Annotated in this window: 110 protein-coding genes (1 of these 110 only partly in view); 62 read left to right on the top strand and 48 right to left on the bottom strand. The window is 70.6% G+C overall.

Annotation, left to right across the window (positions count from 1 at the left end):
• The 3 genes from AC0HS0_RS16170 to AC0HS0_RS16160 form a co-directional block, all read right to left on the bottom strand.
• A protein-coding gene (locus AC0HS0_RS16170; RefSeq protein ID WP_472965141.1) for a helix-turn-helix transcriptional regulator crosses the window boundary here: on the bottom strand, positions 1-202 show its 5' portion. Its footprint begins 731 nt before the window's first position; 202 of the gene's 933 nt are visible here — the first part of the coding sequence; its start codon is at positions 200-202; its stop codon lies off the left edge, out of view.
• Between the two features lie 23 nt (positions 203-225).
• Positions 226-1,173, bottom strand: coding sequence for a helix-turn-helix transcriptional regulator (locus AC0HS0_RS16165; RefSeq protein WP_472965140.1), 948 nt, complete (start codon positions 1,171-1,173; stop codon positions 226-228).
• Between the two features lie 97 nt (positions 1,174-1,270).
• Positions 1,271-1,915, bottom strand: a complete 645-nt coding sequence (locus AC0HS0_RS16160; RefSeq protein ID WP_472965139.1) for a TetR/AcrR family transcriptional regulator — start codon at positions 1,913-1,915, stop codon at positions 1,271-1,273.
• A 175-nt stretch (positions 1,916-2,090) separates the two neighbouring features.
• Between AC0HS0_RS16160 and AC0HS0_RS16155 the strand changes: the two genes are divergently transcribed.
• From AC0HS0_RS16155 to AC0HS0_RS16130, 6 genes are all read left to right on the top strand, one after another.
• Entirely contained in the window at positions 2,091-3,770 is a 1,680-nt protein-coding gene (locus AC0HS0_RS16155) for an ABC transporter substrate-binding protein (RefSeq protein WP_472965138.1), read from the top strand.
• 76 nt (positions 3,771-3,846) lie between these two features.
• Positions 3,847-4,671 carry an ABC transporter ATP-binding protein gene (locus AC0HS0_RS16150; RefSeq protein WP_472965137.1) on the top strand — a complete coding sequence of 275 codons (825 nt, stop codon included), beginning with the start codon at positions 3,847-3,849 and terminating at the stop codon, positions 4,669-4,671.
• On the top strand, positions 4,668-5,480 hold the full coding sequence (locus AC0HS0_RS16145) for an ABC transporter ATP-binding protein (RefSeq protein ID WP_472965135.1): 813 nt from the start codon (positions 4,668-4,670) through the stop codon (positions 5,478-5,480). The genes AC0HS0_RS16150 and AC0HS0_RS16145 overlap by 4 nt, the downstream gene beginning before the upstream one ends.
• Positions 5,477-6,553, top strand: coding sequence for an ABC transporter permease (locus AC0HS0_RS16140; protein ID WP_472965134.1), 1,077 nt, complete (start codon positions 5,477-5,479; stop codon positions 6,551-6,553). Before AC0HS0_RS16145 ends, AC0HS0_RS16140 begins: the two co-directional genes overlap by 4 nt.
• 2 nt (positions 6,554-6,555) lie before the next feature.
• Positions 6,556-7,617 carry an ABC transporter permease gene (locus AC0HS0_RS16135; RefSeq protein WP_472965133.1) on the top strand — a complete coding sequence of 354 codons (1,062 nt, stop codon included), beginning with the start codon at positions 6,556-6,558 and terminating at the stop codon, positions 7,615-7,617.
• A complete protein-coding gene (locus AC0HS0_RS16130; RefSeq protein ID WP_472965132.1) occupies positions 7,614-9,905 on the top strand; it encodes an exo-beta-d-1,3/1,6-glucosidase in 2,292 nt (763 codons plus the stop codon). Before AC0HS0_RS16135 ends, AC0HS0_RS16130 begins: the two co-directional genes overlap by 4 nt.
• Before the next feature lie 3 nt (positions 9,906-9,908).
• Here AC0HS0_RS16130 and AC0HS0_RS16125 read toward each other — a convergent pair whose 3' ends face one another.
• The 7 genes from AC0HS0_RS16125 to AC0HS0_RS16095 form a co-directional block, all read right to left on the bottom strand.
• Positions 9,909-11,582, bottom strand: a complete 1,674-nt coding sequence (locus AC0HS0_RS16125) for a hypothetical protein (protein ID WP_472965131.1) — start codon at positions 11,580-11,582, stop codon at positions 9,909-9,911.
• Positions 11,579-14,353 (bottom strand): tetratricopeptide repeat protein, encoded by a 2,775-nt coding sequence (locus AC0HS0_RS16120; RefSeq protein WP_472965130.1) that lies wholly within the window; start codon positions 14,351-14,353, stop codon positions 11,579-11,581. The genes AC0HS0_RS16125 and AC0HS0_RS16120 overlap by 4 nt, the downstream gene beginning before the upstream one ends.
• Positions 14,350-15,849 carry a CHAT domain-containing protein gene (locus AC0HS0_RS16115; RefSeq protein WP_472965129.1) on the bottom strand — a complete coding sequence of 500 codons (1,500 nt, stop codon included), beginning with the start codon at positions 15,847-15,849 and terminating at the stop codon, positions 14,350-14,352. Before AC0HS0_RS16115 ends, AC0HS0_RS16120 begins: the two co-directional genes overlap by 4 nt.
• A 9-nt stretch (positions 15,850-15,858) precedes the next feature.
• The gene (locus AC0HS0_RS16110) at positions 15,859-16,878 is read right to left on the bottom strand and encodes a hypothetical protein (RefSeq protein ID WP_472965128.1); all 1,020 of its coding nucleotides are present in this window, start codon (positions 16,876-16,878) and stop codon (positions 15,859-15,861) included.
• Positions 16,879-17,018: 140 nt separating this feature from the next.
• A complete protein-coding gene (locus AC0HS0_RS16105; protein ID WP_472965127.1) occupies positions 17,019-17,996 on the bottom strand; it encodes a glycoside hydrolase family 6 protein in 978 nt (325 codons plus the stop codon).
• Positions 17,997-18,095: 99 nt separating this feature from the next.
• Positions 18,096-18,746, bottom strand: a complete 651-nt coding sequence (locus AC0HS0_RS16100) for a DNA-3-methyladenine glycosylase family protein (protein ID WP_472965126.1) — start codon at positions 18,744-18,746, stop codon at positions 18,096-18,098.
• Positions 18,746-19,318 carry a TetR/AcrR family transcriptional regulator gene (locus tag AC0HS0_RS16095; protein WP_472965125.1) on the bottom strand — a complete coding sequence of 191 codons (573 nt, stop codon included), beginning with the start codon at positions 19,316-19,318 and terminating at the stop codon, positions 18,746-18,748. The genes AC0HS0_RS16100 and AC0HS0_RS16095 overlap by 1 nt, the downstream gene beginning before the upstream one ends.
• 91 nt (positions 19,319-19,409) lie before the next feature.
• Here AC0HS0_RS16095 and AC0HS0_RS16090 point away from each other — a divergent pair, with 91 nt between their 5' ends.
• The gene (locus AC0HS0_RS16090; protein ID WP_472965124.1) at positions 19,410-19,853 is read left to right on the top strand and encodes a tautomerase family protein; all 444 of its coding nucleotides are present in this window, start codon (positions 19,410-19,412) and stop codon (positions 19,851-19,853) included.
• Here the strand turns inward: AC0HS0_RS16090 and AC0HS0_RS16085 are convergent.
• The 6 genes from AC0HS0_RS16085 to AC0HS0_RS16060 all read right to left on the bottom strand — a co-directional run bounded on the left by AC0HS0_RS16085 (position 19,846) and on the right by AC0HS0_RS16060 (position 24,673).
• Positions 19,846-20,454 carry an RES family NAD+ phosphorylase gene (locus AC0HS0_RS16085; RefSeq protein ID WP_472965123.1) on the bottom strand — a complete coding sequence of 203 codons (609 nt, stop codon included), beginning with the start codon at positions 20,452-20,454 and terminating at the stop codon, positions 19,846-19,848. The genes AC0HS0_RS16090 and AC0HS0_RS16085 overlap by 8 nt on opposite strands.
• The gene (locus AC0HS0_RS16080; RefSeq protein ID WP_472965121.1) at positions 20,451-21,035 is read right to left on the bottom strand and encodes a hypothetical protein; all 585 of its coding nucleotides are present in this window, start codon (positions 21,033-21,035) and stop codon (positions 20,451-20,453) included. The genes AC0HS0_RS16085 and AC0HS0_RS16080 overlap by 4 nt, the downstream gene beginning before the upstream one ends.
• A gap of 99 nt (positions 21,036-21,134) precedes the next feature.
• Positions 21,135-21,422 (bottom strand): hypothetical protein, encoded by a 288-nt coding sequence (locus AC0HS0_RS16075; protein WP_472965120.1) that lies wholly within the window; start codon positions 21,420-21,422, stop codon positions 21,135-21,137.
• A gap of 5 nt (positions 21,423-21,427) precedes the next feature.
• Positions 21,428-22,585 carry an inorganic phosphate transporter gene (locus AC0HS0_RS16070; protein WP_472965119.1) on the bottom strand — a complete coding sequence of 386 codons (1,158 nt, stop codon included), beginning with the start codon at positions 22,583-22,585 and terminating at the stop codon, positions 21,428-21,430.
• Positions 22,586-22,671: 86 nt separating this feature from the next.
• Complete coding sequence (ppk2, locus tag AC0HS0_RS16065; RefSeq protein WP_472965118.1) at positions 22,672-23,580, bottom strand: polyphosphate kinase 2; 909 nt, start codon at positions 23,578-23,580, stop codon at positions 22,672-22,674.
• 187 nt (positions 23,581-23,767) lie between these two features.
• Positions 23,768-24,673, bottom strand: coding sequence for an alpha/beta fold hydrolase (locus AC0HS0_RS16060; RefSeq protein WP_472965117.1), 906 nt, complete (start codon positions 24,671-24,673; stop codon positions 23,768-23,770).
• Positions 24,674-24,836: 163 nt separating this feature from the next.
• Here AC0HS0_RS16060 and AC0HS0_RS16055 point away from each other — a divergent pair, with 163 nt between their 5' ends.
• The 4 genes from AC0HS0_RS16055 (at position 24,837) to AC0HS0_RS16040 (ending at position 30,210) form a co-directional block, all read left to right on the top strand.
• Positions 24,837-27,647 carry a helix-turn-helix transcriptional regulator gene (locus tag AC0HS0_RS16055; protein ID WP_472965115.1) on the top strand — a complete coding sequence of 937 codons (2,811 nt, stop codon included), beginning with the start codon at positions 24,837-24,839 and terminating at the stop codon, positions 27,645-27,647.
• Between the two features lie 104 nt (positions 27,648-27,751).
• On the top strand, positions 27,752-28,579 hold the full coding sequence (locus AC0HS0_RS16050) for a ribokinase (RefSeq protein WP_472965114.1): 828 nt from the start codon (positions 27,752-27,754) through the stop codon (positions 28,577-28,579).
• Positions 28,576-29,508: a nucleoside hydrolase gene (locus tag AC0HS0_RS16045; RefSeq protein ID WP_472965113.1), complete on the top strand. Its 933-nt coding sequence runs from the start codon at positions 28,576-28,578 to the stop codon at positions 29,506-29,508. The genes AC0HS0_RS16050 and AC0HS0_RS16045 overlap by 4 nt, the downstream gene beginning before the upstream one ends.
• Positions 29,509-29,568: 60 nt before the next feature.
• Complete coding sequence (locus tag AC0HS0_RS16040; RefSeq protein ID WP_472965111.1) at positions 29,569-30,210, top strand: NADPH-dependent F420 reductase; 642 nt, start codon at positions 29,569-29,571, stop codon at positions 30,208-30,210.
• 35 nt (positions 30,211-30,245) lie between these two features.
• On the opposite strand, the gene AC0HS0_RS16035 is transcribed toward AC0HS0_RS16040, so the two are convergent.
• The 6 genes from AC0HS0_RS16035 to AC0HS0_RS16010 all read right to left on the bottom strand — a co-directional run bounded on the left by AC0HS0_RS16035 (position 30,246) and on the right by AC0HS0_RS16010 (position 34,209).
• A complete protein-coding gene (locus tag AC0HS0_RS16035) occupies positions 30,246-30,935 on the bottom strand; it encodes a class I SAM-dependent methyltransferase (protein ID WP_472965110.1) in 690 nt (229 codons plus the stop codon).
• Positions 30,932-31,474 carry an SRPBCC family protein gene (locus tag AC0HS0_RS16030; protein WP_472965109.1) on the bottom strand — a complete coding sequence of 181 codons (543 nt, stop codon included), beginning with the start codon at positions 31,472-31,474 and terminating at the stop codon, positions 30,932-30,934. The genes AC0HS0_RS16035 and AC0HS0_RS16030 overlap by 4 nt, the downstream gene beginning before the upstream one ends.
• Positions 31,475-31,560: 86 nt before the next feature.
• The gene (locus AC0HS0_RS16025) at positions 31,561-32,520 is read right to left on the bottom strand and encodes a diacylglycerol/lipid kinase family protein (RefSeq protein ID WP_472965108.1); all 960 of its coding nucleotides are present in this window, start codon (positions 32,518-32,520) and stop codon (positions 31,561-31,563) included.
• Positions 32,521-32,776: 256 nt separating this feature from the next.
• The gene (locus AC0HS0_RS16020; protein WP_472965106.1) at positions 32,777-33,244 is read right to left on the bottom strand and encodes a MarR family winged helix-turn-helix transcriptional regulator; all 468 of its coding nucleotides are present in this window, start codon (positions 33,242-33,244) and stop codon (positions 32,777-32,779) included.
• Positions 33,245-33,271: 27 nt separating this feature from the next.
• Positions 33,272-33,814, bottom strand: coding sequence for a MarR family winged helix-turn-helix transcriptional regulator (locus AC0HS0_RS16015; protein WP_472965105.1), 543 nt, complete (start codon positions 33,812-33,814; stop codon positions 33,272-33,274).
• A gap of 35 nt (positions 33,815-33,849) precedes the next feature.
• Entirely contained in the window at positions 33,850-34,209 is a 360-nt protein-coding gene (locus tag AC0HS0_RS16010; RefSeq protein WP_472965103.1) for a DUF7882 family protein, read from the bottom strand.
• Positions 34,210-34,416: 207 nt separating this feature from the next.
• On the opposite strand from AC0HS0_RS16010, the gene AC0HS0_RS16005 reads away from it, so the two are divergent.
• From AC0HS0_RS16005 to AC0HS0_RS15995, 3 genes are read left to right on the top strand one after another with little or no spacing between them, the layout of a single operon-like run.
• On the top strand, positions 34,417-34,758 hold the full coding sequence (locus AC0HS0_RS16005) for a hypothetical protein (protein ID WP_472965102.1): 342 nt from the start codon (positions 34,417-34,419) through the stop codon (positions 34,756-34,758).
• On the top strand, positions 34,755-34,991 hold the full coding sequence (locus AC0HS0_RS16000) for a hypothetical protein (protein ID WP_472965101.1): 237 nt from the start codon (positions 34,755-34,757) through the stop codon (positions 34,989-34,991). The genes AC0HS0_RS16005 and AC0HS0_RS16000 overlap by 4 nt, the downstream gene beginning before the upstream one ends.
• Before the next feature lie 32 nt (positions 34,992-35,023).
• Positions 35,024-35,614, top strand: coding sequence for a 2'-5' RNA ligase family protein (locus AC0HS0_RS15995; protein ID WP_472965100.1), 591 nt, complete (start codon positions 35,024-35,026; stop codon positions 35,612-35,614).
• 34 nt (positions 35,615-35,648) lie between these two features.
• Here AC0HS0_RS15995 and AC0HS0_RS15990 read toward each other — a convergent pair whose 3' ends face one another.
• Positions 35,649-36,749 carry a LacI family DNA-binding transcriptional regulator gene (locus AC0HS0_RS15990; RefSeq protein ID WP_472965099.1) on the bottom strand — a complete coding sequence of 367 codons (1,101 nt, stop codon included), beginning with the start codon at positions 36,747-36,749 and terminating at the stop codon, positions 35,649-35,651.
• A gap of 225 nt (positions 36,750-36,974) precedes the next feature.
• On the opposite strand from AC0HS0_RS15990, the gene AC0HS0_RS15985 reads away from it, so the two are divergent.
• The 7 genes from AC0HS0_RS15985 (at position 36,975) to AC0HS0_RS15955 (ending at position 45,460) form a co-directional block, all read left to right on the top strand.
• Positions 36,975-38,636, top strand: a complete 1,662-nt coding sequence (locus tag AC0HS0_RS15985) for an ABC transporter substrate-binding protein (protein ID WP_472965097.1) — start codon at positions 36,975-36,977, stop codon at positions 38,634-38,636.
• Between the two features lie 72 nt (positions 38,637-38,708).
• Positions 38,709-39,689 (top strand): ABC transporter permease, encoded by a 981-nt coding sequence (locus tag AC0HS0_RS15980; RefSeq protein WP_472965096.1) that lies wholly within the window; start codon positions 38,709-38,711, stop codon positions 39,687-39,689.
• Between the two features lie 17 nt (positions 39,690-39,706).
• Positions 39,707-40,648, top strand: a complete 942-nt coding sequence (locus tag AC0HS0_RS15975) for an ABC transporter permease (protein ID WP_472965095.1) — start codon at positions 39,707-39,709, stop codon at positions 40,646-40,648.
• Positions 40,645-42,333 (top strand): ABC transporter ATP-binding protein, encoded by a 1,689-nt coding sequence (locus AC0HS0_RS15970; RefSeq protein WP_472965094.1) that lies wholly within the window; start codon positions 40,645-40,647, stop codon positions 42,331-42,333. Before AC0HS0_RS15975 ends, AC0HS0_RS15970 begins: the two co-directional genes overlap by 4 nt.
• A 33-nt stretch (positions 42,334-42,366) precedes the next feature.
• Positions 42,367-43,539 carry a glycoside hydrolase family 1 protein gene (locus tag AC0HS0_RS15965; protein ID WP_472965093.1) on the top strand — a complete coding sequence of 391 codons (1,173 nt, stop codon included), beginning with the start codon at positions 42,367-42,369 and terminating at the stop codon, positions 43,537-43,539.
• Positions 43,540-43,703: 164 nt separating this feature from the next.
• The gene (gene paaI, locus AC0HS0_RS15960; RefSeq protein WP_472965091.1) at positions 43,704-44,132 is read left to right on the top strand and encodes a hydroxyphenylacetyl-CoA thioesterase PaaI; all 429 of its coding nucleotides are present in this window, start codon (positions 43,704-43,706) and stop codon (positions 44,130-44,132) included.
• The gene (locus AC0HS0_RS15955; RefSeq protein ID WP_472965090.1) at positions 44,129-45,460 is read left to right on the top strand and encodes an AMP-binding protein; all 1,332 of its coding nucleotides are present in this window, start codon (positions 44,129-44,131) and stop codon (positions 45,458-45,460) included. Before paaI ends, AC0HS0_RS15955 begins: the two co-directional genes overlap by 4 nt.
• Positions 45,461-45,527: 67 nt before the next feature.
• On the opposite strand, the gene AC0HS0_RS15950 is transcribed toward AC0HS0_RS15955, so the two are convergent.
• Positions 45,528-46,094, bottom strand: a complete 567-nt coding sequence (locus AC0HS0_RS15950; protein WP_472965088.1) for a TetR/AcrR family transcriptional regulator — start codon at positions 46,092-46,094, stop codon at positions 45,528-45,530.
• A gap of 156 nt (positions 46,095-46,250) precedes the next feature.
• On the opposite strand from AC0HS0_RS15950, the gene AC0HS0_RS15945 reads away from it, so the two are divergent.
• Complete coding sequence (locus AC0HS0_RS15945) at positions 46,251-47,558, top strand: MFS transporter (RefSeq protein ID WP_472965087.1); 1,308 nt, start codon at positions 46,251-46,253, stop codon at positions 47,556-47,558.
• Positions 47,559-47,575: 17 nt separating this feature from the next.
• A complete protein-coding gene (locus tag AC0HS0_RS15940) occupies positions 47,576-49,114 on the top strand; it encodes a carboxylesterase/lipase family protein (RefSeq protein ID WP_472965086.1) in 1,539 nt (512 codons plus the stop codon).
• Here AC0HS0_RS15940 and AC0HS0_RS15935 read toward each other — a convergent pair.
• Positions 49,107-49,334, bottom strand: coding sequence for a hypothetical protein (locus AC0HS0_RS15935; protein ID WP_472965371.1), 228 nt, complete (start codon positions 49,332-49,334; stop codon positions 49,107-49,109). The two genes, AC0HS0_RS15940 and AC0HS0_RS15935, sit on opposite strands and share 8 nt — an antisense overlap.
• A 208-nt stretch (positions 49,335-49,542) precedes the next feature.
• Here AC0HS0_RS15935 and AC0HS0_RS15930 point away from each other — a divergent pair, with 208 nt between their 5' ends.
• Entirely contained in the window at positions 49,543-49,959 is a 417-nt protein-coding gene (locus AC0HS0_RS15930) for a hypothetical protein (RefSeq protein WP_472965084.1), read from the top strand.
• Between the two features lie 115 nt (positions 49,960-50,074).
• Positions 50,075-50,788, top strand: coding sequence for an alpha/beta hydrolase (locus AC0HS0_RS15925; protein WP_472965083.1), 714 nt, complete (start codon positions 50,075-50,077; stop codon positions 50,786-50,788).
• Positions 50,789-50,806: 18 nt separating this feature from the next.
• Here the strand turns inward: AC0HS0_RS15925 and AC0HS0_RS15920 are convergent, their stop codons facing one another.
• The 3 genes from AC0HS0_RS15920 to AC0HS0_RS15910 form a co-directional block, all read right to left on the bottom strand.
• Entirely contained in the window at positions 50,807-51,244 is a 438-nt protein-coding gene (locus AC0HS0_RS15920; protein ID WP_472965081.1) for a VOC family protein, read from the bottom strand.
• A gap of 61 nt (positions 51,245-51,305) precedes the next feature.
• Positions 51,306-51,668: a hypothetical protein gene (locus AC0HS0_RS15915; protein ID WP_472965080.1), complete on the bottom strand. Its 363-nt coding sequence runs from the start codon at positions 51,666-51,668 to the stop codon at positions 51,306-51,308.
• The gene (locus AC0HS0_RS15910; protein ID WP_472965078.1) at positions 51,665-52,150 is read right to left on the bottom strand and encodes a hypothetical protein; all 486 of its coding nucleotides are present in this window, start codon (positions 52,148-52,150) and stop codon (positions 51,665-51,667) included. Before AC0HS0_RS15910 ends, AC0HS0_RS15915 begins: the two co-directional genes overlap by 4 nt.
• Positions 52,151-52,244: 94 nt before the next feature.
• On the opposite strand from AC0HS0_RS15910, the gene AC0HS0_RS15905 reads away from it, so the two are divergent.
• Positions 52,245-52,907, top strand: coding sequence for a hypothetical protein (locus tag AC0HS0_RS15905; protein ID WP_472965076.1), 663 nt, complete (start codon positions 52,245-52,247; stop codon positions 52,905-52,907).
• A 30-nt stretch (positions 52,908-52,937) separates the two neighbouring features.
• Entirely contained in the window at positions 52,938-53,612 is a 675-nt protein-coding gene (locus AC0HS0_RS15900; protein WP_472965075.1) for a GAP family protein, read from the top strand.
• A 63-nt stretch (positions 53,613-53,675) separates the two neighbouring features.
• Here AC0HS0_RS15900 and AC0HS0_RS15895 read toward each other — a convergent pair whose 3' ends face one another.
• Positions 53,676-54,566: a formylglycine-generating enzyme family protein gene (locus AC0HS0_RS15895; protein WP_472965370.1), complete on the bottom strand. Its 891-nt coding sequence runs from the start codon at positions 54,564-54,566 to the stop codon at positions 53,676-53,678.
• Between the two features lie 219 nt (positions 54,567-54,785).
• Between AC0HS0_RS15895 and AC0HS0_RS15890 the strand changes: the two genes are divergently transcribed.
• From AC0HS0_RS15890 to AC0HS0_RS15875, 4 genes are all read left to right on the top strand, one after another.
• Entirely contained in the window at positions 54,786-55,601 is an 816-nt protein-coding gene (locus AC0HS0_RS15890) for an MBL fold metallo-hydrolase (protein ID WP_472965073.1), read from the top strand.
• 4 nt (positions 55,602-55,605) lie between these two features.
• Positions 55,606-56,199, top strand: coding sequence for a GNAT family N-acetyltransferase (locus tag AC0HS0_RS15885; protein ID WP_472965071.1), 594 nt, complete (start codon positions 55,606-55,608; stop codon positions 56,197-56,199).
• Between the two features lie 235 nt (positions 56,200-56,434).
• Positions 56,435-57,376, top strand: a complete 942-nt coding sequence (locus AC0HS0_RS15880) for a patatin-like phospholipase family protein (RefSeq protein ID WP_472965070.1) — start codon at positions 56,435-56,437, stop codon at positions 57,374-57,376.
• A 252-nt stretch (positions 57,377-57,628) separates the two neighbouring features.
• The gene (locus tag AC0HS0_RS15875; protein WP_472965069.1) at positions 57,629-58,894 is read left to right on the top strand and encodes an MFS transporter; all 1,266 of its coding nucleotides are present in this window, start codon (positions 57,629-57,631) and stop codon (positions 58,892-58,894) included.
• A gap of 2 nt (positions 58,895-58,896) precedes the next feature.
• On the opposite strand, the gene tatC is transcribed toward AC0HS0_RS15875, so the two are convergent.
• A complete protein-coding gene (tatC, locus tag AC0HS0_RS15870) occupies positions 58,897-59,658 on the bottom strand; it encodes a twin-arginine translocase subunit TatC (protein WP_472965369.1) in 762 nt (253 codons plus the stop codon).
• Positions 59,659-59,698: 40 nt separating this feature from the next.
• The gene (locus AC0HS0_RS15865) at positions 59,699-59,890 is read right to left on the bottom strand and encodes a twin-arginine translocase TatA/TatE family subunit (protein WP_472965068.1); all 192 of its coding nucleotides are present in this window, start codon (positions 59,888-59,890) and stop codon (positions 59,699-59,701) included.
• 116 nt (positions 59,891-60,006) lie between these two features.
• Here AC0HS0_RS15865 and AC0HS0_RS15860 point away from each other — a divergent pair, with 116 nt between their 5' ends.
• Genes AC0HS0_RS15860 through AC0HS0_RS15845 form a run of 4 tightly spaced genes read left to right on the top strand, consistent with a single transcriptional unit; the run spans position 60,007 to position 63,407 of the window.
• Positions 60,007-60,306 (top strand): Sec-independent protein translocase subunit TatA/TatB, encoded by a 300-nt coding sequence (locus tag AC0HS0_RS15860; RefSeq protein WP_472965066.1) that lies wholly within the window; start codon positions 60,007-60,009, stop codon positions 60,304-60,306.
• Entirely contained in the window at positions 60,303-61,337 is a 1,035-nt protein-coding gene (locus tag AC0HS0_RS15855; RefSeq protein ID WP_472965065.1) for a Gfo/Idh/MocA family protein, read from the top strand. The genes AC0HS0_RS15860 and AC0HS0_RS15855 overlap by 4 nt, the downstream gene beginning before the upstream one ends.
• The gene (locus AC0HS0_RS15850) at positions 61,334-62,380 is read left to right on the top strand and encodes a Gfo/Idh/MocA family protein (protein ID WP_472965063.1); all 1,047 of its coding nucleotides are present in this window, start codon (positions 61,334-61,336) and stop codon (positions 62,378-62,380) included. Before AC0HS0_RS15855 ends, AC0HS0_RS15850 begins: the two co-directional genes overlap by 4 nt.
• 34 nt (positions 62,381-62,414) lie before the next feature.
• A complete protein-coding gene (locus AC0HS0_RS15845; protein WP_472965061.1) occupies positions 62,415-63,407 on the top strand; it encodes an acetylxylan esterase in 993 nt (330 codons plus the stop codon).
• 40 nt (positions 63,408-63,447) lie between these two features.
• On the opposite strand, the gene AC0HS0_RS15840 is transcribed toward AC0HS0_RS15845, so the two are convergent.
• Positions 63,448-64,176 (bottom strand): FadR/GntR family transcriptional regulator, encoded by a 729-nt coding sequence (locus tag AC0HS0_RS15840; RefSeq protein WP_472965060.1) that lies wholly within the window; start codon positions 64,174-64,176, stop codon positions 63,448-63,450.
• Between the two features lie 90 nt (positions 64,177-64,266).
• Between AC0HS0_RS15840 and AC0HS0_RS15835 the strand changes: the two genes are divergently transcribed.
• The 12 genes from AC0HS0_RS15835 to AC0HS0_RS15780 all read left to right on the top strand — a co-directional run bounded on the left by AC0HS0_RS15835 (position 64,267) and on the right by AC0HS0_RS15780 (position 77,387).
• The gene (locus tag AC0HS0_RS15835; protein ID WP_472965058.1) at positions 64,267-65,880 is read left to right on the top strand and encodes an ABC transporter substrate-binding protein; all 1,614 of its coding nucleotides are present in this window, start codon (positions 64,267-64,269) and stop codon (positions 65,878-65,880) included.
• 74 nt (positions 65,881-65,954) lie between these two features.
• Positions 65,955-66,908 (top strand): ABC transporter permease, encoded by a 954-nt coding sequence (locus tag AC0HS0_RS15830; protein WP_472965368.1) that lies wholly within the window; start codon positions 65,955-65,957, stop codon positions 66,906-66,908.
• Between the two features lie 2 nt (positions 66,909-66,910).
• Entirely contained in the window at positions 66,911-68,974 is a 2,064-nt protein-coding gene (locus AC0HS0_RS15825) for a dipeptide/oligopeptide/nickel ABC transporter permease/ATP-binding protein (RefSeq protein WP_472965057.1), read from the top strand.
• Complete coding sequence (locus AC0HS0_RS15820; RefSeq protein ID WP_472965055.1) at positions 68,971-69,762, top strand: ATP-binding cassette domain-containing protein; 792 nt, start codon at positions 68,971-68,973, stop codon at positions 69,760-69,762. The genes AC0HS0_RS15825 and AC0HS0_RS15820 overlap by 4 nt, the downstream gene beginning before the upstream one ends.
• Before the next feature lie 95 nt (positions 69,763-69,857).
• Positions 69,858-70,784 carry a dihydrodipicolinate synthase family protein gene (locus tag AC0HS0_RS15815; protein WP_472965053.1) on the top strand — a complete coding sequence of 309 codons (927 nt, stop codon included), beginning with the start codon at positions 69,858-69,860 and terminating at the stop codon, positions 70,782-70,784.
• Positions 70,781-71,716, top strand: a complete 936-nt coding sequence (locus AC0HS0_RS15810) for an ROK family protein (protein ID WP_472965052.1) — start codon at positions 70,781-70,783, stop codon at positions 71,714-71,716. Before AC0HS0_RS15815 ends, AC0HS0_RS15810 begins: the two co-directional genes overlap by 4 nt.
• Positions 71,717-71,788: 72 nt before the next feature.
• Positions 71,789-72,472: an N-acetylmannosamine-6-phosphate 2-epimerase gene (locus AC0HS0_RS15805; RefSeq protein ID WP_472965051.1), complete on the top strand. Its 684-nt coding sequence runs from the start codon at positions 71,789-71,791 to the stop codon at positions 72,470-72,472.
• Positions 72,469-73,485 (top strand): DUF4862 family protein, encoded by a 1,017-nt coding sequence (locus AC0HS0_RS15800; protein WP_472965049.1) that lies wholly within the window; start codon positions 72,469-72,471, stop codon positions 73,483-73,485. The genes AC0HS0_RS15805 and AC0HS0_RS15800 overlap by 4 nt, the downstream gene beginning before the upstream one ends.
• The gene (gene nagB / locus AC0HS0_RS15795) at positions 73,478-74,263 is read left to right on the top strand and encodes a glucosamine-6-phosphate deaminase (protein WP_472965047.1); all 786 of its coding nucleotides are present in this window, start codon (positions 73,478-73,480) and stop codon (positions 74,261-74,263) included. The genes AC0HS0_RS15800 and nagB overlap by 8 nt, the downstream gene beginning before the upstream one ends.
• 559 nt (positions 74,264-74,822) lie before the next feature.
• On the top strand, positions 74,823-75,395 hold the full coding sequence (locus AC0HS0_RS15790) for an alternate-type signal peptide domain-containing protein (RefSeq protein ID WP_472965045.1): 573 nt from the start codon (positions 74,823-74,825) through the stop codon (positions 75,393-75,395).
• 136 nt (positions 75,396-75,531) lie between these two features.
• Positions 75,532-76,809, top strand: coding sequence for a hypothetical protein (locus AC0HS0_RS15785; protein ID WP_472965043.1), 1,278 nt, complete (start codon positions 75,532-75,534; stop codon positions 76,807-76,809).
• Entirely contained in the window at positions 76,806-77,387 is a 582-nt protein-coding gene (locus AC0HS0_RS15780; protein ID WP_472965041.1) for a signal peptidase I, read from the top strand. The genes AC0HS0_RS15785 and AC0HS0_RS15780 overlap by 4 nt, the downstream gene beginning before the upstream one ends.
• 25 nt (positions 77,388-77,412) lie before the next feature.
• On the opposite strand, the gene AC0HS0_RS15775 is transcribed toward AC0HS0_RS15780, so the two are convergent.
• The 5 genes from AC0HS0_RS15775 to AC0HS0_RS15755 all read right to left on the bottom strand — a co-directional run bounded on the left by AC0HS0_RS15775 (position 77,413) and on the right by AC0HS0_RS15755 (position 82,287).
• On the bottom strand, positions 77,413-78,120 hold the full coding sequence (locus AC0HS0_RS15775) for a hemerythrin domain-containing protein (RefSeq protein ID WP_472965040.1): 708 nt from the start codon (positions 78,118-78,120) through the stop codon (positions 77,413-77,415).
• Positions 78,121-78,324: 204 nt separating this feature from the next.
• Positions 78,325-79,140: an ABC transporter permease gene (locus AC0HS0_RS15770; protein ID WP_472965039.1), complete on the bottom strand. Its 816-nt coding sequence runs from the start codon at positions 79,138-79,140 to the stop codon at positions 78,325-78,327.
• On the bottom strand, positions 79,137-79,955 hold the full coding sequence (locus tag AC0HS0_RS15765; protein ID WP_472965038.1) for an ABC transporter permease: 819 nt from the start codon (positions 79,953-79,955) through the stop codon (positions 79,137-79,139). Before AC0HS0_RS15765 ends, AC0HS0_RS15770 begins: the two co-directional genes overlap by 4 nt.
• On the bottom strand, positions 79,952-81,160 hold the full coding sequence (locus AC0HS0_RS15760) for an ABC transporter substrate-binding protein (RefSeq protein ID WP_472965037.1): 1,209 nt from the start codon (positions 81,158-81,160) through the stop codon (positions 79,952-79,954). Before AC0HS0_RS15760 ends, AC0HS0_RS15765 begins: the two co-directional genes overlap by 4 nt.
• Positions 81,157-82,287 (bottom strand): ABC transporter ATP-binding protein, encoded by a 1,131-nt coding sequence (locus AC0HS0_RS15755; protein WP_472965036.1) that lies wholly within the window; start codon positions 82,285-82,287, stop codon positions 81,157-81,159. Before AC0HS0_RS15755 ends, AC0HS0_RS15760 begins: the two co-directional genes overlap by 4 nt.
• Positions 82,288-82,557: 270 nt before the next feature.
• Between AC0HS0_RS15755 and AC0HS0_RS15750 the strand changes: the two genes are divergently transcribed.
• The 5 genes from AC0HS0_RS15750 (at position 82,558) to AC0HS0_RS15730 (ending at position 85,930) form a co-directional block, all read left to right on the top strand.
• On the top strand, positions 82,558-83,481 hold the full coding sequence (locus AC0HS0_RS15750; RefSeq protein WP_472965035.1) for a S1C family serine protease: 924 nt from the start codon (positions 82,558-82,560) through the stop codon (positions 83,479-83,481).
• A 105-nt stretch (positions 83,482-83,586) separates the two neighbouring features.
• Positions 83,587-83,883, top strand: a complete 297-nt coding sequence (locus tag AC0HS0_RS15745) for a hypothetical protein (RefSeq protein WP_472965034.1) — start codon at positions 83,587-83,589, stop codon at positions 83,881-83,883.
• Positions 83,884-84,001: 118 nt separating this feature from the next.
• Complete coding sequence (locus AC0HS0_RS15740; protein ID WP_472965033.1) at positions 84,002-84,325, top strand: hypothetical protein; 324 nt, start codon at positions 84,002-84,004, stop codon at positions 84,323-84,325.
• Positions 84,326-84,388: 63 nt separating this feature from the next.
• Positions 84,389-84,817 carry a DUF1801 domain-containing protein gene (locus AC0HS0_RS15735; RefSeq protein WP_472965032.1) on the top strand — a complete coding sequence of 143 codons (429 nt, stop codon included), beginning with the start codon at positions 84,389-84,391 and terminating at the stop codon, positions 84,815-84,817.
• A gap of 75 nt (positions 84,818-84,892) precedes the next feature.
• On the top strand, positions 84,893-85,930 hold the full coding sequence (locus tag AC0HS0_RS15730) for a YeiH family protein (RefSeq protein ID WP_472965031.1): 1,038 nt from the start codon (positions 84,893-84,895) through the stop codon (positions 85,928-85,930).
• 63 nt (positions 85,931-85,993) lie between these two features.
• Here the strand turns inward: AC0HS0_RS15730 and AC0HS0_RS15725 are convergent, their stop codons facing one another.
• The 9 genes from AC0HS0_RS15725 to AC0HS0_RS15685 form a co-directional block, all read right to left on the bottom strand.
• Complete coding sequence (locus AC0HS0_RS15725) at positions 85,994-86,932, bottom strand: LysR family transcriptional regulator (protein WP_472965030.1); 939 nt, start codon at positions 86,930-86,932, stop codon at positions 85,994-85,996.
• A gap of 58 nt (positions 86,933-86,990) precedes the next feature.
• Complete coding sequence (locus AC0HS0_RS15720; RefSeq protein WP_472965029.1) at positions 86,991-88,214, bottom strand: sensor histidine kinase; 1,224 nt, start codon at positions 88,212-88,214, stop codon at positions 86,991-86,993.
• Entirely contained in the window at positions 88,211-88,894 is a 684-nt protein-coding gene (locus AC0HS0_RS15715) for a response regulator transcription factor (protein WP_472965028.1), read from the bottom strand. The genes AC0HS0_RS15720 and AC0HS0_RS15715 overlap by 4 nt, the downstream gene beginning before the upstream one ends.
• Before the next feature lie 47 nt (positions 88,895-88,941).
• On the bottom strand, positions 88,942-89,694 hold the full coding sequence (locus tag AC0HS0_RS15710; protein ID WP_472965027.1) for an FAD:protein FMN transferase: 753 nt from the start codon (positions 89,692-89,694) through the stop codon (positions 88,942-88,944).
• Positions 89,691-90,212, bottom strand: a complete 522-nt coding sequence (locus tag AC0HS0_RS15705; protein WP_472965026.1) for an FMN-binding protein — start codon at positions 90,210-90,212, stop codon at positions 89,691-89,693. The genes AC0HS0_RS15710 and AC0HS0_RS15705 overlap by 4 nt, the downstream gene beginning before the upstream one ends.
• 16 nt (positions 90,213-90,228) lie before the next feature.
• Positions 90,229-91,620 (bottom strand): ferredoxin reductase family protein, encoded by a 1,392-nt coding sequence (locus AC0HS0_RS15700; RefSeq protein ID WP_472965025.1) that lies wholly within the window; start codon positions 91,618-91,620, stop codon positions 90,229-90,231.
• Positions 91,621-91,774: 154 nt separating this feature from the next.
• Positions 91,775-92,074: a DUF5652 family protein gene (locus tag AC0HS0_RS15695; protein ID WP_472965024.1), complete on the bottom strand. Its 300-nt coding sequence runs from the start codon at positions 92,072-92,074 to the stop codon at positions 91,775-91,777.
• A gap of 132 nt (positions 92,075-92,206) precedes the next feature.
• Positions 92,207-94,543: a maltose alpha-D-glucosyltransferase gene (gene treS / locus AC0HS0_RS15690; protein ID WP_472965023.1), complete on the bottom strand. Its 2,337-nt coding sequence runs from the start codon at positions 94,541-94,543 to the stop codon at positions 92,207-92,209.
• Between the two features lie 80 nt (positions 94,544-94,623).
• Positions 94,624-95,838: a molybdopterin-binding protein gene (locus AC0HS0_RS15685; RefSeq protein ID WP_472965022.1), complete on the bottom strand. Its 1,215-nt coding sequence runs from the start codon at positions 95,836-95,838 to the stop codon at positions 94,624-94,626.
• A gap of 45 nt (positions 95,839-95,883) precedes the next feature.
• Between AC0HS0_RS15685 and fdhD the strand changes: the two genes are divergently transcribed.
• The 3 genes from fdhD to AC0HS0_RS15670 all read left to right on the top strand — a co-directional run bounded on the left by fdhD (position 95,884) and on the right by AC0HS0_RS15670 (position 100,802).
• Positions 95,884-96,780, top strand: coding sequence for a formate dehydrogenase accessory sulfurtransferase FdhD (gene fdhD / locus AC0HS0_RS15680; RefSeq protein WP_472965021.1), 897 nt, complete (start codon positions 95,884-95,886; stop codon positions 96,778-96,780).
• The gene (locus tag AC0HS0_RS15675; RefSeq protein ID WP_472965020.1) at positions 96,780-99,071 is read left to right on the top strand and encodes an FdhF/YdeP family oxidoreductase; all 2,292 of its coding nucleotides are present in this window, start codon (positions 96,780-96,782) and stop codon (positions 99,069-99,071) included. Before fdhD ends, AC0HS0_RS15675 begins: the two co-directional genes overlap by 1 nt.
• A gap of 120 nt (positions 99,072-99,191) precedes the next feature.
• A complete protein-coding gene (locus tag AC0HS0_RS15670; RefSeq protein ID WP_472965019.1) occupies positions 99,192-100,802 on the top strand; it encodes an alpha-amylase family glycosyl hydrolase in 1,611 nt (536 codons plus the stop codon).
• Here AC0HS0_RS15670 and AC0HS0_RS15665 read toward each other — a convergent pair.
• Positions 100,757-101,935 carry a toxic anion resistance protein gene (locus AC0HS0_RS15665; RefSeq protein ID WP_472965018.1) on the bottom strand — a complete coding sequence of 393 codons (1,179 nt, stop codon included), beginning with the start codon at positions 101,933-101,935 and terminating at the stop codon, positions 100,757-100,759. The genes AC0HS0_RS15670 and AC0HS0_RS15665 overlap by 46 nt on opposite strands.
• A gap of 113 nt (positions 101,936-102,048) precedes the next feature.
• Between AC0HS0_RS15665 and AC0HS0_RS15660 the strand changes: the two genes are divergently transcribed.
• Both AC0HS0_RS15660 and AC0HS0_RS15655 read left to right on the top strand, forming a co-directional pair.
• Entirely contained in the window at positions 102,049-102,528 is a 480-nt protein-coding gene (locus AC0HS0_RS15660; protein WP_472965017.1) for a nucleoside/nucleotide kinase family protein, read from the top strand.
• A 115-nt stretch (positions 102,529-102,643) separates the two neighbouring features.
• A complete protein-coding gene (locus AC0HS0_RS15655) occupies positions 102,644-103,228 on the top strand; it encodes a TetR family transcriptional regulator (protein ID WP_472965016.1) in 585 nt (194 codons plus the stop codon).
• Here the strand turns inward: AC0HS0_RS15655 and AC0HS0_RS15650 are convergent.
• Positions 103,215-104,087 (bottom strand): LysR family transcriptional regulator, encoded by an 873-nt coding sequence (locus AC0HS0_RS15650; protein ID WP_472965015.1) that lies wholly within the window; start codon positions 104,085-104,087, stop codon positions 103,215-103,217. The genes AC0HS0_RS15655 and AC0HS0_RS15650 overlap by 14 nt on opposite strands.
• A 208-nt stretch (positions 104,088-104,295) precedes the next feature.
• On the opposite strand from AC0HS0_RS15650, the gene AC0HS0_RS15645 reads away from it, so the two are divergent.
• The 5 genes from AC0HS0_RS15645 (at position 104,296) to AC0HS0_RS15625 (ending at position 111,516) form a co-directional block, all read left to right on the top strand.
• On the top strand, positions 104,296-109,089 hold the full coding sequence (locus AC0HS0_RS15645; protein ID WP_472965014.1) for an ExeM/NucH family extracellular endonuclease: 4,794 nt from the start codon (positions 104,296-104,298) through the stop codon (positions 109,087-109,089).
• Between the two features lie 178 nt (positions 109,090-109,267).
• Positions 109,268-109,756, top strand: coding sequence for a DUF2087 domain-containing protein (locus AC0HS0_RS15640; RefSeq protein ID WP_472965013.1), 489 nt, complete (start codon positions 109,268-109,270; stop codon positions 109,754-109,756).
• A 150-nt stretch (positions 109,757-109,906) separates the two neighbouring features.
• Positions 109,907-110,323 (top strand): hypothetical protein, encoded by a 417-nt coding sequence (locus tag AC0HS0_RS15635; RefSeq protein WP_472965012.1) that lies wholly within the window; start codon positions 109,907-109,909, stop codon positions 110,321-110,323.
• Positions 110,317-110,535, top strand: coding sequence for a helix-turn-helix transcriptional regulator (locus AC0HS0_RS15630; protein ID WP_472965011.1), 219 nt, complete (start codon positions 110,317-110,319; stop codon positions 110,533-110,535). Before AC0HS0_RS15635 ends, AC0HS0_RS15630 begins: the two co-directional genes overlap by 7 nt.
• Before the next feature lie 12 nt (positions 110,536-110,547).
• On the top strand, positions 110,548-111,516 hold the full coding sequence (locus tag AC0HS0_RS15625; protein ID WP_472965010.1) for an NAD(P)-dependent alcohol dehydrogenase: 969 nt from the start codon (positions 110,548-110,550) through the stop codon (positions 111,514-111,516).
• The last annotated feature ends 114 nt before the right edge of the window (positions 111,517-111,630 follow it).

Below are 111,630 nucleotides of genomic sequence, written 5' to 3'. Positions count from 1 at the left end.
AACCGGGCATGTCGGTCGTCATCTGCAGCTCGCGACCCTCGATGGTGTACTCCGTGAGGAAGACGTCGCTCGCGGTGTGGGCTTCGAGTTGGAAGTGCAGCTGCTCGTCCCCGACCGCGCCGAACCGCACATCGGGGAAGAACGGGGCGAGCGCCTCGATCGTGTCGTCGGTCGTGTCGGCGGAGGCGTATGCGACTTTCATGACGGTTCCTTTCGACGGTTGGTCTAGCTGTCCAGCACCGAGCGTGGGTTGACCTGGTACACACTGCGGTACAGAGCGGCGAACCTCGAGGGGCTCGCGAACCCCCACCGGTGCGCGATGGCTTTCACGGTGTCCCCGCGCCCGGGGTCGCCGTGGACGAGGTCGCGGTGCGCCGCCGCGAGACGGGTGCGCCGCAGGTGCTCGGCGACGCCGAACTCGTGCGGCGAGTGGGTGGCGAAGATGCGGTCGAGGGCGGTCAGGCTCACCCCCGCCGCACGGGCGACATCCACCGGTGTGATCGGCAGCGACGCGTAGTCGTCGATGAACTGCATCGCGGTGCGGAACCGGTGCAGTCGCGCCTCGGCGGTCAGCGAGCGGGCATCCCGGTCGCCCCGCAGGCGGAAGCCCTCCAAGATGCTGGTCGCGAGGAGCCGGTAGAGGGAGGCGCGCACGAGTTCGAACTCGAAGGAGTCGGCTTCGGCGAACTCGCGTGCGAGCCGCATCGTGTCGGTGATGCTGCGCCCGCGCGCCGCGTCGATGGGGCGGGCGCCGTCGAACTCGAGCTCCAGGCCCTCATCTCCGTAGAGCGCGCGACCGAAGTCGGTCAGCGCGGTGGCCGGCAGGTACGCCGCCAACTCGTGGAGCGGCCCGAAATGCGCGAACGTGGAGGTGCCGGGCGCTTCGATGAAGGAGGCAGGGGCGCCCCCCGTCTCACCTCCGATCTCCCAGTCGAGTCGCCCACGGAGCGCGACGGCGACGGTGACCATATCGGTCGGCTCCTTCGTGCCCCAGAGCGCGCCGGCGAATCGCATCCGCGCCAGGCAGAAGCGCTCGTCGCCGTCGATCCGCACGCTGTGCCGGAGGTCGGACGAACTCGCGATCGCGACGTTCGGCGAGATTCTGCGCAGGCTCTCCTCGGCCGTGCCCACGTCAGCCGCCTCTACGGTCTCGTGGAAGGTCGCTCGAGCCATGCCTGCCGCCTCCGGAGTGTCGCCACGCTTCGTCTGGCGCCCAGTCTGAACCTCTTAACGCACGGGCGATACCTTCGGCGCAGATTCGGCCGTTAGTTTACGGACGCTCCCGCACGTACGTTGACAGCTCTGGCCCGGCGCGCAGCACGCCGTTCACGATCGCCTCGATGGCGAACTCGCTCGCGCCGGCGAGATCGACCGCGGTGGGGTCGAGGAGCCACTGGAGCTGGAGGCCGTCCATGACGGCGAGGATGGAGGCCGCGCCCTTGTCGATCGTCGCGGGCTCGGTGACGCCCTCCTGGGCGCAGAGCGCACGGAACGCGGCGTCGATCTCGACCCGGAGGTTGCGGTAGCGCTCCTGGAAGTATTCGGTCGCGGGGTGGTCCTCGGTGACCGACTCCGCGGACAGCACGGTGAACACCTGCACGATTCCCGGGCGCAGCGCGTTGCGCTGCGCGGTCGCGACGAGGTGCGCGAACAGCGCCGGACCGCCGGGGATGTGGCGATCGGCGAGGTGGGCGACGTCGTCGCGGTCGCGGAACTCCAGCACTTCGAGCAGCAGATTGTTCTTCGAGCCGAAGTGGTGGAGGACGCCCGCGTGGGTCATCCCGACCTGCTCGGCGATGTCGGCGAGAGTTCCGTTCGTCGACCCTTTGGTGCCGAAGGTCTCGATGGCGGCGCGGAGGATCTCCGTGCGCTTGCGCTCGGTTTCCGGGCGCGGACTAGTGCTGCCGCCGCTCATTCGCCCCTCCCGTGTCGCATCTTCGCCGCATCCCGTGGGGGCTGCTTGCGAGCGAGCTTACCAGCCAGTAACCTCGCCTCAGCCAACTTGCTTTCTGACCAGTAAGCAAGTTATGGTCAGCCAACATTCCGCAGCACCAGGGCACAACGGATGTGCCCGCCACGAAGGAGAAGCAATGAGGCTTAGGAAGTACTTGATCACGGCGACGGCGGTCGCCGCACTCGGCGCGGTCGCACTGACCGGCTGCTCGTCCGACAACAAGTCGGGGTCGAGCGCCGCGAGCAGTGGGTCGCTCACCGTGGCGAAGCCGGACGGCGCGGCCATCCTGGCCACCCAGATCAACAACCCGTTCATCACCACCGGTTCGGGCATGTCGCTCGGCTACGACCGGATGATCTACGAGCCCCTCGCGATCGTCAACCCGGTCGGCAAGAACGAGACCACCCCGTGGCTCGCGTCGAAGGTCGAGTGGAACTCGGACTACACGCAGCTGACGGTCACCCCGCGCAAGGGCGTCAAGTGGAGCGACGGCAAGCCGTTCACCGCCGACGACATCGTCTTCACGTTCAACATGATCAAGAACACCCCGGCTCTCGACCTCGCCGGTCTCAAGCTGACCGACGCCAAGAAGGACGGCGACAACGTCGTCCTGAACTTCAGCGAGTCCAAGTACGTCAAGCAGGGCGACGTGCTGGGGACCACCATCGTCCCCGAGCACCAGTGGAAGTCCATCGCGGACCCGTCGAAGGACGCGGTCAAGAACGCGGTCGGCACCGGCCCGTACACGATCAAGAGCTTCTCGTCGCAGGGCGTCGTGCTCAACGCACGCACCGACTACTGGGGCGGCACCGTTCCGGTGGCCAAGCTGAACTACCTCGAGTACAACGACAACACCGGCCTCCTCCGCGCACTGCAGAGCGGCGAGACCGACTGGGCGCAGATCTTCATCACGGACTACCAGAAGAACTACGTGGACAAGGACCCGAAGCACAACGTGTTCTGGGGCGCCAACGTCCTGAGCCCGGACATGATCGTGGTCAACACCACCAAGGCCCCGTTCAACAACGTCGCCTTCCGCAAGGCCGTCAACATGGTCATCGACCGCAAGGCGCACGCCGAGAAGGCCCGCAGCAACGCCGGCCCCGAGCTGAAGAGCGTGACGGGAATCCCGCAGCCGACCGGTGACCAGTACATCGCGTCCGAGTACAAGGACCAGACCTTCAAGATCGACGTCGACGGCGCCAAGAAGGTGCTGAGCGACGCGGGCTACACCTGGAAGGACGGCGCGCTGATCGACCCGTCGGGCAACCCGGTCTCGTTCACCCTGCAGGACCCGCAGGGCTGGAACGACTACGTCACCGGCATCCAGCTGGCGGCGACGCAGATCAAGAGCACGCTGGGCGCCGACGCGAAGGTCGCCACCCCCGACGCCGACACCTGGTTCGCCAACATGGCCTCCGGTGACTTCGAGGCCGCTCTGCACTGGTCCGGCTCCGGCTCGAACCCGTGGCACATCTACGACGACGTCATGAACTCGAGCTACATCGACCAGGCGGCCGACGGCAAGGTCTCGGACAACTTCGGCCGCTACAGCAACCCGGAGGCGACCGCGCTGCTCAAGGAGTACGCCCAGGCGTCCGACGACAGCGTCCGCACCGAGGCGCTGAACAAGCTGCAGAAGATCTTCGTGGACGACGTCCCGGCGATCGCGATCGGCACCCACCCGCAGCTGGCCGAGTACAACACCCGGAAGTTCGTCGGCTGGCCGAGCGAGAGCGACCAGTACGCGACCGCCGACCCGACGCAGCCGTCGGCGGTGCAGGTGCTCATGAAGCTGAAGCCCGCGAGCAAGTAATCACCCAGCACGTCCGGGGCGGGGGAAGGCCATCGGCCGCCCCCGCCCCGGGCGACCCGCGGACGGAAAGCGCACCATGACAGACTCCCTTCTCTCCATACGCGACTTCTCGGTCGTGTACGACGTCGATCCGCCCGTCGCGGCGGTGAAGAACGTGACCCTCGACATCAAGCGCGGCGAGATCGTCGGTCTCGCCGGCGAGAGCGGATGCGGCAAGACCACACTCGCCTACGGCGTGCAGCGCCTCCTCAAGCCCCCGGCCGTCATCACGACCGGCAGCGTCGTCTTCCACGACGAGAGCGGCGAGGACATCGACATCAACACCCTCGACGCGGAGCAGATGCGCCGCTTCCGCTGGGACAAGACGTCCATGGTCTTCCAGGGCGCGATGAACGCCCTCAACCCGGTCGCCACCATCGGTGCCCAGCTCGACGACGTCTTCCTGGTGCACCGCCCCGGCATGAGCCGCGCGGAGCGCAAGGCCGCGGTCATCGAGCTCCTCGAGATCGTGAAGGTCGGCGGCCAGCGCATCCGCTCGTACCCCCACGAGCTCTCCGGCGGCATGCGCCAGCGGGTCATGATCGCCATGGCCCTCGCGCTCCGCCCCCAGCTGATGGTCATGGACGAGCCGACGACCGCCCTCGACGTGCTCGTGCAGCGCGAGATCCTCAAGCAGATCTCGCAGCTCCGTCACGACTTCGGCTTCTCCGTCGTCTTCATCACCCACGACCTCCCGCTGCTGCTGGAGATCAGCGACCGGATCGCCATCATGCGCGAGGGCGAGATCGTCGAGCTGGCCACGGCCGAGCAGATCTGGACCGACCCGCAGCACGAGTACACGCGGACGCTGCTGAAGTCGTTCCCGCGGCTCACGGGCGAGAGAGGAGTGGTCGTCCGATGACGACGCTCGAGTTCAAGAACATCACCAAGCTCTACAACGTCCGCGGCTCGGGGCAGCTCAAGGCCCTCGACGACGTCAGCTTCGCGCTGGGATCCGGGCAGACCATCGGACTGGTCGGCCAGTCCGGCAGCGGCAAGTCGACGATCGCGAAGATCCTCACGCAGCTGGAGACCCCGACCAGCGGGGAGGTGCTGCTCGACGGCGCGCCGATTCCGCGCAGCGGCAAGCGGCTGCGCCGCTACCGCCAGCAGCTGCGGATGGTCTTCCAGGACCCGTTCGCCTCGCTGAACCCCTCGCACACGATCCGCCACCACATCGAACGTCCCCTCCGGCTCGACAAGGTCGTCCCGGGCAAAGAGGTCGACGACGAGGTGCGGCGCCTCCTGACCCGTGTGCGCCTCGACGCGGACGCCGTGATCGACCGGCGGCCGCACGAGCTCTCCGGAGGCCAGCGCCAGCGCGTGGCCATCGCACGCGCCCTCGCGTCGCGGCCCGCCCTGCTGGTGGCCGACGAGCCCGTCTCGATGCTCGACGTGTCGCTGCGGCTCGGAGTCCTCAACCTCCTCGCCGACCTGCAGCGCGAAGACGGCCTCGGCGTGCTCTACATCACGCACGACCTGGCGACCGCCCGCCACTTCAGCGACGAGATCATCGTGCTCAACCAGGGCAGGATCGTCGAGCACGGCCCTGCCGACGACGTCATCCTGCGCCCGCAGGACCCGTACACGCGCGAGCTCCGCGCCGCGTCCCCCGACCCCGAGAAGCACTTCGCGGCGCTGGCCGCACAGACTGCAGGAGGTGCCCTGTGAGCGCCGAGACCACAGCGTCCGCGGGCGTCGACCCCACCCTCGTCGGCACGACGGCCACCCGGGCCGAGCGCAAGGGCCGCCGCATCCCGTGGCGCTTCATCGGAGGCCGCGTGGCCTTCTACGCGTTCACCCTCTGGGCCGCCATCACCATCAACTTCTTCGTGCCCCGGCTGATGAAGGGCGACGCGGTCAGCGCCTACATGGCCCGCAGCCAGGGCCAGCTGACCCCCGACGCCGAGAAGGCGCTGCGCATCATGTTCGGCGTCGACCAGTCGGTGCCGCTCTGGCAGCAGTACGTCAACTACTGGGACATGCTGCTGCACGGCAACCTGGGCGTCTCCATCTCCACGGGCATGGCGCCGGTGGGCGACGCGATCGCCTCCGCCCTGCCGTGGACGCTGGGACTGGTCGGCTTCGCCACGGTGATCTCGTTCCTCGTCGGCACGAGCCTCGGCGCCGTGATCGGCTGGAGGCGCGGCGGACGGCTCGACGTCTTCATCCCCATCACGACGTTCCTGGGCACCGTGCCGTACTTCTGGGTCGGCCTGATCTTCATCGCGATCTTCTCGACCACCCTCGGCTGGTTCCCCGCCGGGCACGCCTACGAGCTGGGGGTGGACCCGGGCTGGAACGCCGACTTCATCGGCCAGGTGATCTCGCACGCCGCCCTCCCGATGCTGACCATCGTGATCGTCTCGATCGGCGGCTGGGTGCTCGGCATGCGCAACATGATGCTCACCGTCCTCGACGAGGACTACATCACCGTGGCGCAGGCGAAGGGCATGCCGAACCGGCGCGTGCTGTGGCGCTACGCCGCCCGCAACGCGGTGCTCCCGCAGATCCAGAGCTTCGCGCTCGCGATCGGCTTCATCGTCAGCGGCACGATCGTGATGGAGATGGTGTTCTCGTATCCCGGCATCGGCCTGCTCCTGCTCAACGCGACCAGCGCGAAAGACTACGCGCTGATGCAGGGCATCTTCCTCGTCCTGGTCCTGGCCGTGCTGATCGCGAACATCATCGCGGACATCGCCTACGCCATCCTCGACCCGCGCACTCGTCAGACGGAGGCCTGACCATGACCATCCCCACCTCCACCGGTGTGGGCACCCCGGAGACCGTGGCCGTTCGCGCCGTCGACCGGCAGCAGCCCCACCAGCCCCAGAAGAAGACCACGTTCTGGTCGCAGCTGAAGGTCTCGCTGGCGATGTTCAGCAACCCGAAGTCGGCGGCCGGCCTCATCATCATGGGCGTTTTCGTGCTCGTGGCGATCTTCGCCCCGCTGATCGCACCGTACGACCCGAACGCCCAGCACCTGGACGAGACCCTGCAGCCGCCGTCGTTCACGCACCTCCTCGGCACGACGCACATCGGCCAGGACGTCTTCAGCCAGCTGATCTACGGAACCCGCGGCGTGCTCGTCGTCGGGTTCCTGGCGACGATCATGGCCACGGTCGTGGCGATCATCGTCGGTGTGACCGCGGGTTACCTCCGCGGCTGGAAGAGCGAGTCGCTGTCGGCGCTGTCGAACGTGTTCCTGGTCATCCCCGGACTGCCGCTGATGATCATCGTCGCCTCCCAGTTCCAGGACCCGCCGCTCGCGCTGATCGCCGCGGTGCTCGGTCTGACCGGCTGGGCGTGGGGTGCGCGCGTGCTGCGCGCGCAGACCATGTCGCTGCGAAACCGCGACTTCATCCAGGCCGCGCGCGCCAACGGTGAGCCCCTGCACCGCATCATCCTGGTGGAGATGCTGCCGAACCTGATGGCGATCATCGCCTCCAGCTTCGTCGGCACGATGACGGCCGCCGTGCTCGGCCTGACCACCCTCGCGTTCATCGGCGTCATCCCGGTGTCGAACCTGAACTGGGGAACCATCCTGTTCTGGGCGCAGCAGAACAACGCCTTCCCGGACTACTGGTGGTGGTACGTCCCCGCCGGACTGTGCATCGCCCTCCTCGGGGTGTCCCTGGCCCTCATCAACTTCGGCATCGACGAGTACGTCAACCCGCGCCTCCGCTCGGCCGGCGAACGCGCCCGTGCGATGAAGCGCAAGGGCATGAACGTCAACGCCGCCGTCACCCAGGTGCGCACGGACACCGCTACGCCCGCCGCAGCCTCACCCGAAAGCAACACCGCATGACTTCGATCCTCCCGTCCACGACCACCGAAGCCGAACAGGAGGCGCTCTTTCCGTACCAGGACCCGTCGCTGACCACCGCCGAACGCGTCGCCGACCTCCTCGACCGCATGACGATCGAAGAGAAGGTCGGGCAGATGCTCCAGCTCGACGCGCGCGACGACCTCCGCGACCACGTGCTGCGCCGTCACGTCGGCTCGATCCTGCACACCTCGCCGGAGCGCATCCTGGAGGCCAACCGGCTGACCGGGGAGGGCCGGCTGCGGATCCCGCTGCTCGTCGGCGAGGACTGCATCCACGGGCACTCGTTCTGGCCGGGCGCCACGATCTACCCGACCCAGCTCGGCATGGCCGCCTCCTGGGACGCCGAGCTCATCGAGCGCGTGGCCCGCGCGAGTGCCGAGGAGGTCGCCGTCACCGGTGTGCACTGGACGTTCTCGCCCGTGCTGTGCATCGCACGCGACCTGCGCTGGGGCCGCATCAGCGAGACGTTCGGTGAGGACCCGTTCCTGATCGGCGAGCTCGCGAGCGCCATGGTGCGCGGCTACCAGGGCGACGGGCTCGACGACCCGACCGCGATCCTGGCGACGGCGAAGCACTTCGCCGGGTACTCGGAGACGCAGGGCGGCCGGGACGCGAGCGAGGCCGACATCTCGCGGCGCAAGCTGCGGAGCTGGTTCCTGCCGCCGTTCGAGCGCGTGGCACGCGAAGGCTGCCGCACCTTCATGCTCGGCTACCAGAGCACCGACGGTGTGCCGATCACGGTCAACGACTGGCTGCTCAGCGAGGTGCTCCGCGGCGAGTGGGGCTACACCGGCACCCTCATCACCGACTGGGACAACGTGGGCCGCATGGTCTGGGAGCAGAAGATCCAGCCCGACCACGCGCATGCCGCGACTGCCGCCGTGACCGCGGGGAACGACATGGTCATGACGACCCCCCTGTTCTTCGAGGGCGCACTGGAGGCCGTCGAGAAGGGAATGCTCGCCGAGGACGCCTTCGACGCGGCCGTCGCGCGCATCCTGACGCTCAAGTTCGACCTCGGCCTGTTCGAAGACCCGCGCCTCCCGTCGCCCCGCCTGGACGAGGTGGTCGGCAGCGCGGCCCACGCCGAGCTCAACCTGGAGGTCGCTCGCCGCTCGATCGTGCTGCTCGAGAACGACGGGACGCTGCCGCTGGCTGTTCCGGCGACCGCCGACGCGCCCTCCGCTCCGCTGCGCGTCGCGCTCGTCGGCCCGCTCGCCGACGACGCCCAGACCCAGCTCGGCGACTGGGCCGGCGGCTCCGGCCAGGCCGGCTGGCTCGACGGCCAGCCGCGGGAGATGATCACGACGGTGCTCGACGGCCTGCAGGCGATCGACGGCTGGAGCGTGGAGTATGCGCGCGGCGCCGACATCCTCACCCTCGAGGACGACCCGCGCGGGGCGACCTTCCAGGACGGCCAGCCGCGGCCTCGCGTGGTCGTGCCGACGCCGCCCTCCGCCGAGCTCATCGCGGAGGCCGTCTCCGCCGCCGAGGCGTCCGACGTGGTCGTCGCCGTCGTCGGCGACCGGATCGAGCTCGTGGGCGAGGGCCGTTCGACGGCGACGCTCGAGCTGATCGGTGGCCAGAACGCGCTGCTCGACGCGGTGATCGCCACCGGCAAGCCCGTCGTGGTGGTGCTCCTCGCCTCCAAGCCGCTGGTGCTGCCGCCGTCGGCCGCGAAGGCCGCCGCCGTGATGTGGGCCGCGAACCCGGGCATGCTCGGCGGTCAGGCGATCGCCGAGATCATCGCCGGGCAGGTGGAGCCCTCTGGACGCCTGCCGATCTCGTTCGCCCGCCACGTCGGCCAGCAGCCGACCTACTACAACCAGATCCGCGGCCAGCACGGCGACCGCTACGCCGACCTGACCCAGGCGCCCGCGTGGGCGTTCGGCCAGGGCCGCTCGTACACGACCGTCGAGTACTCCGACCTGACGCTCGCGAGCGACACGCTCGGCGTCGACGACGAGATCGTGGCCGAGGTGACCGTGAGCAACACCGGCGACCGCCCGGTTCGCGAGACGGTGCAGGTGTACGTGCGCGACCTGGTCACGAGCGTCAGCTGGGCCGACACCGAGCTGAAGGCGTTCCGCCAGGTCGACCTCGCCCCGCGGGAGACCGCGCGGGTGAGCCTGCGGCTGCCGGTCTCGGACTGCACGATCGTCGACGCGGCGGGCGTCCGCCACGTCGAGGCTGGGGAGTTCGAGCTGCTGGTCGGGGCGTCGTCGCGGGAGGTCGACCTGCTGGTGGCGGGATTCGCGGTGCGGTGACTCTCACGGGCTCCCGATCGTCTCGACCTGCTCGTACGACAGCGTCGGCGGGAGGTCGCCGATGCTGAGCACCGCGAGCAGCGGGAACGTGGGTCGTAGGAGATCGCGCAGGACGCGTCTTCGAGCGGAGGTCGTGATGATCACGGGAAGGGCCGACGAAGCGGGAAGCCGGGAGACCGCCTCCGCCACGGCCCCGATCAGCGCGTCTTCGCGCGCTTCGCTGCTTTCGACACCGTCGAGCAGGCCGTCGGCGTCGTCGATCACGAAGTAGAGCATGCTCAGCGGGCCGGTGCAGAAGCGCTCGCCGATCTGATGGCGGAGACCGGTGCGGAGGAAGTCCTCGGCGCGATCGGTCCACGAGTCGGACTCCACGGCCGGCTCGGGATCCGCCGGCTCGGGATCTGCTGGCTCGGTGAGGACGACGTCGACATCCGTCCCTCCGGCCAGCGCGCGCAGATCGACGACGCGTTCGAGCGTGGGCACCAGATCGCCCAGCGGCACGCGATCGAGCGCCAGCCTGCGGATCAGCCCTGTGAGCTCGTGATCCGGAAGCGTTCTGCGCGCGGTGCTCACGGTGAACGGGCCGTACCGCTGAAGTGCCGCGAGCTGGGCGAGGAGGCTGTCCCGGGTGATGAAGAACCCGGCGTTGTGGAAGGCGCAGACCGCAGCGCGATAGATCACATGGCCGACGCGATCGAACCTCAGGAGCCCGGACTCGTCGATCCGTGCGCTGTCGGCCAGATCGCACAGCGCCGCCTCCAGGTCGCTGGCCGGGTTGAGGATCGCTTCTGCGACGAACCCCGACAAGCGCATCGAGTCCGCCGTCGCGTCGACGTAGCAGCGGTCCTCGGGGAGGAGGCGGATCGGGACTGTGGCGAGGCTGTTGACACGCAACGCGAACGTGCCAGGCGGCAACGTGGCTGAAGCGAAGACGAACCGCGGGGGGACGGTCCCGAACTGATCGTAGATGGCGGCGGCCATCGCCTCGATCGCCGCTCCGACGTTCTCATCCGACTCGAATTCCGTCCGGACCGGGTCGGAGACGAGGATCTCCAGCCTGCCCGGCGCCAGCCGCGCGACGAGCTCTTCGGACACGCGCTCCGGAGGCTCGCCCGCGTGGGACGCGATGACCTCCGCCAGAAGCGCGACGGGCGCGATCCCGATGCCCAGATCGAGCACGGGCCCGATGATGCGTCGCAACAGGGCGGGGTCAGCGGTCTGCGGGGTCGCCTCGGGCCGGGATCCGACGGAACGGGCGAGCTCGAGCATCATCGGGTCGTTCACGAGCACCGACGGCTTCTGCCGGATCGCCTCGGCGCAGGTGAGTGCGACGATCTCCGGCAGATGCTCATCGGCGATCGGCGGAACACCGGCCGAGCGCCCGACGATAACCGACTCCGGCAGCGACCCGTCGACCGCGAGAGCCGCGAGCCCGATCGTACGAGCCGGGAATCGGCACCGGGCGCCATTGACGCGAACGATCACGCTCAGGCGATCGTCGGCGGTCGTCTCCGTCACGATGCGGACGTCGGCTCGCGCGGGAAGGCCGAGCTGCGTGACGATCTCGGAGACCCGGCCGAGGACTGCGGTGGCGATGCGCTCCTCCGTCGCGGTCGTGATCGGCTCGCGACGCCGTATCTCGACGGCGATCACGGCGACTCCGATCTCGCCGGTCATGACGATGATCCTTCGCCGCCGTAGTGCGCGACCGCTTCGGCGGCACGCACGAGCGGGTCGCGACCGGCCGCCTCGTGGAGCCGCTGCAACACCTCGACGACCACATCGCCGTCTATCGCTTTGCCCGACTTCACGATCCCGCGCAGTGCTCGTGCCAAGGCCAGTTCCGAATCGTCGTCCAACGGCAGTTCTGATTCGGGGATCTCTACGGTCAGCGTGGCGGCCCAGCGGCTCGCCACATCGAGCGTGAAGAACGGCGCCGGGTCGGTCAGGACCTCCACCAGCACATGCTCCATCACGAACTCGGCCACCGGAATCCGCTCCGTGTCGCCGAGGTCGAGTTCGTCGAGCACGGCGACGGGCGCCCAGCAGCAGGGCTCCGAGTTGCGCGGCAACCGAGCAGGCGTGAGCGCGTCGGCCGGTGCGCCGAGCTGGATCAGCCGCTCCTCCGTGGCCACGACGCACTCCTCGCCGGCCCGTGCGGTGCCGAGCGCGCGCAGACAGCCGAACAGGCTGATGCGGTACTGGTCCTCGGGCTGCTCCGCAGGTCGGAGCTGAGGACGCGGCAAGGTGAACCCCGTCCGGAGCTTCAGGACTTCCTGCACGGCCGGCAGGAGCTCGTCGAAGACCTCGCTGCCCTCTTGCTCCGGGTCGAAGAGCGGAACGAGACCCGGACCGAGATCGACGATGATCCACGGTTTGAAGAGCGGTGCGTCGACGAGTTCGCCGAAGCGGTCGACAGCGGTCCGCCGCTCGATCACGGCCTCGAGCCGGTCGCCGTACCCTCCCTGCGGGTCCAGTTCGGCGGCGCGGCGCAGTTCCGCGGCGGCACGATCCAGCGCCTCGGCCGTGTCGAACCGCTCGGAATCGATGAGGCGGGCGCCCTGCTCGAGTGCGTACGCGAGATTGCTGTGGAAGACCGGCTCGTCCTCCGCGATCGCGATCGCGGAGGAGTATCCCGCGGCCGCGGCGTCGACCTCTCCTCGACCGACCTCGTCGTTGGCACGCAGATTGAATGTGCGCGACCGCTCGGTCGCATCGACGGTCGTGTCGTCGTCGAGCCCGAGCGCGGTGTCGAGCGCGATGAGAGCCTCGTCCCACCGTTCCAGCGCCCTGAACGCGGTCGCACGGGCGCGCTCGAGCTGCGCGCGGACCTGCGGTGACTCCGCGGCGGCCGCCCCACGCGCGTACGCATCGAGCGCCGCTTCCGCGTCACCGGCATTCAGCAGGAGATCGCCCACCCGCGTCTCATAGCTCGCGCGGAACGCTTCCCCGCGCCGTTCCAGCGCCAGGTCGAGCAGGGCCGTGACCTCCTGCTGGCCGCCCGATGACCAGCGACGCTGCAGCAGATCCCTCAGCTGATCGAGCACTCGGTCGTCCTCGGGCGCCGCGGTGATCGCCTGCCGACACGTCTCCCAGGCGGCGAGGCCATCGGCCGGTGACCCGGCGAGGCGATCCTGGTAGGTCGCACATCTCGCTAACGGGAGGCCGCTGCCGCCCGAGGCCCACTGGACCTCTTTCCGGTTCCACTCGACTTCTCGCCTGCTCCACTCGGCTGCGCCTTCTGCGTCGCCCGCCTCCGACCGTGCGTAAGCGAGCCATGCTGCGACGTCCGACCATTCGGGGCGCGCCTCCAGTGCACGCAGAAGGAGCCCGGTCGCCGTGTCCGGTTCCCCGGCGCCGAGGGCGCAGCGCGCGTCGGTGATGTACGCGTCGGGCCTGTCCGGTCGATCCTGCTCCAGCCGTCGGAGGAGGGCGCGCGCGTCGACGTACTCCTCGGCATCGAGATGAGCGATGGCGATGCCGAGATCGGTGCTGTAAGCGGACAAGGGATCGACGGCCAGAGCTTGAGCGCGTACGACCGGGATGCGCGTCTTGCGCGCGGCGAAGAGCGCGGGCAGACAGTAGACGCTCAGTACGGCTCCGATCAACTCGCTCGACAACGGAGATTCCTCGAGCTGCGTCTGCAGCACCTGCTCCGCCTCCTCGGCCGATCGCAATGCGATGCACCGGACCAGCGCGGCTCGCACACTGGCGGCTTTGGGATGCTCGCGGACGTAGTCGCTGAGAACGCGTTCGCCGCGTTCGTTCTCGCCGAGGGCGACGAGTGTGCAGCCGTGCGCCTCGGCTGCCAGCGCGGACTCCGGCCACGTCCGCACGGCGTCCTCGGCGATCCTCGACGCCGCACCCGGCTCATCGAGCTGACGCAGTGCGATCAGCGACGACGCGCCGAGCACCTCGCCTTGCTCTGCGGGTCCCAGGCGATCGTCGTCCCGGAACCGGCTGAGTTCCTCGCCGAGGGGAGCCCACCAGTCGTCCCGCGCGTTGCTGAGCGCGGAGGCGAGCCTCTCCCGCTGAGGTCGCGCGAGCGTGGACTCCGGGGCGATGCGGACCAACTCGGCGCACAGCCGGAGATCTGTCCCCGTGAGCGAGGCTACGAATAGTCGCGACCACATGCGGTCCGGGTCCCGGCCCGTGAGCAGGTGTGTGGCGCGGGCGACCATCGCGGCGCCGTAATCGGTGCGGAGACGCTGCAGCACGGGCTGAAGCGGGTCGCCGACGACTTTCAAGGTCGCCGCATCGATCGCGGCGGCCACGTCGAACGCATCCTGCGCCTCGCGCGCCGTGACCCGGATGGGCTCGACGATCTCGGGGAAGTGCCGCATCGAGACGCCCGCGCGGACCGCGGACGCGTAGGCCTGGGCGACCAGCTCGGTGAGATCCTCCGTCGCAGGCGTCAACGCCCTGCGGCTATCGCTCACGGTGGTCATCGCTCATCCTCGTCGTCGTCGAAGCGCGGAGGTTGCGGAGCCCGGAGGCCACCGGGCGAGGCAGGCCGACCGGCCGCGGTCGGCGCCGCGAAGTCGGACGAGGTGTTCGATCCCAGGAGGGAGGTGGGTGCCGCCGCCGGCGCGCTCTCGGAGGGTCGCTGCGCGCGCGGGGGCGCCGGCGTGGGGTCGAAGGCAGACGATCGCGTGCTCGTCGCGGCGTGCGTCGGAGCAGGCATGGCGGGAGGTCGTCGTTCGCCTGCCAGCAGAGCCTCGTCGTGGCGAAGGTAGCTGACCGGTGTTCCGAAGGTCGGGGTGGTCCACCAGTTGCCTCCGGCGCCGGGGGTCTCCGCGCATTCCTTGCGCGCATAGGCCACGGCCTCGTCGATCGGCTTGTGGTCGCTGATGGCGCTGTAGAAGGAGTTCGCGAACAGTTCCGCCTCATCGATGCCGATGGTGTACTGCATCGCGATGACGCCTGTGATCCGGTCGCGCGCAGCGAGTGCGCGTGCGAGGTTCGTGAACGTGCTCACGATGGACGGGGTGGCGGGCGATCTCGCGCTCTCGCACGAGTGGAGGAAGACGAGACGGTGCGGGGCGTGCGGATCGTCCATCCCGGTGCTGAAGATCCCCGTCGCCGTCCGCTGGTCGATCCAGACCTCCTCCTTCGGCTTCGTCGCAGTCAGGTCGCCCACGGCGAGCGCCTGCTCGTACGCTGCGCGTTCCGCGTCGATCTCCGCCCGCTCGCGCGTCAACGCGAGGGTGCTGTTGCGTCCGTGCCCGATGAAGTGGATCACGTGCGGACCCGGTCCGACCGCGATCCTCGCCTTCAACTCGGCCGGGCTCGGGCAGTAGAGCGTCTCGACCGAGAACCGGTTGGAGTCGAGGGCGCCCAGTCGCCCGACGAATTCGTCGATCTTCCCGGAGTCGAGGTTCGCCAGGTCGGGGATCGATGGCGTCGACTGCACCACCAGGATCCGCAGGTGATCGTCATCCTCCGGTCGCGGATCGTCCCAACGGTCGCTGTTGGGCACATAGCGCGTCAGAGTCAACGTGGTGTCCTCGCCCGCCAAGAACTTGCCTTGATCGTCGGGCCGCGGGTGGAACAGGAACTCCCACGGGAAGTCGGCCAGGCCCTCCACCTTCTGTTCGAACACGATCCGCAGCCGGACGCCGCGGCCTTGTTCCTTGCATTCGTTCAGCGTCTCCTCGAAGGCCGAGCGCACCGAGTAGGGAGCGCCCGGCGGCTTGTCCTCGCTGAATGCGACTTCGTAGAGCGCGCTGCCGAGCAAAATGAGGACGTCACGGCGTCCGTCCAGGCCTCCGCCCGGATCCACGTCCTCCCGGACCCACCGATGGAGCAGTTTGACGACGCTGTAGGCCAGGCCCCGCGACACCGTGCCGCTCACGGCGAGCTTGTCCTTGAAGTGGAGGTCGTCCGTGAAGACGGTGGTGTTCTCATCCTCGAAGGTGAGGACGCAGGTCGTGACCTCCTTCATCCCGTCTCCTCACAACTCGAGCGCCGAAAGCGCGAGGCCGAGGGCCGGATCCGGCCCCGCCGAGGCGCCTCCCAGTTCGGCCGCGCCGCGGGCTTTCGATCGGAGCTCGATGAGTCTGTCGTGCCAATACGCCTCCAGCGACACCCGGTGCGGAGCGGTGAGATCCGGGCTCTTCGCGGCTGCCTGGAGGAGCGCCAGATAACTGGCCCGGAGGACGGCGTTGCGTTGGTCGTCGATCGCGTTCATGGCGTTGTCGCGCGCGGTCCGCCACAGGGGCTCGATCGAGAGCCGGCTGACGTCGATGTCGGCAGCCGGCACCCGGTCGACACTGAAGAGCACGAAGTCGGCCGAACGGAACGGGACCCAGGCGCCATCGACCTGGTGGACGAGGTCGTCGTCTTTGACGAACAACGAGCGACGGTCCACCGTGGGGCCGGCTGCGACGGCCGCGTAGTACGACGTCCGCACCGGCGAGAAGGTGACCTGACGCGCGAAGAGAGGGCCGTCGCCGCCGGTCAGCGCGTTGACGCCGTCGACGACCACCCGCGCGACCGATGCGAACGGTGTCAGGCCGCTCAACAGGTCGAGGGCCTTGGTCGCTCCTTCGACGATGTTCAGCAGGGGGCCGATCCGGTCCTCCCTGGCCACCTTCTGGAGCGAGATGGTCACGGTGAGGTTCGGGTCGGCGAGCGGGTGCGGCCCTGCGACGACAGGGCCGACGATCTCGGGATTGGCGTCAGCCGGTACGCCGAGGGCGTCGATCAGCGACGGCCCCACCACGGCGGGCTTCGTCACTTCCTGTCCGTCGTACGAGTACTGCGTCGCGACGACCAGGACAGGCGCGTACTTCTGGAACCAGGTCTTGTCGCGAGCCAGGTTGATGCGGTGCACGCGTACACGGAAGTAGTCGACGCCTTTGATGAGTTCGCTTCCTTCTCCGCCGTCCGGTGGCTGCGGATAACGCAGCCAGAGCGGAGGCTGCGTGGAGGAACTCACGAGGCCGGCGATCCAGCCCGACAGATCTCCCATGACCACCCCGCGTTCGCCACGTGTGTACGCGCGGCCTCACCCCGCTGAGATCGCGAACTCTTGGGCGGCATACTGGCACGACCTGCGACCGGCGGCAAGACGATCGTCAGCCCGCCGGCGCCGAGCGGGCCGCTGCGGATTCACGTGCTGCGGCGCCCGAGCACCAGCGCCTCCGCCCCGCTCTCGAACCAGCGCCCCGCCGCAGGCCCGCCGTAGCAGGGGCCGTCGCTCGCGCCCGGATGCTTCACCCAGAGCAGCGCGTCGAGCTTGGCCGTAGGCGACTCGGTGATCTGCGGGTTCTGGCCGAGCGCGGCGCCGGGCGGGTTGCACCAGTCGCCCGTCCAGCCGTTGCCGTTGCGTGAGACGTCGATCACGAAGTGCTTCCAGCCGACGCGCGACGACACCTTGCCTGCGTAGTCGCGCTCGACCGGTGTGGCGTCGAAGTTCGAGACGTTGGTGAAGAAGCCGCGCGCGTCGGCGATGCCTGCGGCCTTCAGGTACGTCGCCTGCACATCCGGGGTGAGCCAGCGGGCGTTGCCGCCGTCGAGGTAGGTGGTGAGTCCGGCCGTGGCCAGTATGCTCACCGCGGAGCGGAGCAGCGGGAGGCGGGTGTCCGCGACTCCCGCGCACTTCGAGCTCGGCAGCATGGAGAGGGAGTCCGGCTCGATCAGGACGACGGCATGGCTACCGGTCAGGGCGGCGGCGATCCGACGGGTCCAGTCGAGGTACTGGTCGGGCGTGAAGCCGCCGGCGGAGAAGCCTCCGCAGTCGCGGTCCGGGATCGCGTACGTGACGAAGACCGGTGTCGCCCCCTGCGCGGCTGCGGCGCGCAGATGCCGCTGGATCACGCTGCTCAGCAGGGCGGGACCGTACCAGTCGCCCAGCCAGACGGCCGTGGGACGGCTCGCGATCTGCTCGATGAGCGCCGCTTTCGCGGTGTCGCCGGAGGCGGCCAGCCGGTCGGCCTCCAGCCGGGCGTCGCTGGTGGGGTCGACGTAGAGCCGGCTGCCGAACGCCGGGTCGCCGGCCGGGGCCGGGGCCGGGGCGGCAGGCGGCAGGGGCGTCAGGAGCGCAGTCGCAACCAGAGCTGTGCCCAGCAGTGCGATGAGTGTGCGCATACCCGCACTATCGGCTCGTTGCGGCCGGAAGTCAGTCGTCTGCGCAGATCCGAAGCGTGAGGATCCCCGGCTGATTCGATAGACGCACTCGGGCGGCACTCACGGGGCCGGGTGAACCGCGAGGGAGTCGCCGGAGGCGGGCTCGGCCGCGACCGCCCAGCAGTACCACGCGACGATCGTCCGGTAGGGGCGGTAGACCTCACCCGCCGCCTGGAGCTCCTTCGGGGACGGGGTGGGCACTCCCCATCCGCGGCCGTACCCCTTGCGGACAGCCAGGTCGCCGATCGGCCACACGTCCAGACGGTGGAGGTGGAAGATCAGGAACATCTGCGCAGACCACGGTCCGATCCCGCGGACGCGCGACAGCTGGGCGATCACCTCGTCGTCGCTGAGCGCGTCCAGGGCGGCGGTGTCGAGCACGACGTCGCCGTCGACGACCCGCGACGCGAGATCCCGCAGCGACAGCACCTTGTTCTTCGAGAGCCCGACCCGGCGGAGGTCCTCGTCCGTCAGGGCGAGCATGCGCTCGGGCACCACGTCGCCGAGCGCGGCGACGAGACGGCCGTGGATGGCCGTCGCTGCAGCCCCGGCGATCTGCTGGTAGCAGATGCCGCGGACCAGCGACGCGAACGGGCTCTCGAACGGGATGGGGAAGTGCGGGATGCCCAGGTGCTCGTACAGGCGGGCGATCACCGGGTCGCGCGCGCCGAGCTCCGCCGCCGCCGTTTCGAGGTCGCCGGTCTGCAGCATCAGGTCGAAGTCCCGTCGCTCAGTGCCCGCACCTGGGCGAGCAGTTGCTCGGCGACGGTGTCGAACGGCTCGATGCTCGCCTGCGCGCGGCTGAGGATGACGCCTCCCTCGCTCCCCGCGATCAGCAGCGTGGCCGCTCCGGGCGCCGCGGCCGGCGTCACGCCGCCGAGAGTCAGCAGCTCGGCCAGCAGCTCGGCCCACCCGCGGAACACGTCGCCGGCCCGCCGCAGCAAGTCGTCGGAGTCCGCCGCGACCGTGACAGCGACGGCGGAGCAGCCGACACGGAACTGCGAGACGATCAGGAGGCTCCGCCACCCGCCGATGAACGTGGAGGCGACGTCGACGGCCGGCTTGCCGCGCGCGGATTCGATGAGTGCGTTCGACTTCGCTCCCTGGAGTTCGAGGGCCTGGGCGACCAGGCTCGCCTTGCCGTCCGGGAAGTGATGGTAGATCGACCCGCGCGGGGCCCCGGTGAGGGCGACGACCTCCGAGAACGAGGTCTCTTGGAGGCCCTTCTCGGCCAGCAGCCGGGCCGCGCCTTCGATCATCCGCGCCTTGGCGTCCGAGCCCATCCATCGGCCTTTCGTGTCAGGAGGTGTTGACTATGACGGTCATCATACTCCACACTGGTCGCGCTGACCCGGATTCGAGGAGTTGATTCCCATGCCCATGATCGACGTCTACGCCACCGCCGGAACGTTCTCCGACACGCACGCGCTCGCCCGCGCCCTCGCCGACACCCTCAAGGTGATCGAGCAGGTGCCCGACATCCCCCTGTTCCGAACGAACACCGCGGCCTTCGTCCACGACCTTCCCGCCGGCGCGCTCTCGAACGTGGGCGGCGACTCGAACTACGTGCGTGTGCAGGTGCTCACCAATGCCGGCGCCCTCGACCGCGCCAAGCAGCTCGCCGTGGTCGAACAGTTCACGGCTCTCGTCGCGGAGGCCGCGGGCGACCCCTCGGTCACGGACCGCACCTGGGTGCTGCTCACCGAGGCCGTCGAAGGCGGCTGGGGGCTGGGAGGTCACGCCGACACGAACGAGGAGCTGGTGCTCGCGGCCCGCGCGCAGATCGCGGAGCTGAAGGCGGCGGAGCGCCTCAGATGATCGTGAGCGCGTCCATCGTGGGTGGCCCGACGACCGAGATCCCGGATACCCGACACGCCTCAGCACCGCTCATGTGCTGCCGTTCGGCGTACCCGGCGGGAGCGCTCCCGGCGTCGCCGAAGATCGCGATGGCCGTAGCTGCTCCCGTCGTGTACGCGGAGCCGTAGAAGATTCCGTCGAAGCCGTTGGCATCGAGAACCTGGGCCCATTCCTGCGGGATGCCGTAGTCGGACCGCGTCACCAGCTCTCTGACGACGCCGTGGTCGACGGCCCGCGCACTGCTCACTGCGGCGCATCGATAATCGGACGGCGTGGTGATGACCGAGACGATGAATGAATCCGCCATTTTCCGCGATACCACGCGACTGGTGATGATCTGGTCGCGGAGCTTCTCGCGGACCGCGGTCCGCATCCTCGTCGCGGCGTAACAGGTGCCGCGCTCGACGTGCAGATTGAACCTGCCGTACATACTGCTGTCGAACCACCAGGCGCTCCGGCGCGGCGCGTGCGCGCGGAAGATCTTCGACGTCGCGTGGAGCTGCCGGACCGGGAACGCTCGGTAGTCGCGAGTGCGGTCGGGCGGCCCTTGGACCGCCGTCACGCGGCCCAACTCACTGCCGCGAGCTCGGCGTCGTGGACCACGCCCGCGATATCCCCGTCGGCGAGCCGCTCGATGTTCCGACGCGTCGGGGGCTCCGCACCCTCAGCGACGACGACGGCGGTCCGGTCCGGAACGGGCGTATTCAGCCACTGCGCCCACGTCCAGGGATCGTCCCGCGCGCCGAGTCGGAGAGCATTGAGCACCTCACGGAGCCCTCGCACCAGTGCGCCGTCGACGACCTGGAAGGCGGGATAGACGTAGTGGCCGTCCGAGGTCTCCAGGCGAAGCAGGCGGCGCTCACCGGCCGCCTTCGACAGCGCGGCACGACTCATCCGGAGTTCGCGCTGCAGCGAACCGCTCGAGTAACACGGGCCGACGATCTGGGGCCACGGGCTCGCGACCGGCAGCCGACTGACCAGCTGTGCCGCCACGTCATCCGCATCACCGAGCTGTATCAGCTCGGCGCCCTGGTCGACCAGCTCGAGGAGCCGGACTCGAACCGCGTCCGAGATCTCGTCTGCACGATGCAGCTCTACGTCCCGCGCGGACTTGGGCGGACGCTCGGGAGAAACGGTACTCATGGATGACCTCCAGGCGCGTCAACTGCGTCAACTCACATTAGCGCCGATGTGTCAACCATGTCAACCGCGTCTGTGAGCGCTCGGTCGCGCGACCGAGCCTCACGCGTGGAACGCGGGGATGACCAGGTAGATCCCGTAGAGCACCGCCGCGGCGCCGATCGCGATGCACGCCCAGGCTCCGATCGTCGCGACGACGGGTCGTCGTGGCGCGGGTCCGCCATCCGGCGTCGCGCCCACCGCGAGCAGTCGCAGGCCGAGCGAGTAGAAGAACACCACGACGACCGTGACCGTCAGGGCGACGACCGTCACGAGCGCGAGGGAGCCCCAGTGGACTCCGAGGAACTCGGCGCTCGACGATTGCTGCGCTGCCGTGCTGAATGCGTCCATCGTTCTCAGGCCTCCGTGGTGGCATCGGCGAGCTCGTGCTCGGGTTCGGGCGCTTCCTCCGTGACGTTGCGCCGGTTCACCGGCGATCGGCGCGCGAGGAGGACGAAGCCGACGCCGGCGACGAGCCCCAGGAGCGCCACGATGAGCAGCCCGAGGAGGCTGCTGTTCGCCAGCCAGGCGGCGAGGCCGCCGACGACGGCAGCGGCAGGCAGTGTGATCACCCACGCGAACGCGATCCGGCCGACGACCCCCCAGCGGATCGATGCCAGCCTCTTGCCCAGACCGGCGCCGATGACCGAGCCCGACGTGACCTGCGTGGTGGAGAGCGGGAACCCCAGCGACGACGAGATGAGGATGGTGGAGGCCGAGCTGGTCTCCGCGGCGAAACCCTGGGCCGGCTGGATGTCGGTGATCCGCTTTCCGACCGTGCGCATGATGCGCCATCCGCCGCTGTAGGTGCCGATCGCGATCGCCAGACCGCAGCTGATGATCACCCAGAGCTGCGGCGGGGTGTTCGCCGACTGGTACCCGGCCACGATCAAGGTGAGGGTGATGACTCCCATCGTCTTCTGGGCGTCGTTGGTGCCGTGTGCGAGGGAGACCAGCGAAGCGGAGACGGTCTGCGCGTGACGGAACCCGATCTGCGATCCCCGTACGCTCGCCATGCGTGTCACCCGGTAGGCGATGAAGGTCGCGATCAGCGCGACGCCGCCGGCGATGAACGGAGAGAGCAGCGCGGGCACGACGATCTTGGTGAGGACGCCTCCGAAGTTCACGGCGCTCAGCCCCGACCCGATGATCGCGGCGCCGATCAGACCGCCGAAGAGGGCGTGCGTCGAGCTCGACGGCAGGCCCAGCCACCAGGTGCCGAGGTTCCACAGCACCGCGCCGACCAGGCCGGCGAAGATCATCGCGACCGTGATCTGCGGGACGCCCTTCGCGTTCTCGTTGAGGATTCCCGAGGACACCGTCTGGGCCACGGCGGTGGAGAGCAGTGCCCCGACCAGGTTGAGGATGGCCGAGATCAGGACGGCGACCCGCGGTTTGAGGGCGCCGGTCGCGACGGAGGTCGCCATGGCGTTCGCCGTGTCGTGGAAGCCGTTCGTGAAGTCGAAGGCGAGCGCGATCGCGACGACGAGGAGAACAGGGATGAGCACGTCCATGCGGCGAAACCTAGACCGGGTGCTGCGGGAGCTCACCGCGGCGAGATGAACTGCGGATGAACTCCCGGTGCGGGCCCGGGCCTCCGCTATTCGTCCGCGTCGAGGCTCTTGCCGCGCATGACGATCAGCGGGTCAGGACGCGTGACCACGGCGGGGTCCTTGCCGTCGTAGTCGAACTGGCCGAGGAAGTATCGCATCGCGTTAACGCGCGCACGCTTCTTGTCGTTGGAGCGGACGATCGTCCACGGAGCGTGCCGCTTGTCCGTGCGGCGGAACATCTCCTCCTTGGCCGCCGTGTACTCATCCCATTTGTCGAGGGAGGCGATGTCCATCGGCGACAGCTTCCAGCGGCGCACCGGGTCGAGCTGACGCATGGCGAAGCGGGTGCGCTGCTCGGTCCGCGAGACCGAGAACCAGAACTTGGTGAGGTGGATGCCCGAGTCGACGAGCATCTTCTCGAACGCGGGCGCCTGCGATATGAACGACTCGTACTCCTCGTCGGTGCAGAATCCCATCACCCGCTCCACGTTCGCCCGGTTGTACCAGGAACGATCGAACATCACGATCTCGCCGGCCGTGGGCAGGTGCTGCACGTAGCGCTGGAAGTACCACTGGCCGCGCTCACGGCTGTTGGGCTTGGTCAGCGCGACCACCCGTGACGTGCGGGGGTTGAGGTGCTCGGTGAACCGCTTGATCGTGCCGCCTTTGCCCGCCGCGTCGCGTCCCTCGAAGACGATGACCGCGCGGCGGTCGTTGTCCTCCAGCCAGTACTGGAACTTCAGCAGCTCCACCTGAAGCTGGTACTTCTCGAGCTCGTACTGCTCGCGCGTCATCCGCTCGGAGTACGGGTAGCCCTCCTGCCAGGTGTAGACCGGGTTGCCCTCGGGGTCGATCAGGTCGGGGTCGGGAGTGTGCCCGCCCTGCACGGTGTAACCGGCCGTCCGCAGGTACTCGATGTACTCGCGGAGGTCGTCGTTGGGGAACTCGCCCGTCATCGGTCCTCCTGATCGCCGCGTGGCCCGGTGCGCGCCTGCCGGCCTCGCAGCCGGGAGTGTACGCGACCCAGGTGTACGGCCGATACTACGGACGTCCGGCGAGCGCTTCGGGAGCGGGCGGGTGACCCCGAAGGGTCTCCCGCCCGCTGCTCTCCTGCTCGACGACGGCTGCACGCCGCGGTCCGGGTCAGGCCACCTGACCGGTGGCGAGGAACTCGATGAGCAGCTCGTTCACCCGCTCGGCCTCGTCGTGGTGCACCCAGTGGGATGCTCCCTCGAGGCGCTCGACGGCGACCAGGTTCGGTACGTCCTCCGCGTGCGGCTCGGCCAGGCCGGCACCCAGGAAGCGGTCCTCCTGGCCCCAGATCACGAGAGTGGGTGCGGTGACGGTGAGGACCTTCTGCTTCGACCCCAGCCGCACGGCCGCGCGGTAGTAGTCGATCATGCCCGTCGCGGCGCCGTCCTGCGACCAGGCCTCACGGTACCGGTCGAGCTCGTCCTCGGTGTACGCGGGCTGCGCGTCGCGGAAGAAGCGGGCGAAGAACTTCCAGTCGTCCTTGGCCGCGTGCCGTTCCGGCGTGCCCATCAGCTGGAAGTAGAAGAAGTACCAGCTGCGCTCGAGCTGACGCGGGCTCTTCAGGCCCTCGTTGAGCTTGCGCGGGTGCGCCGCGTTCAGGATGACGAGCCGCTCGACGACCTCCGGCGAGTTCATCGCCAGCGTCCAGGCGATGGAGCCGCCCCAGTCGTGGCCCACGACGGTCGCGGTCTCGCTGCCGAGTGCCCCGATCAGCGCCGCGATGTCGGCGGCCGGCTTGTCGGCCGTGTAGTCCTCGAACGCCGACGGCTTCGACGACAGGTTGTAGCCGCGGAGGTCGGGTGCGACGACCCGGTAGCCCGCCGCTACGAGCGGCGCGATCTGGTCGCGCCAGCCGTACCAGAACTCCGGGAAGCCGTGCAGCAGCAGGACGAGCGGGCCGGTGCCGGCCTCCACGTAGTGCAGTGTCACGCCGTCGGCGACCTCGGCGAAGCCGTCACGGAGGTCGACTCCGATGCCGAAGGCCGAGCGGGCGGTGGTGGTTGCGGTGGTGTTCATGATGGATCCCCTTTCCTGAGATCTCGTTTCGATGTCACCCATCGTGATCGTCGGCTCGACCCGTCGCGCCCGGGTGACCCCCGGGTGACACCCGGGTCTGCGCCCGTGCGGGTCCCTTGCCAGCGGGAGGCCGGATCCCTAGGGTCGGAAGCGGCGGTGGGTCATGACGATCGAGGAAGAGCGCCGTGCGTTGCGGGGCAGGAGCGACGAGACCGCACGGCTCGACCGGCTTCTGGCGCTCGCCGCCTCCGGCCGGAGCGACGTGCTGGTGCTGCGCGGCGAGGCGGGCGCCGGTAAGAGCGCGCTGCTCGACTACACCGCACAGCGTGCGGCCGGTTTCACGGTCGTGCGCGCGGGCGGCGTCGAGTCGGAGGCCGAGCTCGCCTACGCGGTGCTCCAACAGCTGTGCGCACCGTTCGCCGACCGTGTCGCCGGGTTGCCGGAGCCGCAGTGGCAGGCGCTCGGCACAGTGTTCGGCACGAGGAGCGGGGAGGCGCCCGACCGTTTCCTGGTCGGGCTGGCCGTGCTGGGGGTGCTTGCGGAGGTCGCCGAGTCGACACCGCTCCTCTGCGTCGTCGACGACGCCCAGTGGGTGGACACCGCGTCGCTGCAGACCCTGGCGTTCGTCGCCCGGCGGCTCGGCGCCGAGCGCATCGGGATGCTGTTCGCGGTGCGGGATGCGGAAGAATCCGGTGGTGCGGCGCCGGCTGTGACCGGGATCGACGACCTCCCCGCGCTCGAGCTGCGCGGCCTCGCCGACGCCGATGCGCGGGCCCTCCTCGACTCGGTCGTCGCCGGCCCGTTCGACGAACGGGTGCGCAGCCGGATCCTCGCGGAGGCCCGCGGCAACCCGCTCGCCCTCCGCGAGCTCTCGCACGACCCGGACGCCGTGGACGCGTCCGCCGGTGATGGCCAGGCCCTCACCGACCGGATCGAGCGCGGTTTCGCCCGGCGGCTCGACCCGCTGCCTCCGGAGACACGGCGGCTGCTGCTGATCGCAGCCTCGGACCCGTCCGGCGACGTGGCCCTTCTCTGGCGCGCCGCCGAGGTGGTCGGCATCCCGGCCGACGCGCTCGTGCCCGCCCGGGAGGCCGGGCTGCTGGAGCTCGGCGCACAGGTGCGGTTCCGGCATCCGCTGATGCGGTCGGCGGTCTCGCATTCGGCGACGGAGAGCGAACGGCGTGCGGCGCACCGGGCGCTGGCGGACGCCATCGTCGACCCGGCCGACCAAGACGACCGGGCCTGGCACCGCGCAGCGGCCACGACGGGCCTCGACGAGGAGGTCGCGACCGAGCTCGAGGAGTCGGCGGACCGGGCGTGCGCGCGCGGCGGGTGGGCAGCGGCGGCCGCCTTTCTGACACGAGCGATGGAGCTCACGCCCGACCCCTCCCTCCGGGCACGCCGGGCGCTCGCCGCCGCCGACGCGGGGATGCAGGCGGGCGACGTCGACGCGGCTCGCGCGATGCTCGCCGCCGCAGCCGCTGGGCCGCAGTCCGAGCAAGACCGGGCGCGGGCCCAGCTGCTGGGCGCCCGGCTGGCGTTCGCCTCCACCCGGGGGAGGGAGGCGCCCGCGCTGCTGCTGAGCGCCGCGCAGCGGTTCGAGACGCTGGACGCGAGCACGGCCCGCGACACCTATCTCGAGGCGTTCACGGCCGCGCTCTTCGCCGGGCGGCTCGCCGACGGCGGTCACGCCCTCGACGCGGTGGCGTCCGCGGTCGCGGAGGCGCGCTGGAATGGCGCCGGAGAGGGGCCATCGTCGGCGTGCGTGCTGCTGCTCGGCGGCTTCGCGCGGCTGGTCACGCACGGCTACGCCGCCGGCGTGCCGCTGCTGCGCGAGGCGCTGGACACGATGCGCGCGGATCCGCTTCCGGACGCGGACGCGTTGCGGTGGCTGTGGCCGGCCTCCCGCGCTGCGCGCGCCGTCGGCGACGACATCGCCTGGATCGAGCTGACCGCCCGGAATGTGGACCTCGCCCGCCGGTCGGGCGCCCTGAGCATGCTGTCGATCGCGCTCACGGAGCGGTTCACCGTCGAACTCTTCATCGGCGACCTCCCCGCCGCGCTCGCCGTGGCCGCCGAGGCGGACGCCGTGACCTCGGCGACCGGTCACGGGATGAGCCCGCACATCGCGTTCCTCCGTGCCGCCTGGGGTGGTGGCGAGGCCGAGGCCAGGGCGATCCTGGACGCGAACCGCTCCGACGCTGCCGCTCGCGGGGAGGGACTCTGGCTCGCGGGAACCGAGCTGACCAGCGCAGTCTTCCTGAACGCATTCGGCCGGTACGACGAGGCACTGGAGGTCGCCGAGCGCGCCGCCGCCCATCCGTTCGAGCTCGGACTGTCGACGTGGGTCTACCCGGAGCTGGTCGAAGCGGCCGCCCGCAGCGACCGTACCGGCAGAGGCGCGGAGGCACTCGCGCGCCTCACGGAGATCACGGAGGCTTCCGGAACCGACTGGGCGCTCGGAGTGCTGGCCCGGTGTCGAGCGCTCCTCGCCGGCGACGCCGACGACGCCGGCGACCCCGAGGCTCTCTACCGCGAGTCGATCGACCGCCTCGCCCGCACCCGCATCCGCGTCGCGCTGGCGCGCACGCAGCTCGTCTACGGCGAATGGTTGCGCAGGCAGGGCCGCCGCGTCGACGCGCGCGACCAGTTGCGGGCCGCGCACGAGTTCTTCCGCGAGGTCGACATGGAGGGTTTCGCCGAGCGCACCCGCAGGGAGCTCGCGGCGACGGGGGAGACCGCCCGAGCCCGGACGGTCGACACGGTGAACGACCTGACGGAGCAGGAGGCGCTCATCGCCCGGCTCGCCGCGGACGGCCGCAGCAACCCGGAGATCGGAGCGCAGCTCTTCATCAGCCCGCGCACTGTCGAGTGGCACCTCGGAAAGGTGTTCACCAAGCTCGGGGTGACGACTAGGAGGGAGTTGCGGACCGACGCCGTGGGCTCCCTCGCGCGGGGCCTGGGTTCGGCGTGAGGCGGGGCCGCGTCGTCGGGAGCCGTGCGCTCGCCGGTCAGCCGGGCTTCTCCGCGCTATCGTGGTCGCCGCGGCGAACGAGCGAGTGCTGAAAGGGTGACGCGATGAGGGCAGCGGTGCTGGGCAGCATCAACATCGATCTGGTGGCCTCGGCGCCGCGCCTCCCCAACCCCGGTGAGACGGTCTCCGGTCGCGCGTTCCGCCGCGAGGCGGGCGGCAAGGGCGCCAACCAGGCGTCGGCGGCGGCCCAGCTGGGCGCCGACGTCGTGATGTTCGGCGCGGTCGGTCCGGATGCCGATGGCGACCTCGCGCTCGACACGCTCCGCGCGGTCGGGGTCGATGTCGAGAACGTCCGGCGCGTCGAGGAGCCCACGGGCGTCGCCCTGATCGTGACCGACGACGCGGGCGAGAACCAGATCGTCGTCTGCGCGGGCGCGAACGCGGAGGTCGTCGCGCCTGCCGGTGAGCACACGTTCGAGGTGCTGGTCGCGCAGCTCGAGATCCCGGTGGAGGTGGTGGAGGCCGCGTTCCTGGCGACCGATGCCTTCACCGTGCTGAACGCCTCCCCGGCACGCGACCTCCCTCACGCGCTGGTGCGGCGGGCCGACCTGATCGTGGTCAACGAGCACGAGTACGCGGCGATGGAGTCGCTGCGCGCCGCGCGCCGCGTGGTCGTCACGTACGGCAGTGCAGGGTCCGCGCTGTTCGAGAACGGCGAGCGCACGGCCGCGGTGCCCGCGATGCCCGCCACGGTCGTCAACTCGGTCGGCGCGGGCGACGCCTACTGCGCGGCCGTCGCACTAGGCTTGGCGGCCGGCGCCGACCCGCGCTCGGCGCTCGCGACCGCCTCGGCGGTCGGCGCGGCGGCGGTCGCCGACCCGGCCTCCCAACCGGCTCTCCTCCCGCTCCACGACTACGAGGCGATGACATGACAGCTCCGCTCTACCTCGACTGCGACACCGGGATCGACGACGCGCTGGCGATCGCCGTGCTGCTCCGCGCCGGCGCCGACCTCGTCGGGATCGGCACGGTGAGCGGCAACGTCTCCGCTGCGGTCGCTGCCCGCAACACCCTCCATCTGCTCGAGCTCGCCGAAAGGACCGACATCCCGGTCGCGATCGGCCGGCACGACCCGCTGAACGGGCGGTTCGGCGGCGCCGCGGCAGACGTGCACGGATCGGAAGGCCTGGGCGGACTCGTCGTCCCGGAGCCGCTGGCACAGCCGGTCGCGGCGACGGCGGTGGAGCTGTTGCTCGGCCTGTCGCACCGTCACGCGGGGGAGCTCGACATCCTCGCCATCGGTCCGCTGACGAACCTCGCGGAGGCGCTCGCCGTCGACCCGACCCTCCCCGAGCGCATCCGCCGGGTCACCATCATGGGCGGCGCCGTCGAGGTGCCGGGGAACATCACTCCGATCGCCGAAGCCAACATCTTCAACGACCCGGAGGCCGCCGAGATCGTCTTCGCCGCTCCGTGGACGATCACGCTCGTGCCGCTGGACGTGACCATGGACCACGTCATCACGGCGGAGGAGGTGCAGGGTCTCGCGGCGAGCGACGACCCCCTCCTGCACGCGGTCGCCCTGGCGTTCGAGCTGTACCTCGACTTCTACGCCGGCGTGTTCGAGAGCCGGAGCGCGGCCCTCCACGACCCGCTCGCGGCGCTGGTCGCGCTGGAGCTGCTCCCCGTCACCGGCCGGCTCGACGGGCCGATCACCGTCGAGACGGAGGCCGGTGCGGGGCGTGGGAGGACGGTCCGCGGAAGCGGGGGCAGCGAGCGTCCCGTGCACACGGCCGTGGTCGCGACCGAGCCCGCGGCGGCCGCGATCCTGGCAGTGCTCGGCCGCTCCGGAGGCGCCTGAGAATCCGTGCAGCTCACGTCGGGTGCGGAATTCCGACGGCTCCTCCCGGTTGAAGACGTCATGACCAACGTAGGAATCATCGGAGCCGGCCACATCGGCATCGCACTCGCCCGCACCTTCATCCAGCACGGCTACACCGTCACCATCGCGAACTCGCGGGGTCCGGAGACGCTCGCCGACCTCGTCGCAGAGCTCGGCCCGTCCGCGACCGCGGCGACCGCCGCCGAAGCCGCCGCGGCCGGCGACTTCGTCGTCGTGACGGTGCCGCTGAAGAGCTACCGTGACATCCCGGTCGCGCCGCTGGCGGGCAAGATCGTGATCGACACGAACAACTACTACTTCGAGCGCGACGGTCACATCGCCGAGCTCGACGACGGGACCGCGACCGTGTCGGGGCTGCTGCAGGCGCACCTGCCGGAGTCGAAGGTCGTCAAGGGCTTCAACCACATCGGCGCCCGCGACATCCCGACCACCGGCTCGCCCGCCGGGACGCCGAACCGCCGAGCCCTCGCCACTGCGAGCGACTTCGATGACGCCGCCGCGCTAGTGACGTCGATCTACGACGAGTTCGGCTTCGACACCGTGAACATCGGCCCGCTCTCGGAGAGCTGGCGCGTCGAGCGCGATCGCCCCGCCTACGTGGTCCGGCAGAACCGCGAGGAGCTCGAGGCCAACCTGGCGAAGGCGCCGCGGACGATCTGAGGTCGTCGCGGCGGCGCATCACGCCGCCGCGCGGACTACTGCCGCGCCGTCCCGGTGGCCAGGAACGCCGTGCCGAAGCACAGCTCCCTCCACCCAGGCTCGGCCAGGCCGTCCCGCACCGCCGCGCGGATCCCCTCCCACGGCCGGCGCGCGATCCACTCGTCGAGGGAGGCCGACGTGCCGACGACGGCGACGCCGAGGCGGGACATCCACGCGGGCGTGCCGGAGGGGAGCTTCAGGTCGAGCACGGCGAGGCGCCCACCGGAGGCCAGTGCGGCAGCGGCGTGCGCGACCGCCTGTCCCCGCCCGGGAACCTGGGTCAGCGCGTAGGTGGAGAGCACCGCGTCCACGCCCGTGGGGAACACGAACCCCGCCGCATCGGCCTGGACGAGACGGACGTTGTCCCAGCCGTTGGCCCCCACGCGGGCGCGGGCGCGGGCGAGCATCGCGTCGGTCAGATCGACGCCGATGATCCGCCCCTCCGGGCCGATCGCCCGCTCCAGCAGCGGAAAGTTCAGGCCGGTGCCGCAGGCGAGGTCGACCACGGTCGCGCCGACGTGCAGGCCCAGCGCGCGCACGGCGAGCAGGCGCTGCCCGTGCTGCGGATAGCCGGGCACCGGCGACAGCCGGGAGGTCACGTCGTAGTGCGCGGCCTTCCTCCGGTATGTCGCGATCAGGCGCTCCCTGGTGCGGTCGGCATCGGTCGTGCGGTCGGCGCCGGTCACGGCGACCCCGTTCCCGCCTGGACGTCGGCCTCGACCGCCGCGCGGATGCCGGTCATCTCGAGGTCGCTCACGCGCTGGATCTGCGCCTGGAGGGCACGCGCGGGGTAGACGCGCATGACGTTCGCGAGGTCGACCTCCACCCACATCATCGCGGCCGTGCCGCTCTCGCCCACCGGGACGAACTCCATGCCCCAGCGCGCGACGGACGTGCCCATCGTGCCGGCGAACGCCATCGCGTTCGGCTCGTCGACGGCCGTAACGCGTTCGGTCCGACGATGGTCGAACCCCAGGTCGTGGGCGCGCTGATCCACCCACGCGCCCGCCTGCAGGGAGCCACCGCCGCGGATGCGGCACTCGAGCACCGTGGGTGCCCACTCCGCCCAGCGCGCGACGTCGCACAGGTACGCCCATACCGTGTCGATGCCGGCGGCGATGATGATGCGGCTCTCGGTCCGGATGGTGTGATGCCGCGAGCCGGTGGTCTCGGTCGTGCTGCTCTGGTCGGTGCCGTGCTTTATGGTGCTGTGCCTGATGCTCATGGACCGACGGAGGCTGCGGCGTCCAGCTCCGGGCGTGCGGCCTCCGACCTCCTCAGTGGGTTACACGAGGTGGCGGCGTGCACGGTTCATTCGGCGCGCGGGACGCGCACCCGCAGTGCGCCGGGGTCGACCCGCGTGCGCAGCGCCGAGACGCGGCCGAACAGGTCGCCGTCGAGCTCGACGTCCTCCGGTCGGCTCAGCTTCACGATGAGCTCACGGCCCTTCAGGTAGTTCATGGCGCGCACCTCCTTGTCCGCTCCCATCAGGCGTCGGCCCGCACTGGTGCGCCGGAGGACGCCGTTCTCCCAGAAGATCTTGACGATGATCCGGACCCAGCCGGTGAAACCCTCCGGGCGAACGACAACGATGTCGAGGAGGCCGTCGTCGACCGCGGCCTCCGGCAGCAGCAGGATGTTGGCCGGCAGCGAGCCGCAATTGCCGATGAGCACGGTGTGGGCGTGCATCGAGTGCGTCCGGCCTCCGTCGAGCTGGAAGCGCAGCCGCAGTTCGTTCCTGTCGCGCAGCACGGTGCCGATGGCCTTCACGTAGGCGAGCCAGCCCGCCTTGGCCTTGAGGTCGTCGTCGGTCGCTGCGATCATCTGCGCGTCGATCCCGAGGCCGGCCATGACCAGGAACACGCGCTTCTCGGTGCGCTCGCCGTCGCGGAGCTCGGCGATGCCCACGTCGATGGGCCGATCCTCACCGTCGAGAGCGGTGTCGAGCGCGTGATCGACGTCGTCCAGCGTCAGGTCGAGGTTGCGGGCGAGGAGGTTGCCCGTGCCGGACGGCAGCAGCGCCAGAGGTGTGTCCGTTCCGCTCAGCTCCTCCGCGACGGTGCGCACCGTGCCGTCGCCGCCCGCGGCGATGACGACGTCGACGCCCTGCTCGAGGGCCTCCCGGGCCTGACCCGTTCCCGGATCGTCCTCGGTGGTCTCCAGCCAGAGGGTGGCCTCCCAGCCGTGCCTCCGCTCGGCCGCCTCGAGCGCGTCGCGCAACGCGGCCGCGTCCGTCTTCACCGGGTTCACCACGATCGCGGCCCTGCTCATCCGACTCCCCTCGACATGCTGACAGTGACAGTACGCCCGCGCGTGGCGTTGGCAATTCCGGAGGCGCGGGCCGAGCCGCCGCCGCACGGCGCGTTACTCCGGAGATCGTCGCCAGCGGCGGCAGGACCTCCGGAGTTGCTCACGCCGGCTGCATCCTCTGCAACTCCGGAGATACACCGCGATCCGGATTGATTCTCCGGAGTTGATGAACAGACACGCCGGGCGGCCGGTGGATCTCCGGAGTTGCCGACAGTACTCAGTCGCGGTCGGCCAGTGCGGTGAGCCGGGAGAGGAAGGCGACGACGGTCCGCGACCGCTCCGGGCCGAGGTCCGCGGCCACGTCGAGCAGCCGCCGGTGCATCGCGGTGAGCGTGTGCCGCACCTCCTCGTCGGCGCCCGGGGTCGCCCGGATGGTGATGCTGCGCCGATCGCTCGGGTGCGGATGCCGCGAAACGTGCCCGGAGGCGGTCAGCCGGTCGAGCATGGCGGTGACCGAGGACGACTTCATCCCGAGATGGGCGCCGAGCTGAACTGGCGTCGTGTACCGCTGCTCCTCCTGCGCCTTGAGCAGGAATTTCAACGCGCGGAGGTCGGCCTCGCCCATGCGCATCGACTCGCGCGTTCGCCGCCGCATCGCCTGTTCGGCCGTGCGGTACTCGCGCAGGGACGCGATGACGCGCACCGCGTGCGGGGGAGCAGTGTCGAACCAGGGCTTGTCGGTCATCGGGTCGATGATAATCGCACGCGCGCGTCAGTCCGCTGTGCGGGCCTTCGCCTGTTCCACTCTCGAGGCCGGGTTGTCGATGTGGTCGACGGCGTCGCGCAGCCGGTCCATGAACTCGACGACGGTCTCCGCGTCCTCCGGGGTGAGGCTCGAGGCGACCTCCACGAGCTCTTCGCGCACGTCGCCGAGGATGGCCTTGTGCAGTTCGCTCGTCGGCACCGTCGGGATGATGATCAGCGCCCGGCGGTCGAACGGGCTGGGCTCGCGCCGGATGTGCCCGGCCTTCTCGAGTCGGTCGAGCAGCACGGTGATCGACGAGCTCTGGATGCCGAGGTACTCGGCGAGCTCGCGCGGCCCGACCGTCATCCCGTGTTCGTGTGCACGCAGGAGGTAGCGCAGGGCCGAGATGTCGTTCTCGTTCATGCGCATCGTCTTCTCGGATCGACGCTGCATGGCGCTGTCCGCGGCCCCGTAGGCGCGGATATGCTCCAGCACATCGATCGCCCGTTCGCGATCCGTCTCGGCGCTGTACCAGTAGTGGGGCGCCGGACGCTTGTCGTCCGTCGTCATGGATCAAATGATAGACCAGCTACAAGCTAGAGGTTCTAGCGACCGGCGGTCGCCATCTGGCGGGCCATCGGCCGACCTCGGCGCTCGCGGTATGCGCCCAGGTTGGTCGGCTCCTCGGTCACGAGCATCCCGCTCGCTCGGCTGGCCATCTCGACCATGCTGTTGAGCCAGGCGTCGTTCAGCCGCCCGGGATCGGCCTGGTCGAAGTCGTAACGGATCGGGATGGCGTTGTCGATCCACAGCGAGATGCGGGCCGAATCGGAGGCGTCCTGCGGGACCCAGCTGAGGAGGAAGGGCTCGCGGCGCCGCAGTTTGAGGGTCAGCGCGGCTTGCAGGTGCGCCAGCGTCCTGTCATCGAAGGTGAAACTCTCGCGGTCGTAGGTCAGCGTTCCCATCGCTCTTCTCCTTCGTTCTGGTGGGGCCGCGATGAGCCTAGCTGATTGCTAGGTAATCTAGCTACATCAATTTCTAGATGCTCACTTGCCGCAACTATTTAGCAGATGCGCCGCGCAGAATCAACCCCCTGGGCGAAAGTTGCTACGACGATCAATTAGCTAGAAGCTCTAGTTACTTCACGAAATGCTCGTCTCCAAGGAGTAGTCATGACGCTCGCGATCAAGGATGCCCGACCGGCCCTCCGCCTGCCTATCGCAGTCCAGCGCGGTCGCCGCCGTGGCCAGGCTCCAGCACCCAGCGAGCACCTCGCCTGGCGTCAGCCGGTCGACGGGCTCTGGGTCGCCGAGACCCCATCGACCTACCTCGGCATGATCGAGCGCGTCGACGACGGTTTCGTCGCCTCGGCCGCGGACGGCCGCGACCTCGGTCACTTCACCAAGCAGGCCGACGCCAGGGTCGCGGTCTACGCCAGCTGGTTCCGGCGCCGCGAGACCCCCGGCCTCGTCGGCTGGGCGCAGGGCATCCTGCGCCGGGCGGTCAAGGCGTGACCACCGACGCGGAGGACGCGGTCTGCGACTGGGCGGAGCTCGTCCCGAAGCGCGCCTACGTCCTCCGTTCCCCGCAGGGTCACGAGCTGCTCTCCACCTACGGCGGCCCCGGCGAGGCCGAAGGATCTGCGGTGTTCTTCGCGCACGAGCCCGCAGGCGGCGGCGACGGCGAGCTCACGATCCTTCCCGACGACGGCTGGGACATCCTCCGCAGCATCGCGGAGGACGTATAGGGCAAGCTGGTCTCCTCGGCGAGGGGGAGGCGATGCGACCGATCATGAGCGACGCGGCGACCGTGGCGTCGCTCGAGGGCCAACAATATATCGTGCTGAGGACCGTCGGCGAGGTCGACGCGTTCTACTCGACGGAGCAGCGTGCCCTCCTGGAGCGGCTGCCGCCCGGACTGCCGCATCCGAACGCGGGTCACGTCACTCTTCGGGGCTTCGCCGAACCGGGCCGCGTCGATGCCCTGCTCGACACGCTTCGCGGGTGGGCCTCCGCTCTCGACCCGATCGAGCTGCGAGTGGACGCGATCGACGGCTTCCCGCCACCGTTCGCGGTGCTGTTCGCCCGCCTGGAACGTTCGCGATCGCTCACGGCGGCCTACGCGTCACTGATGGACGCGCTCGCGGCGTCCGACTTCGTGCGCCTCGGTGAGCTGTCCCTGGACGACTGGGTCTTCCATCTTTCGCTGGTCTACTGCGCAGCTCTGACCGACGAGGAGTGGCACGAGCACGCCGACGCGGTGCGGCGTGCGATCCCGCAGGGTCCGGCCGAGCGCATCACGGCGGTCGACTTCGTCTGGTACGCCGGAGGAGTCGAGCACGTCGTCCCGTTGGCGACGAGACGTGAGTAATCGGGGGAATCACCGCGGGGATTCCCGCGATTACTCACGTCTCGGCGGCTAGTAGTGGGCCCTCGCAGCTTTCGCGGAGGAGGACGGTCACGGGGAGTTCCGCGTTGACCGGTTCGCGTTCGGGGGCGTTCAGACGCGCCACCATCGCGCGCACGGCCTCCCGGCCGAGTTCGAGCATGGGCTGGCGCACCGTGGTGAGGCGCGGGGTCGACCGCGCTCCGTCGTCGATGCCGTCGAAGCCGGTCACGATGACGTCGTCGGGCACGCGGAGGCCGGCCGCGCCGAGCGCGTCGAGGACTCCGAGGGCCATCTGGTCGTTGGCGCAGACCAGCGCGCGGGGGAGGCGGCCGCCGTCGATCAGGTCGGCGGCGACGGCCCGGGCGCGCTCGCGCGAGAACTCGCCGTGCAGCACCGGCAGAGCGGTCGGGTTGATGCCGCGGCCCTCCAGCGCCTCGGCGAAGCCGCCGTAGCGCTCGGCGTCGTCGGGGGAGTCGAACGGGCCGGTCAGGTACATCGGGTCCCGGATGCCGTGATGGTCGATGAGGTGCTCGGTGAGGGCGCGCATGCCCTCGCGGTTGCGGACGGTGAGGTGGTCGAAGTCGTCGCCGCGGCGCTGTCCGGCCAGGTAGACGACCGGGATGCTGTCGCCGATCCGCTTGAGGACGTCGTGCGGCGCGCTCTGCGCGATCACCGCCAGGCCGTCGACTTTGCCTGCGAGATCGCTCAGTGCCATCTCCAGGGATTCGGGGGAACGGCCGCGCCCCACGCTGATCATCAGCGAGAAGCCCTGGCGCCACGCCTCGAGCTCGCACCCGCGCAGCACCGCCTCGAAATACAGGTCGGCGCCGAGTCGCTGGCCGGGTCGCGCCGGGTCGAGACGCACCTCCACCGGGCGGTCGGCGTCGATCGCAGGGTCGCTCAGGTCTTCGACCGCGTCCACACCGGGGAGGAAGAGCCCGAGGACGCCGGTGCGACGGGAGGCCAGCCCACGGGCACTCCCGCTCGGCACGTAGCGCAGCTCACGGACCGCGGCGAGGACGCGTTCCTGAGTGGAAGCGCGTACATCATCGGGTCGAGTGAGCACGCGGGAGACCGTCGCGATCGACACGCCGGCGTGCGCTGCGACATCATACACCGTGGGTTTTCCCGCCACTTTTCCCCCGAGTTCCTCTGCGAATTGGTGGACTAGATCACATTCTGGCATGTGGAACGATCTTTCGGGGCGGGGGTTGAAAGACGTTTCGTATGCGCTTACAGTGGGTCCCGCTCACCGTTCGGCCGTCCGCCGAGCCGAGCCGAGCACAGGCTCGCCGCCCGAGTGCGGAGCACCTCGTCACCGTCGACTGAAGGGACCCTTGCGATGAACAAGCCAAGAACGCGCCTCCGGCGTTCACTCGTCGCCCTCGCCGCCGCCGCATCACTGCTGGCGATGAGCGCGTGCAGCATCCAGACCTCCGGCTCCAATGGATCCGGCAACTCGGGAGCCAGCGGCTCCCTGCTCTTCGGCGCGGACGGCGGAAACCCGACGTTCGTGCGCAACTTCAACCCGTTCGCGCCGACCGCCCGCACGGGCGCGCACTACATGTACGAGCCCCTCCAGGTCGTCAACTCCATCGACGGCAAGGCCACACCGTTCCTCGCGACCGGCGACAAGATCGTCGACCCGAAGACGATCGAGTACACGATCCGCTCGGGCGTCGACTGGTCCGACGGCAAGCCCTTCACCCCGGCCGACGTCGTGTACACGTTCGACCTCCTCAAGAAGACGCCCGCACTCGACCTGCTCGGCCAGTGGCAGAACATCGACACGATCAGCTCGTCGGGCAGCACCGTGACGTTCCACCTCAAGGGCCCGAACGTCCCCGCGGCGAACATCATCGATCAGCAGATCATCGTGCCGGAGCACATCTGGAAGTCCGTCAAGGATCCGGTGACCTGGGCGAACGAGAAGCCGGTCGCCACCGGACCGTACGTTGTCGGCGACTTCGCGCCGAACCAGTACACGATGGTCAAGAACACCAAGTACTGGCAGGCCGACAAGGTCGCGGCGGAGAAGCTGGTGCTCCCGGCCTCCAACACCAGCCTCCAGATCGTCAAGGGCGGCTACGACTGGGCCTACTCGTTCATCGACAACGTCGACAAGACCTGGGTCGGAGCGAACAAGCAGCACAACAAGTACTGGTTCCCGCCCGGCGGCACCATCTCGCTGATCCCCAACCTGACCAAGGCGCCGTTCAACAACCTGGACTTCCGTGCCGGCCTGGCCTCCGCGCTCGACCGCGACAAGATCGCGAACGACGCCGAGCAAGGCTATGTCAAGGCGGCCGGCCAGAACGGCCTGCTGCTGCCGAACGCGCAGTCGTGGCTGAACTCCTCGTTGCCGAACCAGGGGATGATCAAGCAGGACACCCAGAAGGCCCTGCAGTCGTTCGCCAAGGCCGGCTACACCCAGCAGGGCGGCAAACTCGTCGACTCCTCCGGCCAGCAGCTCCAGCTCACGATCACCACGCCCAACGGCTACACCGACTGGCTGCGCGGCGTGCAGGCCATCCAGTCGCAGCTGCAGTCCCTCGGGATCGCGGTGACGATCGATCAGCCGCAGCCGGCCGCCTACACGCAGGCGCAGAACAACGGCGACTTCCAGCTCCTGATGGGCGCGTTCGGAGGCGCGGGCAGCGTCTACCAGGACTTCAACACCCTGATGAGCAGCCAGTTCGCCAAGCCGATCGGCACGGCGGCCTCCGGCAACTTCGAGCGGTTCAGCGACCCGCAGGCCGACGCCCTGCTCGAGCAGATGCGATCCGCCACCTCCGACAGCGAGCAGAAGAAGATCGCCGGTCAGCTGCAGGAGGTCATGTACACCAAGATGCCCGTCATCAGCCTGTTCTACGGCGGCCTCTGGGGTCTGTTCAGCGACAAGAGCTTCACCGGCTGGCCGAGCGAGAGCGACCCGTACGCGACCCCGGCCACCTGGACGGAGAACTCGCTGCTGATCCTCACCCACCTCACGAAGGCGAAGTGATCCCCGGCCGGTCGCGGGAGGGCTCCCGCGACCGGCCACCTCCGCCCCACTGATCCACCGAAAGGAGGCGTCGTGCGCTATCTGCTGGGCAAGCTCGGACTCTTCGTCCTCACGCTCTGGGCCGCCATCACGGTCAACTTCATCCTCCCGCGCCTGATGCCGGGATCGCCCGCCGACGCGGCGATCGCCAAGCTCAGCCAGAACGGCCCGGTGTCACCGGCGATGCGCGCCTCCATCGAGGCTCAGCTCGGCGTGCCGACCGGAAGCATCTGGGACCAGTACGTCACGTATCTCGGTCAGATCGTCCACTTCGACTTCGGGCCGTCGTTCAGTTACTTCCCGCAGTCGGTCTCGAGTCTGATCGGGGCGGCGCTGCCCTGGACGCTCGTGCTCGTCGGCACAGTGACCATCCTCGCCTTCGTGCTCGGCACCCTGCTGGGCGTGCTGGCGGCGTGGAAGCGCGGCACTGCGCTCGACACCGTTCCGACGGTGGGAGGCCAGTTCCTCTCCGCGTTCCCCTACTTCTGGATCGCGCTGCTCCTGCTGTTCTTCTTCGGCTATGTGGCCGGCTGGTTCCCCACCAGCGGTGCGTACTCGCAGACCGCGACGCCGAACTGGAGCTGGGGCTTCTTCTCCGACGCCGTCTACCACGGCATCCTGCCCGGGCTGACGATCCTGCTCACCGCCTTCGGCGGCTGGATCATCGGCATGCGCAACACCATGGTGAACACGCTCGGAGAGGATTACGTGACCTTCGCGGAGGCCAACGGACTGCGCACGCGCACGGTCGCGTTGCGCTACGCGGCCCGCAACGCGCTCCTGCCGCAGTTCACGTCGTTCGGCATGGTGCTGGGCGGCGTCGTCGGCGGGTCACTCCTCGTGGAGACCGTGTTCGCCTATCCCGGCGTCGGCCTCCTCCTCTTCCACGCGGTCACCAACCAGGACTACCCGCTGATGCAGGCGCTGTTCCTCATCATCACGGTGAGCGTCCTGATCGCGAACTTCCTCGTGGACATCCTGTACGGCGTGCTCGACCCGAGGACCAGACGATGACGCAGAAGGAACCCACGATGACGCAGCCACCGAGCACGACCTCCGTGCGTGCGACCCAGGTCGCCGCCGCCGCGCCCGCGCAGAAGGGCTGGAACCCGCTGCGCGTCGTCGGGCGGGCGGTCGGGACCGTCTGGTCGGAGCCGAAGGCGCGGTTCGGCATCATCCTGCTCGCGCTCTTCATCCTGATGGCGATCTTCGCTCCGCTGATCGCGCCCTACGACCCGCACGACACCTCCTTCCCGCACGGGCAGGACGGCAGCGCGGCGCACCTCCTGGGCACGACCGCGGTCGGCCAGGACGTGCTCTCCCAGCTGATCTGGGGCTCCCGGATCTCGGTCTCGGTGGCCCTGGTCGCCGGCCTGCTCAGCACGATCGTCGCGGTCGCCGTCGGCCTCAGCTGGGGCTACGTCCGCGCCTTCTGGGGGGAGGGAGTCGGCTTCGTCGTCAACCTCTTCCTGGTCATCCCGTCGCTGCCGCTCATGATCGTGATCGCGGCGTACCTCCACAACGGAGGCATCGGCGTCATCGTGTTCGTGGTCGTGGTGACCGGCTGGGCGTGGGGCGCACGCGTGCTGCGCTCGCAGACGCAAACCCTCCGCTCCCGCGACTTCGTGACGGCGGCGAAGTTCAGCGGAGAGAGCGCGAACCGGATCGTGTTCCGAGAGATCCTTCCGAACATGACCTCGCTGATCGTCGCGAGCTTCTTCGGTGCGGCGACCGCGGCGATCCTGGCGGAGGCGGGGCTGGAGTTCCTGGGACTCGGCGACCCGAACACGGTGAGCTGGGGAACGATGCTCTTCTGGGCGCAGAACAGCAACGTGCTGCTCACCGGCCAGTGGGTGCAGCTCTTCGCGCCCGGCTTCATGATCGCGCTGTTCGCCGTCTCGATGACGTTCATCAACTTCGGGGTCGACGGGCTGAGCAATCCCCGGCTGCGTGAGAGGAAGGCGGCACGATGAGCCTGCTGCGAGTCGAAGACCTGTCCGTCGTCTACGACGAGGGTCATGGCAACGCGTTCGAGGCGGTCAAGAAGGTCGGCTTCGAGCTCGACCAGGGCGAGTTCGTCGGTCTGGTCGGCGAGTCCGGCTCCGGCAAGTCGACGCTCGGCTTCGCACTCACCCGGCTGTCGAAGCCGCCGGCGCGCATCGCGGGAGGCCGCATCCTGTTCGACGGCACCGACATCGCCGCGCTCTCCACCGAGGAGGTGCGCACCCAGCGGCAGGGCGGCTTCGCCATGGTGCTGCAGTCGGGCATGAACGCGCTCAACCCGGTGCGAACGATCCGCAACCACTTCCTCGACGTCTTCGCGGCGCACGGTCACGTGCCGCCACGTGCCCGTGCAGCCCGGGCGGAGGAGCTCATCGCCAAGGTGGAGCTGCCTCCCGCGACGCTGAACCGCTATCCCGGCGAGCTCTCGGGCGGGATGCGTCAGCGCGTCTCGATCGCGCTCGCGCTTTCGCTCGAGCCGCGGCTGATGGTCTTCGACGAGCCGACCACCGCGCTCGACGTGCTCGTGCAGCACGCCGTCATGAACACCATCCGGCAACTGCAGGCGTCCGAGAACTTCACCGCCGTGCTCATCAGCCACGACCTCGGGGTCGTGCTGGAGGCGACGCAGCGCGTGCTCGTCATGCACGACGGCGTCATCGTGGAGGACGCCTCGAGCGAGCGCATCCTGAACGCGCCGCAGCACCCGTACACGCAGATGCTGCTGAGCCACTACGGCGACCCGCGGGCAGCCGAGGTGACCGTGCCCGGCCTCGACCGCCGCAGCGACGGCGAGGCGCGGCCCGCGCCGGCCACCGGCGCGGTGTCGGGCGCTCGGACCACCGCCGCCGCGGCCCGGCAGCGCGTCGGCGCCCGCGAGCCGATCGTCGTCTCCAACCTGACCAAGGTGTACCCGAAGGGCCGCCGGGGCAGCGCCACGCGCGCCGTCGACGACGTGTCGTTCACGCTCGAGCCCGGCATGTCGATGGCGCTCGTCGGCGCCAGCGGCAGCGGCAAGTCGACGATCGCCAAGATGATCACCGGCGTGGAGCGGCCGACCTCCGGCACCATCGCGTTCGGCGACACGCGCATCGACACGCTGCGCGGCCGGCGCGCGCTCAAGCAGTTGCACTCGGAAGTGCAGATGGTGTTCCAGGACCCGTACGCGGCGCTGAACCCGCTGCACACCGTCGAGTACATCCTCACCCGGCCGGTCGAGAACTTCACCGGCCTGCGCGGCGGCGCGGCCCGCGCCCGCGTGCTCGAACTGCTCGACACGGTCGGCCTGACACCGGTCGAGAAGTTCGCCTCCCGGCTGCCCCACCAGCTCTCCGGAGGCCAGCGCCAGCGCGTCGTCATCGCGCGCGCCCTCGCGAGCGACCCGCAGGTGATCATCGCCGACGAGCCGGTGTCGATGCTCGACATGTCGCTGCGCGCCGGCGTGCTCGCCCTGCTCGAGGAGCTGAGGCGCACGCGCGGGGTCAGCATGCTCTACATCACCCACGACCTGCTCAGCGCGCGGCTCGTCACCGACCGGATCATGGTGCTCGACAAGGGCGTCGTGGTCGAGCGCGGCGACACGGCCGAGGTGCTGCAGCGACCTCAGGACGACTACACGGTGAGGCTGCTCGACGCCGTGCCGAGCCCGCGCGGCTGACGTCGCTCTCATCCACGAACCGAGGAGAACTCTGTGCTCACCTTTCCCGACGGCTTCCTGTGGGGCGCCGCGACCGCGGCTCACCAGGTGGAGGGCAACAACGTCAACAGCAACTGGTGGGTCATGGAGCACGCCCCCGGCACCGCGATCGTGGAGCCGAGCGGCGACGCCGCCGACCACTACCACCGGTATCCGGAGGACCTCCGGCTGCTCGCCGACGCCGGCCTGAACAGCTATCGCTTCTCGGTCGAGTGGGCACGCGTCGAGCCGGAGCGCGGCTTCGTCTCGCGCGCCGCCCTCGACCACTACCGGCGCATGATCGACGCCTGCCTCGACGTCGGCCTCGAGCCGGTCGTGACGCTCATGCACTTCACCGTGCCGCGGTGGATGGACGAGGCCGGCTTCTGGCGCAACCCGGAGGCGCCCGACCTGTTCGCGCGCTACACGGAGGCAGTGCTGCCGATCCTGGAGGGCGGCGTGCGCTACGTCTGCACCATCAACGAGCCGAACATCGCCGCGATGCTGGCCGGAGGCGAGGACGCCCGGAACCTGGTCGCGTTCGGCCTCCCGAACCCCGACCTCCAGGTCGCCGACGCCCTGCTCGCGTCGCACAGGAGGGCCCGCGAGGTGCTGTCGTCCGTGCCCGGTCTGCAGAGCGGGTGGACGATCGCCACGCAGGACTTCCGCGCGGTGGACGAACCGGGGGCGGTCGAGATGCTGCACGAGTACGGCTACCCGCGCGACGACTGGTACCTGGAGCAGGCGGAGGGCGACGACTTCGTCGGCGTGCAGGCCTACACCCGCACGTTCATCGGGCCCGAAGGCCCGCGGCCGGTCGCCGAGGACGCGGAGACCACGCTGACCGGATGGGAGTTCTACCCGCCGGCCGCCGCGAACGGCATCCGCTCGGCGTGGGAGAAGAGCGGGCACACTCCCGTGATGGTGACCGAGAACGGCATCGCGACCTCCGACGACGGCCGGCGCGTCGACTACACCGCGGAGTCGCTGCGCGCCATCCACCAGACGATCGAGGAGGGCGTCGACGTGCGCGGCTACCTGCACTGGAGCGCGCTCGACAACTACGAGTGGGCCAGCGGCTACCGGCCGACCTTCGGGCTCATCGGGGTGGATCTCCAGACCTTCGAGCGCACGCCCAAACCGTCGCTCGGCTGGCTCGGGGCCGTGGCCCGGCGCAACGCGCTGTGAGCGCCGAACGCGTCCCTCGGCGAGTGGAGGTTGCGTGCGGGGGCTCCGGATGACACGATTACCGAACGATCGGTAAGGAATTCGAGGCGTCGCGGGTGACGCACGATCCGCCGGCGGGTGAGGATGACGATGTCCGACGCTTTCCTGGTGAGCGAGGTGCGCGCGTGAGCGCCGAAGCAGCGCGTCCCGTGCGTCCGATGATGCAGCGCGACCGGGCCTCCGCGGCCTTGGGGATGGTCGTCGAGAAGGACGAGCCGGGCGAGTCGATCGTCAGCATGCTGGTGCGCGACGACATGACGAACGGCTTCGCCATCACGCACGGCGGTCTGGTGTTCGCGCTCGCCGACACCGCCTTCGCGATCGCATGCAACGAGGACGAGCGCGTGACCGTGGCCGCCGGAGCCGACATCACGTTCCTCACGTCGACGCGGGCCGGGCAGACGCTCACCGCCCACGCCGTGCGCCGCAGCCTGGTCGGGCGCACCGGCGTCTACGACGTCACGGTGACCGACGAGACCGGCGCCGCGGTCGCGGAGTTCCGCGGCCGCTCGCTCACCACCAACCGTGCCGCGGGCGACAGCCGCGGAGAATGACGAGGGAGGCACCCGTGTCGAAGACGACCACCGCCCCCGCCGCACTCGACCTCACCGAGGTCGACCCGGCGACCATCACCGGCGACGAGCTCCGCGACCTCCAGCTGCGGCGCCTCCGATGGACGGTGCGCCACGCCTACGAGAACGTCCCCCTCTACCGCGCGAAGTTCGACGAGGCGGGAGTGGCGCCCACCGACATCCGCACCCTCGACGACATCCGCCTCCTGCCCTTCACCACCAAGGAGGACCTCCGCTCGACCTACCCGTTCGGGATGTTCGCGGTGCCCATGGCGGAAGTCCGACGCATCCATGCCTCGTCCGGCACGACCGGACGCCCCACGGTGGTCGGCTATACGCAGGGCGACCTCGACCGCTGGGCCGACCTCGTCGGACGGTCGCTGCGCGCGGCCGGCGTGGAGGCCGGCTGGAAGGTGCACAACGCCTACGGCTACGGGCTCTTCACCGGCGGCCTCGGCGCGCACGCCGGGATCGAGCGCATCGGCGCGACGGTCATTCCGATGTCGGGAGGCCAGACCGCGCGGCAGGTGCAGCTCATCCACGACTTCGAGCCCGACGCGATCATGTGCACGCCCAGCTACCTGCTGACGATCGCGGACGCCATCGAGGCGGCGGGGCTCGACCCGCGCGGCACGACGCTCAAGGTCGCGATCCTCGGCGCCGAGCCGTGGACGAACGAGCTCCGGGCCGAGATCGAGCGCCGACTCGGCCTCGACGCTGTCGACATCTACGGTCTCAGCGAGGTGATGGGCCCCGGAGTCGCGAGCGAGTCCGTCGTGACGAAGGACGGACCGCACGTGTGGGAGGACCACTTCCTCCCCGAGACGATCGACGGCGAGACGGGGGAGCCGGTCGCCGACGGCGAGCACGGCGAGCTGGTCTTCACCTCCCTGACCAAGGAGGCGTTCCCGGTCATCCGCTATCGCACCCGCGACCTGACGCGCCTGCTGCCCGGCAGCGCCTACCCGGCCCTGCGCCGCATCGAGAAGATCACCGGCCGCGACGACGACATGATCATCCTCCGCGGCGTGAACCTCTTCCCCACCCAGATCGAGGAGCTCGTGCTCGGCATCGAGACGCTCACGCCGCACTTCGTGCTCGAGCTGCGAAAGGAGGGCAGGCTCGACACGCTCACCGTGCGCATCGAGCGCCACCCCGCGCTCGACCGCGACGTGTGCGAGGCTGCCGCGAAGGTGCTCCAGCAGCGGATCAAGACCCACATCGGCACCACCGTCGCGGTCGTCCTCGCCGAGCCCGCAGAACTCCCCCGCAGCGAGGGCAAATACAAGCGCGTCTACGACTACCGCTGAGCGGAGATTTGCGGCAAATGCGGCGCTATGCGCGTTCTGACGCCGCATTCGGCGCAAATCTCGCGGGTCAGGGGCGCAGCAGCGCGAAGAACTGCTCGACGTCGGCGGCCATGTCGATGGTCGGGTCCAGGATCCACGCGTTCTGGAGGCCGTCGGCGAGGGCGTGACCCGCGCGGATGATCCACTCCGGGTCGAGGTCGGCGCGGATGCGGCCGGCACGCTGCTCGGCGACGAAGGCGTCGCGGGCGGCCGCGTGCACGGTCGCGGTGCGGTCGAGGAAGAACGCGCGCGCAGGGTGCCCGGCGTCGCCGGCCTCCGCAGCCAGCCGCGTGTAGAGCTCGACGAGGCCGGGCACCTGTGCGTTGTGCCGGATGATCGCGACCAGCGACTCCTCGAACGCAGCGTCGGCCAGCTGCCGTGAGTCGTGCTCGTCGCGTGCGCGGAGGATGTCGACGAACAGCTGCTCCTTGGAGCCGAAGTAGTGCAGGAGGCCGGCTGGGCTGAGGCCGACCGCGTCTGCGATCTCGCGCACGGAGGCGCTCCGGTAGCCGCGGTCTCCGATGATCTCGAGAGCGGCCTCGAGGATCTCCTCGCGCTTGACGACGCCTTTCGCGTACGCACCCCTCTTGGCCATGGGATCCAGGATATGCGGTCAAACGCGAACAGTATGCGGGTTTCAAGTTTGAAACCCTTGCGTCGTTCGGGTTTGGATGTCACAATCTTCTCGATCCAGAAACCAAACGTTGTTTGGTATTGGGATCAGCACCCGTCCCGCTCAACGAGGAGCCCCATGACCATGACCCCGCCCGATCCGGCCGCGGAGATCGCGCCGACCGGTTTCATCAGCGCGCAGCAGCCCGCCGCCGGCCGGCCCGCGGCGAGCCCGCCCGCCACCAAGCGGCTGCTGCCCAGCCTGCTCGCCGCCTCCCTGACCCTCTTCGCCACCTACGGGGGCCTCATCGCGATCCTCCTGCCTGTGCAGGTCGCGCTGCTCGACCCCGCGCACAAGGTGGGCAACCTCGCGATCGTGACCACGACCTCCTTCGTCTTCACCCTGTTCGCGCAGCCCCTGGCCGGCGCGTTCAGCGACCGCACGCGATCCCGCTTCGGACGCCGCGCCCCGTGGATGGTCGTCGGCGCGATCGTCGGCGGCATCTTCCTGTTCGGGCTCGGCTCGCTCAGCGACCTGCTCTGGATCACCGTGTTCTGGGTCGTGATCCAGGTCGCGCTGAACTTCCTCCAGGCGCCGCTCACCACGATCACGGCCGATCGCTTCCCGCGGTCGAAGCGCGGAGGCGCGAGCGCGATGATCGGCCTCGGCACCCAGCTCGGCATGACGATCGGCGTCATGCTCGCCGGCGCCTTCGCCAAGCAGGTCGGCGTCGGGTACGCGGTCTTCGGAGGCGCGGTCATCGTCGTGACGGTGCTGTTCGTGCTCATCAACCGCGACTGGTCGTCGAAGGATGCCACGGTCGAGCCGTTCCGCTGGGGCGCGTTCTTCTCCGGCTTCTGGATCGACCCCCGCAGGCACCCGGACTTCTTCTGGGCGTTCACCGCGCGGTTCCTGCTCATCCTCGGCTACTTCGTCGTCTCGACCTACCAGCTCTACATCCTCACCGACTACATCAAGCTCTCGCTCGAGGCGGCGACCGGAGCGGTCATCACCCTGACGCTCGTGGCGTTCGTGCCGACCCTGATCGCGATCGTGATCTCGGGATGGTGGAGCGACCGAGCCGGGCGCCGCAAGGTGTTCATCTACGTCGCGACCGTGGTCATGGCGATCGGCCTCGCGATGCCGCTCCTGATGCCGAACCTGACCGGCATGATCGCGATGAGCGTCATCAACGGCATCGGCTTCGGTCTCTACATGTCGGTGGATGCGGCGCTCATGACGGAGGTGCTGCCGAACGAGGGCGGCGCCGCAGGCAAAGACCTCGGCATCCTCAACGTCGCGACCAACATCCCGCAGGCGCTCAGTGCGCCGATCGCCGCGATCATCATCGGATCACTCGGCGGCTACCCCGTGCTGTTCGTCTTCGCGATCGTCTTCGCCGCGCTCGGCGCGGTGGCGACCGTTCCGATCAAGAGCGTCAAGTGAAAGGCAGAATGATGGTGATGGAGAACACACAGACACCTCTCGACTCGGAGGCTACCGCCGAAGAGGCGGCGCACCCCGAGGTGCAGACCCTCGCCGGGACCGTGCGCGGGCGCTGGAAGGACACCACCGCGCCCGGATCGGGCGCCCGCGGCGCCCTGCGCTCGGCGGCGTTCCTCGGCATCCCGTTCGCCGAGGCGCCGGTCGGCGCGCTGCGCTTCGCGGCGCCGGTGCCCAAGGCCCCGTGGGAGGGTGTGCTCGACGCCGCCGAGTTCGGGGCGACCGCGCAGCGTGGAGACCCCGGCGTGACGCTCATCCCCGAGCCGAGCGTGCCGGGGGAGGCCACCCTCAACGTCAACGTGCACACCCCCAGCCCGGAGCGGGCGGAGGAGGGCACCGGCCTCCCGGTGCTCGTGTACATCCACGGCGGCGGCTACTTCGCCGGCTCCCCGGCCAGCCCCTGGTACGACGGGCGCAACTTCAATCGCGACGGCGTCGTGACCGTCACGATCTCGTACCGGCTCGGCTTCGACGGTTTCGGCTGGATCGAGGACGCTCCGTCGAACCGCGGCGTGCGCGATTGGCTGCTGGCGCTGGAATGGGTGCAGCAGAACATCGCGGCTTTCGGCGGCGATCCGGCGCGTGTCACGATCGCCGGTCAGTCCGCCGGCGGCGGGGCTGTGCTGACGCTGCTCGGCATGGAGAAGGCGCAGCACCTGTTCCGGGCCGTCTACGCGATCTCGGGCGCTCTCGCCGATGTGACCCCGGAGAAGTCGGAGGCGTTCGGACGCGCGCTCGCGGCGACGGCGGGTGTGGAGCCGACCCGCGCCGGCTGGTCGGCGCTCGACGAGGAGCGCGTCCTCGAACTGCAGAAGAAGGCGACCGAGCTCGGTCCCGACGCGCTGAACGAGGTCGTCGACGGCGGCCTCCCGCTCGGCCCGACGATCGACGGCGACCTGATCGTGCGCTCCACGCCCGAGTCGCTGCGGAGCGGGGTGGGCGCAGGAAAGCCGCTCGTGCTCGGTGCCACCGACGACGAGTTCACGATGGCGATGGGCGACGCAGGTGCGAAGCTGGCGCTGGTGCCCAAGGGCATCCTGCTCGGCAAGCTCGGCGTGCCGAAGAGCGCGCAGAAGGCGTACCTGGAGGCGAACGCCGATGTCGTCGCGAAGGGCAAGGCGCGGCTGGCCGGCCGCGTGCTCACCGACCGGATGTTCCGGGTCGCCGTGCTGAAGGTCGTCGCCGACCGCGGGGCCGCACCCACGTGGGTGTACCGGTTCGCGTGGCCGTCCGGGCACTTCGGCTTCGCGGAGCACTGCCTCGACGTGCCGTTCTTCTTCGACTGCCTGGACGGGCCCGCGATGGAGCCGTTGGCCGGCCCGAACCCGCCGCAGGCGCTCGCCGATGAGGTGCACGGCGCGGCGGTCGCATTCGTCTCCGGAGGCGACCCGGGCTGGGCGCGATACGACGACGCCTCCACCCGCGCCGTGCGCGTCTACGACTCCGAGACCCGCGACGAGGAGGACGCCTACGCGTCGGTGCGGCCGCTGCTCAGTTGAAGATCGCCCACTCGGCCCGGTCGAGGCTCATCGGCTGCCCGTGGGCGATCACCTGCCAGTGCTTGTCGTCGCGCCCGGCGTACTCGGCCAGGAGGGTCGTGTACTTCCAGTCGCCGGCGACGCGGTTCCAGTGGATGAGCGAGATGAGCTGCCCGTGCCGCAGGTACGGGACCGGCGAGGTCTCGTCGAGATGCGGCGCGTGGTGGATGGACGGGTGCATGGTCACGGCATACCTCCCTGTCGCCGAGCACCGATCCCTCGCTGACGGCGAAGGATGTGCCGGGTGTGCACAGTGTGATCCCTGAGCACCGCTGTCGGCTAGGGTTTTCGACACTCCGTGACCCGTTCGGAATCGAGCAGGATCGGAGAAGCGTCGAGTCGTCGCGATCCGTATCTTTGGAGTCAGGTCACGAGAGGGGAACGAAACCATGGCCGACACCACGTTCAGCAAAGAAGAGAAGGCCGCGATCAAAGCCGCCGTCGCCGAGAAGAAGGCGGCCCAGGAGGGTGCGGACGCCGCAGCGGCGTGCGACGAGGCGATCGCCGCGCTGACCGGCACCGACAAGGAGTTCGCGCAGGCGTTCCACCGGCTGGTCGCCGAGAACACGCCGTTGGCCGCGAAGACCTGGTACGGGATGCCGGCGTACGCCGACGCCGCGGGCAAGGTCGTCGTCGCGTTCAAACCGGGATCGAAGTTCAAGATCCGGTACGCGACGCTGGAGTTCCAGCAGGCCGCCCAGCTCGACGACGGGGGCCTGTGGCCGGTCGGTTTCGCCGTCACCAGCATGACGGCCGCAGACGAGGAGCGGATCGCCGCGATCCTGCGCTCGGCCGTCGGGCGCTGATCGCAGGTTCACGTCGAATTCTCTTGCCGCCGGGCATGAGAAGACCTCAGGATGGCGCCGTGGAGGCCGCCCGCCGGGAGCCTCCGCGAATCATCATCGACCTGAGGAGAGACTCATGCCTGAACAGCCCACCATCGTGCTCGTCCATGGCGCCTTCGCGGACGCCTCCGGATACGCCGGAGTCATCACCGAACTCGAAGCGTCCGGCTACACGGTCGTCGCGCCGCCGAACCCGCTCCGGGGCCTGATCAACGACGGTGAATCGGTCAGACGCGTCGTCTCCGCCATCGACGGTCCGGTCGTGCTCGTCGGCCACTCGTACGGCGGCGCGGTCATCGGCCAGGCCTCCGCCGGGCTGAGCAACGTGACGGCGCTCGTGTTCCTCGCCGCGTTCGGCCTCGAGGTCGGTGAGAGCGCCGTGAGCGCGCAGCAGCCCTACCCCGCGCCGCTGCTGGCGACCGAGAACGAGCCCACCCCGTATGACGCGGTGGGGGCGCCGGGAGGCCCGGAGCTCTACGTGAAGAAGGAGCGCTTCAAGGAGGTGTTCTGCGGTGACTCCTCCGACGCCGTCGCCGCCGTCCTGTACGCCACGCAGCGCCCGCTCGCGGTCGCCGCGCTCACCGAGCAGGCGACAGGGGCCGGCTGGCACGACATCCCGAGCTGGTTCCTGGTGTCGGACAAAGACAACGCCATCTCGCCGGAGGCCGAGGCGGCCTGGGCGAAGCGCATGGGCGCGACCACCGAGCACATCGACGGATCGCACACCGCCTTCACCGTGCAGCCCGACCGCGTGGCGGCGCTCATCCGCGCGGCGGCGGAGGCTCGCTGACCACCGGCCCGTGAAGGGTCACCCCTTCTGCAGCTCCTCGGCGAGCATCACCAGGATGCCGCTGGGGCCGCGGAGGTAGGTGAGCTTGTAGATGTCCTGGTAGGTCGCGACGCCGCGCAGCGGATAGCAGCCGTGTGCGGCCGCGACCTCCAAGGCCGCGTCGATGTCGTCGACGGCGAACGCGACCCGGTGCATCCCGATCTCGTTGGGGAGCGTCGGCTCGGTCTCGATGGCGTCGGGGTGGAGGTACTCGAACAGCTCCAGCTTGCCGTGGCCGTCGGGCGTCTGAAGCAGCGCGATCTTCGCGTGGTTTCCGTCGAGCCCGACGGCGGTGTCCGTCCACGCGCCGCTGACGGTGTCGCGCCCGACCACCTCCAGACCGAGATCGGTGAAGAAGGCGATGGTCGCTTCGAGGTCGCGCACCGCGATGCCGACGTTGTCGAGTCTGATGGCCATGGGGTGCATGGTACTCAGTGCCGGGGAGCGGGGATGCCGGGGTGTGCCGACGGGTCGCCGCTCAGCCTCCGACGACCGGCGCCGGCGCGTGCAGGAGCGTCAGCGCGCTCGCGCACAGCACGACGCTCGCGACCATGCCGGCGACCGGTGCCTTCCAGGCGTGCTGCGGGCGCGCGCTCAGGGCGAGCACGAAAGCGGCCGTCGTCGCGATCAGCACGGGGAGGACGGCGCCTGCGACGGCCAACCGGGGAGCCGCGCCCAGCCGGTACAGCTCGTCGCGGCCGATCTCCGGGCCCCCGACCGCGAGCGACACGGTCAGGGCGACCATCGCCATCACGGCGGCGACAGCGATGTGCGCCCCCACGAGCAGCAGCGCGAGCAGCCACGGCCGCCGGTGGGCGAGCGGGTGCGCTCCCGCGCTCACGGGTTGTGCGTGATCGTCAGCTCGGGGGCGCTGAACGGGAACGGGAAGACGATCGTGCCGCCGCTGGTCAGGGCCTCGTGCGGGATGAGGAACAGCCACGCCATCCCGACGAATCCCGCGACGAGGGCGACGGCGATGGTGAGGGTGGCGGCACGATCGAGCGTCCGCAGCGCCTCCGCCACCGTGGAGGCCTGGCGGGCGACCCGGCCGATCGCGACGAACAGGATGACCGCGAGTGCGGCGTAGACGATCCAGCTCGGGCGCAGGACCAGGTTGGCGCAGGTGACCTGCGTGGTGCCGGAGTCACCGGCGCCGGGCGCGTCCGAGCACGTCCCGATGCTCCCGGTGCTCAGTAGCGTGTACACGACCGCCGCGCCGGCTCCCGTGATCAGCACGCGGCGCAACCGCACCAGGATCGGGCCGGCGGGAAGCCGTGAGAGCTCCCCGGTCTCGACCGTCGACGTCCCCATCGTCCGCATCACGTCGTCCCCCTCGTGTCGGCGTCGGTTCCGATCCTGGCATGGATTCGGCACCGGGTGCTTGCGCATCCACACGCCGACCGGCCAGTCTGTCCCCATGGGGGATGGACAGAACACGAGCACGCCCGATCGATCGTCGCGCTGGACGCTGACCTGGGGCGGTGCCGGGGTCGCGCTCGCGGCGGTCTTCCCGCTGCTCTGGTACACCGGGTTCGTGTTCCCGACCGTCGACGTCTCCTGGATGTTCTCCGGCCAGCCCCTCATCGGGAGCCTCTCGGCCGTGGTGCTGATCGCGGCGTTCATCGTGCTGGCGGTCGGCCTCCGCGGGGAGGTGGGCATCGCGGGGTCGTCGATCGCGGGGAAGACCGCGCTCATCCTGTTCGCCGTCGCGCACGTGACCTCGACGGGGTACCTCCCGCTGGCCGCGCCGGGCGCCGACGCCGGGCAGCTGACGCTGGCGATCTGGGTCGCGCTGACCTGGGGCCTCGTTCTGCTGTCGCTGGTCGCGCTCGTCGTCGCCGCGGTCGTGGTCTCCCGCGCCGGCGTGGTCCGGGGCCCGGCACGCTGGGCACTGGCCGCCCTCGCCGCCACCACCATCATCGCCCTCCTCGCGAGTCAGATCCCGGCGCTGGGGCTCATCCCGGTCTGGATCGGCGCGATGATCCTCTCGCAGCTGGTCCAGGTCGCGACGGGCGTGCTCTACATCGTCGAAGGGCAGCGCGCGCGGCGCGGGGACGGGCTGCGCGTCGCCTCCGCGTAGGCGGCGGCGCGGTCGCGGGCGGAGGACGGGATGCTCGCGGTCGTCGGCGCCATCCTCCCGCTCGCACTGGTCGTGTGGTTCAGCCCGACGCGCGTGATGGCGGCGACCGCGCTGCTGCTGTCGGGCCGTGCCCGGGCGGTGCCGGGCGCGTACGCCATCGGCTGGGTGGTGGGGATCGCCCTCTACATCGTGCTGTTCACCGTCTTCGGCGCCGCCATCGGGGCGATCCAGCTGCCGTCGCTGAAGGGCGACGCGTGGTTCCTCGACCCGATCGTCGCGCTCGTGATGTTCGGGTCGGCCGCCCTCGCGTGGAGGGCGCGCCCGCGGCCCGGGATCGAGCCGCGGCCTCCGCGCCTCTCGCGGATGATCGGCCGGTTGACGCCGTGGTCGGCGCTGGGTCTCGGACTCGTCCTCTCGATCGTCAGCCCGCTGCACCTCGCCGTCGCCGCGGCGGTCGGCGTCGACATCGCGACCGGCGGGCTCGCGGCAGCCGCCGAGCTCGTCGTCGTCATCGTCTTCGTGGTGCTCAGCACCAGCTCGGTGACCATCCCGGTCGGCGCCGCGATCGTCGCGCCCGACCGGGCGGAGGCCCCGCTGCGGCGACTGCAGACCTGGCTCGCGCAGAACGGCACGACCCTGCTGATCGTGGTGCTGCTGGTGATCGGCGTCGACTTCGTCGGGCGGTGGATCGCAGCGGTGTTCTGACGGCGGGCCGGCTGCTCAGGTGTCGGCGTGCTCAGGTGTCGGCGTGCTCAGGCGTCGTCCTGCTCAGGCGTCGGCGGCGCAGCGGAACCCGATGTGCGACATCCCCGTGTCCTCCGCCTGCGGCGACCGCGCCGCCGGACGGAACCGCAGGCAGTACTCCGGTGAGCACAGGAACGAGCCGCCCTTGAGAACCCGCCGCGGGATGGTCTCTCCCTCGTGAGCGCTCGCGGTCGCGAGCAGATTCTGCCGCTTGCCGGCATCGACGGGATGGTCGCTCAGACGCACGTGCCGTGGCGTGTAGTAGTCGGTCGTCCACTCCCAGACGTTGCCGATCAAGTCGAACACCCCGAAGCCGTTCGCCGGGTACGAGCCGATCGGCGCGGTGCCGCCGACGCCCTGGTTGTCGTACGGAAAGCGGCCCAGCCACGAGTTGGCTTGCGGCACTCCACCGGGGTACGGGTCCGCGCCCCACGCGAACCGGGCGCCGGCGACGCCTCCACGGGAGGCGAACTCGTGCTCGGCCTCCGTCGGCAGCCGCTTGCCCGCCCACGCCGCGTAGGCCTGCGCGTCCTCGAACGCGATGTGCACGACAGGATGCTCGAGCCGGTCGTCGATCGACGAGCCGGGGCCGAAGGGCGCCCGCCAGAAGGCGCCGGGTTGCCACCTCCACCAGTTGCGCCAGTCGCCCAGGTCGACCGGGCCGGAGGTCGGGGTGAAGACCATCGCGCCGGGCACGAGATCCTCGGGCGCGACGCCGGGGTAGTCGGCGGCGGCCATCGGCCGCTCGGCGACCGTGACGTACCCGGTGTCATCGACGAACCGCGCGTAGTCGTCGTTCGTGACCTGATAGCGGTCGAGGCGGAAGGAGGCGACCTCCCGTTCGACCACGGGCTGCTCGTCCGGGTAGAACTCGGCGGACCCCATCGCGAACGTGCCGCCCTCGATCAGGACCATCTCTCTGCCGTCGTCGGTCACGCGATCACCGTAGCAGCGCGTGCCGCGGCCCCGGGAGGCCCTGCCGGAGCTGTGGATAGATCGCGCATCGGGCCGTTTGTGGTCGAGAGGAGACACGCGCGAGAAACTCCTCTCGCAGTGACTGTGGGAGGAGAGTTCGGGTGTGCCGCGGCCGGATCTCCTGTGTGCAAGAGGGTGGGCCCGGGGTAGGTTGGGCCCGTGCTCAGCGAAGTCGCCGACGGGGTGTTCGTCCATACCAGCGCGTGGTGTCAGACCAACGCGGTGGTCGTCGCGGGGGCGTCGGGGGTGCTGGTCGTCGACCCGGGCATCCACGAGAGCGAGATCCTCGAGCTCGCCGACGACCTCCAGCGGTCCGGCAGCACGGTCGTCGCCGGGTTCGCGACGCACCCGCACTGGGACCACCTGCTGTGGCATCCGGCGCTCGGCGAACCCGACCACTGGGCCACGGCGGTCGCCGCGGACACCGCCCGCCGACGACTCGCGAACGGGATCGACGCGAAGCGGTTCGGCATCCCGGAGGACGTGCGCCTCGCCGGCCTCGGCGACGACATCACCGGGCTGGCCCCTGGCGCCGACCGGCTCCCGTGGGACGGCCCGACGGTGCGCGTCCTCGAGCACCGCGCGCACGCACCCGGCCACGCCGCCCTCCTGATCGAGAGCGCAGGTGTGCTGGTGGCCGGCGACATGCTGTCGGACGTGTTCGTCCCGATGCTCGACCTGGCCGGCGCCGCGGACCCGCTCGGCGACTACCTCGCCGCCCTGCACCTGCTGGAGGCCGAGGCGGGCGCCGCGACCGTCGTCATCCCGGGCCACGGGTCGGTCTGCGACGCGTCCGGGCTGCGCGACCGTCTCGCTCGCGACCGCGCCTACGTCGAGGCGCTCGCCGACGGCTACGAGCCGCACGACCCGCGCGTCGAGTCGCCGCGCGAGGGCTGGGAGTTCGTGCGCAGCGTGCACGAACGGCAACTCGACCAGCTGTCGATCCCGCACGCGTCGGCCGCCGCGGACTCCTGACGCCGTGTCCTTCGGTGATCCGGGCGCGGCCGTCCCGGTCGGGCTGACGCACGAGCGCTTCGAGTTGCGCCCGATCCGCGCCGACGACGCCGCGGACGACTTCGCCGCGGTGATGGAGACCCGGGAGCTGCTCCGCCGGTGGGAGCAGTCGGAGTGGCCCGCCGACGACTTCACCGTGGAGGCGAACCGGGAGGATCTCGCCGGCCTCCAGCAGCGGCACTCCGAGCGCCGTGCCTTCACGTTCACCCTGCGCGACCCGGAGGACTCCGTCTGCCTCGGCTGCGTGTACCTGTTCCCGACGACCGCGACGTTCTTGGCGAGGTCGGCTGTCACGCCGGTGGCCGGCGACGCGTGGGAGGACGTCGACGCCGTCGCCTACTTCTGGGTACGGCTGTCGCAGCTGGAGGCCGGCCTCGACGGGATCCTCCTTGGAGCGCTGCGTGAGTGGTTGCGCGACGACTGGGGCTTCGAACGGGTGGTCTTCGTCACCAACGAGCAGTTCGAGCAGCAGGCGGACCTCCTGGCGCGTACCGACCTCGCCCTCCGCTTCGAGCTGCACGAACCCGGAAAGCCGGGAACGTACCTGGCGTTCGGGTGAACGCGGTCCCTCTGCTGCCTGCATGACCGGCGCGGCCTGCAGGAGTTCGTTTGCGGTGGGCCGCGCGCGCGACTATCGTTCAAGCGTTCGTTCGTACGCGCTCTCAGGGCGCGCCAGCTGAGGAGGTGAGTCCGATTTCCATCGACAGTCGGGTGCTCGCCCTCTCGCGTCGAAGCCTCTAAGCGCTTCCGTCGCAGATCCGCGGGTGCCCTGCACCTCTTCAAAGGATCACGACATGACCCAGAAAAACGACCTGAGCTCTTCGCACGACATCGCCCTCGTCCTCGGCGGCGGGGGAGCGGCCGGCAACGCCTGGCAGATGGGCGTCGTCGCCGGCCTGGCCGACGCCGGCTACGACCTGACCGAGCTCGCCGACCTGGTGATCGGCACCTCCGCGGGCTCCACCGCGGCCGCGGGTGTCCGCAGCGGGATGCCGGCCGCCGATCTGTACGCTGCCGCGCTCGTGGCGCCACCGCGTCCGGCCGGCCCTCCACAGAACGCTCCGCAACGCCCGCCGTCCCTCTCGCAGCAGGAACTCTTCGAACGACTGCGCACGATCGGCGCCGCGGCCGGCTCGGCGGAGGAACTGCACAGGGCGCTCGGCGCCTTCGCCCTGGAGAGCGACGCCGTGCTGCGACCGGGCGCCGACCAGCGGCGGGCACTCGTCGCCTCCCGCCTCCCGAGCCAGGACTGGCCGGAGCGCCCGATGCTCGTGGTCGCGCTCAACGCGCACACGGGCGAGCTGGTGACCTTCGACCGGGACTCCGGCGTGGAGCTGGCCGATGCCGTCACCGCGAGCACCGCGCTCCCGGGCGGCACCGCCACCCACATCGTCGATGGTGTCCACTACATCAACGGAGGCGTCCGCTCGGCCGAGAACGCCGACCTCGCCGCCGGCTACGCGACCGTGATCGTATTGTCGCCGTTCGGCGGCGCGGACTGGGTGCGCCCCGGCCAGTTCGAGGGCATCCGGCGCTTCCCGGGCTACGAGCTCGACGACCAGGTGGAGGCGCTGCGCGCCCAGGGCAGCCGGGTCGTCGTGATCACACCCGACGCGGCCTCTCTGGAGGCCATGGGCACGAACCAGATGGACCCCGCGACCCGCCCGCCGTCGGCGCGCGCCGGCTTCGACCAGGGCCGGCGGGAGGCCGCCCGCGTCACCGACCCGGCGGCATAGTCCCGCTCGTAACTCCGGAGATCCGCCGCCCCGGCGCCCCGATCTCCGGAGTTACGGGTTCCGCGTCGGCGTGCCGCCGCCATCCTCCGGATGAGGCGACGTCCGCCCGTCTGCTAGCGTGACCTCCGTGCTTCACATCGTGATGTTCATCTGACGGTCCTGCGTCCCGCCCGCGCAGGTCTCGATCCGTAGAGGGTCCCTTCTCCGACCCCGCGGGCCCACCCACCGTCAGAATCTTCTGGAGCCTCACCCGTGTTCGCATCTCTTCGTCTTCCCGGCGCGCTGCGCGCCTTCGTCCCTGCGCTGGTCGGCCGCTCGGCGCTCGCCATGGCGGGCCTCGCCGTGCTGCTCACCGTGCAGCGCAGCACCGGCTCGTTCGCGCTCGCGGGTCTCGCGTCCGCCGCGTTCGGCCTCGCCAATGTCGTCGCGGCACCGTGGCGCGCCCGCGCCGTCGATCGCTGGGGCCAGCCGCGCGCTCTCGGACTCCTCGGAATCGTGCAGGCGGCCGCATTCGTCGGGTTCGGCATCGCCGCCGCCGTCGACGCGGCGCCCGGAACGGCGCTCGCCTGGTCCATCGCCTTCTCCGTCGTCATCGGCCTCTCGGCCCCACCGCTCGGCGCGGCGATGCGCGTCGTGTGGAGCACGCTCACCGAAGCCGGGCCGCAGCGCGAGAAGGCGTTCAGCCTCGACGCGGTCGCGGAGGAGCTGCTCTTCGTGGGAGGCCCGGTGGCGATCACCGGGATCATCGTCGCGACCTCGCCCAGTGTCGGCCTGTTCGTCACGGCCGGAGTGGGTCTCGTCGGGACGCTCGGCTTGATCACCAGCCGCGCCTCCGCGGCGCTCTCCGGCAACCCGCCACGTGCTCGCGAGCACCGGGCTCGTCCTCTCGCCGCTCCGGGGTTCCTGCGGGTGCTCGTCGTGCTGGCCGGAGTCGGCGCCGTGCTCGGCGTCGTGGAGATCGGAGCGCCAGCACTGGCGACCGATCAGGGTGCAGTCGCTGCAGCGGGCTGGTTGCTCGCCGCATTCGCGGCCGGGAGCGCCGCCGGCGGCCTCCTCTACGGGCACGTGCGGTGGCGAGTGTCGCTCGGCGTGCGCCTCCTCGCGCTGTGCCTGGCGATCGGCCTCACGGCGATCGGCGTCTCCGCCCTGGGGTCGCTGCCACTCTTCGCCGCAGGGCTCGTCCTGCTGGGCGCGTGCCTCGCGCCGTCGCTGATCACCGGCTACCTCGTCGCCGACACGGTCGTCGACCCCGACGGCCGCACCGAGGCGTCGGCGTGGATCAACACCGCCGTCAACCTCGGGGCGTCACTGGCCTCCGCCGTCGCGGGAGCCGTGATCGATGCGGCGGGAACGGGGATCGCGCTCCTCGTGGTCGGGATGGTGGCCGCGGCGCTCGGCGCGGTGGTGCCGGTCCGGCGGTTGCGGGAGGCCAGCGGTGCGGGAGACGCGGGGGCGGGTGACGAGACGCGCGGTCTCGCCTCAGCAATCGAGCTGGAGGCGGGACCAGGCGACGCCTGACCCTATGGCGAGAGAGCGGCCGACGCCTCGACCAGCATCGCCATCCGCTTGTCCACGCGCCGATCCCGCAACATCGCGATCCCTCCCGCCGCGAAGTACAGCACGATCATCGGCAGGGCGAGCAGCAGCATCGACAGCACGTCGGCCGCCGGCGTCGCGATGGCCGTGAACAGCGCGATCGCGATGATCGCCACCCGCCACGACCGCAGGATCGTGGAGGCGCGCAGCACTCCCACGAAATTGAGCAGCACGACGGCCACCGGCAGCACGAAGGCGATGCCGACCGCGACGAGCAGCTTGAGGACGAAGTCGAAGTAGCTCTTGGCCTGAACGATCGCGGCGTCCTGCTGCGGTGCGAAGCCCGTCAGCACGCCGACCATGTGCGGGAGGACGTACCATCCGGCGGCGCAGCCGGCGAGGAAGAGCGGCACGGCGGTGAAGAAGAAGCCGAAGCCGTAGGCCTTCTCGCGGCGCGTCAGCGCGGGCACGAGGTAGGCCCAGATCTGGAACAGCCAGACCGGGCTCGACACCACGATGCCGACGGTGATCGCGACCTGCATGCGGAGGTCGAACGCGCCGGTGATGGTGTCGTAGTTCAGCTCCGCCACGCGGCCTTGGGTGGTCGCGATGGTGGAGATGGGGACACGGAGGGCGTCGAGCACGGGGGCGGAGAGGAACCAGCCGGCCACCGCGCCGAGCAGGAGCGCTGCCGCCGAGCGGAACAGCCGGCGGCGCAGCTCGCCGAGGTGCTCGGCGATGGGCATGCGGCCGTCCGCTGTGCGACCGCGGCGGCTGCTGCGCATGTCAGGACTCCGCGGAGTCCTGGCGCTCGGCGGGGCGCTCGGCGCCGCCGAACTCGGGCCGCACCTCCGTCTTGAAGATGCGCATGGACTGGCCGAGGCTTCTCGCCAAGGCGGGGATCTTGGGAGCGCCGAAGAACAGCAGGATGACGGCGACGATGATGAGGGCGTGCCAGCCGGTCAGGTTGGAGAACATCGGAAGAGGCCCTTTCTCTGCAACAGCGCAGATCGACGAATCGGCAGGGAGCCGATGAGCCATTGGAGCACATCAGACGTCTGATGTCCAATCGAATCTGTGCTACGGTCGCATCCATGTTCGGTCTGACCTTCGACAAGATCCTGGTCGTCGGCGTCGTCGCCGCCTTCCTCGTCGGTCCGTCCCGCCTGCCCGGATACGCTGCCGCACTCGGCGGTTTCGTGCGCCGGATGCGCGCCACCGCCGACGGCCTCAAGGCCCGCGTCTCCGAAGAAGTGGGCGAGGACATCGACTGGAAGCGGCTCGATCCGCGCCGCTACGACCCCCGGGCCATCGTCCGCAACGCGCTCGCCGACACCGTCGCGGGCACGAGCGCGCAGAACACCGGCGCCGACATCCGGGAGGCCCGGCGATGACCTTCACCGTCGCCGTCCTCGGCACCGGCGCCTTCGCCCGCGAGCACCTGCTCGCCCTCCGCCGCCTCCCGGAGGTGCGCGTGAGCCACATCGCCGGCTCCAGCCTCGAGCGCGCGACCGAGCTCGCCGCGCTATTCCCCGGCGCGCTCCCGACCACCGACCTCGCCGCCGCGGTCGGCCATCCCGACGTCGACGGCGTGGACATCTGCAACGCGACGCCCGACCACGCCCCCTGGACCATCGCCGCGGGCGAGGCCGGCAAGCACGTCCACGTCGACAAGCCCGCCACGCTCGACGTCGCCTCCTTCGACGCGATGGTCGACGCGACGGAGGGCCGCGGCCGCACCCTCATGGTCGGCCAGACCGTCCGCTTCCAGCCGGCGGTCTCCGAGCTGCAGGCCCGGGTCGCCGCCGGTGCGATCGGCGACCCGCGCCTGCTCCACATCACCTGGTACACCGGGCACGTCTGGCCGGGAGGCTGGCGCGGCTGGCAGCTCGACACGGCGAAGTCGGGAGGCCACCCGGTGCACAACGGCACCCACGCGCTCGACCTGGCCGTCTGGCTGATGGGCTCCGAACCGGTGGAGGTCTTCGGCCGGGACTTCCCGACCTTCGCCGCCGAGATGCCGATGCCCGACAGCTTCCACCTGCTCGTCCGCTTCGCCAGCGGGGCGCTCGCCACGATCGAGCTCTGCTACGCGCTCGCCCAGCCCGGGCGCTTCCTGCGCCGCGTGCTGCTCACCGGCACCGAAGGGACCCTCCTGCACGACACCGACGCCGAGCCGGGGCTCGCCTCCCCGCGCCACGCGGCGCCGCCCTCGTCGCTCGACGACGCCCTGTTCCGGCAGCTGCGGCACTGGGTCGACGCCGCCCGGGGGAGGGAGCCCATGATCGTCACCACCGCCCAGGCGCGCGCCGCACTCGGCGCGGCCGTTGCGGGGCAGCGGTCGCTGCGCAGCGGCCAGCCCGTCCGCATCGACCACGCCGGACGCATCGATCGTGGCGCAGCACTCGCGGGAGGCGCACGATGACCGCGCCCCTCCGCGTCGCCTTCGCCAGCGGCATCCGCCACGCGAACTCCTATCTCGACGAGCTGCGCCGCGACCCGCGCGTGGAGGTCGTCGGCGTCGCCGAGGAGGCCGACGCCCCCGAGTGGATGCACGCCGACAGCCGGCGGGCCGCCCACGGCGCCGGCGTTCCCTGGCTCGACGACATCCGTGCGGCCTCCGACCCCGACCGGGTGGATCTCACGATCGTGTGCAGCGAGCCCACCCGGCACGCGCGGCTGGCGCGGGACGCGATGGCGGCGGGCGTGCACGTGCTCGTGGACAAGCCGGTCGCCACGACGCTCGCCGACGCCGACGCGCTGCTCGACCTCGGCCGCTCCACCCCGGGCACGGTCTCGGTCGTCAACCGCACCCACGCCCCGGCCCTGCGGCGCACGCGCGCCTGGATCGACGCCGGCCATCTCGGCCTCCCGCGCCACGTCGACGCCGAGTTCCTCGCGAGCGGAGCGTTCTTCGCGACCTCCGTGGAGCGGCCGGAGCTGGTCGTCGACCCTGCTCTGAGCGGTGGAGGCGAGATGCTGAACTTCCTCGGCTACTGCGCCGACGCCGTCCTGCACCTCACCGGCCTCGCCGTGCAGAGCGTCTACGCGATGTCGGGCTCGCTGTTCGCGGCCGGTCACGCCGAGCACGGGGTGGAGGACACCGCGGTCGTCTCGCTCCGCCTCGAGAATGGGGTCACGGCCTCCATCACGGTCGGCCGGGTGCCGTTCGCGCCGGGCTTCGGACCGACCATCAGCTCGGTGCGCGTGCTCGGCTCGCACGGCCACGCCACCGCCGACGACGACCAACCGGCGGTGCTGCAGTTCGGGCCGCGTGGCGCGGACGCCCATCCGGTCGGCGGAGGCGGGGGAGTCGCACCCCTGCGAGCCTGGCTGACCCACGTGGTCGACCGGCTGCTCGCCGGCGCGGCGCCCGACTACGGCTTGGCCGAGGCGCGCGCCTCCCTCGCCGTCATCGACGCCGCGTACCGCTCGGTCGCCGAGCGCGCTGCCGTGCGGCCACGCTGACCGCACCACCTCGAATCCGTATCGAAGGAGAGCCGTGTACCTCGACCTGCCCGAATCGGAGTTGCGCGGCTACCGCAGCGCGCTGACCACGCCCGCCGATTTCGATGCGTTCTGGGAGCGGACCCTCGCCGAGAGCCGCGTGCACCCGCTGGTCACCCGGCTGGAGCCGGTGGAGACCAGGCTGACGACGATCGACGTCTACGACGTGCGGTTCGGCGGCTTCGGCGGCGAGCAGATCGCCGCGTGGCTGCGCCTCCCGCGTGGGTCGCACAGCCCGGAGGAACGTGGGCCGCTGCCCGCGATCGTCCAGTTCCACGGCTACGGCCGCGGCCGCGGCGACGCCGTCGAGAACCTGCTCTGGGCGTCCTCCGGGTTCGCGCACTTCGAGGTGGACACGCGCGGCCAGGGCTGGAGCGGTTCGCGCGGCGTCACGCCCGACTCCGGGCCGGGGGCGGGGCAGGTGCCCGGATTCCTCACCCGCGGCATCGACAGCCCTGAGACGTACTACTACCGGCGCCTCTTCACCGACGCGGTGCGTGCGGTGGAGGCCGTGCGTTCGCTGGAGCAGATCGACCCGCTGCGGGTGTCGGTGTTCGGCGTCAGCCAGGGCGGCGGCATCTCCCTGGCGGTCGCGGGCCTCGTGCCCGGTCTCGCGCACGTCGTCGCGCGCGTGCCGTTCCTCTGCGACATCCCGCACGGCATCGTGGCGACCGACCGCACCCCGTTCCGCGAGATCACCGACCACCTGGCGCACTACCGCGACCGGGAGGACCAGGTGCTGCACACCCTGTCGTACTTCGACGGCGTGAACTTCAGCCGGCGCGCCCACGCGCCGGCCACGTTCACGGTCGCGCTCATGGACCCGATCTGCCCGCCGTCCACCGTCTACGCGGCGTACAACGAGTACCGCGGCCCCACGTCGCTGCATACCTGGCGGTACAACGCGCACGAGGGCGGAGGCATCGACGACGACCTCCTGACGCTGACGGCGATTCGCCAGGCTGTGGAGGTCGCGCCCGTCGGGTGACGCCGACGGAGCTGCCGACGGGTTGCGCGCGGCGAGCGCGCTACAGCGCCCGCCCCAGCCCCCGCCGCAGCGGGATGTAGTGCTTGACGACCGCCTCGCGGTACCCCTCCACATCGCCGGCCTCCGCGGCGCGCAGCATGTCGCCGTGCGCCCGGGCCGTCTCGTCGAGGTCTTGCGCCGGCGGGAGGCCGAGGCGCGGGTACACGACGGTGTTGACCTCCCAGAAGGCCGTCACCAGCTGGCCGACGAGCGCGTTGTCGAGGTGCGCGAGCATCTCGGAGTGGAAGGCGCGGTCCTCCTCGGCGAACGGCTCGTCCTCGGCCGACTTGGCCTCCATCGCGGCGACGAGGTCGTGCAGCGACGGGTTGCTGGTGCCCTCCATCGCTTCGCAGATCTGCTCGGCCATGGCGAGGTCGAGCGCCTCGCGCACCTCGACGACCTCCCGCAGCGCGGCGAAGTCGTCCTCGGGCCGCAGCACGCCGCGGAACACCAGGCCCTCGACGAGCGGCGCGAGCGACAGCTGGCCCACGTACGTGCCGTAGCCGTGGCGCACCTCGACGATGTCGAGCGCGGCGAGCGTGCGCATCGCCTCGCGCACGCTGGAGCGGCTCACCTCGAGCTCGGCGCACAGTTCCGCCTCGGTGGGCAGGAGGTCGCCCGGCTTCATGCGGTGGATGAGGATGTAGTCCTTGATCTGGTCCGTCACCGAGGTGCGGCGGGCGCGGGCCTGACCGGAGAAGACTCCGGCCGCTGCGGGATCTGTCGCCATCGTCGACTTGACCTTTCCGTGGAGCGTGTATTAGCTTCACTATACCCAAGTAGGACATCAGACGTCCGACATCACGAGAGGCAGTCTTCAATGTTGAAAGAAACGCTCCAGACCCAGGCGACACGGCGCACCTTCCTCGCTGCGACCGGCGCGGCCGGGATCGTGGCGGCCCTCGCCGCCTGCAGCGGCCCGGCATCCACGATCGGCACGGGTAAGAGCACCGCGGCCGCGGGCACGGTCGACAAGAACGGCACCATCACCGCCGGCATGTCCTACGCCCTCGGCACCGGCTTCGACCCGATGACCACGACCGGCGCACTCACGATGGCCGCCAACTGGCACACCCTCGAGGGCCTGGTCGAGCTCGACCCCGTCACCCGCAAGGCGTACGCCGCCCTCGGCTCGGGGATGCCCAAGCAGGTGAACGACACCACGTACACCGTGCAACTGCGAAAGGACGCGAAGTTCCACGACGGCTCGCCCGTGACCGTCGACGACGTGCTGTTCTCGTTCCAGCGCGTGCTCGACCCGGCCAACGCCTCCATCTACGCCGGCTTCCTGCCCTTCCTCACCGCCGACGGCGTCACCAAGGTCGACGACTCGACGGTGAAGTTCACGACCGCCTACCCGTTCCCGCTCTTCGCCGAGCGCATCTCCGTCGTCAAGATCGTGCCGAAGGCCGTCGTGGAGGCCGACCCGAAGAAGTTCGACGCCCTCCCCACCGGCACCGGACCATACAAGATCACCTCGGCGACCGCCAACGACAAGCTCAGCTTCGAGCGCTTCGACGGCTACACCGGGTCGCGCCCGGCGCTCGCCGCCGCGATGACCTGGAACCTGCTCTCCGACCCGTCCGCCCGCGTCAGCGCGATGCAGTCCAAGCGCGTCAACGCGATCGAGGACGTGCCCTACCTGAACGTCGACGGTCTCGGCCGCGTCGTCAAGACGCAGTCGGTGCAGTCCTTCGGCCTGCTCTTCATGATGTTCAACACGTCGCAGAAGCCGTTCGACGACAAGCGCGTCCGCCAGGCGTTCTTCTACGCGATCGACCAGGACAAGCTGATCGCCAACGGCATGCTCGGCAACGCGGAGGCGGCCAGCAGCTACGTGCAGAAGGGCCACCCCGACTACACCAAGGCCAAGACGGTCTACAAGCACGACCCGGCCAAGGCCAAGGCGCTGCTGAAGGAGGCCGGCGTCTCCGGTCTCGCCATCACCCTCCTCACCACCGACACCGGCTGGGTGAAGGACGTCGCGCCGCTGATCAAGGAGGACCTCGACGCCATCGGGGTCGCCACCACGCTCGACATCGGGCAGTCGGCCGGCCAGTACAAGAAGGTCGACAACAACCAGTTCCAGGTCATGGTCGCCCCCGGAGACCCCTCGGTCTTCGGCAACGACGCCGACCTCCTGCTGCGCTGGTTCTACTCGGACAACCTGTGGGCGCAGAAGCGCTACCGCTGGAACTCCGGCGCCGACTTCGAGAAGCTGCAGAGCCTCCTCGACCAGGGCGCCAAGGAGACCGACGCGAAGAAGCAGAAGGCCACCTGGAGCCAGATCTACGACCTGGTCGCCGACGAGGTGCCGCTGTACCCCCTCGTGCACCGCAAGCTGCCGACCGCGTGGGACTCGAACGCGCTCGACGGCTTCCAGCCGATCTCGATGACCGGCCTCTCCTTCCTCGGCGTCGGTCCGACGAAGTAGCCACCGCGGCAGGGCCGGCCGTCCCCCCACCGGCCGGCCTCGCCGTTCCACCGACATCCCCTTAGGAGTTCCGCATCGTGCAACTCGTGCGCCTCGCCGGCCGGCGCCTCATCGCGCTGCCGTTCATGATCCTCGGCATCACGCTGCTGGTCTTCATCGTGCTGCAGTTCGCCCCCACGGATCCCGCGACCAACGCTCTCGGCGAGAGTGCCAGCGACGCGGCCAAGTCGGTGTGGCGCGAGCAGAACGGGTATGACGATCCGCTGATCGTCCGCTACTTCGCGTTCCTCGGCCACCTGCTGCAGGGAAACCTCGGCAACACCGTGCCGCCGGCGCAGTCGGTGGGCAGCCTGATCGCCACAGCCTTCCCGCTCACCCTCCAGCTGACCTTCCTCGGCCTCATCATCGCGATCGTCCTCGCCGGCATCCTCGGCGTGACCGCGGCGCTCTACCGCGACCGCTGGCCCGACCAGGTCATCCGCTTCGTCTCGATCGCCGGCATCGCGGTGCCCTCGTTCTGGCTCGCGATCCTGCTCATCCAGCAGTTCGCGCTCACCTGGCCGATCTTCCCGACGGGAGGGTACGTCGCGCCGCAGGACTCCCTGACCGGGTGGCTGCAGTCGATGTTCCTCCCGGCGCTCGCCCTCGCCGTTCCCGTCGCCGCGCAGCTCACCCGCGTGGTGCGCACCTCCATGGTGGAGGAGCTCGACCGCGACTACGTGCGCACCGCCATCGGCAGCGGCCTGCCGCGCGCTGTGGTGATCGGCCGGAACGTCTTCCGCAACGCGCTCATCACGCCCATCACCGTGCTCGGCCTCCGCGTCGGCTACCTGCTCGGCGGCGCCATCGTCATCGAGGTCATCTTCGACCTGCCGGGCATGGGCCAACTCATCCTCAACGGCGTGACAGCGGGCGACACCAACCTCGTCCAGGGCGTCACCATCACGATCGCGTTCACCTTCGTGATCGTCAACACGATCGTCGACCTCCTCTATCTGGTGGTCAATCCTCGAATCAGGACGGTGTGAACATGCGTCGCTCGCTCGCCGACCGGCTCTCCGCTCCCGGGCTGCGCTTCAAGGCGCTCCCGCTCTCGTCGAAGATCGCCCTGGTCTTCTTCCTCATCGTGGTGCTCGCCGCGATCTTCGCCCCGTTGGTCGCCCCGCACGACCCGCTGAAGACGGGCATGCCCGCCCAGCCGCCCTCGTGGGAGAACTGGTTCGGCACCGACCGCAGCGGCCGCGACATCTTCTCGCGCCTGGTCTACGGCGCCCGCTCCTCCCTCGCGATCGGCCTCGGCGCCACGGCGCTCGCGCTCATCGTCGGCGGCGCGATCGGGGCTGTCGCCGCGACCTCCCACCGCTGGGTGAACGAAGGGATCATGCGGGTCCTCGACGTCATCATGTCGTTCCCGGGCATCGCGCTCGCCATCGTCTTCGTCGCCGTGTTCGGCAAGAGCCTGCCGGTGCTGATCGCGATCATCGCGTTCCTCTACGTGCCGCAGCTCGCCCGCATCGTGCGGGCCAACGTGCTCAGCCAGTTCGGCGAGGACTACGTCGCCGCCGAACGGGTGCTCGGGGCTCGGACGACATACGTGCTGATCAAGCACGTGTTCCGCAACTGCGCGGCGCCGATCCTGGTCTTCACCACGATCCTCGTCGCCGACGCCATCGTGTTCGAGGCGAGCCTGTCGTTCATCGGCGCGGGTGTGCAGGAGCCGGCGCCCTCCTGGGGCAACGTGATCTCCAGCGGCAAGAACCTCCTGCTCGCCGGCGGCTGGTGGGCGACGCTGTTCCCCGGCCTTCTCATCCTGATCACCGTGCTGGCGCTCAACGTGCTGGCCGAGGGGCTCACGGACGCCATGGTGCGCCCGAGCGTCCGCCGCCGCGCGGCGGTCGCCGAGGAACTGCCGAATGACGCGGGCACGGCCTCCGTCGCGACCGCTGACGCCCTGGATGCGGCCGAGGTCCAGGAGGCGGAGTACGAGGCGCTGCTCGACGGAGAGCTCCCCGACACCCTCGACCGGCTCGAGGAACCCCAGCGCGACCCCGCCCTGACCGGCCACCTCCGCGCCCTGGTCTCCGCCGAGAGCGTCCGCACCGACCGGCTCGTCTACGACGCCGACGACGCTCCGCTGCTGGAGGTCCGCGACCTCAGCATCCGCTTCCCCGAACGGCACGGCGACGTGGCCGTGGTCGACCGGCTCGGTTTCGCAGTGCGGCCGGGGGAGACCATGGCCTTGGTCGGCGAGTCCGGCTCGGGCAAGAGCCTCTCCAGCCTCGCGATCATGGGACTGCTCCCGGCGAACGCCCGGGTGTCGGGGCAGGTGCTCTTCGAGGGCCGCGACCTGCTGACGATGACGGAGGCGCAGCGCAACACCCTGCGCGGCCACCAGATGTCGATGGTCTACCAGGACGCCCTGAGCTCCATCAATCCGTCCATGCTGATCCGTGCGCAGCTCAAGCAGCTGCTGCGGCGCGGCGGCACCCGCACCGCGGAGGAGCTGCTCGAGCTGGTCGGGCTCGACCCGGCGCGCACGCTCAAGAGCTACCCGCACGAGCTGTCGGGAGGCCAGCGCCAGCGCGTGCTGATCGCCATGGCGCTCACCCGCAGCCCCAAGCTGGTCGTCGCCGACGAGCCCACCACCGCGCTCGACGTGACGGTGCAGAAGCAGATCATCGACCTGCTCAACGACCTGCGCGCCCAGCTCGGTTTCGCGCTCGTCTTCGTCAGCCACGACCTCGCGCTGGTCGCCGAAGTCGCCCACCGCATCACGGTGATGTACGCGGGCCAGGTCGTCGAGAGCGCGCCCACCGCCGAGCTGCTGAGCAACCCGCAGCACGAGTACACCCGCGGCCTGCTGGGCTCGGTGCTCTCCATCGAGTCCGGCGCGTCGCGCCTCCACCAGATCCCGGGCACCGTGCCGACCCCCCGCGACTTCGCACCGGGCGACCGGTTCGCGGCCCGCTCGGTCGAGAGACCCGGCGTCGGCGCCGATGTGCGCCCCGAGCTCCGGCCGGTCGACGGCACGGACGACCACTACGTGGCGACGACCGCCCCGCGCGAACTCGCCGAGAAGGGAGCGGTCTCGTGAACCGCGACGACATCCTCACGCTCGACCGCGTGAACGTGATCCACACGGCCCGCACTGGAACGCTGTTCCGTCCCGACAAGGTGCACGCCGTGAACGACGTGAGCCTGAGCATCCGGCGCGGCGAGACCATCGGCGTCGTCGGCGAGTCGGGCTGCGGCAAGTCGACGCTCGCCCGCGTGATCGTGGGGCTGCAGCAGCCGACCACGGGCGACGTGCTCTACCAGGGGCGCAGCGTCCTGAACCGGGACGCCGCGACGCGGCGCGAGCTCGGCAAGGCCGTCTCGATCGTGTTCCAGGACCCGTCGACCGCGCTCAACGCCCGCATGACCATCCACGACATCCTGCGCGATCCGCTCGACGTGCACGGCGTCGGGTCGGCCGCGCAGCGCGAACGCCGCATCCTGGAGCTGCTCGACCTGGTCGGCCTGCCGCGCTCGGCCGCGGAGGTCCTCCCGAGCCATGTCTCCGGAGGCCAGCGTCAGCGCGTCGCCATCGCCCGGGCGCTCGCGCTCGATCCCGAGCTGATCGTGGCCGACGAGCCGACGAGCGCGCTCGACGTCTCGGTGCGCGCCCAGATCCTCAACCTCCTCGGCGACCTGAAGCAGCACCTGAACCTGGCGATGGTCTTCATCTCGCACGACATCCAGACGGTGCGCTACGTGTCCGACCGGATCGTCGTCATGTACTACGGCCGCATCGTCGAGGAGGGGACCGCCGCCGAGGTGTTCGACCACCCGACCGACGCGTACACGCGCACCCTGCTCGGAGCTGCGCCGTCGCTTCTCTGAACCCGTCCGAACCACCGGCCGGCGCCTGACCCGCCGGCCGGTCCAGCTGCCCCGCACCACCTGAACCGACCGCACCACCAGATTTGGAGAGAATCGTGTCCGTTTCCCGTCTCACCGGCGTCGTCCCCCCGCTCGTCACCCCGCTCACCGCCGACGGCGCGCTCGACGTCGCCTCCTTCGAGCGCCTGATCGAGTCGCAGCTCGCCGCCGGCGTCGACGGCCTGTTCGTGCTCGGCTCGTCCGGCGAGGTCGGCTTCCTGACCGACGCCGTCCGCAGCGCGGTGCTGCGCGAGGCTGTGCGCATCGCCGCCGGGCGCGTGCCGGTGCTCGCCGGCGCGAACGACATGTCGACCGCTCGCGTGCTGGAGCAGGTACGGCTCGCCGAGTTCGCCGGCGTGGACGCCGTGGTCGTCACGGTGCCGTTCTACGTGCGGCCGAGCGAGGCCGAGATCGAGGCGCACTTCCGCGCCGTCGCTGCCGCGACCTCCCTGCCGGTGTTCGCGTACGACGTGCCGGTGCGCGTGCACGTCAAGCTCGGGCACGAGCTGCTGGTGCGGCTCGGCCTGGACGGCGTGATCGCGGGCGTCAAGGACTCCAGCGGCGACGACGTGGGCTTCCGCCGCCTCGTGGTGGCGAACCGGGCGGCGGGCAGCCCGCTCGTGCTGTTCACCGGCCACGAGATCGTCGTCGACGGCGCCCTGCTCGCGGGCGCGGACGGGGTGGTCCCTGGTCTCGGCAACGTCGACCCGGTCTCCTACGTGCGGCTCTACCGGGCGGCGCGCGCGGGCGACTGGGACGAGGCGAAGCGGCTCCAGGACGAGCTCGCCGCTCTGTTCGAGATCGTCTTCCAGGCGCACGGCGTGAGCGGCGAGGCCGCCGGGATGGGCGCGTTCAAGACCGCCCTGACCGTGCTCGGTGTGATCGACAGCAACCGGATGACGTTCCCGGTGCCTCCGCTGGAGGGCGAGACCGTCGAGCGCATCCGCGCGATCGTCGAGGCCGCGGGATCGCTGGTCCGATGAGCCTGGCGGTCGGCGTCGACATCGGGGGCACCAAGACCGCGGCGGGGCTCGTCTCCACCGCGGGGGAGGTGCTCCACCGGGTGGAGGCGCCGACCCCTGCCGGCGACGGGCCGGGCGCGGTGCTCGCGACGGCGGTGCGGCTGGCGCGAGAGGCCGCGGCCGCGGGTTCGGCAGCTGACGAGGTCGTCGCCGTGGGCGTCGGCGCGGCGGGGGTGATCGACCCCGAACGCCGCGTCGTCCGCTTCGCCACGGACACGTTGCCGGGCTGGGCGGGCACTGAGATCGGCGCGCTCGTGGAGGCCGAGCTGGGCCTCCCGGTCGCGGTCGACAACGACGTGCGCGCCCATGCCGTCGGCGAGGCCCGTTTCGGCTCCGGCCGCGGACGGGCCTCCGTGCTGGTCGTCGCCGCGGGCACCGGTGTGGGCGGCGCGTTCGTGCTCGACGGGAGGCCGCTCAGCGGCGCCGCGAGCGTGGCGGGCCACTTCGGCCACATCCCGTGCGTCGAGGCGCAGGGCCTGCCGTGCACGTGCGGCCGGTCCGGGCACCTGGAGATGATCGCCGCCGGCCCAGCGGTCCACGCGGCCTATCGGCGCGCGGGAGGCACGGGTGCGCCGGCCGACACGCGCGCTGTCTTCGCGTTGGCGGCCGAGGGCGACGCGACCGCGCTCACGGCCGTCGACACGGCCGGCCGGGCGCTGGGCCGTGCGATCGGCGGCCTGATCAATGCGCTCGATCCCGACGTCGTGGTCGTCGCGGGCGGTCTCGCGCAGACCTCCGAGCTGTGGTGGGGACCGCTGCGCGCCGGGGTGGCGGCGGAGGCCATCGACCTCACGCGCGACCGCCCGGTCGTGCCCGCCGCGCTGGGCGGCGACGCCGCGATCGTCGGCGCAGCCGCCCTGGCCTTCGACGCCGTGCACTCGAGACGTGAGTAATCGCGGTAATGGGAGCCGCGAGTCCCGCGATTACTCACGTCTCGGCTGCCGAGAATTACTGGAGAGAGAGATATGACTGGACGTCCTGATCCGATTGGCGCGCTTCGCGGCGGGCTCGTGGTCTCCTGCCAGGCCTACCCGGGGGAGCCGATGCGCAGCCCGGAGACGATGGCGCAGGTGGCGGCCTCCGCCCTGGCCGGCGGCGCGGTCGGCATCCGCGCGCAGGGGCTCGGCGACATCGCGCTCATCGCCGAGCGCGTCGACCTCCCGCTGATCGGGCTGTGGAAGGCCGGCGACGACGACGTCTTCATCACGCCGACGCTGCGCCACGCGATCGGCGTGCACGCGGCCGGAGCCGACATCGTCGCGCTCGACGGCACCCGTAGGCCGCGCCCCGACGGCCTCACCCTCGCCGAGACGATCCGGCGGCTGAAGGACCAGACCGGCGCCCTCGTGATGGCCGACACGGGTTCGCTGGAGGACGCCGTCGCGGCGGCGGACGCGGGCGCGGACTGCGTCGGCACGACCCTCGCCGGCTACACCCCCGACCGCCCGAAGCCGGCCGGCCCCGACATCGAGCTGATCGCCGCGATCGCGGAGGCCGTCGAGCTCCCCGTGATCGCCGAGGGCCGCATCCACACACCTGCCCAGGCGGCGGAGGCGGTGGCGGCGGGCGCCTACGCGGTCGTCGTCGGCACGGCGATCACGCACCCGGCGTCGATCACGCGCTGGTTCGCCGAGGCGGTGCGGGCATGAGCGGGGTGCGGTCCGGCGTCCTGGTCGGCGCGTACGCCGCATCTCCCGCGCACGCGCACTGGGATGCGGCGGCCGAGGGGGAGTTCTTCCACGGCCTCGACGCCGTCGCGGATGTGGGCGGCCTCGAGCTGCCGTGGCTGGGCTCCCTGCACCCGCACGACGACAACTGGCTGCTGGAGCACTTCCCGCGACGGTTCGACGCCGTGCTGACCGGCATCCCGGGCACGATGCGCCGGCTGGCGGCCGAGCCCGGGTTCGGGCTGGCCTCCACCGACCCGGAGGGACGGCGTGCCGCCGTGCGCGAAGCGCTCGCCCTGCGCGACGGCGCCCGGCGCCTCGACGACGCCTGCGGACGTGCCGCCGTGGTCGCGGTCGAGCTGCACAGCGCGCCGACGCTCCACGCTCCGGCGGACGCCGCATCGGTCGACGCCCTGCGCGCCTCGCTGACCGAGCTGCTCGACGCGGGCGGCTGGGACGGCGCGGCGATCGTCGTCGAGCACTGCGACGCCTTCGTCCTCGGCCGGCGTCCCGAGAAGGGGTTCCTGACCGTGGAGGACGAGCTCGCCGCGCTCGAAGGCCTCCCGGGCTCGGTCGGCATGAGCGTCAACTGGGGGCGCTCGGCGATCGAGCTGCGCGACGCCGACCGCGTCGCCGGTCAGATCGCGCAGGTGGCCGCCGCCGGACGCCTGCACGGACTGATGCTCTCGGGCGCCTCGCCCGCCGCCACCGTATTCGGCGGCCCGTGGGCCGACGCGCACCACCCGCTCGCTCCCGCCGCAGGCTGGCCGCACGGTGAGCCGACCTCCCTGCTGACCGCTGCGCACCTGGAGGACGCCGTCACGGCCGCCGGGCCGGCCGCCTGGACCGGGGTCAAGTTCGGCTGGGCCGACGCCGCCGCGCCGATCGCGCCGCGCTTGGCGATGATCGCCGCGGCCTCCCGGCTGCTGGCGGAGGCCGTGGCTCGGGCCGCTCGGACGAACGATGCGCAGCAGAAGGAGGCCCTCGTTGGCTGAAGTGATCATCGTCCCCGACCGCGAGACCGCCGGCGCGCTCGCCGCCGACGCGATCGTCGCCCTGATCGACCGCAAGCCCGACGCGGTGCTGGGCCTCGCGACGGGCTCCACGCCGCTCCCCGCCTACCGCGCACTGGCCGCGGCGGCGGCGGCCGACCGCGTCGACGTGTCGCACGTCCGCGCCTTCGCCCTCGACGAGTACGTCGGTCTGCCGGCCGGGCATCCCGAGTCGTACCGCTCGGTGATCCGCCGGGAGGCCGTCGACCCGATCGGCCTCACGCCGGCGCTCGTGCGCGTGCCAGACGGGTCGCCCGAGACGATCGCCGACGCCGGGGCCGAGTACGAGTGTGCGATCCGGGAGGCCGGCGGCATCGACCTCCAACTGCTCGGCATCGGCACCGACGGCCACATCGGCTTCAACGAGCCGGGCTCGTCGTTCGCGTCGCTGACGCGCGTCAAGACGCTGACCGAGCAGACTCGCGCGGACAACGCCCGGTTCTTCGACGCGCCCGACGACGTCCCGCTGCACTGCATCACGCAGGGCGTCGGCACCATCCTGCGCGCCCGTCACCTGATGCTGCTGGCGTTCGGCGCCGAGAAGGCGGCCGCCGTGGCGGCGGCGGTCGAGGGTCCTGTGACCGCCGCGAACCCGGCCTCCGCCATCCAGCTGCACCCGACGGTCACCGTGCTCGTCGACGAAGAGGCGGCCTCCCGGCTGGCGAACGCCGCGTACTACCGGCACGCCTACGCGAACAAGCCGGCCTGGCAGCGCCCCTGACCGGCTGCCGACGACGCGTCCGCACGCGGTCGGCAACTCCGGAGATTCCGCGCGACTCGCCGGCTCCCGCTCCGTAACTCCGGAGATCCGGGCCGCCCTTGCGGCAATCTCCGGATGTGAACCTCGGGACAGCGACCGTGATCGGCGGGGCGAGCAACTCCGGAGATCCGCCCTCCCGCGGCACAATCCTCCGGAGTTGCGGCGTCCTCCCTGGCGTGTCGCTCCCATTCTCCGGATGAAGCGCACGCACCAGCGCCCCTGACCGGCCCCCTCGTTCTGGGTGTACCCCACCCGTTGTCCTCCATTTGACCGACACGCTAGTGTCGTCGTCGAGCCGGTGCGACCCACCCGAAAATCGGTCGCAGGTGGCTCGACGACGGGGATCCGACCCTCCCCGCCGGAGCACAGCACCACGCCCGACCCTAGAGGGCGGCCCTGACCGACGGGGCACTCCGCATCACCGACGTCGACCCGAACGGCGTGCCTGTGACGCGCTCATCGTCGAGCGCGCGCTCGCGCCTGCCCGGGACTCGACCCGAACAGAATGTGAGCACTCCCCATGAACAGGTTCACCAAGGGCGCCATCGCCGGAGCCGTGGGCATCGCCCTCCTCCTCAGCGGCGCCGGGTCCTTCGCCCTCTGGAACGGCTCGGCCACGGCCGCCGCCGGAACCGTCCAGTCCGGCACGATGACCATCGTCCCGAACGGCACCGGCACCTGGACCGCCGCGCACGGCAGCGGCGCGGCCTCCCCGATCACCATCTCCAGCTTCCGCGCCGTCCCCGGCGACGTGCTGACCTTCACGCAGAAGGTCGACTTGTCGGCGACCGGCGACAACCTGAGCGCGCTGCTCACGGTCGACCCGACCTCCATCAAGGCCGGCACCGGCACCGCGAGCGCCCAGCTCGCCGCCGCGCTGACCAGCGGATTGACCGTCACGATCCCGGGCGCGCTGCCCACGGGCATCACCGCGACGGCGACGCCGAACACCTACAAGGTCGCCGGCCTGGCCGCCACCACCACGGTCACCGTCGTCGTGACACTGCCCTTCGACGCGACCACCTCGGGCACCACCGCGCAGGGCGGAACGGTCGATCTCACCAAGCTGGCCATCTCGCTGCAGCAGCAGTAACCCGGCGGCGCGAGCGACGCGGCGGAGGCGCGAAGTCATGGCGGGCGGCCGGAGGGGCGCGAGGCACCGGGCACACAGCCGCCCGGGCTCGCGGCCCTCCGCTGCGCGCCGGCGCATTCCGCTGCTGCTCGCGGGCGTGGCCGCCCTGATCGGGTCGACCGCGTTCGCCGCCCTCCCCGGCGCGGGCAGTTACGCCCTCTGGAACGGCGCCGCCGCCTCCAACGCCGGCACGGTCACGGGAGGGACGGTCTCGCTCACCGAGACGATGGGGCCGACGCTCGCGTTCACGTTCCGCTCGGGCCAGACCACCACGACGGGAGGCGTGCTCGTGACCAACACGGGCACGGTCACCAGCGCGCTGAGCTCGGCCGTGACCCTCGGCTCCGGGAGTTCGTCCGCGCTCGCGCGCGCCATCGGGATCACGGTGTGGCCGGTCGCGAGCGTCGCGTCCTGCACGGCGGTTGCGACGGTCCCCGTCGGCGCGTACACCTCCACGTGGGCGTCGGCCGCGGGCATCCCCCTCACCGGCACGATCGCCCCGGGCGGGACGAGCGCGTACTGCATCCGCTCGGCGATGAACGTCGCCTCCGCCTCCGGGATAGCCAGTGGCGCGGCCGTGGCCCTCACCATCACCTCGGTCGTCACGGCGGGCACCTGGACGAGCAGTGCGTCGGTCGCCGCGACGCAGTCGTTCGCCGACGACATCGCCCCGTCGACACCGACGCTCTCGCTGACCTCGTCGACGGCCACTTCGGCGACGCTGGCGTTCTCGTCCACCGACAACGTCGGCGTCACGAGCTACCGGATCGTCCGCGACGGCACGGCGGTCGCGACCGTGGCGGCGCCGTCGACGACGGCGACCCTCCCGCTGCCGCCGGGCAACCACAGCATCACGGTCACGGCGTCCGACGCGGCAGGGAACGTCTCGGCGGCCTCCACCGCCGTCGCCGTCTCGGCGCCGATCGCGTCCACCACCTGGTACCAGGTGGTGAGCGCGGCGACCGGGTCGTGCGCGTCGGTGCCGGCCGGTGGACTCGGCAGCGGGACCGCCGTGACCCAGACAGCGTGCGTGGCGACGACTGCCGCCGGCGGCCAGGCGTGGAGGCTGCCCGCCGCGAACACCACAGGCGCCGTCACGTCGGCGAAGCCGAGCCCGACCTCGCCCCAGTACTACTGGACCGTCGCGGGCTCGCCGCCGAACGCCGTGCTGCAGCTGGGCACCAACGCGGGCCAGACCCGGGCCCAGTGGACGACCACCGCGCTCTCGAACGGGCTCTTCCAGTTCGCGGCCACGCCCTCCGGAAACGGCACCACCGTCTGCCTCGACGCAGGCGCGGGAGGCCAGCTGCGGGCCGCCACCTGCTCGGCGACGGCCGCATCGCAGCGGTTCACGCTCGTGGCGGTGACGCCGTGACGACGATCACTCGCGCCAGCGTCGTGCGCCCCCGCCGACGGCGACCGGAGACCCTTCTCGAGTACGTCGGCATCGGCCTGAGCGCGGGCCTCCTGGGCCTCGTGCTGCTGCTCGCCATCGTCGCCGTCGTCGTGCCGCGGATCGCCGGCGCTGTTCCCCTGACGATTCTGACTTCGTCGATGGAGCCGACCCTCCCTCCCGGGACCCTTGTCGTAGTGAAGCCGTTGCCGGCGGCCGACATCCGTGTCGGCGACGTCGTGACCTACCAGCTCCAGTCCGGGGAGCCCGAGGTCATCTCGCACCGCGTCATCGCGATCACGCACTCCACCACCGGCGGCCTCACCTTCACGACGAAAGGCGACAACAATGCCGCGGCCGACCCTCCCGTGATCGCCGACCAGGTGCGCGGTGAGGTCTGGTACAGCATCCCGCTGCTCGGCTACGTGAACAGCGCCCTCGACCAGGGCCAGCGCTCCTGGATCCTCCCTGCCGTCGGCGTCCTCCTGCTCGCCTACGCGGGATATCTGATCGTGCGCGGCGCTGTGGTCGCCGTGCGCAGACGCGCGCGAGTGCCGTAGCTCCGGCGGCCGCGGCCCACCCCGCTCACGCTCGCGGCGCCGCACTCCCTTCGAGTTCGGCCCGATACTTGCGATACTTCGGCGCCCCGACCCATCGCCAGATCAGCGTGACCGGACCGGGGAGGTGCTTCTTCATCCACTCGTCGCCGCCGTCGGGCTGCGAGGCGAGGATGGCGCCAAGCATGTTCCAGTTCTGGCCTTTCGGTGTGTTGGCTCGCCCGTGCTTGGCGAACCACTCCACCTCGCGCTCGGTGATCGTGTGCTCCATGACCGGGACGATGTTCGCCTCCTCGTCGGGAAGGTGCACACCGAGGGCGCTGTTGATTCCGTCGAGCGCACTGTGCACGGGCGCGGCCGTGGTAGGGGCCGGGGCCGCCTGCCAGGCGGGTAGTGCAGCGTCGAGCGCGTTCAGTTGCACGAGCATCGCCGCGTGTTGCTGCTTCATCCGTTCGACGTGGGCGGCGCACGCGGGAGCGCGCTCGTCGATCGCAGGCCAGAGGCGTTCGTCCTCCGCTTCGTGGTGGGCGTGCAGCGAGAGCGAGATCAGCGAGAGCTGCGCCGCGACGACATCCGCATGAGCGGTGTCGCCGTCCGCGACGCCGTCGACCAGGCCGCGGGCTTCGCCGAACGAGTGGCGGAACAGCCGGTGGATCTCGGCCATTCCGCTCGCGTCGCAGGTCTTGGGTCCGTCGAGGGGAGGTTCGCCCGACGCGGGGAGGGAGGTGGCTGACATGCGGGCACTCTACGTCGGCCGGGCGGGTCTGCGCGCTCCCCCTTTCGTGCTCGCTAGTAGCTCTGCGCGAGCCGGTCGACCGCCTCCTGGTAGCGGGCGAGGAACTGCCGTAGCTCGCGGGCGCCTTCGGAGATTCGTCACGAATGTCGACATTCGTGCCACGAAACTGCGTATTCGTGACGAATGTCGGAGGCCAGGACCGCGTCAGACGCGGCTCGACACGGAGTCGCCGGCGAGGCGCTGCGAGAGCCACACGGGGATGATGGCGAGAATCGTCAGGACCGCCGCCACCACGTTCACGACCGGCGCCTGGTTCGGCCGGAACAGGTTCTGGAAGATCCAGATCGGGAGGGTCTGCACGGCCGGTCCTGCGGTGAACGTCGTGACGACGATCTCGTCGAAGCTCAGCGCGAACGCCAGCAGCACGCCGGCCGCAAGCGCACCGCGCACCTGCGGCAGCGTCACCCAGAGGAACGTCTGCCAGCCGCGCGCGCCGAGGTCGCCGGAGGCCTCCTCGAGGGAGGTCCCCATCCGTCGCAACCTGGCCTGCACGTTGTTGTAGACGATGACGATGCAGAACGTGGCGTGTCCGATGATGACCGTGGCCAGCCCGAGCGTCACGCCGACCGGGCCGAGCACAGTCGTGAACGTCGACGCGAGCGCGATGCCGGTCACGATGCCGGGGAGGGTGATCGGCAGCACCACCAGGAAGTTGATGCTCTGGCGCCCGAAGAACCGGAACCGCTGCACGGCGAACGCGGCCATCGTCCCGAGCACCAGCGCGATCGCCGACGCGCACAGTCCCGCGATCACCGAGGTCGCGAGCGCGTCCGCCGCTCCGCGCGAGTGGAATGCGTCCACCCACCACTGCAGCGTGAACCCGGGAGGCGGGAACGAGAACGTGCGCGAGCTGTTGAACGAGTTCAGCACGATCAGCAGCAGCGGCACGTAGAGGACGACCAGGCCGACGGCCATGCAGAGTCCCACGACGATGCGCGCGGGCGTCGAGAGCAGCTTCATACGTTCTCCAATGCCCCCGTGCGCCGGACCGCCAGCAGGTAGAGCACGACCGCGACGAGCGGGATGACCGACAGGGCGGCCGCGAGCGGCTGGTTGTTCGCCGTGACCAGCTGGCCGTAGATCAGATTGGCGAGCAACTGCGTCTTGCCTCCCACGATCCCGACCGCGATGTAGTCGCCGAAGCTCAGCGCGAAGGTGAAGATCGAGCCGGCCACGATCGCCGGGAACACCAACGGGAACGCGACCGTGCGGATCGTGCGCCACGTCGACGCGCCCAGGTCGTAGCTCGCCTCGAACAGCGAGTCGGGAACCCGGTCGAAGCCGGCGTACACCGGGATGATCATGTACGGCAGCCAGAGGTAGGCCAGCGTCATGATCGTCGCCGGGAGGCCGAACCCGGGCGTGTAGCCACCCGTCGCGACCGCGATCGGGCCTCCCGGTTCGACCAGGATGCGCCACGCGTACGCCTTGACCAGGTAGCTCGCCCAGAGGGGGGTCGTCACCGCGACGAGATAGATCGCGCGCCGGCTCGGCCGGGCCACCTTCGCGATGTAGAGAGCCATCGGGAACGCGACCACGGCGTCGATGAGCGTCACGCCGAGAGCCACCAGCAGCGTCCGCAGCGCGACCGTCCCGTAGAGCGGGTCGGTGACCAGCGTCGCGTAGTTCTGGAGGGTGAAGGTCGGCTCCACCGCCCCCGTGAAGCCGTTCACCGCCCAGAACGACGAGACCAGGAGGACGGCGATCGAGCCGAGGTAGATGACGACGAGCCAGAGCAGGGGAGGCCCGAGCAGGAGGCTCAGGCGCGCCCTCACCCCTTGATCTCCTGCCACTTGGTCACCCACTCGCTGTACGCGGTGCAGTCGTTCCCGCTGCCGTCGACGCATTTCGTCTGCGGCGTGGTCCAGTAGTGGATCTTCGACGCGTAGTCGGCGTCGGTGGCGTGGTAGGTGGCGCAGAAGTTCGGGTCCTGAGTCTGCTCGCACGCCTTGGTCTGGGCGGGAGCCTCACCGAACCATTCCGCGACCTCGGCGTTGACCTTCGGAGAGGTGATCCAGTTCATCCACTGGTACATGCAGTTCGGGTGCTTCGCCTTGGAGGAGATCATCCAGGTGTCCGACCAGCCGGTGGAGCCTTCCTTGGGGACCGTCGTTCCGACCTGCACCTTGCCGTCGCCCTGGATCAGATTGGCGATGACCTGCCAGGAGGTTCCGACCACGCTGCTGCCCGACTCGAACGACTGCACAGCCTTGGTGTAGTCCGACCAGTATTCGCCCACAGAGGCCTTCTGCTTCTTCAGCAGGGAGACGGCGGCGTCGAGCTGCTTCTCGGTCAGCGAGTACGGGTCCTTGATGCCGAGCGACTTGTCGTGCGCTTGCAGGTAGAGGGCGGCGTCGGCGATGTAGATCGGCGAGTCGTAGGCCGTCACCTTGCCGGTGTATTGCGAGGCGTCGTCGAAGACGGCCGACCAGGAGTCGGGCGCCGGGGTCACGTCCGCCTTGTTGTACATGAGCACGTTCGCGCCCCAGCCGTGCGGGATGCCGTACATCTGGCCGTCGACCGAGTTCCAGGCCTTGTCCTTCAGGAAGCTGGAGACGGTCGAGTAGTTGGGGACGAGCTTGGTGTTCACCGGCGCGGCCTGACCGCCGTAGACCAGGCGCAGGGTGGCGTCGCCGGAGGCGGAGACGCCGTCGTAGTCACCGGTGCGCATGAGCTGCACCATCTCGTCGGAGGTGCCGGCGACTTTCGCGTTGACCTGGCAGCCGGTGTTCTTCTCGAACGGAGTGACCCAGTCGACGCTCGGATCGTTCGTGCCGTCTTCGGCATAACCCGCCCAGACGATGAGGTTGAGCTGGCTCTCGTTCGCCCCGAGCTTCTTCGCCATCGGGACGTTCGGAACCGAGCCGGCAGAGCCTCCCGAGTTGCCGCCGCCGGAGCAGCCGGCCAGCACCAGGATGGCGGCGGAGACGGCCGCAACCGCGGCGGCCGAGCGCGCGAGGCGCTTCGTTCCACGAATCATGAGTCTTGCCTCTCTTCTACACCTCTGCTGCGAGGTACGTCTGCTGTCTCGGGCTCGGTCTCGGTCTGCCTCGACTCCGATTCGGGTTCGGGTTCGGAGTCGGGGGAGGCCGGGGTGAGTTCCCGGAGGTCGTCGTCATTCCACGAGATGTGCACCCGGGTGTCGCGGTCGAGCTCCGTGCGGTGGGTGCGGTCGTTGCTCTCCAGCACCGAGATCCGAAGGCCGGCGTCGAGGTCGACCACCCGCCGGGTGCTGTTGCCGGCGTACACCGACTCGACGAGCGTGCCGGCTGCGGTGGGCGCGCCGGAGGTGTCGGGCACCGTGTGCAGAGCCAGCTTCTCCGGCCGGATCGAGAACTCGCCGCGCCGGGCGAGGATGTTCCACGCGTGCTCCTGGTCGAACAGGTTGGAGGTGCCGACGAAGTCGGCGACGAACCGGGAGACGGGGTGTTCGTAAAGCTCGCGCGGGGTGCCGAGCTGTTCGATCCGGCCGTTGTTGAAGACCGCGATGCGGTCGGAGAGCGTGAGCGCTTCGTCCTGGTCGTGGGTGACGAAGACGAACGCGATGCCCAGCTCGTGCTGGAGCTGCTTGAGCTCGACCTGCATCTGCTGCCGGAGCTTGAGGTCGAGGGCGCCGAGCGGCTCGTCGAGCAGGAGCGCCTTGGGCTGTACGACCGTCGCGCGGGCGAGCGCCACGCGCTGACGCTGGCCGCCGGAGAGCTGGGCGGGCTTGCGGTCGGCGAACCCCTCCAGCCGCACGGAGGCGAGGGCGTCCAGCGCTCTCCTGCGCCGCTCGGACCGCTTGACGCCGCGGACCCGCAAGCCGTAGGCGACGTTGTCCACGACAGACATATGCGGAAACAGCGCGTAGTCCTGGAAGACGGTGTTGACGTCGCGGGCGGCGGCCGGCCTGCTCGTCACGTCCTGGCCGAACAGCTCGATCGTGCCGGAGGTCGGCTGCTCGAAGCCCGCGATGCACCGCAGCACGGTGGTCTTGCCCGAGCCCGACGGTCCGAGCATCGAGAAGAACTCGCCTGCGGCGATCTCCAGGTCGAGGTGGTCGACGGCGGCGACCGATCCGAAACGCTTGGTCAAACCGGTCAGCCTGATGGCGGGCTGCTCGCTCACATCCAGTCTCCTTCGACGGTGGGCGGGGCTAATCCTATGCACGTGGAGTTCGCTTGCGCTACGCGATCCGAAGCGATTTCTCATGCAGAATGTCGATTCCCGCCGCGCGAGTGCCCTCTCGCCATCGGAATCTTCGGTGCGAGGAGCCGGACATTCGTCACGAATCCCGAGATTCGTGCCACGAATGTGCGCATTCGTGACGAATGTCTGCCGGGTGCGCCGTGGGCGAACGACGGGAGCAACGTCGCGCGGGAGGCGCACACTCGACTCATGACGGATGCCGACGCCCTCGACGCCTACTCGGCGGTGGTGGTGCGCGTCGCCGCCGCGGTCGGGCCGGCCGTCGCCGCGGTGACCGCGCGCACCTCCCGCGGTGTCGGCCTCGGCAGCGCAACCGTCGTCTCGGCGCAGGGCCATCTCCTCACCAGCGCGCACGTCGTGGAGGGCGCGACCCGAGTCGATCTCGCCTTCGGCGACGGCACCCGCGTGCACGCTCGTGTCGTCGGGCGCGACCCTCTCTCCGACCTGGCCATCTTGGAGGCTGACGCCGCGACCCCCGCGGCCGTCGAACTCGGGGACGCCGCTGCGCTCCAGGTCGGCCAGCTCGTGGTGGCGGTCGGTAACCCTCTGGGCCTGGCGGGAAGCGTGACCGCCGGCATCGTCTCGGCACTCGGCCGCTCGCTGCCCACCCGGGCGGGCCGCGTGGTGGACGAGGTGATCCAGACGGACGCCGCCCTCAACCCCGGCAACAGCGGGGGAGCGCTCGCCGACAGCTCCGCGCGCATGATCGGGGTGAACACCGCCGTCGCCGGAACCGGCCTCGGCCTCGCTGTGCCGATCAACGCCACCAGCAGGCAGATCATGGACACGCTGATGCGCGAGGGCCGCGTGCGCCGCGGTTGGCTCGGCATCGCGGGAGCCGAGATCGCCCTCCAGCCGGACGTCGCCCGCAAGGCGGGAGCCCGCACTGGGATCCAGGTGATGTCGGTGGTTCCGGACAGCCCGGCCGACCTCGCTGGCATCCGCCCGGGCGACGTGCTGATCTCGCTCGACCGCATGCGCATCCACGCGGTCGCCGACCTCCAGCGCCTCATGATCGCCAGCACGATCGGCCGCCGCCTCGAGCTCACCGTGTGGCGCAACGGCGCCCTCGTCGACGCGATCGTGGAGCCCACCGAGCTCGCCGACGCATAGCGGAGCCCGGATTTGCGCCAAATGTGGCGTTAGGCGGTCCCAGACGCAACATTTGCGGCAAATGATGGCCCACTAGGCTGACGGGACCGACCAGAAGGAGCGTCCGTGTCCGACCCGATCAGCACCGACCAGCAGCAGGCGATCCTCGGCGCGGAGGTCGCCCGCTACGTCTCCGACGGCTGGGCGGTCGAGTCCGTGGTCGGCGCGACGGCTACCCTCACCAAGAACAAGCGGATCGGCTGGTTCTGGAACACGATCCTCACCCTGCTCACCGCAGGCCTGTGGCTCATCGTCGTCATCTATCGCGTGGTCAACCGCAAGCGCTACACGATCGTTCTCACCGTCGACCCGTCCGGGCGCGTGCGCCGCTCGAATCGCGGCGGCGCTCGCACCTCACGGTAGGCGTCGGCGGCATCAGAACCGCGTCGCCCCCCGACCGCTCGTTCTACCACCTGAACACGGCTGGGCGCGCCACCGACCCCTCTGGCTAGGATGTGAGCGCTCACAGAAAGGAGCCCGAGTGTCCCCATCCCTCTCGGCCGGCAGCGTCGCCACGCCGATCAGCACCGACCAGCAGCGGCTCGCCCTCAGCGCAGAGGTCGCCCGCTACGTCGCCCAGGGCTACACCGCCGAGTCCGTGTTCGCCTCGACGGCGACTCTGACCAAGAACACGCGGATCGGCTGGTTCTGGAACACGGTGCTCACCCTGCTCACCGCCGGTCTCTGGCTCATCGTCGTCATCTACCGCCTGGTCAACCGCACGCGCTACACCATCGTGCTCACGGTCGACCCGTTCGGCGCGGTCCGCTGTTCGAATCGTGGAGGTGCGCGGACCTCCCGGTAGGGGCGCTGCAGAGGAAGAGGCTGGCGGTACCCTTCGGCTGAGGCGAGGACCTACGATCCTTGCATGAGCCCCGACGACCTCCCGCACGCCATGACCGGCCGCGCCAGCCCTGCCAAAGCGGCCGTCGGCGACAAGCCGGTCTTCGCCTACATCGCGAGCCTCCCGCAGCCGCAGCGCGGCATCGCCGAAGCGGTCGACGCGCTGGCGGCGCGGACGCTCCCGAACCTGCAACGGTCCATCAAGTGGGGGATGTCGTACTACGGCGTCGGGGACGGCTGGTGTTTCTGCTGCGGCGGCTTCGATGACCATGTCAAAGTCATGTTCATCAACGGCGTGACGCTGGATCCTGTGCCGCCGGTGACACCGATCGGCATGGGGAAGGCGACCCGGGGCGTCGAACTGCGCTCGATCGACGAACTCGACGAACGCCAGGTGGGCGAGTGGATGCGGCAGGTCGCGTCGGTTCCCGGGGTGGGCGGCAGGCGACGCTAGTCACAAACAGCCGTTGTAGCCTCACAACTCACTGCGAGTAGCGGTCGACCCCCTCGATCCACCAGGCTCGAACACATGCAGTTCGCCCCCGCCCGCACCCTCCCGACCCGACTGACGACGCGCGCGGTGGAGGTCGCCCCCGGCGTCGCGATCACCGTCGTGATCGCCCTCCTCGCAACGGTGGTCTCCCGGTTCGTGCCGGCGCTCGGCAGCGCACTGCCAGCGCTGATCATCGGTGTGATCGTGGGTGTCGTCCGCCGGCCGGCCGGTCGCTTCGCGCCAGGCGTCGCCTACTCGGGCAAGTTCGTGCTCCAGCTCGCGGTCGTGCTGCTCGGGGTGCAGCTGTCGCTGTCGAGCATCCTCGTCGTCGGCGTGCAGTCGCTGCCGGTCATGCTGACGACGCTCGCCGTGTGTCTGCTGGCAGCCTGGCTCATCGGCAAGGCGCTGCGCATCCCGAGCCGCGAGCGCACGCTCATCGGGGTCGGCACGGGGATCTGCGGCGCGTCCGCCATCGCCGCGGTCTCGCCGATCATCGGGGCGGCCAGCGCGGAGATCGCGTACGCCGTGTCGACGATCTTCCTGTTCAACGCCGTCGCTGTGCTCGTCTTCCCCCTGATCGGCCACGCGCTCGGGATGACGCCGCACGCGTTCGGCCTCTTCGCCGGAACGGCGGTCAACGACACGAGCTCGGTGGTGGCGGCGGCGAGCCTGTTCGCGACCTCCGCCCTGGGCTTCGCGGTCGTCGTCAAGCTGGTGCGCACGCTCATGATCATCCCGATCAGCGTCACCCTCGCCGTCGTCGAGCACCGGAGGCGCAACGCCGGGGCGCCGCTCACCGCCCGGCGGATCGTGGGGCTCGTGCCGTGGTTCCTGGTCGGTTTCCTCGTGGTCGCGGCGGCGAACTCGGTGGTGCCCATCCCGGGCGGCGTGCACGACGCGCTCGTGACGGTCAGCGTGTTCCTGGTGTCGGTCGCGCTCGCCGGCATCGGCCTCTCGACCGACATCGGCGCCATCCGGCGCGCGGGGTGGAGGCCGTTGCTCCTGGGCGGGATCCTCTCGACCCTGGTCGCCGTCACCAGCCTGGCGGTGCTGGCGCTGACCGGTCAGCTCTGAGCGGCGCGCTCCAGCCGTCGTGAACGGAGGACCTGCGCCCTCGAACCCGGCCGTTCTCCTCCGTCAGCTGCTTTCCGGCTGCTCTGCGCGCCGCGTCTCCTCCGTTGCCCGCGCGGCTCCTACGACCTCCAGCAGCCGCCGCACCGCACTCGGCAGCCCCGCGTTGCTGCGCCGCCACACCGCTGTGAGAGGCCGTACGATCCGCAGCTGCCGCACCGGCACCTTCACGAGCGTCCCGGCCGCGAGCTGCTCGCGTACGGCGAGGATGCTGAGCACGGCCGGGTGGTCGCCGGCCGCGGTCGTGGCACGGATGGCGCTCGTCGACGAGAGCTCCAGCGCGGGCCGCACGGGAGGGTGGCCGGCGTCGGCGGCGGCGCGCTCGTAGGCGAGCCGGGTGCCGGAGCCGCTCTCCCGCGCCACGATGGGTGTGCGGGCGAGCTCCTCCACCGAGACACCACGCGTGCGGCGCGCCCACGGGTGCCCGCGCCCGACGACGACCACGAGTTCGTCCGAGCCGATGGTCGCGGCCTCCAGGTCGGAGGGGAGCTCGGGCGTCTCGATGAAGCCGATCGCGGCGGCGCCGCCGCGCACGGCCGCCGCGACCGCCTCGCTGTTGGCGGCGGTCAGCTCGATGCGCAGGTCGGGCGACTCGCCGTGCATGGCCGTCAGCCAGCGCGGCGCCAGGTTCTCGGCGATGGTCATGCTGGCCGCGATCCGGAGGCTGCCCTGCGACGACTCCCGCAGCGACAGCACGCTCGCGTCGAATCGTTCGGCGGCGTCCAGCACCTCCGCCGCCCATTCGGCGATCAGCGCGCCCGCCTCGGTGGGCCGCGTGCCGTGCGTACTGCGCACCATCAGGGCGACGCCGAGTTCGCGCTCCAGGGCGGCGAGCCGGGCGGAGGCCGCCTGCTGCGTCAGGCCGACCGCGCGTGCCGCCTGCGAGACGCTGCCCCGCTCGATCGCCTGCACCAGCAGCCGCAGGCTCAGGATGCTCGCCGTCACGCCCGTTCTCCCGATCCGCTGCTGACCACTCCTTCATTCTGGGGGCGCGCGAGCCCGCTCACGCGCGGGCCCGCGGCAGCCGCACCACGACCTCCGCGCCGCCGCCCGCAGCGCCGCCCGCCGACACGGTACCGCCGTGCCGGTCGACCACTTCCGCGACGAGCGCCAGCCCGAGCCCGTAGTGCCGCTCGTGACCGGCGCCGTCACCGTCGCCCGCGCCCGGCGCCCGCGTGGAGGCGAACCGGTCGAACGCGCGCTCCTCATCGGCGAACCCCGGCCCGTCGTCCGACACCGTGAGCACCACCTCGTCACGCGACGTCGTCACCGCGATGCCGACGCGGGTTACCGCGTGATCCAGCGCGTTGTCGACCAGGGCGACGATGAGCCGCCGCAGCGAGACCGGCGCGCCGGTGACCACGGCGTCGTCCACTGCGTCCGTCGAGATCGTCAGGCCGCGATCGTGCGCCCGCCCCTCGGCCGAACGCGCCACGACGGCCGCGAGCGCGCCGATGTCGACACCCTCGGCCTCCGCGCTCTGGCGCGGATCGGCCGCGGTGAGGAGGTCCTCCACGATCTCGGTCAGCGCACGGCTGTCGTCGACGATCTCGTCGAGCCCCTCGCGCACGTCGCCGTCCGACCCGGAGGCGTCGCCGGAGGCCAGCCGCCGCCGCAGCAGTTGCGCGCGCGTGCTCAGCAGCGTGAGCGGGGTGCGCAGCTCGTGCCCGGCGTCGGCGACGAACCGTCGCTGCAGCGCCAGCGCCTCCGACATCGGGCGCATCGAGCGGCGGGCGAGCAGAAGGCCGATGCCTGCCGCCGCGAGGGTCGCGATGACGCCCGAGATCACGAGGGCGACCAACAGCCGGTCCAGCTCCTCCTCCTGTTCGCCGAGCCCGTACGAGACCTGTACGACCTTGCCGCGCCGCACATCGGTCTGCGTGAGGTAGCTCTGGCCGCCGGCGACGACGGTCGCGAGCCGCGAACCGCCATTCTGGGCGACGTCCTGCAGCGCCTGCTCGTCGGGCAGCCCGCTCGGGAGGTGCGGCGAGCTGTCCCTGCCGCCGTCCGGCATCACGACCGTGATCAACAGGTTCCGCGGTGCGTCGTGCACAGAGTCGACCATCGAGGCGTCCTGGAGGGCACGGTGCGCGGCCTCGTTCTGACCGGTCGAGACGACGACGTAGACGACGCCCCCCAGCAGCACGAACAGGGCCACGATGAGGAGGGCGAACTGCACCGCCAGCCGGGTGGAGGCCGCGCGCAGCTCGCGCTGGTCCGCCCTCATTCCAGGCCGCCCAGCCGGTAGCCCACGCCGCGCACGGTCTCGATGAGGGTGCGGCCGAACTTCTTGCGGAGGTGGTGCACGTAGGTGTCGACCACGCCGGGGTCGTCGGCGTCGGCGAACACCTCGTCGAGCAGCACGCCGCGCGAGAAGACCTGCTCGGGACGGCGGGCCAGCAGCTCGAGGAGGCCGGCCTCCCGGTCGGACAGCACGGTGCGCCCGCCGTCGGCGAGCGTCACGGTGCGACTGCCGACGTCGAGCCTCCCACCGGGGAACCGCACGGTCGGCACGTTCGACGACGCGCGCCGGATGAGCGCGCGGACCCGGGCCAGCAGCTCGTCGATGTCGAACGGCTTCGCCAGGTAGTCCTCGGCGCCGGCGTTGAGCCCGTCGACGCGGTCGGGCGCTGTGCCGAGCGCCGAGAGGATCAGGACGGGAGTGGTCACGCCGCTGTTGCGCAGCCCGGCGAGCACGCCGAGCCCGTCGACAGCAGGGAGGCCGCGGTCGAGCACGACGGCGTCGAACGTCTCGGTGAGGCCGAGGTGCAGCGCCCGCTGCCCGTCGCGGGCGATCGCGACGTCGTAGCCGTCGGAGCGCAGCAGTGTCTCGAGCATGCCCGCGAGACGGCTGTCGTCCTCGGCGACGAGCACGCGGGGGCCCTCGGTGCGTGACGCGGCGCTCATGCCCACAGCATAGGAGGCCCCCACCGGGCCCTCCGGACCAGACGGGCTCACCCGTCGTCCTCCGCCCGCGCGAAGGCCAGGTCGCCGACGCCCAGCAGGGTTCCGTCGGTCGCCACCGCCAGCACGGCGCGCGCACCCTGACCGAGCGCCCAGCGCACCCCGTGCGGCCCGAGCGCGAACACGGCGGTCGCGAGCAGATCTGCGGTCGTCAGGTCGTCGGCGACGACGGTCGCGCTGCGCAGCCCGGTCGCGGCCGCATCCGTGCGACCGTCGACGATGTGTGCGCCGCGCTCGTACGCGCCGGAGGTCGCGACGCCGCCGTCGGTGACCTCCAGCACCGCGAGCAGCTCGGTCGCACTGTCGGGGGAGCGCACGGCGACGTGCCACGGCCTCCCGTCGCCCGGGCTGCCCGCGACGGCCACGTCGCCGCCTGCGTTCAGGCAGTGGTTCCGGAAGTCCTGCTCGGCGAGCACGCGCGCGGCACGGTCGGCCGCCCAGCCCTTCACGACGCCGTCGAGGTCCCAGCTCCCATCCGGACGGCGGATGCGGAACGCGCCGCCCGACGCGTCGGCCAGCGCCGACCCGAGCGCGACGACCTGCCGGAAGTCGTCGCTCACGCCATCGAGCGAGCCACCGCGCGCGTTGACACGGCTGAGCTCGCTGTCCGCCCGGTAGGCGCTGAAGCGCTCGTCCGCCTCCCGCAGCACAGCGAAGGCGCGCTCGGCCGCTGCGGTGGAGTCGCGCACGTCGCGCACGTCGATCGACATGGGGATGCCCATGACGGTCTCGAGGAACCTCATCGCTGGTCGATCGCCGACTGCAGCGACTGGATGTAACCCTCCGACGTGTAGGTCGCGCCCGAAACCGTGTCGATCTGGGCCGACTGCTTCGACAGCGTCTCCTGCTGCAGGATGGGCAGCGCCTGCGAGTTGATCTCGACGTCGCGCCCGCTCTCGCTGGGGTACTGCACGGTGTCGACGGCGGTGATCGTGGTGCCGCTGAAGGTGACCTTCACCTGCACCGGCCCGTAGCGCGTGTCGACGGCGGTGCCGGTGACGGTCTTGGTGGCCGACGCGGACGACGCGGCGGGCGCTGAAGCGGTCGCGCTCGGCGACGGCGTCGCGCTCGCGCTCGGGGTGCTGGTCGTGCTCGGCGTGCTGGAGGTCGTCGTGCCCGACGCGGAGGTCGAGACGTGCACCGAGGTCTGGGCGCTGGAGGCCTGCTCGCCCACCCCGTACAGCTTGAGGCCCACGGTCGCACCCATGGTCACGAGGATCACGGCGAACAGGATGGTCCCCCTCCAGGCCTTGTTATTCATGAGGGCTCCGATTTGTTCATGACATGCTCAGTTCTTCTCGGTGGATGAAACGCTTGGGCATCCGCAGCTCCTTCAGGCTTGCCTCCACGTTCTCGGCCATGCCCTCCGGCCCGCAGATGAAGGCCTCCCAGTTGTGGGCGTCCGGGATGATGCGCTTCAGGTAGCCGGGGCCGAGCGGGTCGTAGCCGAGCTCGGCGCGGCGGCCGACCAGCGGGTAGACGGTGACGCCCGGCATCGCGGTGAGCTCGTTCAGCAGCGCGAGCTGTTCGGGGCGGCTGACCCGGTAGAGCACGACGGGCTGGGCGCCGCGGACGACCAGGTCTTCGGCGAGGGCCCGGATCGGGCCGATGCCGGCGCCGCCGGCGATGAGGAGGATCTTGCCCCGGCTCGCCCGATCGGCGGTGAAGTGGCCGAATGGACCTTCGGCGAAGACCAGGGTGCCGGGCTTGAGGGCGGCCAGCCGGCTGGAATGGTCGCCGAGTGTGCCGACGGTGATCCGGAGGTGGTCGTTCGACGGCACGGCCGAGACCGAGTACGGATGGGCAGTGCCGAGGTGCCCCCACGCGACGAACCGGAACAGCAAGAAGTTGCCCGCTCGCACGCCCAGCCGGTCGATGTGCGGGCCGGTGAGCCAGACGCTGTTGAGCCCGTGGCCCTCCGGCACGACGGCGGCGACGCGCATCCGCCGGTGCCAGGCATCCATCGTCGGCAGGATGAAGCGCCAGGTCAGCACGGCGGAGGCGGTGCCGAGGTAGAGCGCAATCCAGAGCACCCGGTTCAGCGGGTTCGAGACGAAATGCGCACCGCCGCTCAGCTGGTGCAGAAAGGTGAGGAAGATCGCGACATAGGTGGTGACGTGCAGCCAGTACCAGACCTCGTACGACAGCTTCGTGCGGATCAGGCGCGCGCTGCTCAGCCCGACCGCGAGGAAGGCGATGGTGCCGACCAGCGCGGTGAACATGTCCGGGTAGGAGTAGTAGACGTTCCAGAACTCGTCCCACGGCGTGGCCTTGTCGACCACCTCCGTGCCCAGCACGATGAAGACGACGTGCACGACGATGAGGAAGATCACCGAGGCCCCGAGCGACCGGTGCCACGAGACGAGCTTGTCGAGCCCGACCGCGTTCTCGAACCAGGGGATCCGGGCGATCAGCAGCACCTGATAGCAGACCAGCAGCGCGCCGACCATCCCGCTCAGCTCGCCGATGGAGGTGATCGCGTTCGCCGGGGTGGAGGCGAAGCTCGCCGGAACGCTGAACCACCACATCCCGAGCACCACGACGACGCTCGCGACGAGCGCGACGCGCACGGTGCGCGCACTGCGTCGGTGCCGCGTCGCGGTGCCGCGGCGCGGTCGCCTCGCGGGGTTCGTCGTGGGGGCCGTCGTGGTGGCCCAGGTCTCTGCCATGACTCCAACGATGGCGGGCGAATCTTTGTGCATTCTTACGTGGGCTGAGAACGGCCTAAGAAGCGGCTATGGAGTCGGCCGCGTACCGGCGTCGGCGCCGGCGTCGGCGGCGTCGGGTGTCGTGGCGCTGTACCGCGGAGACCGCGTGCGGTCCTCACATGTCCAGCGGGCGCGCTCCCTGCTCGGGTTCGCCGGTCAGCTCCCGGATGGCGTCCTCGTCCAGTCGCTCCCACCGGGCGCGCCGCCCGACGCCGAACAGGTAGACCATGTCGAGGACGCCCAGTGTGTTCGTCAGCAGCAGGGTCACGAACCACGGCTTGCTGTCGTTCCTCGCTGCGCGCCAGAGCGAGGCGCCCTTCCAGGCGAGACTCCAGGCGACGATCGCGACGATGAGGCCGCGGCCCGCCGGCGGCATGTCGCGGAAGCTGCGCGGTGCATCGAAGTTCTCTCTCATGCCTCCATTGCACCGCTCCGGTGTGGCATCGGCAAGCCCGCAAGATTCGTGACGAATCCCGACATTCGTGGCACGAATGTGCGGATTCGTGACGAAAGTTGCGCGACAGGAGCGCCGCGTGCGTCGCGCGCGTCAGGCGGCCTCCACCGGCGCCGGGCGCCGCAGCACCAGGAAGCGCACGCCGTACGGACCGATGCTCAGCGGGAAGCTGCTCAGGTTGTCGACGGTCGCGATCTCGGTGTCGTCGCCCGCGTCGACAACGGCTGCGCCCAGGGGCATGGCGTCGGAGCGCACGGTGCCGTCCACCGCCTCCGCGCTCATGTTGAGCACCGTCAGCTGCACGATCGGGAGGCCCTGCTCGTCGAGCGTCTCGAGTTCGTGCACCAAGACAAGCATCCCGGGATGCGCGACGTCGGGCACGTCGACCTGGCGGGCGGACGCGATGCCGTACTTCGAGCGGATGCGCAGCAGGTCGCGCAGCCCGCTCGCGAACGAGTCGCGGCGCTTCAGTTGCTCGGTCAGTGTGCCGTAGAGCGAGCGGGCGCGCGGCATACCGGATGCCGAGCGCTCCTCATCGGGGGCGACGCCCAGCAGGTCGTGCGCGCCGCGCTCCACCCAGCGTGTGTCCCCGTCGGCGATCAGGTCGGCGACTTCGGTGCGGGGGAGCGTCAGCGACCCGAGCAGATCCCAACCCGACAACGCGAACACGCCCGGCTGCCACGCATTGAACGCCGCGAGCAGCAGGTGCGCGTCGCGGATCGCCGGCACGTCGGACTCGGCGATCGAGTCGAGCGTGGGGTGACCCTGCGTGGCCGCGATGAGGGAGGCCGTGGTGCAGGCGATCCCGTTCGTCGTGAACACCAGGTTGTAGTCGGCGGACGGCGCGGTCAGCTTATCGACCAGCTCCGACCGGATCAGTTCGGCGAGTTCGCCTCCGGTCAGTTCCTGGTACCGGAACGGGTACAGGTCGTTCTTGTGCAGTGTCGCCCAGTGCACCAGCTCGTAGGTGAGCTCGTCGTGGTTCTGGAGGCCGTGCACCAGGCTGACCGGCTCGACCCCGAGCTCCAGCGAGGTGCGCAGGGTGAGCCGAAGGAACTCGGTATCGCCGGTGGCGAGCGCGTGGTGGTACGCGGGGCGGTTGATGAAGTCGTAGGAGAGGTCGGCGCCGACCGCGCCGGTGTCGCGGATGTCCTCCACGGTCAGGTTGAGCTCCTGGAACGTGAAGCCGCCGACCTTGCGCACCATGCCCGCGATGACGTGGTTGGCGGCGTGCGACAGCGGGTGGCCCTCCGACCAGGCCGGCAGACCCTCCGCGCTCTTCTCGACGCCGAGGAAGCCGTTGGCGTCGAGCCGCAGCGCGCTCGTGCCGAGGTCGCCGAGCGAGTGGAGGGCGTCGCCGATCACGAGCCGCATGCCCGAGAACGTCGGGTCGAGCCAGTTGACCGAGGGCTGCCCCTCCTTGAAGTAGTGCAGATACACCCAGCGCCGGGTCACTCCATCGACGCCCACCACGGGCGCCGTCACGCTCCAGTTCGTCTCTTTGATGCCCGGAGCGTAGAAGATGACGCGCTGCAGCTCGCCGATGATGTAACCGCGTTCCGCAAGCGAGGCCTCGGTCGCCGAGTCGAGGTTGACCGAGTCGCGGTGTTCGGGCACTTCGGGGAGGAGGTGCCATTCCTCCGGCGGGATCTCGACCATGTGGTAGATGCCGGGGTAGTCCTTGTACGCCATCTCGGCGAGCCGGAAGTCGGCGCCCTTGCCGGTGTGGCCCGGCACGATGTCGTCGATGACGACGCCGCCATGCTCCTCGGCGACGTCCGTCATCCGCTGGAAGGTCTCCTCGTCGCCGAAGATCGGGTCGATCTGGGTGCCGATCCGGTCGAAGTGGCCGTCGACGCTCGGGGTCTCCTGCCACCCGCGGATGCCGCCGGCGCGCTTCACGGGCCCGGTGTGCACGCCGTTGATGCCGATGCGCTGGAATGCCGCCCACAGCTCGGGGTCGGCCAGCGCGGCGAGGAAGCTCTGATCCCTGCGGGTGATCAGCGAGATCGGGTAGGCGGTGAACCAGACGTCGGAGGTCGCGACCGCCCGCCGTGCGTCCGGGCGGGCGTACGGGTTGCGCCACATGCTCGGCGACCCCGAGAGCTGTCGGCTCAGCACGTCGGCGTCTTTCAGCATCGACTGCCGGACCAGCCACTGGACATAGGCGGGGTTGAGGCCGTTGGCCGCGCGCGGGTCGGACACCGTGCGGCGGATGCTGCCGCCACGCAGGTTCGCGCGGGGCCGCAGCCGGCGCGGGCGCGCAGGGTACAGCTGTTCGTCGTAGGTGATCTCGCTGGCTTCGGACTCGGTGGCCTCGGCCTCGGTGACCCCGGCCTCGGCCTCGGTGACCCCGGCGTCGGGCTCGGTGACCTCCACTTCGGCCGTCACCTCGCTGGCCTGCGTCTCGGTCTCTACCGACTCGTCCATCTGCTCTCCTCCCGGCACGCCTGCCACGCTATCCCAGCTCCCGAGCTGGCGAACCCCCGGCTCCGTGAACCCGTGGATAACTAGTTCTCCACAGGCGACCCGGCGGAGTTCGCCCAGGGCAGCGGCAGCGACGCGGGGTCGCCCTCCGGCGGCACGATCAGGAGGCCGGTCGCGCCGGCGAGGCCGCGCAGCATCGCCGCGCCGCGCCAGGTCGCGACGACCGCGCGCCCATCGACGTCGGTGTACGGAACCAGGACGGTCGTCCCCGTGCGGCCCTCCACATCAGCGTCGCGAACGACCCGCGTCGGCACCGGCTCGCGGCCCGCAAGGCCGGCGAGCAGCGGCTCCACGAGAGTGATCGCCGCCACCATCGCCGCGAGCGGGTTGCCGGGGAGGGCGACCACGAGCCGGCCGTCCGGCAGCCGGGCGATGCGCGTCGGGCCTCCCGGGCGCATCGCCACGCCGTCGACGAGGAGGCGCGCATCGAGGGCGAGGAGCGCGGCCCGGACGTGGTCCGCCGACGAGCCTCCGGTGCCGCCGGTCGTGACGACGACGTCGGCGCGGGAGTCGCGCACCGCCGCAACGGTCTCGTCGTGATGGTCGGGCACCCGCACTGCGCCCGTGACGCGGCCGCCGAGCATCCCCACGAGCGCCGGGAACTGGACGCCGAAGCTGTCGCGCACACGCCCGGCGGGCGGCACGCCATGGGTCACGACCTCGTCGCCGGTGAACACCAGCGCCACTGACGGCACGGGCTCGACCGTCAGTGAGTCGGCGCCGGTGGCGGCTGCGAGGGCGACGTGCGCGGGGTTGAGGAGGGTACCCGCGGCGATGAGCAGCTCGCCGCGCCCGGCCTCCGTCGCCGGACGGCGGATGTGGTGGCCGGGCCGGGGCTCACCGGCGACCGTCGAGCGCAGGAGGCCGCCCTCCACGACGCCGCTCTCGCTGCGCAGCACGGCGACCGGCACGCCCGGCGCCGGCGCCTCCGCCACCAGCGCACCCGTGACGATCGCCCGCGCCTGTCCCGGTGCCGGCGCGGCGCCATCGGCAGGCACGAGCTCCCACGGCCCCTCTCCGACGACGAACCAGCCGTCCATCGCTGCGGAGGCGAAGTGCGGGAGGTCGATCGGCGTCACCAGGTCGTCGACGAGGCGACGCCCGACGGCCTGATCGAGCGCGACCGACTCCGGGGCGAGTACCGCGTCGGCGCCCGCGGAGGCCGCGATCGCACGCGCCTCCAGCCAGCTCGGCCGCGCCGTCACCGAGTCATGTCCATCCGCGATGCTGTTCCACACATCATTCGAGTATGGGGCCGGCTCCGCCCGTGGTAAGCCTGGAACATGAGTCGAACGACATCGCGAAAACAGATCACGCGCATCGTCGTCGGTGAATCGCGCAGCCGCCGGGAGGACGTGCTCGCCGTCGAGGAGCCGCTCGAGATCCGGGTGGGGGGCGCGCCGCTCTCGATCACCATGCGCACTCCCGGCAACGACTTCGACCTCGCCGCGGGCTTCCTGGTGTCGGAGGGTGTGATCGCCCACGCCGACCAGCTGAACGCCATCCGGTACTGCGCCGGCGGCACGGTCGACGGCGAGAACACCTACAACGTCCTCGATGTCACGCTGGCGCCCGGCGTTCCGCGTCCCGACGTGAGCCTCGACCGCAACTTCTACATGACCAGTTCGTGCGGCCTCTGCGGCAAGGCCAGCATCGACGCCGTGCGCACACGCTCCGCGTACCCGGTCGCCGCGGACGCCGTCCGCGTGACCGACGAGCTGCTGACCACCCTCCCGGACCGGCTGCGGGAAGGGCAGGCCATGTTCGAGAAGACCGGAGGCCTCCACGCCGCCGCGCTCTTCGACGCGTCGACCGGCGCGCTGCTGGTGCTCCGTGAGGACGTCGGCCGTCACAACGCCGTCGACAAGGTCGTCGGCTGGGCGCTCAAGGAGGGTCGCCTCCCGCTCGGCGGGACCGTGCTGATGGTGTCGGGCCGTGCCTCGTTCGAGCTCGTCCAGAAGGCGTCGATGGCCGGCATCCCGGTGCTCGCCGCGGTCTCGGCGCCGTCGTCGCTCGCCGTCGACCTCGGCACGGAGCTGGGCCTCACTGTGGTCGGGTTCCTGCGCGGGTCCTCGATGGTGGTCTATTCCGGAGGCGAGCGCATCGTGGCGGCGGAGGTCGCAGAAGCGCACGCACGAACGACGGCGCCCGCGCCGCAGAGCCAGGAGTCCCTCGTCTGATGCATGAGACCGATGTGAACCCGGGCGCCGAGTACCCCGACCTCGAGGTGGGCCACAAGAAGGAGTGGGCCGTCGGCGTGCCCGCCATCCTGCACTCGATGGAGCCGGCGATCCGTGAGATGGGTCCGGCGCGCACCGCGAAGCTGATGACGGCGATCAATCAGAAGAACGGCTTCGACTGCATGAGCTGCGCGTGGCCCGACCCGGGCGAGCGCAACCTCCTGGAGTTCTGCGAGAACGGCGCCAAGGCGGTCACCTGGGAGGCGACGCCGATCACGGTGCCGACGAGCTTCTGGTCGGAGAACTCGCTGACCAGCCTGCTCGACAAGTCAGAATACTGGCTCGGGATGCAGGGCCGCCTCGTCGAGCCCGTCTACAAGCCCGCCGGTTCCGACCACTACGAGCCGATCGGCTGGGAGGCTGCGTTCGCGCTGATCGCCGACCGCCTGAACGCCCTCGACTCGCCCGATCGCGCCGCGTTCTACACGAGCGGCCGCACCGCCAACGAGACGGCGTTCGCCTATCAGCTGTTCGTACGCGCGTTCGGCACCAACAACCTCCCGGACTGCTCGAACATGTGCCACGAGTCGACGGGCACCGCGCTGAGCGAGACGATCGGCATCGGCAAGTCGACGATCGCCTACGATGACTTCGGCAAGGCCGAGCTGATCATCGTGATGGGCCAGAACCCGGGCACGAACCACCCGCGCATGCTCACCGCGCTGGAGGAGGCGAAGCGCAACGGCGCCACCATCGTCGCCGTGAACCCCCTTCCGGAGGCCGGGCTCATCCGCTACAAGAACCCGCAGAAGCCGCGCGGCATCATCGGCAAGGGCACGCAGATCGCCGACCACTTCCTGCAGATCCGCTCCGGCGGCGACATGGCGCTGCTGCAGGCGGTGTCGAAGCGGGTGCTGGAGGCCGAGGACGCCGCGCCGGGAACCGTGCTCGACCACGAGTTCCTCGCAGAGCACACGCTCGGGCTGGAGGAGTTCCGCGCGCACATCGCGACCCTCGACGACGCCACCGTGCTGGAGGCCACCGGGCTGAGTCTGGCCGACATCGACCTCCTCGCCGACCTCTACGTGCGCTCCGACCGCACGATCATCACCTGGGCGATGGGGCTCACGCAGCAGAAGAACGCGGTCGCCACCCTCAAAGAGCTGATCACCCTCCTGCTGCTGCGCGGCAACATCGGCAAGCCGGGCGCGGGCGCCTCCCCGATCCGGGGTCACAGCAACGTGCAGGGCGACCGGACGATGGGGATCTGGGAGCAGATGCCCGAGCGCTTCCTCGACGCGTTGCAGCGCGAGTTCGGCTTCGACCCGCCGCGTGCGCACGGCTTCGACGCCCTCCAGACCATCGAGGGCCTCCAACGTGGCGAGATCGACGTCTTCTTCGCGATGGGCGGCAACTTCGTCGGGGCGATCTCCGACACGGCTGCGGCGGAGGCCGCGATGCGCGGCGCCGGGCTGACCGTGCAGGTGTCGACCAAGCTGAACCGCTCGCACGTGGTCACCGGCGACGAGGCATTGATCCTGCCGACGCTCGGCCGCACCGAGGTGGACCTCCAGGCGGGAGGGCCGCAGTTCCTGTCGGTGGAGGACAGCGTCTGCGCCGTGCACGCGACGCACGGCAAGGTCCCGCCGGTCGCGCCCGGGCTGCTGTCGGAAGTCGCGATCGTATGCCGGCTGGCGCAGGCGACCCTCGACCCTGCGCTCGGAATCGACTGGGACGGCTTCGAGGCCGAGTACGACGTCATCCGCGAGCACATCAGCCGCGTCGTCCCCGGCTTCGAGACCTTCAACGACGACATCCGTCGCAAGGGCGGCTTCGTCCTCCCGAACGGCCCGCGCGACGAGCGCCGCTTCGACACCGCGACCGGCAAGGCGATGATCACCGTCAACGAGTTGGAGCACCTGGAGCGCCCGGAGGGCCGGCTCATCTTGCAGACGCTGCGCTCGCACGACCAGTTCAACACGACCATCTACAGCCTGAACGACCGCTATCGCGGTATCAAGAACGGCCGTGACGTCGTCTTCGTGAACCCGTTCGACCTCGCCGAACTCGGCCTGACCGACGGCCAGCGGGTCGACATCCGCAGCGAGTGGCGCGACGAGCCCGACCGGGTGCTCGAGAACTACCGCGTGGTGTCGTACCCGACCGCGCGGGGCTGTGCGGCCGCCTACTATCCGGAGGCGAACGTCCTCGTGCCGCTGCAGAGCGCGGCCACCGGCAGCAACACTCCGGTCTCGAAGGCGGTGATCGTGCGCCTCGTGCCGCGCGAGTGACTGCCGAGGGGCACGTAAACGCCCCTCAGACGCGGTTTGAGGGGCGCTTACGTGCCCCTCGGCCGACCGACCGCCGCGTCCACCCGTGCCCGGCGCAGGAAACAGGCGTATGTGTGGTGCATGCCGAGTACCCGAGAACACACACCCGACAACCCCGCCGGCTGGGCGACCGACCCCGGCGCCCTCGTCTACGGCCTCGACCTCTCCCGCTTCGCCGACAGCGACGGCGACGGCTTCGGCGACCTCCGCGGCGCGATGGACCACCTCGAGTACGTCGCGTCGCTCGGGGTCACCTGGATCTGGTTGCTCCCCTTCTACGTGAGCGAACGGCGGGACAACGGCTACGACGTCGACGATCACCTGGCGGTCGACCCGCGCTTCGGCGACCTGGACGACGTCCGCGAACTGCTCTCCCGCGCGCACGACCTCGGGATGAGGGTGCTCATCGACGCCGTGCCGCACCACACCTCCGACCGGCACCCGTGGTTCCTCGCCGCGCGGGAGGACACCGAGGGCTCGGCCGGCAAGTTCTTCGTGTGGAGCGACGACGACTCCACCGAGCCCGGCGACCATCCCATGTTCCCCGGCGAGGAGGAAGGCGTCTGGACCTACGACGAACGGGCGGGCCGCTATTACCACCATCAGTTCTATTCGTTCCAGCCCGACATCAATGCGACCGACCCCGACGTCTTCGAGGAGCTCGTGCAGCTGCTCACCTTCTGGCTGGGCGTCGGCGTCGACGGTTTCCGCATCGACGCCGCGCTGCTCCTCGTGCAGGGCAAGGGGAGGCCCGACACCGACGTCGACGACGACGTCTTCTTCGACCGGCTGCGTGCGCGTCTGCGCGAGATCCGCCCGGACGTGGCGCTCGTCGCGGAGGCCTCGGAGCCGCCCGAGCTCATGGCCAAGCTGATCGAGAACGACCGGTTCGACGCCGTCATCGACTTCAGCCTCAACAACGCGACCTTCCTGGCCCTGTCGCGCGAGGACGCGCAGCCCATCGTCGACGCGCTCGCCCGGCTCGACGAGAACATCCCCCCGGAGTCGCGGCTGAACTTCATCCGCAACGCCGATGAGCTCGACCTGTCGCAGCTGAGCGACGAGGAGCGGAAGGAAGTCTTCGACACATTCGCCGTCGACCCGAGCGCGATCATCTACGGACGGGGCATCCGGAGGGGCTGGGCGCCCATGCTCCAACCGGCGCAACGCGTCCGCATGGCGCTGAGCCTCGTGCACGCCCTCCCCGGCGTGCCGTTGCTGCAGGCCGGCCAGGAGCTCGGTGTCGGCGACGACCTGTCGGTGGAGGGTCGAGGGGCCGCCCGCACGACGATGCAGTGGGACGACACCGAGTGGGGAGGCTTCACGACGGCGGCTCGATCACCGCTGACGCTCAAGACGCAGGTCGACGGCCCGTTCGGGTTCCGCACGGTGAACGCCCGCGAGCAGGACGGTGACCAGGGCTCGATGCTGACGCTCGCGCGCGAGATCGCCCGGGTGCGACGCGAGACCGACGCCGATGCCGGCGGCTGGACGGTCGTCGACAGCGGGGATCCCGCGGTGGTCGCCCTCCAGCGCGACGGTCTCCTCACCCTCCACAACCTGGCGGGCAGGCGCGCGACCGTGAACACGCACGATCACCGCGACGCGGCGCTCGCCGAGGGCTGGAATGGCCGGGCGCTCGGACCCTACGGATTCGCCTGGCTGCGCTCCGAGCGCGACGAGCGCACGTAGGCGCGCGAGCGGGCCACCTGGCTCTCGAGCGCGTCCACGGTGGAGGCCATGCTGTCGATGGCCTGCCCGCGGTAGGCCTCGATGCTGTCCATCGTGGCGAAGACGTTGTCGAACGCCCGCTGCAGCGTCTCCACGTCGATCGCGGGCGCTGTCTGCTCCTTCTGGATCTGCTCGGTCTGGTCGCGCAGCGCGTCGCCGGTGCGCCCGATGAGCGTGCTGGTGCTCTGGTGGAGGGAGGCCAGCTGGTCGACGACGAGACGCTGGTTGTCGAGCGCCTGGGCGACCACGACGGCCGTGCGCAGAGCGGAGACGGTGGTCGTCTTGGCGCGTTCGACGCCCTTGATCAGCTGGACGTTGTTCCGGGCGATGACGTCGAGCGCGAGGTACGCCTGCACCGAGACGGCGATCTGCGTGGTCAGGTCCTGGCGACGCTGGCGGATCGGGAACAGCGCCTCCTCCTCCAGAGCGCGCGCACGGGCCGGGTCGGTCGCACGCAGCCGCGCGGCGTGCTCCACGGTCGCCCGATCGAGCGCGCCGGCGAGCAGCGCGTACTCGTCGAGCCGTTCGGTCGTCTTCCACAGGGAGGCGCGCTCCTCGGCGATCGTCGCGTTGTCGCGCCGCAGCGCGTCCTGGCCGTGGTCGAGGGCGGCCACGATGTCGTCGAGCTGCCGCTGCGCCGACTCGAAGCGCTGGATGTAGCGCCGGAGCCTGCGCCCGCCCGGCAGTGCGGACAGCGAGCGGTAGCGGACGGCGAGATGCTGCGGGTCGAAGCCGCTCACGGTCGAGCGCAGCTCCTGCAGGGTGCGCAGCACGCCGTACTGGGGGTCGGCGCGTCCGGCCTTCTTGCCGCGTGCTGCCGCCAGCGACGTGGAGGGGCGGCTGAGCATCTGGCGGGAGGCCTCGCCGGACTGCTGCATCTCCTTGTCGCCCAGTCGCGAGAATCCGGCGATCTTGCGGCGGAACGCCTCGCTGTCGGGGTCGGCGGCGGCCAGGTTCGCGATCCAGGCGCGCGCCTGCTCCTCGAGCTCTGCGGCCCGGCCGGGCGGGATCGGCACCATGCCGGCGGCCCGGGCCCCGGTGATCTCGCCGGGCGCCTCCGGAGGCTGCAGGCCGTCACTCGGATCGGCGTTCATGCGCTGCTCCTCCCGCCCCGGCCGACATGTGCCCCCAGGCTAGGCCTCACTGCTGGGAGCGCGCTAACGGTCGTCGCCTGGCGGCCTCTCCGCAGCGGTGGGATACTCGCGGCATGGGCAGCACAACCACGGACCGCGTGACCTTCTTCGACGGCCTCGCCGCGGAGTTCCTCCAGCACTACCGCCGCGGGCCGCGGTTCGTCGCGGTGACCGGGGTCCCGGGCGCCGACCTGCCCGCAGCGGCCGACGCGCTCGCCGACGCGCTGCGTTCCGCGGGCCAGGAGGTCGAGCGCGCGCACAGCGCCGAGGGCGCGGTGGCGGACGCGGTGCGGGCGCAGGTCGTGACGCCGTTCCGGTCGGCGTCGCCCGAGGGCGTGCTCGTCGTCGACGGCCCCGGCCTCCTGACTGACGAGCTGCGCGGCTTCTGGAACTTCTCGGTCTGGGTCGAGCACGACCCCGAGCGCGACGCGGACTGGTCGTTCGTCGCGACCGGTCGTAAGGACCCGCTCGGGGCGCCCCGCGAGGTCGCCTCCGTGCTGTTCGACGACGCGGACCCGAAGCGTCCACGCCGCCTGTTCGCCGACTCCTGCTGACCGCCCAGGGCAGGCGGGACACGCGGGCGGCGGCCGGTCGCCGCCGGTGGGCTCCCGAGCCCGGCTAGAGTTACCCGCTGGGGGACCACCGGTTCGGACGGATCGAGGACCCAGCATGCCACGCCAGGAGCGCGCCGAGCGCAGTCGCGCCGCCATTCTCGAGGCGGCCGCCGACGAGTTCGACCAGCACGGCTACGCCGGAGCCCGGCTCGAGCGGATCGTCGAACGCACCGGGCTCACCAAGGGCGCGGTGTACTTCCACTTCCGGTCGAAACTCGACCTGGCCAAGGCGCTGCTCGAGGAGAAGTACGCCAACTGGCCCGCGATCGTCGCCGAGATCGACGCCAGCAGCCTCCGGGGCGCCGCTGCGGCGGTGGAGCTGACGCAGCGGGTCGGCGCCGTCTTCGCGTCCGACGTGCGCGTGCGCGCCGCGATGGCGCTCTCGCAGACCGTCCTCCCCCCTGGCCCGGAGGCCGATCCCTACGAGCACTGGGTGGGCGTGGTCGAGCGCTACCTCGCCCAGGAGGACGGCCTCGCAGGTGGCCGCTCGCCCCACGACGTCGCGGTGGTGGCAGTGCAGGGGTTCTTCGGCGCGTACATGATCGCTGCCGAGCGGGGGAGGCTGGGCGACCTCCGCGACGACATCACGCGGCTGTGGAGCTCGCTGGCGCCGGCGGGAGGCGCGCTCAGAGCGCCGTGAGCTCCTCGCGCACGAAGCGCGCGAACTGCTCGGCGGCCGCCGACTGCGAGCGGAGGCGGTTGCGGGCCAGCCCGATCACGCGCTCGGCCTCGTCGGCGAGCGGCACGGCCACGATGCCCGGCTCCGCGGGCGTGTCCGGGATGAGCGCCGCTCCGACGCCGTCGCGCACGAGCGCCCGCAGCGTCGACAGCTCCGTCACCTCGATCACCGGCGTCATCACGTCCCCGTGCGCCGCGAAGTAGGCGTCGGCGATCGTCCGGAGGCCCGACCCCGGCCGCAGGGCGACCAGCTCGGCCTCCACCAGATCTGCGAACGCTGCCTCTGTGCGCGACGCCAGCGGGTGGCCCAGGGGGACGCCGAGCACCAGCCGCTCGGCGGTGAGCGGCACCCACTCGATGTCGGGATCGCGCGGGTCGGGGCTCAGGAACGCCAGGTCTGCGGAGCCCTCGCGCAGTGCGTCCAGCACAGTGTCGGCCGTGCCGCCGCGCAGCGCGAACCGGATGTCGGGGAACAGGCTGCGGTACTCGCTCACGACTCTGGGCAGCAGCCAGCTGCCGAACGACGAGACGTAGGCGAGAGACACGATCCCGGCGGCGGGGTCGCGCAGCGCATCGATGCGCGCCCGTCCCGTCTCCAGCTCGGCCTCGGCGCGGAGGGCGTGGGCCAGCAGGATCTCGCCGTAGCGGTTGAGCTCGAGGTGCCCGCGGCGCCGGTCGAAAAGCTCGACTCCCGCCTCGGCCTCCAACCGTGCCAGCGAGCGCGACAGCGTCGACTGCGAGACGCCCAGCGACTCGGCCGCGAGCGCCAAATGACCCTCCGCCGCCAGCGCCCGGAAGTGGGCGATCTCGTCGATCCGCATGAAGACCATCATGGCGCAGCCGCGACAGGGGCGCGGGGAGGCGATGCGGTCCCGTGAACAGGGGGAGGAGGCGGAGTCTGCTCAAATGAGCGGTCTACCCCTGTATGAGTTTTCTGTACGTTCACTCACGAGACAGCGTGCGGTTCTCCGCGATTCCTAGGGTTGCGGCGGGCTCGCACGAGTTCCCCCCTTCCGACCGAGGAGAGAGATGTCAATCAGACTGCGCACACTGCTGCGCGCCGCCACCGCCGTGGCCGTCGGAGCCGGGCTCGCCGCCGGCTCACTCGTCGCGAGCCCCGCTTTCGCGAGCACCGACGGCACCGGTGTCGTCATCAACGAAGCGTACCTGTCCGGCGGAAGCGCCGGAGCCGCGTACACGAACAAGTTCGTCGAGCTCTACAACCCGGGCGACCAGCCCGTCGCACTCACCGGCTGGAGCGTGCAGTACCGCTCCGCGACAGGCACGGCCGCCGCGAACGGCGTCGTTCCGCTGAGCGGCAGCATCGCCGCCAAGGGCTACTACCTGGTCGCCGGCGCCTCCAACGGCACCAACGGCACCGCTCTCCCGACTCCCGACGCCGCCAGCAACGCACTCAACCCGAGCGGCACCACCGGCACCCTCGTCCTCGCGAAGTCGGCCACCGCGCTGACCCTCCCGACCGGCTCGGTCACGGGCAACGCGAGCGTCGCCGACCTCGTCGGCTACGGCACCTCGAACACGTTCGAGGGCGCCAAGCCGGCCACCGCGCCCTCCGGGAACACCGACGTCAAGTCGCTGAACCGCTCGGCGTTCAAGGACACCGACGACAACAGCGCCGACCTCGCACTCAGCAGCACCATCACGCCGCAGAACACCGCATCGGCGACCGACCCCGGCAACCCGGGCGGCGGAGGCGGCTCCGACCCCGGCACGGGAACCGACCCCGGTCCGCCCGGCACGGTGACCATCGCCGACATCCAGGGCACCGGTGACACCAGCCCGAAGGCGGGCCAGACCGTCGCCACCGTCGGCGTCGTCACCGCGGCCTACCCGACCGGAGGCTTCAGCGGCTTCTACCTGCAGACCCCGGGCACGGGCGGCGCTGTCGATCTCGCCACCCACACCGCGTCCGACGCGATCTTCGCGTTCGGTTCGACCTTCGCCTCCACCGTCGCCGTCGGCGACTATGTGCAGGTGACCGGCGCCGTCAGCGAGTACAACGGCCTGACCGAGATCACCCCGACGAAGGTCGACAAGCTCGACGCGAGCACCGTCACCGCGCCGGCTCCGGCGACCGTGGCCCTCCCGACCACCGCTTCGCAGCGCGAGAGCCTCGAGGGGATGCTCGTCTCACCGCAGGGCGCCTTCACCGTCACCGATGTCTACTCGGCCAACCAGTACGGCGAGATCGCGCTCGCGGCCGGCGACAAGCCGCTCGTGCAGCCGACGGAGACCGCACGCCCCGGCACCGCGGAGTACACCGCCGCCGTCGCCGACAACACGGCCCGCTCCGTCACCCTCGACGACGGCGCCTCGACCAACTTCCTGAGCGCGGCCAACAAGTCGAAGCCGCTGCCGTACCTGTCGCTGACCAGCCCGGTCCGCGTCGGCGCCCCGGTCACCTTCACGAAGCCGGTCATCCTCGACTACCGCAACGACGCCTGGAAGTTCCAGCCGACCGCCGAGCTCACGCCCGCGAACGCCGCGAGCGTCCAGCCCGTCACGTTCGGCAACACCCGCACCGCGGCCCCGGCGAACGTCGGAGGCGACCTGCGACTGGCCACCTTCAACGTGCTGAACTACTTCACCACGACGGGCGACCAGCTCAGCGGCTGCACCTTCTACACCGACCGCGACGGCAACAAGATCACGGTCAACTCCGGCTGCGACGCCCGCGGCGCCGCCGACGCGACCAACCTCAAGCGCCAGCAGGACAAGATCGTCGCGGCGATCAACGCCCTGACGGCCGACGTCGTGTCGCTCGAGGAGATCGAGAACTCGGCCCGCTTCGGACTCGACCGCGACGACGCGCTGAAGACCCTGGTCGCCGCGCTCAACGCCGCGGCCGGCAGTGATGTCTGGGCCTACGTGCCGTCTCCCGCAGCGGTTCCCGCGAGCGAAGACGTCATCCGCACCGCCTTCATCTACAAGAAGGCGGCGGCTGCTCCGGTCGGCGAGTCGAAGATCTTCGACGACCCCGCGTTCTCGAACGCGCGCCAGCCGCTCGCGCAGGCCTTCAAGAAGGTCGGTGCGCAGGACTCGTCGGCGTTCATCGCGATCGTGAACCACTTCAAGTCGAAGGGTTCGGGAACGGGCGCCGACGCCGACCAGGGCGACGGGCAGGGCGCGTCCAACGCCTCCCGCGTCAAGCAGGCCGACGCCCTCGTCACGTTCGCGAACGAGCGCAAGAGCTCGCTGGGCACCGACAAGGTGCTGCTGATCGGCGACTTCAACTCGTACCTCCACGAAGACCCGATCAAGGTCCTCACCGACGCCGGGTACGTCGACCAGGTCAGCACTCGCACCGCCAAGGCGACCTACTCCTTCGGCGGCACGGTCGGCTCGCTCGACCACGTGCTCGCGTCGCAGGCCGCCGATGCGGCGATCACCGGCGCCGACGTCTGGAACATCAACTCGGTGGAGTCGGTGGCCCTGGAGTACAGCCGCTACAACTACAACGTCACCAATTTCTACGAGGCGGGCCCGTACCGCTCCAGCGACCACGACCCGGTCATCATCGGCCTGGGCCTGAAGGCCGCGCCGGTGACGCTCAACCTGCTCAACATCAACGATTTCCACGGCCGGATCGACAGCAACACCGTCAAGTTCGCCGGCACCGTCGAGAAGCTGCGCGCCGAGGGCGGCGAGGGCAACACCCTCTTCCTCTCCGCGGGCGACAACATCGGCGCCTCCCTGTTCGCCTCGGCCTCGGCTGGCGACGTCCCGACCCTCGACGTGCTGAACGCGCTCGACCTGAAGACGAGCGCCGTGGGCAACCACGAGTTCGACAAGGGCTTCAGCGACCTGACCGGCCGGGTGAAGGACGCGGCCGACTTCAGCTATCTCGGCGCGAACGTCTACGACAAGGGCACGAAGAACCCCGCGCTGCCCGAGTACGCCGTGTTCACGGTCGACGGCCTGAAGGTCGGCGTCATCGGCGCCGTAACGCAGGAGACCCCGACCCTGGTGACGCCGGGCGGCATCGCGTCGCTCGACTTCGGCGACCCGGTGGAGGCCGTCAACCGCGTGGCTGGCGAGCTCACCGACGGCGACCCGAGCAACGGCGAGGCCGACGTGATCGTGGCCGAGTACCACGAGGGTGCCGGCTTCGGTCAGCCCGAGGGCGCGACGCTCGACCAGGAGGTCGCGGCCGGCGGAGCGTTCGCCGACATCGTCACCAAGACCAGCGCGAAGGTCTCCGCGATCTTCACCGGCCACACCCACAAGCAGTACGCGTGGGAGGGCCCGGTCCCGGGTGTCGACGGTGCGACGCGTCCGATCGTGCAGACCGGCAGCTACGGCGAGAACATTGGCCAGATCACGCTGACCGTGGACGGCGACAGCAAGCAGGTCACCGGCCACACCGACCGCAACGTGGCGCGCACCACGGACAGCGACGCCAGCCTGGTGGCCGCCTACCCGCGCCTCGCGAAGGTGAAGACGATCGTCGACAAGGCGCTCGCCGACGCGGCGGTCATCGGCGACCAGAAGGTCGGCTCGGTCACCTCCGACATCACCACCGCGTACCTCAACGGCGCGCGCGACGACCGGATGAGCGAGTCCACGCTCGGCAACCTGGTCGCCGACTCGCTGCTCTCGACCCTGTCGCCGGCCCAGCTGGGCGGCGCCGAGATCGGCGTGGTGAACCCGGGAGGCCTCCGCGCGGAGCTGCTCTACGGCACCGACGGCACGGTCACCTACGCACAGGCGAACGCCGTGCTGCCGTTCGTGAACAACCTGTGGACGACCTCCCTCACCGGGGCGCAGTTCAAGCAGGCGCTCGAGCAGCAGTGGCAGCGGAACGCCGACGGCACCGTGCCGAGCCGGCCGTTCCTCAACCTGGGCCTGTCGAAGAACGTCAGCTACACCTACGACGCCACCCGGCCGGAGGGCGACCGCATCACGAGCATCATCGTGAACGGCGCACCCATCGACGCGGCGAAGTCGTACCGGATCGGCACGTTCTCGTTCCTGGCTCAGGGCGGCGACAACTTCCGGGCGTTCGCGGCCGGAACCGACACCCGTGACTCGGGGCTCATCGACCGGGACGCCTGGATCGGCTACATCACCGCCCACAGCCCGCTGTCGCCGAGCTTCGCCCGTCGCGGCGTGTCCGTCACGGACGTGCCCACGACGACGCTGCAGCGCGGCCAGCAGGTGACCTTCGGAGTGCAGAAGCTCAACCTGACCAGCCTCGGCAGCCCTGCCAACACCTCGCTCGAGCTGAGCTGGGGAGGCTCGGCCGTCATCGGCACCGTGCCGGTGGACGCCGCGGGCAACGCGACGGTGACCTTCACCGTTCCGGCGAGCGCGGCGGGCCCGAGCACCCTGCTGCTCACGGCCAAGGAGTCCGGCACGACGGTGCGCATCCCGCTCACCGTCGCCGACGCCCCGACCGACGGCAAGCCCACCTCCGACCCCGTGGCAGCCGCCGAGTCGAAGCTCACCAAGGCCCTGAACGGAAAGGTCTCGTTCAAGGACAAGGCCTACCACGCGGGCGACCCGATCGACGTCACGGTCGGCAAGGCGCGCGCGGGCCAGTGGGTCTCGGTGTGGGTGTACTCGCAGCCGGTGAGCGTCGGCGCAGGGTGGGTGAAGGTGCCGGCGGACGGCATCCTGCACCTGACCCTCCCGAAGCCGCTCGCCAAGGGCGACCACAAGCTGTCCGTGCAGGACAGCAGCAACACGGTGATCGGCTGGGACGACCTCAAGGTCTCCAACGGCAACGCGGTCGGTCACTGGATCTGGACGCTCATCTGGAACTGGCTCACGGGCTGGCTCTGGGGCTGGCAGCAGCAGTAGCGGGTAGCAGTTGATCACGGCCGCCGGGCGCATCGAGTGCCCGGCGGCCGTCGTCGTTCCGCCGGCGTCGTGAACGGAGGAGATCCGCCCTGATATCGGGCCGGCCTCCTCCGTTCACAGCTGCTCGGGCGTGCCGGGCTCCGCAACTCCTCCGTTGTCGACGCGGTAGCGTGACGGCATGGCCGACACCGACTGGCGGCGGATGCTCGCCGCGCTCGCCAACGCCGACGCCCGCGCCGCTTTCGCGCGCGTGACGCTCGGGCTGCCTCCCGAGTCCGGCGCGCGGGAGGCCCGGGCGTTGGCCGCGCTCAGCGCCGCCGGGCTGGTCGTCGACATCGACGGCGCCACCGCCGTGTCCGAGGAGGGCATCCGCTCCGCGCTCGCCGCGGGAGGCCGTGCCCGGCCGACCGGCGTCGAGCGCTTCCTCGGCGCCGACGGGCGCATCGATCGGTATCCGTCGGGGCGGGCCGAGCGGGAGGAACTGCTGCGCTGGGTGGCCGCGCGTGTGCTGCGCGCCGGCGAGGTGGTCAGCGAGCGGGAGGTCACCGACCGGTTGTCCCGCTTCAGCGGCGATCCCGCCGCCCTGCGGCGCTACCTCGTCGACGCCGGCCTCCTGGAGCGCACGCGCTCGGGCTCCGAGTACGCCCTCCCCGCAGACGTCTCCTGACCGCGAGATTCGTCACGAATCTCGACATTCGTGGCACGAATCTCACTATTCGTCACGAATCGCTGCCCGCCTGTGTAAAGAATAATTGACTTCGGGTCAGTCGCGCTTTACACTCGACATGTCTACAATTCTTGACATGTGAGGTGTGCGATGTCCGTCTCCTTCGACGAGAAGGTCGCCTGGGCGTATCTGGTCGTGGCCGTCCTCGGCTACGCCGTCTATCTGATCCTGCTGGGCGTCAACGGCCCCGGCGCCTACGTGCCGCTGTTGATCGGCGCGGTCGTCGGGTCCATCGTGGCCAACATCCTCGCCCGCATCGGCATCTCGATCTCGAACCCCCGGGAGGCCGACAAGCGCGACCAGCGCGACCGCGAGATCAAGGTGTTCGGCGAGCGCGTCGGCCAGGCGTTCGTCATCATCGGCGCGGTCGCCGCACTGGTGCTCGCCCTGTTCGAAGCGCCGTGGTTCTGGATCGCGAACGCGGTCTACCTGGCTTTCGTCCTGTCCGCCGTCGTCGGCTCGATCGCGGCCCTGGTCGCCTACCGCAGGGGGCTGCCGGCATGGTGAAGCCGACGCGAGTCACCAACAGCATCCGGGCGCTGCGGTTCAGCGCAGGCGAGATGACCCAGGCCGAGCTGGCGGAGCGCGTCGGCGTCACCCGCCAGACCATCATCGCCATCGAGCAGGGACGGTATTCGCCGTCGCTGGAGACGGCCTTCCAGCTCGCGCGGGCGTTCGGGGTCCCGCTCGACGACGTGTTCCAGTATCCCGAGGAGTGAGGGTCGACGATCATGAGAGCAGTCGTGCAGGACGCGTACGGGACCACTGACGCGCTCCGGGTGGAGGAGATCCCCGTCCCCGAGATCGGGGCGGCGGACGTGCTGGTGCGGGTGCGCGCCGCCGGGATCGACGCGGGGACCTGGCACCTCACCACCGGGCGCCCGTACGTGATGCGGGCGATGGGCTTCGGGCTGCGCGGCCCCAAGCCGCGGGTGCGTGGCCTGGCGTTCGCGGGCGAGGTGGAGGCCGTCGGCGCGAACGTGGACGACCTCCAGCCGGGCGACCGCGTGTACGGCGTGGCGGCCGGCGCGCTCGCCGAGTTCGCCCGTGCGCCGCGTGCAGCCGTTTCGCGCATCCCGAGCAGCCTCGGCTTCGAGGAGGCCGCGGCCGTACCGATCTCAGCCGTGACGGCCCTCCAGGCGGTCGACGCAGCACGGATCGACCCGGGCGACCGCGTCCTCGTGCTCGGAGCGGCGGGAGGCGTCGGACACTACGTCGTGCAGCTGGCGACCGCGCGCGGCGCGATCGTCACCGGCGTGTGCAGCGGTCCGAAGGCCGACCTGGTCCGCGAGCTGGGCGCGACCGAGACGATCGACTACACCACGACCGACGCGCTCGGGCTCGGCCGCATCTGGGACGCCATCATCGACACCGCGGGCAACCGCTCACTGGGCCTCCTGCGCCGCAGCCTCGCCCCGCAGGGCGCGCTCGTCCTGGTCGGCGGCGAGTCGGCCGGCAGCGTGCTCGGCGGCACCGAGCGGATCGCGGCGGCCGGCCTCCAGAACGTCACCACGCGGCAGCGCCTGCTCGGACTCATGGCCCGCGAGCGCACGGAGGACCTCGAGACGCTCTCCGACCTGATCGAGGCCGGCGCCGTGCGCCCGGTCATCGACCGCGTCTACCCGCTCGACCGCGCCGCCGAGGCGATCGACCACATCGGGGAGGGCCGAGCGCGGGGCAAGGTCGTCGTCGTGGTGTGAGTCGAGTCGGATTTGCGCCGAATGTGCCGATCGGCGACGGTGGATTCATATGGTCAACGCATCGCTCTGGGGAGAGGTGGCGGGTTGGCTGGTGCGAAGTGGTCGTCGTTTGAG

The organism is Leifsonia sp. PARNA 1/14 (assembly GCF_055720965.1).
The sequence above is the reverse complement of the archived record's forward strand: the minus strand, read 5'-3'. Positions and strand labels throughout refer to the sequence as shown.

Bases quoted from the DNA above. Each gene is read 5' to 3' on its own strand.
- AC0HS0_RS16165 (WP_472965140.1), bottom strand. From the start codon at position 1,173: ATGGCTCGAGCGACCTTCCACGAGACCGTAGAGGCGGCTGACGTGGGC.
- AC0HS0_RS16160 (WP_472965139.1), bottom strand. From the start codon at position 1,915: ATGAGCGGCGGCAGCACTAGTCCGCGCCCGGAAACCGAGCGCAAGCGC.
- AC0HS0_RS16155 (WP_472965138.1), top strand. From the start codon at position 2,091: ATGAGGCTTAGGAAGTACTTGATCACGGCGACGGCGGTCGCCGCACTC.
- AC0HS0_RS16150 (WP_472965137.1), top strand. From the start codon at position 3,847: ATGACAGACTCCCTTCTCTCCATACGCGACTTCTCGGTCGTGTACGAC.
- AC0HS0_RS16145 (WP_472965135.1), top strand. From the start codon at position 4,668: ATGACGACGCTCGAGTTCAAGAACATCACCAAGCTCTACAACGTCCGC.
- AC0HS0_RS16135 (WP_472965133.1), top strand. From the start codon at position 6,556: ATGACCATCCCCACCTCCACCGGTGTGGGCACCCCGGAGACCGTGGCC.
- AC0HS0_RS16130 (WP_472965132.1), top strand. From the start codon at position 7,614: ATGACTTCGATCCTCCCGTCCACGACCACCGAAGCCGAACAGGAGGCG.
- AC0HS0_RS16125 (WP_472965131.1), bottom strand. From the start codon at position 11,582: ATGACCGGCGAGATCGGAGTCGCCGTGATCGCCGTCGAGATACGGCGT.
- AC0HS0_RS16120 (WP_472965130.1), bottom strand. From the start codon at position 14,353: ATGACCACCGTGAGCGATAGCCGCAGGGCGTTGACGCCTGCGACGGAG.
- AC0HS0_RS16115 (WP_472965129.1), bottom strand. From the start codon at position 15,849: ATGAAGGAGGTCACGACCTGCGTCCTCACCTTCGAGGATGAGAACACC.
- AC0HS0_RS16110 (WP_472965128.1), bottom strand. From the start codon at position 16,878: ATGGGAGATCTGTCGGGCTGGATCGCCGGCCTCGTGAGTTCCTCCACG.
- AC0HS0_RS16105 (WP_472965127.1), bottom strand. From the start codon at position 17,996: ATGCGCACACTCATCGCACTGCTGGGCACAGCTCTGGTTGCGACTGCG.
- AC0HS0_RS16100 (WP_472965126.1), bottom strand. From the start codon at position 18,746: ATGCTGCAGACCGGCGACCTCGAAACGGCGGCGGCGGAGCTCGGCGCG.
- AC0HS0_RS16095 (WP_472965125.1), bottom strand. From the start codon at position 19,318: ATGGGCTCGGACGCCAAGGCGCGGATGATCGAAGGCGCGGCCCGGCTG.
- AC0HS0_RS16090 (WP_472965124.1), top strand. From the start codon at position 19,410: ATGCCCATGATCGACGTCTACGCCACCGCCGGAACGTTCTCCGACACG.
- AC0HS0_RS16080 (WP_472965121.1), bottom strand. From the start codon at position 21,035: ATGAGTACCGTTTCTCCCGAGCGTCCGCCCAAGTCCGCGCGGGACGTA.
- AC0HS0_RS16075 (WP_472965120.1), bottom strand. From the start codon at position 21,422: ATGGACGCATTCAGCACGGCAGCGCAGCAATCGTCGAGCGCCGAGTTC.
- AC0HS0_RS16070 (WP_472965119.1), bottom strand. From the start codon at position 22,585: ATGGACGTGCTCATCCCTGTTCTCCTCGTCGTCGCGATCGCGCTCGCC.
- ppk2 (WP_472965118.1), bottom strand. From the start codon at position 23,580: ATGACGGGCGAGTTCCCCAACGACGACCTCCGCGAGTACATCGAGTAC.
- AC0HS0_RS16060 (WP_472965117.1), bottom strand. From the start codon at position 24,673: ATGAACACCACCGCAACCACCACCGCCCGCTCGGCCTTCGGCATCGGA.
- AC0HS0_RS16055 (WP_472965115.1), top strand. From the start codon at position 24,837: ATGACGATCGAGGAAGAGCGCCGTGCGTTGCGGGGCAGGAGCGACGAG.
- AC0HS0_RS16050 (WP_472965114.1), top strand. From the start codon at position 27,752: ATGAGGGCAGCGGTGCTGGGCAGCATCAACATCGATCTGGTGGCCTCG.
- AC0HS0_RS16045 (WP_472965113.1), top strand. From the start codon at position 28,576: ATGACAGCTCCGCTCTACCTCGACTGCGACACCGGGATCGACGACGCG.
- AC0HS0_RS16040 (WP_472965111.1), top strand. From the start codon at position 29,569: ATGACCAACGTAGGAATCATCGGAGCCGGCCACATCGGCATCGCACTC.
- AC0HS0_RS16030 (WP_472965109.1), bottom strand. From the start codon at position 31,474: ATGAGCATCAGGCACAGCACCATAAAGCACGGCACCGACCAGAGCAGC.
- AC0HS0_RS16025 (WP_472965108.1), bottom strand. From the start codon at position 32,520: ATGAGCAGGGCCGCGATCGTGGTGAACCCGGTGAAGACGGACGCGGCC.
- AC0HS0_RS16020 (WP_472965106.1), bottom strand. From the start codon at position 33,244: ATGACCGACAAGCCCTGGTTCGACACTGCTCCCCCGCACGCGGTGCGC.
- AC0HS0_RS16015 (WP_472965105.1), bottom strand. From the start codon at position 33,814: ATGACGACGGACGACAAGCGTCCGGCGCCCCACTACTGGTACAGCGCC.
- AC0HS0_RS16010 (WP_472965103.1), bottom strand. From the start codon at position 34,209: ATGGGAACGCTGACCTACGACCGCGAGAGTTTCACCTTCGATGACAGG.
- AC0HS0_RS16005 (WP_472965102.1), top strand. From the start codon at position 34,417: ATGACGCTCGCGATCAAGGATGCCCGACCGGCCCTCCGCCTGCCTATC.
- AC0HS0_RS15995 (WP_472965100.1), top strand. From the start codon at position 35,024: ATGCGACCGATCATGAGCGACGCGGCGACCGTGGCGTCGCTCGAGGGC.
- AC0HS0_RS15985 (WP_472965097.1), top strand. From the start codon at position 36,975: ATGAACAAGCCAAGAACGCGCCTCCGGCGTTCACTCGTCGCCCTCGCC.
- AC0HS0_RS15975 (WP_472965095.1), top strand. From the start codon at position 39,707: ATGACGCAGCCACCGAGCACGACCTCCGTGCGTGCGACCCAGGTCGCC.
- AC0HS0_RS15970 (WP_472965094.1), top strand. From the start codon at position 40,645: ATGAGCCTGCTGCGAGTCGAAGACCTGTCCGTCGTCTACGACGAGGGT.
- AC0HS0_RS15955 (WP_472965090.1), top strand. From the start codon at position 44,129: ATGACGAGGGAGGCACCCGTGTCGAAGACGACCACCGCCCCCGCCGCA.
- AC0HS0_RS15950 (WP_472965088.1), bottom strand. From the start codon at position 46,094: ATGGCCAAGAGGGGTGCGTACGCGAAAGGCGTCGTCAAGCGCGAGGAG.
- AC0HS0_RS15945 (WP_472965087.1), top strand. From the start codon at position 46,251: ATGACCATGACCCCGCCCGATCCGGCCGCGGAGATCGCGCCGACCGGT.
- AC0HS0_RS15940 (WP_472965086.1), top strand. From the start codon at position 47,576: ATGGAGAACACACAGACACCTCTCGACTCGGAGGCTACCGCCGAAGAG.
- AC0HS0_RS15935 (WP_472965371.1), bottom strand. From the start codon at position 49,334: ATGCACCCGTCCATCCACCACGCGCCGCATCTCGACGAGACCTCGCCG.
- AC0HS0_RS15930 (WP_472965084.1), top strand. From the start codon at position 49,543: ATGGCCGACACCACGTTCAGCAAAGAAGAGAAGGCCGCGATCAAAGCC.
- AC0HS0_RS15925 (WP_472965083.1), top strand. From the start codon at position 50,075: ATGCCTGAACAGCCCACCATCGTGCTCGTCCATGGCGCCTTCGCGGAC.
- AC0HS0_RS15920 (WP_472965081.1), bottom strand. From the start codon at position 51,244: ATGGCCATCAGACTCGACAACGTCGGCATCGCGGTGCGCGACCTCGAA.
- AC0HS0_RS15905 (WP_472965076.1), top strand. From the start codon at position 52,245: ATGGGGGATGGACAGAACACGAGCACGCCCGATCGATCGTCGCGCTGG.
- AC0HS0_RS15900 (WP_472965075.1), top strand. From the start codon at position 52,938: ATGCTCGCGGTCGTCGGCGCCATCCTCCCGCTCGCACTGGTCGTGTGG.
- AC0HS0_RS15895 (WP_472965370.1), bottom strand. From the start codon at position 54,566: ATGGTCCTGATCGAGGGCGGCACGTTCGCGATGGGGTCCGCCGAGTTC.
- AC0HS0_RS15880 (WP_472965070.1), top strand. From the start codon at position 56,435: ATGACCCAGAAAAACGACCTGAGCTCTTCGCACGACATCGCCCTCGTC.
- tatC (WP_472965369.1), bottom strand. From the start codon at position 59,658: ATGCCCATCGCCGAGCACCTCGGCGAGCTGCGCCGCCGGCTGTTCCGC.
- AC0HS0_RS15865 (WP_472965068.1), bottom strand. From the start codon at position 59,890: ATGTTCTCCAACCTGACCGGCTGGCACGCCCTCATCATCGTCGCCGTC.
- AC0HS0_RS15860 (WP_472965066.1), top strand. From the start codon at position 60,007: ATGTTCGGTCTGACCTTCGACAAGATCCTGGTCGTCGGCGTCGTCGCC.
- AC0HS0_RS15855 (WP_472965065.1), top strand. From the start codon at position 60,303: ATGACCTTCACCGTCGCCGTCCTCGGCACCGGCGCCTTCGCCCGCGAG.
- AC0HS0_RS15850 (WP_472965063.1), top strand. From the start codon at position 61,334: ATGACCGCGCCCCTCCGCGTCGCCTTCGCCAGCGGCATCCGCCACGCG.
- AC0HS0_RS15840 (WP_472965060.1), bottom strand. From the start codon at position 64,176: ATGGCGACAGATCCCGCAGCGGCCGGAGTCTTCTCCGGTCAGGCCCGC.
- AC0HS0_RS15835 (WP_472965058.1), top strand. From the start codon at position 64,267: ATGTTGAAAGAAACGCTCCAGACCCAGGCGACACGGCGCACCTTCCTC.
- AC0HS0_RS15825 (WP_472965057.1), top strand. From the start codon at position 66,911: ATGCGTCGCTCGCTCGCCGACCGGCTCTCCGCTCCCGGGCTGCGCTTC.
- AC0HS0_RS15810 (WP_472965052.1), top strand. From the start codon at position 70,781: ATGAGCCTGGCGGTCGGCGTCGACATCGGGGGCACCAAGACCGCGGCG.
- AC0HS0_RS15805 (WP_472965051.1), top strand. From the start codon at position 71,789: ATGACTGGACGTCCTGATCCGATTGGCGCGCTTCGCGGCGGGCTCGTG.
- AC0HS0_RS15800 (WP_472965049.1), top strand. From the start codon at position 72,469: ATGAGCGGGGTGCGGTCCGGCGTCCTGGTCGGCGCGTACGCCGCATCT.
- AC0HS0_RS15790 (WP_472965045.1), top strand. From the start codon at position 74,823: ATGAACAGGTTCACCAAGGGCGCCATCGCCGGAGCCGTGGGCATCGCC.
- AC0HS0_RS15775 (WP_472965040.1), bottom strand. From the start codon at position 78,120: ATGTCAGCCACCTCCCTCCCCGCGTCGGGCGAACCTCCCCTCGACGGA.
- AC0HS0_RS15770 (WP_472965039.1), bottom strand. From the start codon at position 79,140: ATGAAGCTGCTCTCGACGCCCGCGCGCATCGTCGTGGGACTCTGCATG.
- AC0HS0_RS15760 (WP_472965037.1), bottom strand. From the start codon at position 81,160: ATGATTCGTGGAACGAAGCGCCTCGCGCGCTCGGCCGCCGCGGTTGCG.
- AC0HS0_RS15750 (WP_472965035.1), top strand. From the start codon at position 82,558: ATGACGGATGCCGACGCCCTCGACGCCTACTCGGCGGTGGTGGTGCGC.
- AC0HS0_RS15735 (WP_472965032.1), top strand. From the start codon at position 84,389: ATGAGCCCCGACGACCTCCCGCACGCCATGACCGGCCGCGCCAGCCCT.
- AC0HS0_RS15730 (WP_472965031.1), top strand. From the start codon at position 84,893: ATGCAGTTCGCCCCCGCCCGCACCCTCCCGACCCGACTGACGACGCGC.
- AC0HS0_RS15720 (WP_472965029.1), bottom strand. From the start codon at position 88,214: ATGAGGGCGGACCAGCGCGAGCTGCGCGCGGCCTCCACCCGGCTGGCG.
- AC0HS0_RS15715 (WP_472965028.1), bottom strand. From the start codon at position 88,894: ATGAGCGCCGCGTCACGCACCGAGGGCCCCCGCGTGCTCGTCGCCGAG.
- AC0HS0_RS15710 (WP_472965027.1), bottom strand. From the start codon at position 89,694: ATGAGGTTCCTCGAGACCGTCATGGGCATCCCCATGTCGATCGACGTG.
- AC0HS0_RS15705 (WP_472965026.1), bottom strand. From the start codon at position 90,212: ATGAATAACAAGGCCTGGAGGGGGACCATCCTGTTCGCCGTGATCCTC.
- AC0HS0_RS15700 (WP_472965025.1), bottom strand. From the start codon at position 91,620: ATGGCAGAGACCTGGGCCACCACGACGGCCCCCACGACGAACCCCGCG.
- AC0HS0_RS15695 (WP_472965024.1), bottom strand. From the start codon at position 92,074: ATGAGAGAGAACTTCGATGCACCGCGCAGCTTCCGCGACATGCCGCCG.
- treS (WP_472965023.1), bottom strand. From the start codon at position 94,543: ATGGACGAGTCGGTAGAGACCGAGACGCAGGCCAGCGAGGTGACGGCC.
- fdhD (WP_472965021.1), top strand. From the start codon at position 95,884: ATGAGTCGAACGACATCGCGAAAACAGATCACGCGCATCGTCGTCGGT.
- AC0HS0_RS15675 (WP_472965020.1), top strand. From the start codon at position 96,780: ATGCATGAGACCGATGTGAACCCGGGCGCCGAGTACCCCGACCTCGAG.
- AC0HS0_RS15670 (WP_472965019.1), top strand. From the start codon at position 99,192: ATGCCGAGTACCCGAGAACACACACCCGACAACCCCGCCGGCTGGGCG.
- AC0HS0_RS15665 (WP_472965018.1), bottom strand. From the start codon at position 101,935: ATGAACGCCGATCCGAGTGACGGCCTGCAGCCTCCGGAGGCGCCCGGC.
- AC0HS0_RS15660 (WP_472965017.1), top strand. From the start codon at position 102,049: ATGGGCAGCACAACCACGGACCGCGTGACCTTCTTCGACGGCCTCGCC.
- AC0HS0_RS15655 (WP_472965016.1), top strand. From the start codon at position 102,644: ATGCCACGCCAGGAGCGCGCCGAGCGCAGTCGCGCCGCCATTCTCGAG.
- AC0HS0_RS15650 (WP_472965015.1), bottom strand. From the start codon at position 104,087: ATGCGGATCGACGAGATCGCCCACTTCCGGGCGCTGGCGGCGGAGGGT.
- AC0HS0_RS15645 (WP_472965014.1), top strand. From the start codon at position 104,296: ATGTCAATCAGACTGCGCACACTGCTGCGCGCCGCCACCGCCGTGGCC.
- AC0HS0_RS15640 (WP_472965013.1), top strand. From the start codon at position 109,268: ATGGCCGACACCGACTGGCGGCGGATGCTCGCCGCGCTCGCCAACGCC.
- AC0HS0_RS15635 (WP_472965012.1), top strand. From the start codon at position 109,907: ATGTCCGTCTCCTTCGACGAGAAGGTCGCCTGGGCGTATCTGGTCGTG.
- AC0HS0_RS15630 (WP_472965011.1), top strand. From the start codon at position 110,317: ATGGTGAAGCCGACGCGAGTCACCAACAGCATCCGGGCGCTGCGGTTC.
- AC0HS0_RS15625 (WP_472965010.1), top strand. From the start codon at position 110,548: ATGAGAGCAGTCGTGCAGGACGCGTACGGGACCACTGACGCGCTCCGG.